We start from the raw sequence: 114,505 nt of genomic DNA, 5'->3' as shown, positions 1-114,505 counted from the left end.
GAACGCAATCGGGGATGCCCTGGGGCCCGGCGGCCGCGATCTCGTACAATCCCAGGATTACCCACAAGCCAGCCTTACCGGAGACACGCTTGGCCCCAACGCAAGCCGATCCGCGCGATGATTCCCCCACGCCGAGCAACCGCCCCGACGCGCAGGACGCGACCATGAACCGCGGTGCGTCCGCGCTGCCGCAGGATTTCGAAACCGCCCTGGCCCAGCTCGAAGCACTGGTCTCCGCCATGGAAGACGGTTCGCTCCCGCTGGAGGAATCGCTCGCGGCCTATCGCCGCGGCGTGGAGCTGACGCGCATCTGCCAGGAGCGCCTGGCCCAGGCCGAACAGCAGGTACGCGTCCTCGAAGGCGACCTGCTGCGCCCTCTGGATCCGGGCGCGCTGGATGACGAATCGAACGGATGAAGCAATCGCATCTCGCTTTCCAGGACTGGCTGTCGGACCGCGCCGCGCATATTGAACGGACGCTGGATGAACTGCTGCCTCCCGCGGACGCCGTGCCCGCGCGCCTGCATGAAGCCATGCGCTATGCCGTGCTGGGCGGCGGCAAGCGCGTGCGCGCCGCGCTTGTCTATGCGGCCGGCCAGGCTTGCCCGATCAGCGGTCATGCCGCCGCGGTGGAAGCTTCGCTGGATCGCGCCGCGGCCGCGGTGGAGCTGATACACGCGTATTCGTTGGTGCACGACGATCTGCCCTGCATGGACGACGACACCCTGCGGCGCGGGCGCCCCACCACGCACGTGCAATACGATGAGGCCACCGCGATGCTGGTGGGAGATGCCTTGCAGCCGCTGGCCTTCGAGCTGCTTTCCGAAATGCCGATCGCGCCTGCGCTGGTCGTGCAGGCGACGCGGGCGCTGGCGCGCGCGTCCGGCAGCCTTGGCATGGCCGGCGGGCAGGCCATCGATCTGGAAAGCGTGGGCCGCGCGCTGGATCGCGACGCATTGCAGACCATGCATGGCATGAAGACCGGTGCCATGCTGGCCGTCAGCGTGGCGCTGGGCGGCATCGTATCCGGGGCCAGCTCCAGCGCGCGCCAGGCCCTGGACGACTACGCGCAGGCCATGGGCCTGGCCTTCCAGGTAGTTGACGATATCCTGGACGTCACGGCGGACTCGGGCAGGCTGGGCAAGACCGCGGGCAAGGACGCCGCGGACAACAAGCCGACCTATGTTTCACTGATGGGCCTGGAGCAGGCGCGCGCCTTGGCGCAAGACTTGCGGCAAGCCGCCCTGCAGGCCCTGACCCCATTGGGCGAAGGACGCGCGCGGCTGGCGGAACTGGCCGATTTCATCGTATTGCGGGACCGTTGATGCACGCCCCGGCGTGATCGGCCTCGCCCTTGGTTGCGGAAAGCATGACCACTGAATTACTGGAAACCATCGATAGCCCCGCGGATCTGAAGCGACTGGACCGCCGCGCGCTGAAAAAGCTCGCCGACGAGCTGCGCGCCTTCATTCTGGCCTCGGTTTCCCGCACCGGCGGACATCTGTCGTCCAATCTGGGCACGGTGGAGCTTACGTTGGCGCTGCACTATGTGTTCGACACGCCGCACGACCGCGTGGTCTGGGATGTGGGGCACCAGTCCTATCCGCACAAGATCCTCACCGGCCGGCGCGAGGGCATGGCCCATTTGCGCCAGGCCGGCGGTATCTCCGGTTTCCCGCGCCGTTGCGAATCCGAATACGACGCCTTCGGCACCGCCCATTCCTCCACCTCCATTTCGGCGGCCCTGGGCATGGCGGTGGCATCGCGCAACGCCGGCGTATCGCGCCAGCACATCGCCGTGATCGGCGACGGCGCCATGTCGGCGGGCATGGCCTTCGAGGCCATGAACAACGCGGGCGTCACGCCCGGCATCAACCTGCTGGTGATCCTGAACGACAACGACATGTCGATCTCGCCACCGGTCGGGGCATTGAATCGCTACCTGGCCCGCCTGATGTCCGGCCGCTTCTACGCGGCCGCCAAGAATGTCGGCAAGGCCGTGCTGCAGCACGTGCCGCCGGTACTGGAACTGGCCCGGCGCATCGAGGAGCATGCCAAGGGCATGGTCACGCCCGCGACGCTCTTCGAGGAATTCGGGTTCAACTACGTGGGGCCGATCGATGGGCACGACCTCGACGCGCTGGTGCCGACCCTGCAGAACCTGAAAGCGCTTCAGGGCTTGCAATTCCTGCACGTCGTGACGCGCAAGGGCCAGGGCTACAAGCTGGCCGAGGCCGACCCCGTGCTGTATCACGGTCCCGGCAAGTTCGATCCCGCGGTCGGCATCGTGCCGGCCAAGTCGCCAGCCAAGATGACCTTTACCCAGGTCTTCGGCCAATGGCTGTGCGATATGGCGGAACAGGATGAGCGCCTGGTGGGCATCACGCCCGCCATGCGCGAGGGCAGCGGGCTGGTGGAATTCGAGCGCCGTTTCCCGTCGCGCTACTTCGATGTCGGTATTGCCGAGCAGCATGCCGTCACCTTCGCCGCCGGACTGGCCTGCGAGGGACAGAAGCCGGTGGTGGCGATTTATTCGACCTTCATGCAGCGCGGCTACGACCAGTTCATCCATGACGTCGCGCTGCAGAACCTGGACGTGACCTTCGCGCTGGACCGGGCTGGCCTGGTAGGGGCGGATGGCGCCACCCACGCCGGCAATTACGACATCGCTTTTCTGCGCTGCGTTCCCAATATGGTCGTGGCCACGCCTTCGGACGAGGCCGAGGCCCGCCTGCTGCTGACCACCTGTTATCGCCACGCCGGCCCCGCCTCGGTGCGCTACCCGCGCGGCGGCGGCCGTGGCGCGGCGGTGCCTGCCGGCCTGGACGAAGTGCCGCTGGGCAAGGGCATCGTGCGGCGCCATGGCGCCAGGATCGCCATCCTGTGCTTCGGCACCCTGCTGCCGGCGGCGCAGAAGGCGGCCGAAGCGCTGGACGCGACGGTGGCGGATATGCGCTTCGTCAAACCGCTGGACGAGGCGCTGGTCCACGAGCTGGCCTCGAGCCACGATGCCCTGGTGACCATCGAGGAAGGCGCCATCATGGGCGGCGCGGGCAGCGCCGTCTGCGAAGCCTTGAATGCCGCCGGTATCGCCATGCCCGTATTGCAGCTGGGCCTGCCGGATCGCTTCATCGACCACGGGGAGCAACAAGCCCTGCTGGCCGGGGTGGGCCTGGATGCCGCGGGTATCGAGGCCGCCGTGCGGTCGCGTTTCGGCACGTTGCTGGCTCGGCCGCTGCCCAAGGTAAATCACGGATAAAGCCCGGCCGGAACGCCCGGAAACCTGTCGGGAAAAGGGTTTTCCCGGGCCCGCGCGTCGTGTTGGGCGATAATGCTCGTCCATCGACACTCGAGACGGTGCTCCGGAAGCACGTTTGTCACAGGCCAGAACTATGAATTCCCCCATCGACCCCGCCCTCGTCATGCCGGACATCCAGAGTTCGGCCGATACGCGGCATATTCCTATCCAGCGCGTCGGGATACGTGGCGTGCGCCATCCCATGCTGGTTCAGGCCGCGGACGGCGGCGCCATGGCAACGGTCGCCAACTGGACCTTGACGGTGGCGTTGCCCGCCGAAGAGAAGGGCACTCACATGTCCCGCTTCGTCGCGCTGCTGGAAAAGTATCGCAGCACGCCCATGACGCCGGCCTTGTTCCGGGTGATGGCGCGGGAAATGTTGCCCTTGCTGCATGCCGAGCGTGGCGATATCACGGCGGCCTTTCCGTATTTCATCAACAAGTCCGCGCCCGTTTCCGGGGTGCAGAGCCTGATGGACTACGAGATCCAGTGGGTCGCCCGTGCCGCCGGGGAAGAGGTCGAATTCGAATTGATCGTGCAGGTGCCGCTGACCAGCCTGTGCCCCTGTTCCAAGGCGATTTCGGAATACGGCGCCCATAACCAGCGCTCCCACGTGACCGTGGCGGCGCTGATCGACGATGAAGTGGGCGTCGACGCCCTCATCCGGCTGATCGAGGACGAAGGTTCCTGCGAAGTCTGGGGCCTGCTCAAGCGTCCGGACGAAAAGTTCGTCACGGAACGCGCCTACGACAATCCGAAGTTCGTCGAAGATCTCGTTCGCGACGTGGCGGCACGTCTGTCCGTGCGTCCCGGCGTGGCCCGTTACCGCGTGGAAGCCGAAAACTTCGAGTCCATCCACAACCATTCCGCCTACGCGGTGGTGGAAGGCGAAGGCCCGGCCGCGGCCTGACCGTAAGGCCGGCGACCCTGCCGGCGTGGCCGGCGCGGTCGGCGCGGCGATTCCCGCCGCATTTCCCCGTCCGCAAGGGTGCCGGCGGGCCGCCGGTACGCCGGCTCGCCTTGCCCGCCCCGCAAGGGCGGTCCCGTTGTGCGAACGCGACGGGAGTTTGTGCGGTTGCACAATCACTCGATTCCGGCGATAATCGAGGGCTTTCCTGCTCGACTGTCCACATTGGGCGGCGGGCTGCCCCCCGGGCCGGGGCGGCGGTTGGGCGCAGTTCGCCCATTTCCGCGCGGCGCGGGACATCCACCAGGAGTTTTACCCATGCGTCACTACGAAGTAGTGTTCATCGTTCATCCCGACCAGAGCGAGCAAGTGCCCGCCATGGTCGAACGGTATCAGTCGCTGGTTACCGGCCAGGGCGGTACCGTGCACCGTCTGGAAGACTGGGGCCGCCGTCAACTGGCTTATCCCATCCAGAAGCTGGTCAAGGCCCACTATGTGTGCCTGAACATCGAATGCAATCAGTCCACGCTGGACGAGCTGGAGCATTCCTTCCGCTACAACGATGCCGTCCTGCGCCATCTGGTCATCAAGACCAAGAAGGCCCAGACCGGTGCCTCGATCATGATGAAGTCGGTCGAGCGCGAAGAAGCCCGCAAGGCGTCCGCGGAAGCGGTTGTCCCCCAGGCTGCTGAATAAAACGGTTTTCGAGGGCAGGACGTTCCGCCCACGACACCGGCAACCCGGCTCGGCCGGCAAGCGATGAACGAAACAGCGTTAAGCGCCCAGGTTCTTGAAAGAGAGCCGCTGCGGCACACTCCCGCCGGGATTCCCGTGCTGGAGATGTTGCTGGAACATGTGTCGGAAGTGATCGAGGCTGGCCACCCGCGCCGCGTCGAACTGACGATACAGGCGGTCCTGATGGGCGACCTGGCGCTGATGCTGGCGGATATCCAGCTGGGTACGTCGCTGCAGGTGCAAGGCTTTCTGGCTCCGGTTCGCCAGGGGGCGGTCAAGCTGAAGCTGCATGTGCAGCGCGCGACCAGGTTGTCGACCGGCGGGGATCCACTGGTGGCCTGATGGGCCGCCTGGACACCGGGCAGGAACGATGGGGCAGGGAACGCCTGCATAGGTAAGGATTACGGGTCCACGACCCACACGAAATCAAGAGGCACATCATGGCTTTCTTTGGCAAGCGCAAGGAAAAACGCAAGTTCACGCAGCAGAATCCGCTGTTCAAGCGCCGCAAGTTCTGCCGCTTCACGGCGGCTGGCGTGGAAGAGATCGACTACAAGGATCTGGACACGCTGCGCGACTTCATCCAGGAAAACGGCAAGATCATTCCGGCTCGCCTGACCGGCACGAAGGCGCATTACCAGCGTCAGCTCGACACCGCCATCAAGCGCGCGCGCTTCCTGGCGCTGTTGCCGTACACCGATAACCACAATTGATCCGGAGATCGCGATGGAAGTGATCCTGCTCGAAAAAGTCCCCGGCAAGGGCAACCTGGGCGACAAAGTCCGTGTCCGTGACGGTTTCGCCCGCAATTGGCTGATTCCCCAGAAGAAGGCGCAACGCGTCACGCCCAAGGTGCTGGAAGCGTTCGAAGCGCGCCGCGCCGAGCTCGAAAAGGTGCAGGCCGAAAAGCTGGCCGCCGCGCAAACCGTGGCTGACCGCCTGAATGGCCAGCAGGTCAAGATCCAGCAGAAGGCCGGTGTCGACGGCCGCCTGTTCGGCTCCGTGACCAGCGGCGACATCGTCGCTGCCCTGCACAAGGCTGGCTACGACTCGGTGGAGAAGGCCAACGTGCGCCTGCCCTCCGGTCCGCTGAAGGCCATCGGCGAATACCCGATCCAGATCAGCCTGCACGCGGATGTGTTGGTGGAAGTCACCGTCGTGGTCGAAGGCGAAATCGCCTAAGACCCCTCGCGCCAGCGGGCCTCTGTGCGTACGCCGCTGGCCCGCATGCGGCAAAGGAAGCCGGCCTGGTGCCGGCTTCTTTTTTGTACCTTCACTTTTATCAAGGCCCGCGTTTGAGTTCGCCGCCTGAACACGATTCCCCGCCTGCCGGCCTGCATGATTGGCTGGTGCGGGCCAAGCAGACGACCCTGCCGTCCGTCGACGAGGTCAGGATCGATGGCGTATGGTGCGTGGTCAAGTACCGCCGTCCCGGCGTGCGTGGCGCCCTCAGTTACGTCCTGCGCTATATCCGGGCCGCATTGCTGGCCCTGGGCTGCAAGCTGGTCCTGGGAGAATTTCCCAATCCCCGCGTCCTGCTGCGCAATGGCCTGGACTACGAGGCCGAACGGCTGCGGCGCCTGCGCGCGGCGAATTGCCGGGTGCCGGACATCTGGTGGGAAGAGCCCGGATTGCTGGTCCTGGAACACGTGGGGACCGACCTGAACGCCTTGCTTCGCCATGGCACCGACGAGGCGCGTATCGCGCTTGCGGCGCAGGCCGGCCGCGACCTGGCGGAATTCCACAAGCAGGGTTTTTGCCACGGCGGCGCGCAGATCCGCAATCTGACCATCCGCGGCAAGGAGATGTGGCGTATCGATTTCGAGGAAAACATCGGCGAGGCCTTGTCCCGCCCCCTGGGCCAGGCCTATGACCTGTTCCAGATGTTGGCCTCGATGCTGTCCATGCGCAATCTGCCAGCTGCAATCATGCCCCGGCTCGGTCAGGTTATGCTGACGACTTACTTCGAAGCCAATCCGGATCCCGACGTGCGCGTCCGCCTGTTGCGCCTGGGCCGTTTCCTGCGCGGCGCGGCCTGGCCGCTACGGCCGCTGCAAGGATGGCTACGTTCGCGTGACATCCAGGGATTTTTTCGTGTTGCCGATATGTTGCGACCATGAATGAACCGATGAACGCTTCCGCCGATACCTCGCTCGACTACCTGCGGGTGCCCCCGCATTCCATCGAGGCCGAGCAATCCGTGCTGGGTGGACTGCTGCTGGATAACGCGGCGTGGGACCGGATCGCCGACGTGCTGGTGGAAGAAGACTTCTATCGTCACGACCATCGCCTGATCTGGCAGCACATCGCCCGGCTGGTGGGGTTGGCGCGGCCCGCCGACGTCATTACCGTGCACGAATCGCTGGTCAGCGCGGGCAAGGCCGACGACGTCGGCGGCATCGCCTATCTGAACTCGCTGGCGCACAACACGCCGTCGGCGGCCAACATCCGCCGGTATGCGGAAATCGTGCGCGAACGCGCGACCCTGCGCAAGCTGGTTTCCATCGCCGACGAAATCTCCGCGGCTGCCCTGAATCCGCAAGGCAAGGAAGCCCGCCAGTTGCTGGACGAGGCCGAATCCAAGGTGTTCAAGATCGCGCAGGAAGGCGCGCGAGGATCGGCCGGCTTCCAGGAAATCCAGCCCTTGCTGACCCAGGTGGTGGAGCGCATCGACGAGCTTTACCACCGCGACACCGATTCGGACGTTACCGGGGTGCCGACCGGTTTTACCGATCTCGACAAGATGACTTCGGGCCTGCAGCCGGGCGACCTGGTGATCGTCGCGGGGCGCCCGTCCATGGGCAAGACCTCGTTCTCGATGAACATCGGCGAGCACGTCGCCATCGAGCAGGGCTTGCCGGTGGCAGTGTTCTCCATGGAAATGGGCGCGGTGCAGCTGGCCATGCGTATGCTCGGTTCGGTCGGCATGCTGGACCAACACCGCATGCGGACAGGAAAGCTGATTGCCGAGGATTGGCCGCGCGTCACCCATGCGGTGCAGATGATGCAGGACGCGCAGGTCTACATCGACGAAACGCCGGCGCTCAGCGCGATGGAAGTGCGGGCGCGGACGCGCCGGCTGGCGCGCCAGTGCGGCCAGCTGGGACTGATCATCATCGATTACCTGCAGCTGATGTCCGGCAGCGGCGGCGGGGAAAACCGCGCCACGGAAATCTCCGAAATCAGCCGCTCGCTCAAGGGCCTGGCCAAGGAGCTGAACTGCCCGCTGATCGCGCTGTCGCAGTTGAACCGCAGCCTGGAACAGCGCCCCAACAAGCGGCCGGTGATGAGCGACCTGCGCGAATCCGGCGCTATCGAGCAGGACGCCGACGTGATCCTGTTCATCTACCGGGACGAGGTGTACAACCCGGACTCCCCGGACAAGGGCACGGCCGAGATCATTATCGGCAAGCAGCGTAACGGGCCGATCGGCACCGTGCGCCTGACCTTCCAGGGCATGAGCACCCGCTTCCTGAATTTCACAGCCGGCCCTCAGTATTGATGTCCCCGCCGCGACCCGCTGCGTGGGCATGCCGCACGTAGCGTTGCGGTGGCGCTCCCAGCGCGCGATGGAACATGGTGCTGAAGGCGTTCGGCGTTGCGTAGCCCAGATTGCGCGCCACGCTGGCGACCGGGGTACCCAGCGATAGTTGGCATATCGCTTCGGCCAGCCGCAATTGCTGCCGCCATTGGCCGAACGTCAGCCCGGTTTCGCGTTTGAACAAGCGGCCCAGCGTCCGCATGCTGGCGCCCACCTGCATGCCCAGCGCGTCCATCGTCGCGCCACTGCCGGGCGTCGCCATCAAAAGTTCGCACACCTTCAACAGCCGCTTGTCGCGCGGCAGCGGCAGCTTGCCGTGCTCCAGCGCGGGCGCCTGTTGCAGTTGGCGCAGCAACAGGGGAACGCATAGCGCGGCGTTGCTGTCCGGCGCATATTCCGGCGGGTCGTCCAGCATGGCCAGGATCAGCTCCCGGAGGAGGGGCCCGACCGCGATATGGCGGCACTCCGTCCATAGCCAGGGCGCCGTGTCGGGTTCGATGCGCAGGGCGCGCAGCGGTACGTGGCCGACCATATGCAGCTCATGGTCCACGCCGGGCGCGATCCAGAAGGCGTCCGTGGGCGCCACCGTCCATGCCCCCTGGGGCGTGAGCACGCGCACTACGCCCCGCAGTGCGTGCACCAGTTGTCCCTGTTCGTGGCTGTGCCAGATCTCCCGGCTGCCATGCGGGTAGTCGAACTGGTAGGCCATGACCGGCCGCTTCAGCCGTTGATAGCCCGGCGCGAATCGGCGTCTCCAGATGTTGTCCATTTTCCGCAGCTTTATCGATGAAGTTCCTGCTTCGGTCTGAACCTGGCCTTTGCGGGAACGAAATTGACCACAAGACGGGAAGTTTACCGTGTCAAATGCGAATGATTGTGATTAACGACATCTTATCGTGATGCAAGCGAACGGAGCCCGTCCTTTTCGCCTTGCCTCGCCCAGCGGAGCCGCTCCTGTATGCCCGTATCTCCCATTCCACGTCCCGCACGGATATCCGCCTTCGCGCTTGTACTGGCGGGGAGCCATACCGTCCTGGCGCAATCGCAGGAGATCCGGCAGTTGCCGGTCGTCAGCGTGACAGGCGACGCGATCGAGACGGCGGACGGGCCGGTGCCGGGTTATGTGGCCAGGCGCAGCAGCGCGGGCAGCAAGACGGATACGCCGTTGGTGGAGACACCGCAGTCCGTCTCGGTGGTGACGCGGCAGCAGATGGACGACCAGGCGGCCCAGACGGTCGACCAGGCGCTGCGCTACGTCCCCGCGGTATATAGCCAGGACAACGATCTGCGCTTCGATCAACTGACCATACGCGGCTTTGCCGCGGACTCGTATCTGGACGGCATGAAGCTGAACCGCACGACGTGGTTCGCCAATCCCCGCATCGATCCGTACTTCCTTGAGCGCATCGATGTCCTGCGCGGTCCGGCATCGGTCCTGTATGGGCAGGCCAGTCCCGGCGGCCTGATCGACATGGTATCCAAGCGGCCCACCGCCGAGCCACTGCATTCCATCGAGATGGGCATCGGCAACGACCAGCGCTATCAGCTCGGTTTCGACCTCGGAGGTCCGGTGGACCAGGACGGTAAATGGCTTTATCGCGTGACCGGGCTGGGCCGCGATGCCAATACCCAGACCGACCATGTGAAGGAACAGCGCATCGGCATCGCGCCGGCGCTGACCTGGCAGCCCAGCGGGGACACGCGCCTGACATTCCTGGGCAGTTACCAGTATGACCCGGAGGGCGGACTGTTCAACCCCGTCCCGGCCTACGGCACGGTGCGCTGGAATCCCAACGGCAGGCTGCATCCCGGCGACTACCTTGGCAATCCGGACACCGATCGTTTCCGGCGCACGCAGTATTCGGCCGGCTACTTGCTGGAGCACCGGTTCAACGACCTGCTTCAGGTACGGCAGAACGTGCGCTATCTGCACGACGACGTCGACTACTACCAGACCTCCTTGTCCAGTCCGCTGGCGCCGGACGAGCGCAGCGCCTATATGTGGGCCAACGTCAACCGCGAACACCTGTCGCAATTCACCATCGACAACCAGGCACAGTTCGATTTCGGCACCGGGGCCGTGCGGCATACGGTGCTGGCTGGACTGGACTACCAGTACTTGCAGAACGACATCCGGCGCGGCGGGCAATTTCTGTCCAACTATCCCATCGATATCTTCAGGCCGGATTACACGGGCTACCCGCGCGTGCCGATAACGGTGGACGAGACCACGCGCCTGGCGCAGGTCGGCGCCTATTTGCAGGAGCAACTGCGCTGGGAACGCTGGGTATTGACCCTGGGCGGACGCGAGGACTATGCCAGCACGCGCGACGTACAGGACAACGCCATCACGGGGGCCGGCATGGTCTCCAGCCGGACCGGCGATCATGCGTTCACATGGCGCGGGGGATTGAGCTACAGGTTCGACAATGGCATCGCGCCCTACGCCAGCTATTCGACGTCCTTCCAACCGCAAAGCGGCACGGACTGGAGCGGTGATCCTTTCATCCCGACCCGCGGCAAACAGTATGAGCTGGGCATCAAGTTCCAGCCGGACACGATGCGCAGCTATGCGACGGTGGCGGTGTTCGATCTGCGCCAGACGAACGTCGTGACGCCGGATCCCGATCCCGATCATCCGCAGGCATCGGTGCAGTCGGGCGAGATCCGTTCACGCGGACTGGAGCTGGAAGCCCATGCCGAGCTGACGCGCGAGCTCAACGTGATCGCCTCATATGCGTATCTGGATAACGTCGTGACCAAGGCGAACAACGCCACGCAGGACAAGCACCCCACCGGCATACCGAAGCATATGGCGTCGACGTGGGCCGACTACACGATACATGGCGGCGAGTTGAATGGGCTGGGGTTCGCGGCGGGCGTCCGGTATGTCGGCCGGACTTATGGTTCGGCGGATAACGACCTCGTGCTGCCGGCGCGCGTGCTGGTCGATGCGGCGGTCCATTACGACACGGGGCGTTGGCGGCTTGCCCTGAATGCCAGCAACCTGTTCGATAAGCAATACCTGGCGTACTGCACCAGCCCCATGATCTGCTACTGGGGGGCGTCGCGCACCGTGCTGGCGACGGCGCGCTATCAGTGGTGATGGCAAAGAACCGATAAGGGCGGCTTCTAGAAAAGGAACTGCAGCGCCGGAATGCTGCTTGCCACGGCGCCCACTTTGCCCGGGATGATGCGGCGTTCCGCCAGCAGTTGCGCGACTTCGCGGACGGTTCGCTCGACGGCGCCGCGATGGGAGGCAACGTAGCGCTGGCCCGCGGCGACCATGTCGGCGCGGGCCGTGGCGTTCGCCGTCAGCTCGATGGCGATATCCAGGGCGGCCGAGGGATCCGGGGCGCGCAAGGCCGCGCCGGCGACGATGGCTTCCCGCGTGAACTGCATGAAGTTGTTGGCGTGCGGGCCCACCACGACCGGGGTGCCGACGGCGCAGGGTTCGATCAGGTTCTGGCCACCGGTCGCGATGAAGCTACCGGCCACAATGGCAACGTCGGCCGCGGCATAGTAGGCCGGCAGTTCTCCCATGCTGTCGCCGAGCAGGACCTGCAGGCCCTCCGGTAGCGGACGCAGCAGGTCGATGGCCGTGCGGCGCGTCCAGTTCAGGCGCGTATGCGCCAATTGCGCGGCTACGGCGTCGAAGCGTTCGGGATGGCGAGGCACGATGACGAGCAATGGAAGGTCGCGGCCTTCGCGGAACCAGGCACGGCCGGCGTAGGCCTGGATAAAGGCGGCTTCCTCGCCGTCGTGCGTGCTCGCGACGATCACTGCCGGGCGTTGCCACATCTGGCGCCAGGTGCGGCCCAGCGCTGCCTGGTCCAGCGGCACCGCCACGTCGAATTTGATGTTGCCGCAGACCTGCACGTTACGCGCGCCGCTGGCCCGCAGGCGTGCCGCGTCGTGCTGGGTTTGCGCCAGGACGCGGTCCAGCCCGGCATAGGCATCCCGCAGGACGCGGCCCGCATACCGGCCACGCCGGGCGGAACGCTCGGACAGCCGCGCGCTGGCCAGGATCATCGGCACGCCGCGCGTGCCCGCTTCGTGGATCATGGTGGGCCAGACTTCGCGTTCGATCAGGATGCCGCACGAGGGCGCGATCTCGTCCAGGAAGCGCCGGCAGGCGCCCGGCGTGTCGTAGGGCAGCCAGGCCTGGCGCAGCTGCCCCGATTCGATCGCCATGCCGAACAGGCGGGCGCCTTCGCGCCGGCCGGTAGCGGTGGTGTGGGTGAGGATGACGGGCCAGCGGCGCTGGAGCAGTGCCTGGACCAGCGGTTGCGCGGCGCGGGTTTCACCCAGGCTGAGCGCATGGATCCAGACCGGCGCTACGCCGCTGGGGGGCAGGGCGTAGCCGAAGCCGAAGCGCTCCCAGAGCGCGGCGCCATGCAGCGCATCGGACCGGCCGCGCGCCAGGGCACGGGCCGCAAGGACGGGGGCGCAGGCGCGCAGGAGGCAGGCGTATGTAGTGCGATTCATGCTGGCGGACCCTGAGATTGCCCACAAGGAATGAGCAGGGTCCAGCATGCATGGGCTGCATGTCCGCCGATTTACAGGCGCGTGTCAGCCACTTTACGGAGAGATGACCGGATCTTTACAACGGCACCGCCTTATTGGCGCGACCGGATCCGCGCGACGCCGCCGCCGACCGGCGCGCCCGGATACCGGCCGGCGCCGGGTGCGATCAGTCGTCGCCGTGACCGTGGCCGTCGCCGGCGGGGCGCTTGGCGAAGCGGCCGGCCAGCACGCCGCACACCATCAGCTGTATCTGGTGGAACATCATCAGCGGCAGCACGATGGCGCCGACGGCATGGCCGGCGAACAGCACCTGGGCCATCGGGATGCCGCTGGCCAGGCTTTTCTTCGAGCCGCAGAACATCAGCGTGATGCGATCCGGCGTACTGAAGTGCATCGCGCGGCCGAACAGGCTGGTCACCCCGAGCGCGACCGCCAGGATGACGCCGCAGGCGACGATAAGCCCCAGCAGCGCCGGGATGGGCGTGTTGTGCCACAGCCCTTCGTTGACCGCTTCCGAGAAAGCCGTATATACGACCAGCAGGATCGAACCCTGGTCGACGATCTTGAGCAGCGACTTGCGCTTATGCACCCAGCCACCAATCCAGCGACGCAGGATCTGGCCCAGCACGAAAGGCAGCAGCAGTTGCAGCATGATCTTGCCGATGGCATCCAGGGACACCGGTGCGTTGCTGGCGTTCACGACGACCAGGCCGACGGCCAGGGGCGTAATGAATATACCCAGCAGGCTGGATGCCGACGCGCTGCATACCGCGGCCGGTACGTTGCCGCGCGCCATCGAGGTGAAGGCGATCGCCGATTGCACGGTGGCGGGCAGGCAGCACAGGAACATGATGCCCAGGTAAAGCTCTGGCGTTACCAGGGGCGTCAATACCGGCTTGAGCAGCAGGCCGATGAGCGGGAACAGGACGAACGTTGTCGTGAATATCAGGCCGTGCAGGCGCCAGTGCGTGATGCCTGCGACGATGGCATCGCGCGACAGGCGCGCGCCATGCAGGAAGAACAGCAGCCCCACGGCGATATCGGTGATGTCGTTGAAGATCGGCAGGCCTTTGCCGTGGGCGGGGAGCAGGCTGGCGATAATGACGGTGGTGACCAGAAACAGCGTGAAGCGGTCTGGCAGGAAGCGAGTCAAGCGATTCATGGGGCTGCAGCGGAAGGGCCGTCATGCCGGGCGCGAGCGGCGCCAGCCGGCCGTGAGGGGAAGTGTGTAACGGCGGTTATTGTAGTCCGAGAGTTTTGCCGAATCTTTCAACCAGCTGTCACGCCGGGGTCATCGCCAGCGCGAGGTCGAAGGCGGCAACCAGCGAGGTGGGATCGGCAACGCCCTGCCACGCGATGTCGAAGGCCGTGCCATGGTCGACGCTGGTACGCACGAAGGGCAAGCCGACGGTGACGTTGACGCCTTCCTCGACGCCCAGGTACTTGACGGGGATCAGGCCCTGATCGTGGTATTGCGCCACGACAATGTCGAAATCGCCGCGCCGGGCCCGCATGAAGATGGTGTCGCCGGGCCACGGGCCGCTGGCATCCATGCCCTCCTGGCGAGCGGCCTGGATGGCCGGCGCGATGATATCGATTTCCTCGCGGCCGAATTTGCCGTCCTCGCCCGCATGCGGGTTCAGGCCGGCCACCGCGATGCGGGGACGTGCAATGCCCATCTGCAGGCAGGCCGCGTGGGCCAGGCGGATGGCCCGCAGCTCCGACGCCACGGTGATGCCGGAAAACACGTCGGACAGCGCGACGTGGATGGTGACCAGCAGGACACGCAATTCGCGGTTCGCCAGCATCATGGCGAAGTCGCGCGTGCCGCTGCGCTCGGCCAGGATCTCGGTGTGGCCCGGATAGTCCACGCCGGCCGCATGCATGGATGCCTTGTTCAGCGGCGCGGTGACGATGGCGCGGATACGGCCCGCCATGGCGTCGTCGATGGCCGCGCATACATACTCGTATGCGGCGCGTCCGGCCTCTGCGCTGACCTGGCCCGGCGGCAGGGTGGCGGGCAGGGCGGGATGGCAGGCCACGACCTGGATGACGCCGGCGCGCGGTTGCGCCCGGGCGGCATCGGGAATTTCCTCGATATCCAGGCGTGCGCCGAGCAGCGCGGCGGCGCGCCGCAACGCGCCGGCATCGCCATAGACGATGGCCGGCGCGGCCAGGCCCTGGGCCAGTGCCTGGACGACGATTTCCGGGCCGATGCCGGCCGCGTCGCCCATGGTGATGCCGACGGGCAGCATTGACGCGGTTCCCTACAGGACGTCGCCGGCGTAGTCGGCCAGCCTGGAGCGTTCGCCCCGCTGCAGGGTGACGTGGCCGGAATGCGGCCAGCCCTTGAAGCGGTCGACCACATAGGTCAGGCCCGAGCTGCCTTCCGTCAGGTACGGCGTATCGATCTGCGCGATATTGCCCAGGCAGATGACCTTGGTGCCCGGACCGGCGCGGGTGACCAGGGTCTTCATCTGCTTGGGCGTCAGGTTCTGCGCTTCGTCGATGATCAGGTATTTGTTCAGGAAGGTTCGACCCCGCATGAAGTTCAGCGACTTCACCTTGATGCGCGAGCGGATGAGATCCATCGTGGCCGCCCGGCCCCAGTCGCCGTTGCCATCGCCGTCGCCCATGTTCAGCACGTCCAGGTTGTCCTCGAGCGCGCCCATCCACGGCAGCATTTTTTCTTCTTCCGTGCCGGGAAGGAAACCGATGTCTTCGCCCACGGGCACAGTGACCCGCGTCATGATGATCTCGGTATAGCGCTTGGTTTCGAGTACCTGCGTCAGGCCGGCGGCCAGGGCGAGCAGGGTCTTGCCCGTGCCGGCCTGGCCCAGCAGCGAGATGAAATCGCATTCCGGGTTCATCAGCAGGTTCAGGGCGAAATTCTGCTCGCGGTTGCGCGCCGTGATGCCCCACACATTGTTCTTGCCATGCGTGTAGTCGCGCAGCGTGGCCAGCACCGCCGTCTTGCCGTTCACTTCACGCACCTGGGCGTAAAGCGGCATCTGCCCTTCGAAATAAACGAACTGGTTGACCACGAATTGCGCGCACAGCGGCCCGCTGATGCGGTAGAAGGTGGTGCCGCCCTGCTGCCAGGATTCGACGTCCTTGCCGTGCTTGTTCCAGAAGTCTTCCGGCAACTGCATCACGCCGGTGTAGAGCAGGTCGGAGTCTTCCAGTACCTGGTCGTTGAAATAGTCCTCGGCCGCCATGCCGAGCGCGCGGGCCTTCAGCCGCATGTTGATGTCCTTGGACACCAGCACGACTTCGCGCTGCGGGTATTTTTCCTGCAGGGCGCGCACCACGCCCAGTATCTGGTTGTCCGCCTTGCCCATGGGCAGGTCGGAAGGCAGCGTGCTGTGAATGGCGGTGGTCTGCAGCAGCAGGCGCCCATTGGCGTCCTTGTTGCCCAGCGCATTCAGCGCCAGCCCTTCGTCCAGCTTGACGGTGTCGCTGACCAGCGCGTCCAGCGAACGGCTGACCTGGCGCGCGTTGCGCGCGACTTCCGACATGCCTTTCTTCTGGTGGTCCAGCTCTTCCAGCGTCATCATCGGCAGGAAGATGTCGTGCTCTTCGAAGCGGAACAGCGAGCTGGGATCGTGCAAAAGGACATTGGTGTCCAGCACGAACAGCTTGCGCACGCCCGTTTCGCTGCGTGCGCGGGTCTTGCGTGTCGGTGCCGGGGCGGCGGCGGGGACGGGGCTGGGCACCGATGGCCGCAGGCCCGGGGCGGCGGGCGCCACGGCGGCCGCTTCGGCCGGCATCGCCTTGCGGCCGGATTCCTTGCGCGCCGTGGTTTTACGGGGGGAGGCTGCCTGCGGGGCGGCGATACCGGTCAGCTGCGGCTGGACGAGTTCCGGTTCCGGCTGGTCCGCCTGCGATTTGGCCGCGCGGGGCGCGGTCGTGCGGGCGGCTTCGCCCGAAGGGAAGGTCAGGATGGCGGCGGGACGGGTGGGCAACTTGGGAAGCGGCATGGAGTCACTCTCCTTGGGGGGCCGGCAAAATCGCCTGACGGGGACTACGGGAATCGGTCAACCGATACTTTTGGCGGCCTGCAGGACTTCCTTGGCGTGACCGGGAACCTTGACCCCGCGCCATTCCTGCACCAGCACGCCATAGGCATCGATCAGGAAGGTGCTGCGTTCAATACCGCGCACCTGCTTGCCATACATATTCTTCTGTTTGATGACGCCGAACAGATTGCATACGGTTTCGTCCGGGTCGGTAATGAGGGGAAAGGGCAATTCGTATTTGCAGCGGAAGTTCTCGTGGGATTTGAGGGAATCGCGCGAAATGCCGATCACCACGCAGCCCGCGCCCAGGAAGGTTTCATGCAGGTCGCGAAAATCCTGGCTTTCGGTCGTGCAGCCTGGCGTGTTGTCCTTGGGATAGAAATACAGAACCACCGCGCGGCCGCGGCATTGTTCCAGGCTGATCGGCCCGATGGTGCTTTCAGCGGTGAAAAGAGGGGCCGGTTTGCCTATGATCGGCTTCATTATTGGGATTCTCCGGTGGGGATCAGGGCGACGACCACGCGCCGCCCCTCCGACATCAGTATGTTGTAGGTGCGCGCGGCCGCCTGGGTATCCATGGTCTCGATGCCGATGCCCGCCGTCAGCAGCGGGCGCAGCACCTCCGGGCGCAGGAAGCGCTGGCGGGCGCCCGTGCCGATGAGCAGCACTTCGGGAGCGTTGGGGGGCAGGGCGGGCGCGGAATCGGGCTCGTCCAGGAAGGCGAGCGGATCGCGAACCGGTTCGGGCAGGCCGGCGGCCTGGCGCAAGAGCGCGGAAGTGATCTGGTCTGCCGCCCTGACCGGCCATTCGGCGACGGCGCCTTCGGGGCCGAACGCGACCGCGTGGGAAAAACGTACCTGGTTGACTTCGATATATCCGTCACCGTATGCGGTCACGGTATTCAGGGCCGACTCAGGCTCAGTATGCAGCTTCAATAAGGACTCCGGCTTGTTGTGCGGATGATAGCGCATCGCAATGCAGGCATGTTGCGCGCCCAACACGGGGGAAAACGCTATTTTCCCCGTCATTTGCCGGCCTGCCCGCCATCGGCTAGATTATCGGGTTAGCCCATAATTCCACACCCGCATCAAGGATTCCCGTCATGAGGAACTTCTCGCGCATCGAGCGCCTGCCGCCATACGTTTTCAATATCACGGCCGAATTGAAAATGGCGGCGCGACGGCGGGGGGAGGACATCATCGACATGTCCATGGGCAACCCTGACGGCGCCACGCCGCGCCACATCGTCGACAAGCTCATCGAGGCGGCGAACCGTCCCGACACCCACGGCTATTCCGTATCCAAGGGAATTCCCAGGCTGCGCAAGGCGATTTCCGACTGGTACCAGCGCCGCTATGCCGTGGATATCGATCCGGACAGCGAGGCGATCGTCACCATCGGGTCGAAGGAAGGCCTGGCCCACTTGATGCTGGCCACCCTGGATCGGGGCGACACGGTGCTGGTGCCCAATCCCAGCTACCCCATCCATATTTATGGCGCGGTGATCGCCGGCGCCAATATCCGGTCGGTGCGGATGACGCCCGGGGTGGATTTCTTCGAAGAGCTCGAACGCGCGGTGCGCGAATCCATTCCCAAGCCCAAGATGATGGTGCTGGGCTTCCCCAGCAACCCCACCGCCCAGTGCGTGGACCTGGGCTTCTTCGAGCGCGTGGTCGCGCTGGCCAAGGAGCACGACATCCTGGTGGTGCACGACCTCGCCTACGCGGATATCTGTTTCGACGGCTATGTCGCGCCGTCCATCATGCAGGTGCCGGGCGCGCGCGATGTGGCGGTGGAATTCTTCACCATGAGCAAGAGCTACAACATGGCGGGCTGGCGGATCGGCTTCATGGTGGGCAACCGGGAACTGGTGCACGCGCTGGCGCGCATCAAGAGCTATCACGACTACGGGACGTTCACGCCCATCCAGGTGGCGTCGATCGCCGCCCTGGACGGCCCGCAGGACTGCGTCAAGCAGGTCGTGGAACAGTACCGCAGCCGGCGCGACGTACTCGCCCGGGGCCTGCACGAGGCCGGCTGGAATGTGGAAATCCCCAAGGCCTCCATGTATATCTGGGCGCAGATTCCGGAGCCCTACAAGGCCCTGGGATCGCTGGAATTCTCCAAGCGCCTGCTGGCCGACGCCAAGGTCGCCGTGTCCCCCGGGATCGGCTTCGGCGAATACGGTGACGACTATGTGCGCTTCGCGCTCATCGAGAACGAGCAGCGCACCCGCCAGGCTGTGCGCGGCATCAAGGAAATGTTCCGCAAGGACGGATTGCTGAAATGAATCCCATGAAGGTAGGCCTGCTGGGCCTGGGTGTGGTGGGTGGCGGAACCTTCACGGTCCTGTCGCGCAACGCCGAAGAAATCGCACGGCGCGCGGGGCGCCGCATCGAAGTCAGCCATATCGCCGTGCGCGATGCCGCCAAGGCGGCCAGCCGCGTCGGCGACGCGGCGGTGGTCACGACCGACCCCTACGAAGTCGTGCGCAATCCGGATATCGACATCGTCGTCGAGCTGATCGGCGGCGATACGCTGGCCCGCGAACTGGTGCTGCAAGCCATCGCCGAGGGCAAGCATGTGGTCACGGCCAACAAGGCGCTGCTGGCCAAGCATGGCAACGAGATTTTCGCGGCCGCCTCCGCGCGCGGGGTCATGGTGGCGTTCGAGGCCGCGGTGGCCGGCGGCATTCCCATCATCAAGGCGATCCGCGAGGGGCTGACCGCCAACCGCATCGAATGGGTGGCCGGCATCATCAACGGCACCACGAATTTCATCCTGTCCGAAATGCGCACGCGCGGGCAGCCTTTCGCGGAAGTCCTGGCCGAGGCGCAGCGCCTGGGCTATGCCGAGGCCGACCCCACTTTCGATATCGAGGGCATCGATGCCGCGCATAAGCTGACGCTGCTGGCGTCGCTGGCGTTCGGCGTGCCGGTGCAGTTCGACAAGGCCTATGTGGAAGGGATCTCCGCGCTGGCGCAGGAAGATATCGCGCATGCCGAGCGGCTGGGCTATCGCATCAAGCTGCTGGGTATGACGCGTCGCCGCCCGGATGGCATCGAATTGCGGGTGCATCCGGCGCTGATCCCGGCCGAGCGCCTGCTGGCGAACGTGGAAGGCCCCATGAACGCCGTGATGGTGCGCGGCGATGCGGTGGGTCCCACCTTGTACTACGGGCAGGGCGCCGGCGAGGAGCCCACCGCATCGGCCGTGGTGGCCGATCTGGTGGACGTCACGCGCCTGCACACGGCCGATCCGGGCAATCGCGTGCCGCACCTGGCGTTCCAGCCGGACGCAATGTCGGACACGCCCATCCTGTCGATCGATAAAGTATCGACGTCTTTCTACCTGCGCCTGCGGGTCGATGACCAGCCTGGCGTGCTGGCGGATATCGCGCGTGTCCTGGCGGAACACCGGATCTCCATCGGCTCCATGATCCAGCAGCCCTCGCATATCGGCGGCGCCGACATCATTTTCCTGACGCACCAGGCCGTCGAAGGCGATGTCAGCACGGCTATCGGCCGCATCGAAGGCCTGCCTTTCGTGCGTTCGCGGGTCACCCGCATCCGCATGGAGTCCCTGTCATGAAATACGTTTCCACCCGTGGCGGCATGGCGCCGCAGAATTTTTCCGACATCCTGCTGGAAGGCCTGGCGCCCGACGGCGGCCTGGCCGTTCCCGAGGTCCTGCCGCGCCTGTCGGCCGATACGCTGGCCGCGTGGCGCGGCCTGCCGTATGCCGATCTGGCGTTCGAGGTCTTGCGCCTGTTCGCCGACGACATTCCCGCGGACGACCTGCACCGCCTGACGCGCGCGGCCTATACGGAACAGATATTCGGCAGCGAGGATATCGTGCCGCTGCGGCCGCTGACGGATGGAATGAGCCTGCTGGGCCTGTCCGACGGGCCGACGCTGGCGTTCAAGGACATGGCCATGCAGTTCCTGGGCCAGGTCTTCGAATACGTGCTGGCCAAGCGTGGAACGACGCTGAACATCCTGGGCGCGACCTCGGGCGACACGGGGTCGGCGGCGGAGTACGCGCTGCGCGGCAAGAAGGGCGTGGCGGTATTCATGCTGTCGCCCCACGGCCGCATGAGTCCCTTCCAGCGTGCGCAGATGTACTCGCTGCAGGATGCGAACATCCACAACATCGCCGTGCGCGGCGTCTTCGACGATTGCCAGGACATCGTCAAGCTGCTGGCTGGCGACCTGGAATTCAAGGCGGCCTGCCGGCTGGGCGCGGTCAATTCGATTAACTGGGCGCGTATCGCCGCCCAGGTGGTGTATTACATCCACGGCTGGCTGCGCGCGACGACGCGCGCCGACCAGCAGGTGTCTTTCGCCGTGCCATCGGGCAATTTCGGCAATATCCTGGCCGGTCATATCGCCCGCCGCATGGGCTTGCCGGTGCGCCGCCTGGTACTGGCCACCAACGAGAACAACGTGCTGGAGGAATTCCTGCGCACGGGGATCTACCGGCCGCGCTCGGCCGTGGATACCTACGCCACGTCCAGTCCGTCCATGGATATTTCGCGCGCGTCCAACTTCGAGCGTTTCGTCTACGATCTGGTCGGGGGCGACGCGGCGCGGGTGAAGGCTTTGTGGCGCGAACTGGCGGAAACCGGGCAGTTCGACCTGTCGGCGATGCGCGGTTCGTTCACGTCCGAGTACGGTTTTGTCGGCGGGGTCAGCACGCATGCGGATCGCCTGGCGACCATCCGGTCGACGTATGACGACAGCGGCGTGCTGATCGATCCTCACACCGCCGATGGCGTGAAGGTCGCGCGTGCCTACATGGAAACCGGTGTGCCGATGCTGGTGCTGGAAACGGCGTTGCCGGCGAAGTTCTCCGACACCATCCAGGAAGCCCTTGGCCGGCCGGTGCCGCCGCCGTCCGGGATGGCGGACCTGGAGTCGCTGCCGCAGCGGGTGCAGATCATGGACTGCGATGCACAGGCAGTGAAGGCCTACGTCAAGGCGCACGCGGTATTGTAGGAAGCGCCAGCCGAAGAAGGCCGGGCGTGGCCCGGCCTTCCCGCGATCCCCGTTGTTTCAGTTACCGTTTTTAAGCATCCGGCCCGTGCGGGCCGGGGCGATTCATCCGCGCCCGGCCGTGGCAGCGCCCCGGGCCAGCACCTCCGGATTCACCAGATTCGTGGGCGCGCCCGCGCAGAATGCATTGATGTTGTCGAACGCCGTGCCGAAGTAGGCTTCGTAATTGTCTTTTTCGACAAAGCCCAGGTGCGGTGTGCACAGGGCGTTGTCCATGCCCAGCAGCGGATGGTCCGCGCCCAGGATGGGTTCGGATTCGAAGGTATCGATAGCCGCGTAGCCGGGGCGGCCGGCGCGCAAGGCGGCTTCCAGCGCCCCCGGCGCGATCAGCTCGGCGCGGCTGGTATTGACGATCAATGCCGAGGTCTTCATGCGCGCCAGGTCCGCGGGGCCGATCACGCCCTGCGTGCCGGGGCCCAACCGCAAGTGCAGGGTAAGTACGTCGCTGCCGGCAAAGAAGTCGTCGCGGCTGGGCGCGACTTCGATACCATCCTCGCGCGCCTGCCGCGTGGAATCGGGCCCGCCCCATACCCAGACCCGCATGCCGAAAGCGCGGCCGTAGTTCGCGACCTGGCGCCCGATGCGTCCGTAGCTCCAGACACCCAGGCGTTGTCCGCGCAGTTCCTGGCCCAGCGTGCCCTGCCACAGGCCGGCGCGCAGGCGGTTCGCCTCGGTCACCAGGTGGCGCCGGCTGGCCAGCATCAGCGCCCAGGTCAGCTCGGCTGTGGCCGCGCCGGACCCGGACCCTTCCGCCACCGCCACGCCGTGCGCGGTGCAGGCAGCCACGTCGATGTGCGGAGCGACCTTGCCGATCTGGCTGATCAGGCGCAGCGTCGGCAGCCGGCGCAGCAGCGCGTCGCCGACCTGGGTGCGTTCGCGTGTCAGCACGATGGCCTCGGCGTCGCGAAAGCGCTCGGCCAGCGCATCGATATCCTTCACGTTGTCGTGAAAGATCGTCACGTCGTGGCCGGCGAGCCGGGCATAGCAGTCCAGGCCGCGTATGCAGTCCTGGTAGTCGTCGGGGATGGCGATACGCATGGATGTCTCTTGAAAAGTGCGTTACGCGCGGCGAGGCGCTGGACGCGGCCGGCGATCAGCCGATGGAGATGTGCAGGCGGCTGATCGTGTCCTTCCATTGCGCCAGATCGTCGTGGATCAGGCTGGCGAACTGCGCGGGCGGCATACCGCCTGGATCGATGCCGACCGATGCCAGGTATTGCCGGGCTTCATCGCTGCCCAACGCGTCGCGCACGGCGGCGTAGAGCGCCTGGCGCGTGGGCTCCGGCGTGCCTGCCTTGATCAGCGCGCCGTACCACGCGTGGATGTCGAAACCGGGATATCCCGAGGCGGCGATAGTCGGCACGTCGGGCAAGGCCTTGGCGCCGGCGGCGGGCGCGGCGGCCAGGGCGCGCAGTTTGCCGGCGCGCAGGTAGGGCAGCAGCGTCGGCGTATCGAGGAACATGAACTGCAGCCGGCCGGCCAGCAGGTCCGTCAGGGCGGGCGCGGCGCCGCGATAGGGCACATGCGTGACCTGCAGGCCCGCGCGGTCGGCGAACAGCGCGCCGGCCAGGTGCGCCGAGGTGCCGTTGCCGGAGGAACCGTAGCTCATGCTGCCGGGCTTGGCCTTGGCGGCGGCGACCAGCTCGGCCAGCGTCCTGGCTTCGGCGTCGGCGCGCACGACCAGGATATGCGGAATGAAGGCCGCGACGGTGATGGGCTCGAAGTCTTTTTCGGCGTTGTAGGCGACCGGCATCATGGCCGGGGTGGTGACCAGGGTAATGGAGGACAGCACCATCGTCGCGCCGTCGGCGGGCGCGCTGCTGACGGCATTGAGCGCCACCACGCCGCCCCCGCCCGGCCGGTTATCGACGACCACGGGTTGCTTCAATCCGGGGCTCATGATCTTGCCGAGCAGGCGTCCCAGGCTGTCGACCGGTCCGCCGGGCGCGAACGGCACGATCAGCCGCAAAGTCTTGTCCGGCAGGGCCGGCGATTGAGCCAGCGCGGCGCTGGGCAGCCATGAGGCGGCTGCGACGCCGGCGGCCGCCGTGAGCAAACGGCGGCGGGAAGGTGAATGCTGCATATCGTGTCTCCACATCCGGCAAATATGGCGCCGGCGTAACGCGGGCCGCAGTCGTGGGCACGCGTGTTTGTTTGTGCGGCCAGTGTAGAGGACGGCAGGGGGCCGGCGCGGTGTTCATTTCCACACAGTGGAATTGGCCGTTTCGCCTCTCGCACAAACGGCGTATCGCCCGGTGTATCGGCGGCGCGCCCGGGCAAGGCTAGAATGCGGCGATGACTCGCGCCACGACGCTCCCCCAGTCCGATCAGGCAGCCCTGCGCATCGAAGGGCTGTGCAAGCGCTACAACGGGCGGCCCATCGTCCAGGATCTTTCGTTTTTCCTGCGGCGCGGCGAATGCTATGGACTGCTGGGCCCCAACGGCGCCGGCAAGACGACGACGCTGCGTACGCTGCTGGGACTGACTCCCTACGATGGCGGCCGTATCGAGCTGCTGGCCCATCCGATCCCGTCGCAGGCCAGCCAGGCGCGCATGAAAGTGGGCGTGGTCCCGCAGATGGACAACCTGGATCCGGATTTCACCGTGGCGGAGAACCTGCTGGTCTTCGGCCGCTATTTCGGCCTGCGCGACGCGCAGATCCGCGAGCGCATTCCGGGCCTGCTGGAGTTCGCCGCGTTGACGGCCAAGGCGCGATCGCGCATCGGCGAGTTGTCCGGCGGCATGAAGCGGCGGCTGACGCTGGCACGCGCCATGATCAACGACCCCGACCTGATCGTGATGGACGAACCCACCACCGGCCTGGATCCGCAGGCGCGCCATTTGATCTGGGAACGCCTGAAAACCCTGCTGGCGCGCGGCAAGACCATCCTCCTGACCACCCATTTCATGGACGAGGCGGAACGGTTGTGCCACAGGCTGGGCGTGATCGACCGCGGACGCATGATCGCCGAAGGCACGCCGCGCGCGCTGATCGAAAAGTACGTCGAACCGCAGGTGGTGGAGATCTATGGCGACGGCCTGCCGGACTGGCTGCAGCGCCAGCAGGCGGGCTTGCCTGCGCGTGTGGAAGTCAGCGGGGAAACGGCGTTCTGCTATACGGACGATGCCGAGCCTATCGTCCGCGCCCTGCGCGGCGAGACGGGCTTGCGCTATCTGCATCGGCCCGCCAATCTTGAAGACCTGTTCCTGCGGCTGACAGGCCGCGATATGCGCGAGGACACCTAGCGATGGCGGCATCCGACAACGCGGCGGCGGTGCGCCCGGCCATGCCGGGCCTGTGGCGCTGGCCATGGCCGAGCGCCCGCAGTTTCGCCGTGATCCGCCGCAATTTCCTGGTGTGGCGCAAGACGGCGCTGACGACCATCCTGGGCGACGTGCTGGACCCCATGGTGGCGCTGCTGGCGCTGGGCTACGGGTTGGGCGGCATGCTGCCCGGCGTGGAAGGCGTGCCTTACGTGACGTATCTGTCGGCCGGCTCGATCTGCGTGGGCGCGCTGTACGGCGCCACTTTCGAGGCCACCTATAGCGCGTTTTCGCGCCTGCAGATACAGCGTACCTGGGACGCGATGCTGAACACGCCGCTCAGCCTGGACGACGTGGTGTGGGCCGAAATCCTGTGGGCCGCGGCCAAGGCCATGAAGAGCGGCATCGCCATTCTGCTGGTGGTGATCGCCCTGGATATTTCGCGCGCCGGGACGCTTGCGTGGATTCCCCTGGTGTTGCTGCCGATGGGCGTGCTGTTCGCCGCCATGTCGATGATCGTCAGCGCGCTGGCGCGCGGCTACGACTTCTTCATGTACTACTTCACGCTGGTCATTACGCCCATGGTCTTCCTATCCGGCGTGTTCTTTCCCGTGTCTCAGCTGCCGGCGCCGTTGGTCGCCGTGATGCGCTGGCTGCCGCTGTCGCCCGCGGTCGACATCCTGCGGCCGCTGGTGCTGGGGCACTATCCTCCGACGCTATGGGCCGACCTGATTCAGCTGATTGTCACCGGGGTGGCGGCGGTGTGGGGCGCGGCCGTGTTGATGCGCCGGCGTTTATTGCGATAATCCCCCCTTGTTTTCAACGGGACGCGCGCATGCGCGCGCGTGGCGGTCATGTTCACTGTCGGGAATTTCCTCGCGATCGGTATCGGCGCCACCCTGGGCGCCTGGCTGCGCTGGGTGCTGGGGCTGTTCTTCAACGCGGGCGCCTGGCCGTGGGGCACCATGGCGGCGAACCTCGTGGGTGGATACCTGATCGGCGTCATGGTCGCCCTGGTCGCCGGGCACCCGGACTGGCCGGCGTGGATACGGTTGGCGTGCATCACCGGTTTCCTGGGCGGGCTGACCACTTTCTCGACGTTCTCGGCCGAGACCGTCGCCTTCATCGAAGAGGGGGCCTACGGGGTGGCGCTGACCTACGCGGGCGCCAGCCTGGCGGGCTCGCTGCTCTTGACGGCGGCGGGGCTCTATACCGTACGCAGTCTGGCCTGAGCCGCCGCGGCAGTCCGGCGAACGGACGGCGCGCGACGCGGCCGGATCGCGCGCGATTGTTATGCCGGTTGTCCGGAACGCAAAGGACCGTGCCGCTTCAATGCGCGCCGGGCGACAGGATCGCGGCCGCCGCGCGCAGGCCGCCGCGCACGGCGCCTTCCAGGACGGCCGGATACCCTGTGTCGGTCCAGTCCCCGGCCAGCGCCAGGCCCGGCCAGGCCGTTTTTTGCGCCGGTCGCGCGACGGCCGGCAAGGCCAGGAACGTGGCGCGTTTGTCGATCAGCAGCGCGGATCCCACCACGGGCGGCATGGGCGGCAAGCCGCGCCGGGCGGCCTGCTCGCGCACTTGTCCGGCGATCGCGGCGATTGCCTGCTGGCGGTCCCGTTCCGCCACTGACGCCGCCGCGCTTACCACTACCGCGAGTTCGGTGGCACCGCCGGCATGGCCGGCCAGCGACGTTTTATCGAAGATCCATTGGCCGTGGTGGCCGCGGGCCGGGTCGTCAGCCAGCATCATCATGCACCGCGGCAGTGGCCAGGGTGCGGCCAGCTTAAGCGTCAATGTGGCGATGGGCGAGTGCGGCATATCCGCCAGTCCGGCCGCCAGCGCATGCGCGGCGCCCTGCGCCAGCATCCGGGCCGCGCTCTGGGGCGGGACGGCGACCACGGCGGCGTCATAGCGGTCGCCATCGACAGCGACACCGTTCGCGTCCGGCGCCACGCTATGCACGGTATGGCCGTAGCGCATATGCACGCGCGCCGCGGCCGCGTCGGGCCACAAGGCCGACAGATCCCCACGCGGCAACAGGATGTCGGTGGCCGCGCGCGGGCCGCCCAGGCTGTCGCGCAGCACGTTGGCATAGAGCTGGGCGCAGGCCTGTTCGATGGGCGTGTTGAGCGCTGCCAGGCACAAGGGTTCCCACAGCAGGCGCGTGGCCGGCGCGGACTGGCCGTGGCGGTCCAGCATGGCCTTGACGGTCGTGCCTTGCGGCACGCGCCAGGCCGCGGCGCGCAGGCCACGCATCAGCCGCATGCAGCCCAGGCGGTCGCGCCAGGACAGGCCGCGTGCCGACAGCAGGGCCACGGCGGCATGCCACGGTGCCGGCAGGCGTGGCGCTGCCAGCGTGAACCCGCCATCCAGCGCGACCAGATTCAGCGGCTGCCGCAGGAACAGCGTATCGGGATCGCGGCCCAGGCGACGCATCAGGGCCAATGTGTCGGTGTAGGCGCCCAGCAGGATGTGCTGGCCGTTGTCCAGCGGCGTGGCGAATTCCTCGTCGGCCGGCTGGCCGACCCGCTTGGCGCGCCCGCCAGGCGTGTGCGCCGTTTCGTACACCGTGACGTCGCAGCCGGCTTCCCGCAAGGCCGTTGCCGCGGCCAGGCCCGACCAGCCGGCACCGACGACGGCGGTTTTCATCGCGCCAGTCGGCGCACCAGCCCGCGGCCGCCGCCGACCCAGGTTTTCCAGGCCAGCCACAGCTTGCGCACGGGCGTCAGCGAAATGCGCTGGTGCAGCACTTGCCAGTCGTCGCGTTCGATCTCGTCCAGCAGCGCATGATAGATAGCGGCCATCATCAGGCCCGGCCGTTGCGCCCGCCGGTCGGCTTCCGGCAGCGCCGACATCGCTTCCGTGTACAGCGCGCGCGCGCGCGCCGCCTGGAAGGCCATCAAGGCGCTGAAACCGGGCGAGTAGCGGCCGTTCAGGATATCCGCCGCCTTGACGTCGAACTGCTGCAGGTCTTCGATGGGCAGATAGATCCGGCCGCGGCGCGCGTCGTCCCCGACGTCGCGGATGATGTTGGTCATCTGGAAGGCCAGCCCGAGTTTTTCGGCATAGACCAGGGTCGACGGATCGGTGTAGCCGAAGATCGCGGCGGACATTTCGCCGATGACGCCCGCCACGTGCCAGCAGTACTTGCGCAGGCCGGGCCAGTCCAGGTAGCGCGTCTGGTCCAGGTCCATTTCCATGCCGTCGACCACCGCCAGCATGCGGTCGCGCGGGATACCGTAGACCTGCAGATGCGGCTCCAGCGCGCGCGTCACCGGATGTTCCGGCTTGCCGCCGTACATGCGATCGATCTCGGTGCGCCACCATGCCAGCTTGATGCGGGCCACGGAGACATCGCTGACTTCGTCGACCACATCGTCCACCTCGCGGCCAAAGGCATACAGCGCGGTGATCGCGCGCCGCCGTTCCGGAGGCAGGAACAGGAAAGCGTAATAAAAGCTGGATCCGCTCTTGGCGGCCTTGTCCTGGCAGTATTCGTCGGGAGTCATTTCAGTGATCCATTACGCCTTGCGCCACACGCGCCACATCATGACGACCCAATCTTTCGCACCCAGTCGAGGGCGATTCAAGAACACGTCGTAGCGTGCCTGCTCGATGCGTTCCAGTATACGGAGCGCGCCCTGGACCACCAGCCGCAGCTCCAGGCCGACGCGGCCCGGCAGGCGTCGGGGCAGGGCGGCGCCGGAGTTTAACAGCGACCGCGTCCGGCCGATCATCTCCGCCATCAGCGATTCCCAGGCCGGTGTCAGCCGGCAGGTGGCGATGTCCTCTTCCGTGACGCGATGCCGGCGCAGCGCGTCCTGCGGCAGGTATACGCGGTCCTTGCGCCAATCGATATGCACGTCCTGCCAGAAATTCGTGAGCTGCAGCGCCGTGCAGATCGCATCGGCATCGCGCAGATTGTCCGGGCTTTCGGCCCGATACAGGGCGAGCATCAGCCGGCCGACCGGATTGGCCGATCGGGAACAATAATCCAGCAGCGCGGCATCGTCGGCGTAGCGCTTGACCGCCACGTCCTGTTCGAACGCCGACAGCAGGTCGTAGAACGGCGTGATGGGCAATTGATGGCGCGCGATGGTCGCGGCGAGCGGGTCGAAGATCGGCGCCAGGGCCGGGTCTGCCACGGCGCGCTCGCCTGGCTTGCCCTGGGCGATGCGGTGCAGTTCGGCGCGATATGCGGCCAGCGCCGCCAGCCGGCTGGCGTCGTCCGCGCTGCCTTCGTCGGCGATATCGTCGGCGCTGCGCGCGAAGCGGTAGATATCGCCGACCGCCACGCGCAGCCGGCGCGGCAGCAGGATCGATGCGACAGGGAAGTTTTCGTAGTGGTCGACGGCCATAACGGCGGATAGGCGCCCGTTCCGTGGGATCGGGCATTTTATGCTGTCACGGCGAGGGGGGTATGCGGATCGGGTAGACTTGTCGGGCTCCAGGATAGCTGCTATGCCCAGACCGATTTCCGTCACTATTTCCGTTTCCGCCCTGTCGCACAACTTGGCCGTCGTCCGCCGGCATCTCGATCAGGCTGCCGCGTCGGCGTCCGGGGCGGACGGCACGCAATGGGTGGCGCCGTCCATCTGGGCGGTCATCAAAGCGCACAGCTATGGCCACGGGACGGCACAGGGTGTAGAGGGGTTCGCGCAGGCCGATGGGTTGGCGATGCTGGATCTTGCCGAGGCCCTGGAATGCCGCGAATCGGGATTCGCCCGGCCCATCCTGCTGCTGGAAGGGTGTTTCGAACCGACGGACCTGGAGCTGGCCGACCGCTATCGCCTGACCTCCGTCGTGCATAGCCGCGAACAGCTGGATATGCTCGCGCATAGCCGGCCCGCGCGCCCGCTGGACGTCCTGCTCAAACTGAACAGCGGCATGAACCGGCTGGGTTTCGCCCCCGACGCCTATCGGGCCGCGCATGCGCGCGCGCTGGAATTGCGCGACCGGGGCATAGTGGGCAGCATCGGCCGCATGACGCATTTCGCCAACGCCGACGGCCCCGCCGGCGTCGCGGAACAACTGGCGGTCTTCCAGCGGGTGACGGGCGACCTGCCGGGCCCGGTCAGCATCTCCAATTCCGCCGCCACGTTGCGCTATCCGGAAATCGCGCTGGCGCGTCCGGGGACGGCAAGCTGGGTGCGTCCCGGCATCTGCCTGTATGGCGCCTCGCCGTTCGCCGATGCCGATGCGGCTTCGTTCGGATTAAAACCGGCCATGTCGCTGCGCTCGCGCATCATCGCCACGCAAGACCTGCGCGCGGGGGACACGGTGGGATATGGCAGTCTCTTCACGGCAGATGCGCCCATCCGGATCGGCGTGGTCGCCTGTGGCTATGCCGATGGCTATCCCCGCCATGCCGGCACCGGGACCCCGGTCGTCGTGGCCGGCACCCGCACCCGCCTGCTTGGCCGCGTGTCGATGGATATGCTGGCGGTGGACCTGACGCCCGTACCGGACGCCGGCGTCGACGCCCCGGTTTCCCTTTGGGGCGCCGACGGCCCCTCGGTGGACGAAGTCGCGCAGGCAGCCGGCACCATCGGCTACGAATTGCTGTGCGCGCTGGCCAAGCGCGTGCCGGTGCGTACCGTTTCCTGAGCCTTTTATCCTGCGTCCGCGAGTTCGGCGCGTATCTTGTCGCCATGCTCGTCGATCATGGGCGCGCGCTCGGAAAACGCCGGATCGTGGCCTGGCCGGGTGCGAACGGGCGTGCGTACGGCCCGATATGAAAATCCATCCGCCTCGACATTAACGAACAGCCCGCGCGCTTTCAATTGCTCGTTGTCGGCCATTTCGGGAATGGAGTTGATCGGGCTGCACGGGATGCCTGCTTCGCCGACGATCTTCAGCCAGTGTTCGCGGCCAGCCTTGCCCAAATGCGCTTCGAGCTCGCTCTTGAGCGCTTCGCCGTTTGCCAACCGGTCCTTGGGCGTCCGGTACAGCGGGTGTTCCTGGAGCTCCGGTAAGCCGATCGCCTTCACCAGGTTGCGGTACATCGCGTCGCCGACGGTGCAGATGACGATATAGCCATCTGCGCAGGCGAACGTATCGAAGGGCGTGATAAGCGGATGACGGGATCCCACCCGCCCGGGCTCCTCGCCCGTGACATTGTGGCGCATGTAATGGCTTTCCAGCAGCGCCACCTGGCAATCCAGCATGGCGACATCCACCCGGCTGCCGCGGCCGGTGCGTCGGCGTTCGTTGACCGCCGCGAGGATGGCCAGTGCAGCATAAACGCCCGCGCACAGGTCGCCGATGGAGGTTCCGACCCGTGTGGGCGGGCCGTCGGGATAGCCATTGATGCTCATCATTCCGCTAAGTGCCTGCACGACCAGATCGTATGCGGGGAGATCGCGCCAGGGGCCCGTTTGGCCGAAGCCCGAGATAGACCCGTATACGAGCGAGGGATATCGGCCGGCGAGGAACTCGGCGGAGTAGCCCAGCTTGTCCATGACGCCGGGACGGAAGTTCTCGACCAGGATGTCGGCGCCTTCGAGCATGTTCTCGAGGATCGCGCGGTGTTCGGGGTTCTTCAGGTCGAGCGCTATCGACTCCTTGCCGCGGTTGATCGACATGAAGTAGGCAGATTTCCCGTCTTCGATAGGGGGCACATAGCGCGAATCGTCGCCGTTGCCGGGGCTCTCGATCTTGACGACGCGTGCCCCGAGGTCGGCGAGCAGCAGCGTGCAGTAAGGGCCGGACAAATAGCGTGTCAAGTCGACGACGATCAGGTCGCTAAGGGGACCGGTCTTGCCGGAGCGGGAAAGTGCCATGTATGCCTCTCTAGGTTTCCTCGGATGGGAGGGATGCCGCCCGGCTCGTGTCCGCGATGAACCCGTCGGGCAATGTCATTAGGAATTCGGCGAACGACCTGCCGGCCACCGCGATGTGATCGACCGCGGCGCGGAATGCCGCCATTTCGTCCTGCTTCTCGATTGCTTCCAGGATGCGTCGGTGGTCGGCCGCGGACTCCGTCATGCGTCCCGGCTGGTGAAAGTTATTGCGCCGGTACAGCTGCGACCGCTTGCGCAGGATGGTGACCTCCCGGGTCAGGAAATCATTGCGGCAGCTGGCGTAAAGCAACTCGTGGAACGCCATGTTCTCGCGGGCGTAAGCCTCGACATCGCCCTGGGCGGCCGCTTGGTCGCAGCGGTCGACGAACTCGCGTAGCGAGGCTACGGCCTCCGGAGCGATGCGGCGGGCGGCCAACATGGCGCACAACCCTTCCTGGTAAGCCAGCAATTCGAGGAGCGCGAGCAGATCCTTGCTGGAGAGCTTCGCGACAAATGCGCCGCCTCGCGAAACGCGATAAGCCAATCCCTGGACCTCCAGCAACTGGATGGCTTCCCGGATAGGCGTGCGGGAAACGCCGTAGCGCTCCGCCAGCACCAGTTCATCGAGCGGTTCCCCCGGGGCGTAGGCGCCAGCCAGCATGTCCTCCTCGATCTTGTCGCGGATGACAAGGGCGAAGTTGGTCTTGACCTTCTCTTTCATATTGCAAACCTCAATGTATAAATTATAGAATGAGCTATATAAATTACGCAAACGGACTTATGAATTAAATGAGTACAGAAAAACCATCGCAGACACCGTCCCTGAATGTGGAAGGATACTTGGCGCGCATCACGCTGCGTCGCCCCGCCTATGCGAACCGCCTGGAACCCGAGGATCTTGGCGTCCTGCTGGACTTTTGCGCCCGGCTGACCGCCGACCGGACAATCCGCGCCGTGATGCTGGAGGGGGAGGGGCGGCATTTCTGCTCCGGGTATGACATTCGGCACATCATGTCCATCGCCGGCAATGCACCCAGCGGCCCGCTCGATAACCCCTTCGAGGCCGTGGTGGAAGCGGTGGAGCGGCTGCCGCAGCCCACGATCGCACGCCTGCATGGCGGGGTGTACGGCGGCGCGACGGACCTTGTGTTGGCTTGTGACCTGCGCATCGGGACCCCGGCCACGGAGATGTTCATGCCGGCCGCCCAGCTGGGGCTGCTGTATTACCCGTCGGGCATACGGCGGTTCACCGAGCGCCTCGGCGCGCGCTACGCCAAGGAATTGTTCCTGCTGGGAGAAAAACTCGACGCGGCTCGCATGCTCCGCATGGGTTTTCTCAATGAACTGGTCGCAGAAGATGAACTGGACGCCCGTGTCGCCCAGCTGACCTCACGCTTATGTGGGCAGGCCCCCTTGGCCATTCGCGGCGCCAAGCATGCCATCGATGCAATGGCCCGCGGCGACTTCGACCTGGCCGCTTTCAAGGAGCGTGAAGCCGAGACATTGCGTTCGGCGGATCTCAAGGAAGGCGTGGCCGCGTGGACGGAGAAGCGGGCCCCCAACTTCCAAGGCCGCTGAGCCGCTCCGCCACGTTCGAGACGGGGCGGTGCGCTGCCCCGGCATATCGCCATCTCGATTTTCGACGCAAGCCCCAACCACCCATGGACACGAGGAGACATCAATGTCCAGCATTACCCATCGTAAGTTACTTCTTGCAGTATCCGCGCTTTCTTTGTCACTGCTGGGCGGCGCCGCTCATGCGGCCGACTACCCGTCGCGGCCGGTTCGTCTGATCGTCACCTATCCACCCGGCGGAGGCGCGGATATCGTCGCTCGTCTGGTCGCCGCGAAGATGACGACATCCCTGGGAGAACAATTCATTGTCGAGAACCGCCCCGGGGCGAATGGGCAGATAGGCGCGAATACGCTGGCACGCAGCGCGCCGGATGGCTATACCGTGATGCTGGACGCCACGGGGTTTTCCATCAATCCCGCCCTTTACGCGTCATTGCCTTACGATGCAAAGAAGGACTTCATTCCGGTGTCGGTGCTGGTGAAGTTTCCCAATATCCTCGTGAAGAACCCGAAGTTTCCCGTCGACGATGTGAAATCGTTGGTCGACCTGGTGCACAAGGAACCTGGCAAAATTTCGTACGCCTCATCCGGCACGGGTTCGGTACAGCACCTCGCGGGCGCGCTTTTCGCCAGCAAGATCAAAGGCCAGCTTTCGCATATTCCCTATAAGGGTGGCGGCCCGGCCTTGACGGATGTAGCCGGCGGTCAACTGCCGATCATGTTCGCAAATGGCGCTTCGGCACTGCCCTTCATTCAAAGCGGTAAGGTCACGCCGCTCGCGACCACCGGCTCCGAGCGCAGCGCCGCCTTGCCCGGCATCCCTACGATGACCGAGGCCGGCACGCCGATGCAGGCCTATGAATGGAACGCATTGTTTGTCCCCGCCGGTACTCCGGCGGCTGTCGTCGATAAGCTCGCGGCTGCGGCGCACGCCGCGGTCAACGACCCCACGGTACGCAAGCAGTTGATCGACATGGGCGGCGAGCCCATGGGCGCATCTCCGGCCGACTCCGCGCAGTTCATCGCGGACCAGATGCATACGTGGAAGGACGTTATCGCGGAAAACCACATCAAGGCCAACTGACGCGCGCGAGCGGGCACCGACGTTAGAGGAGTAATCGCATGTACGAGATCGATGTGCTGGTCCAAGGATTCCCTGGCCGCAGCCTGTTTCATGGGACGCTGGGCTGGAGCACCATCACGCTGCTGCGCGGCGCGGGCCGCCGCGTTCTCGTGGACGTCGGCGCATTCGGTGTGCGTCATTTACTGGCAAAGCAACTGGGCGAGCTGGGGGTTCGCGCGGAGGACATCACCGACGTCGTCCTGACGCACGCGCATTATGACCATGCCGTGAACTTCACCCTGTTTCCCAACGCCACCGTATGGATAGGCGCGCAGGAGCTCGAATGGGCGGCTGCCAGGGGGCCGGGCTTCGACCCCTTGCCGGAACTCTATGTGCGGGAGCTCGCGACCTCTGCACGCACGCGGCTGATAAGCGCGGGGGACTCCTTCCTGCCCGGGTTTCTCGCCGTCGGTGCGCCCGGTCATACTCCAGGCCATCTGCTTTTCTACGTCGAGGGATCGGAACACCCTTTGCTCTTCACGGGGGACGCCGCCAAGAACCGGGCGGAGCTGCTCTCCATGTCGGTAGCAGACACGTACGACCCGGACGCCAGCCGGGACACGCTTGCCTTGATCTGGCAATACTGGGCGCGGGCGCCGCGTACGTTATTGATACCTGGACACGACCTGTGCATGCGACTCGACGAGAATATGCAGCCGCGCTATGTCGGCGAGCGGCGTGCAGCCATGAATGTCTGGATGGGGGACTCCATGGAACCGTGGCGCATCGATCTGTGCCGCTGCGGCGATACCCACACGCTCAGTCCAAACGCGCCCCCGACGCTTCTATGACCTTTTTCCATTTCGCCGATTCGGCCTGGATCAGCTCGCCCATGGCTTGCGGCGTACTGCTTTGCGGCAGCAGCCCGATTTCCATCATGCGGGCGCGCAGGTCCGGCGACTTCAATACCTGTACCACGGCGGCGTTGAGTTGTTCGATGACGTCCGGTGGCGTACCGGCCGGCACGGAAAGGTAGTTCACGGGCGATGAGTCGAAGCCGGGCAGTTCCCGGCCGATGGGCGGCACTCCAGGCAGCATGGGAAGTTCGGCCGGCGTCGTGACGCCCAGGGCCTTCACCGCGCCCGACCGGATGTATGGCAAATAGACCGCGACGCTATCGATGGCGATTTCCACCGTGCCGCCCAGAATGTCGCGCAGCGCGGCGGCCGTGCCGGGATAAGGCACGTGATCGATCTTCACGTCCGCCATCGACTTGAACAGTTCCACCGATAGATGGCTGCTGGCGCCGATGCCGGCGCTGGCGAAACGCACCTGGTGCGGATGTGCGGCGGCATATCGGATCAATTCGCGTACGGTGGATACGTCCAGGCCTTTGCCCGCCACCAGCACGCTGGGGATCACGGCAAGCTCGGACACCGGGACCAGATCCGTGGCCGGATCGTAGGGCAGGTTCTTCATCAGGTATGGATTGGTGATCTGCGGTCCGGGCGTGGTGTAGAGCAGGGTGTAGCCATCCGGCGTGGCGCGCGCCACCTGTGTGGCGCCCAGGGTACCGCCGGCGCCTGGTTTGTTCTCCACGATGACGGGTTGTCCCAGCAGTTTGCCCAGGGGCTCTGCGATCATCCGGGCGGTAAGGTCGGCGCCGCCGCCCGGGGTGAACGGGACGATCATGCGCAGCGGGTGATTGGGAAAGTTCGTGGCCGCGACCGCCGTCCCCGCCATGGCGGACAGCACCCACAGGGCGGCGGCCCGCAGGAATATCAGCATCGTGTTGTCTCCGGTCTCGTTATGGCAATGCGGCGCGGCATGGTTTGCCGTGCCGCGGTTCGTTCGCTCGTGGGCCTGGATGGGCGGACCAAAGATACCGCGTCGCGGCGCCGCGCGCCGTGGCGCCAGCCACATATCAGCTTTGTGTTCCGGGGTCGTACCTTCGATCGTTTGCGGTGACTAGACTGGCCGCACATTCAGGAATCGGGGGTAGGCCTTGCAGCCGCTGTTATCGAATATCAAGGTACTGGACCTGAGCCGCGTCCTGGCCGGGCCGTGGGCCAGCCAGATCCTGGCCGATCTGGGGGCGGACGTGATCAAGGTGGAGCGCCCGGGGCGGGGCGACGACACGCGTGCCTGGGGGCCTCCTTTCCTTAAGGACCGGGACGGGCGGGATACCGAGGACGGTGCCTATTTCATCGCCACCAACCGCGGCAAGCGATCCATCACGCTGGACCTGCAGACGGCGGACGGCCAGGACCTGGTAAGGGCGCTTTGCCGCGACGTCGACGTGGTCCTGGAGAACTACAAGGTCGGAACGTTGGCGCGTATGGGCCTGGATTACGCCACGCTGTCCGCGATAAACCCGCGCCTGGTGTATTGCTCGGTGACCGGCTTCGGCCAGACCGGGCCGCGCGCGGCCGAACCCGCCTACGACTTCCTGATCCAGGCCATGGGCGGCCTGATGAGCGTCACCGGCGAGCGCGACGACAAGCCCGGCGGCGGTCCCCAGAAAGTCGGCGTGCCCATCGTCGATCTGAGCACCGGCGTGTATGCGGCCCTGGGCATCGTGGCCGCGCTGCTGCGCCGCACACAGACGGGCCAGGGCGAATACATCGATGTCGCCATGCTCGATGTGCAGGTCGGCTTGCTGGCGAACCAGGCGATGAATTTTTTGCTGGGCAATCGCGTGCCCCGCCGCACGGGAACATCCCATCCCAATATCCAGCCGCAGCGTACCTTCAATTGTGCCGACGGCGACATCGTCGTCGTGGTGGGCAACGATGCCCAGTTCGTCACGCTATGCGAGGCGATCGGCCAACCGGAATTGGCCCGCGACGAGCGGTTCGGCACCAATGCCCAGCGCGTGAAGAACCAGGAAAGCCTGGATCCGATCCTGGACGCGGTCTTCGCCAGCCGGCCGCGCGGAAACTGGCTGGACGCGCTCAAGCGGGCCGGCGTGCCGGCCGGTCCCATCAACGCCGTGCCGGAGGTCTTCGATGATCCGCAGGTGGTCCATCGCGGGATGCTGCGCCATCTGCCGCATCCGGTGGCGGGCTCCGTGCCGCAGGTGATGAATCCCCTGCGCTTCGGCGGTGCCGCGGCGCATGCGGACCGCGCACCGCCGCTGCTGGGCGAGCATACGGCAGAGGTGCTGGCCGGACTGGGCCTGAGCGAGGCGCAGATCGATGCGCTGCGCGCGCGCAAGGTTATCTGAATCCAAGGGGGAAACCGCCATGAACATGCCCGAGTCCCTTACCGGCCCCTACACCGCCCTGGATGTCGCCGTACAGGATGGCGTCGCCGTGGTCCTGCTGGCCAATCCGCCGGTGAACGCACTGTCGACCGCGATGATGCTGGAACTGACCTGGCTGCTGGACCGCATCTCCGAGACCCCCGAAGTCCGCGCCGTCGTGCTGTCCGGCCAGGGGAAAACCTTTTGCGCGGGCGCGGACCTGAAGAACCGGGCCGATACGATCCGCGGCCCGGGCGACCTGCCGCAGCATTCGCGCCGTACACGGGAGTGCTTCCACGCCATCCGGGAGTGCGCCAAACCCGTCGTCTGCGCCATCAACGGCCCGGCTTTGGGTGCCGGCCTGGCCATGGTGGCATCGTGCGACATCCTGCTCGCTGCTTCCAGCGCCACGGTCGGTCTGCCGGAGATCAATGTCGGCCTGCTGGGCGGCGGGCGGCACGGCATGCGGCTGTTCAGCCATTCGCGCCTGCGCCGCATGATGTTGACCGGCCTGCGGGTGGACGGCAACGAGCTCTATCGGCTGGGTATCGTCGAGGCCGCGGTGGCGCCCGAGGCATTGATGGGCGAAGCGATGGCGCTGGCGCGCGAGCTGGCGTCCAAGAGCCCGCTGGCGTCGGTGCTGGCCAAGCAGACGCTCAACGCCATAGAGGAAATGAGCCTGCGCGATGGCTATCGCTACGAGCAGGACATGACGGCCGCCATCGCCCGCACCGAGGATGCGCAGGAGGCGCGGCGGGCCTTCCTGGAAAAGCGGCCGCCTGTCTTCAAGGGCCGTTAGGCGCGCACGCGCGACACCCCGGAGGCGAGTGGTTTCGGAGCGGGGGTGAAGCAAAAAAATAGCGAGGAGACATCATGGCAGGAGCGCTCGAGGGTGTGAAAGTGCTGGATCTGAGCCGCGTATTTTCGGGGCCCTGGGCGGCGCAGATGCTGGCCGATTTCGGCGCGGAGGTCATCAAGGTCGAACGGCCCGGACGTGGCGACGACGTACGCCACCAGGGTTATCCGATGCCGGCCGCGGACGGCACGCCCGGCGGCGAGACATCGTCCTTCGTCGCGATGAACCGGGGCAAGCGCTCGTTGACCATCGATATCGCGCGGCCGCGGGGCCAGGATCTCGTGCGCCGCCTGGCGCGCAACGCCGACATTCTCATCGAGAACTTCAAGGCCGGGGACCTGCGGCGCTACGGGCTCGACTATACGTCGCTGGCCGAAGTGAATCCGCGGCTGGTCTATTGCTCGATCACCGGCTTTGGCCAGGATGGTCCGTATAGTCACTTGCCGGGCTACGACCCGATATTCCAGTCGATGAGCGGCCTGATGAGCGTGACGGGCGTGCCCGACGGCGAACCGGGTGCCGGGCCCGTGAAGGCCGGCTATTCCGTGTCGGACCTGACGGCCGGGTTCTATGCCGTATGCGCCATATTGGCCGCCCTGCGCCATCGCGACCAGATCTCGGGGCAGGGCCAGTACATCGATCTGGCCTTGCTCGACGCGCAGATCGCGGCCATGTCCCACATCGGGATGAACTACCTGGCCAGCGGCCGGCTGCCCGCGCGCACGGGATCGTCCTCGCAGATTACCGCGCCGTTCCGCGCCTTTGCCTGCCAGGATGGACACCTGATGTTGGCGGTGGGCAACGACACCCAGTTCCGGAGTTTCTGCGGCGTGATCGGCCTGCCCGCTTTGGGGCAGGATCCGCGCTTTGCCACCAATCCCCTGCGCGCGGCCGCGCAGGCCGAGTTGTCGGCACTGATCGAACCCGCGATGCTCGCTCGCACGGTGGCCGACTGGAATGCCGCGCTGGAGCAGGCCAACGTGCCCTGCGGGCCGATCTATACGCTGGATCAGGTATTCGAGGACCCGCAGGTCAGGCATCGCCAGGTGTTGGGGCGCATGGCGCATCCGCGCCTGGGCAGCATGCCATTCATCCGCAACCCCATCCGCTTTTCCGGCACGCCCATCCAGGCAGGTTTGCCTCCCCCCATGCTGGGCGAACATACCGCCGCGGTGCTGGCCGCCGAGCTGGGCATGAGCGAAGAGGAGATCGCGGGCTTGCGGGCGGAGGGGATCGTATGAGCCGGCCGGATAGCGCGCTGATCGAAGAAATCCGCGATAGCGCTCGCGATTTTCTGCGTCGCCGCGACCAGCGCCGGCGCAAGCGCCAGTCGGCGCCGCCGGACCGAGAGTACTGGGGCGAAATCGCCGAAGCCGGATGGCTGGGCATGAGCGTGCCCGAGGCACTGGGCGGGCTTGGACTGGACTGGCACGCGATGGCGGCGGTCATGGAGGAAGCGGGGCGGGCGCAACTGCCGGAACCTTTGGTGGGCGCCGCCGTGCTGCCGGCGGTCGCGCTGACGCGCCTGGGCGGCGATGGCGCCACTGCCCGCGAGGCCCTGTTGCGCGATATATGCGCGGGCAGGCGTATCGTGGCGCTGGCCTGGCAGGAAACGGAAGGCCAGCTGGAGGCCGGCGAAGCCGCCCCCGCCTTCGGTGTCAACGTCGCGTCGCGCGAGGGCGCCTGCGTACTGAATGGCGAAAAACGCCACGTCATTCCGGGCGATGGCGTGGATGGCTGGCTGGTATCGTGCGACGGCGAACAGGGGCCGGCGCTGTTCTACGTCGCCGCGGATACGCCGGGGGTCAAGGTCACTCCATACGCGCGCGCCGACGGCGCGCGGGCCTGCCACCTGGCATTCGAATCGGTCGTCCTGCCGCCCGAAAACCTGCTGGCGCGGCGCGACGTATTGGAAGCCGTCGATGCCGCGCTGGATGTCGGACGCTTGATGCAGTCGGCCGAGATGATCGGGGCGGCGCGCCAGCTCCTGGCGGACACCGTGATTTATCTGAATACCAGGCAGCAGTTCGGCCGGCAGTTGGCGTCGTTCCAGGCGCTGCAGCACCGGTTGGTGGATGCCGCCATGCAGGTAGAGCTTGCCGCTGCCAGCCTGCTGAACGCGCTGAACAACCTGGCCGATGCCGACAGGACCGCCGTGCGCGCCGCCGCCAGCCGCGTGAAGGCACGCGCGGCGCGCGCCGGGCTGGAGACGGCGCGCCTTGCGGTGCAGTTGCATGGCGCGATCGGCTATACCGAGGAATGCGACGTCAGCCTGTATTTCCGCCACGCGCTGCATCACGCGGCATGGCTGGGCAACGCCACGGCGCACCGGCAACGCTTCGGCGCCCTGGCTCCGGCTGCGCCACCGGAGGAAAGCGCGGACATTTCCCGTGCCGCCGCCGGCGAGGACTTCCCGCGCGATGCCGATTGGAACGCCATGCCGGAAGCCGATTTTCGCGCGATGCTGCGGCGGTTCTTCCGCGCGCATTATCCCGACCGCCTGCGCCACGTACCCTGGCGGCTGCACTGGCACGAGATCGAGGATTGGTACTTCACCCTGGCGCGGCAGGGATGGATCGCGCCATCGTGGCCGCGCGAGCATGGCGGCATGGGGCTGTCGCCCGCGCGCCTGATCGCCTACATCGAGGAAGCCGAACGCTACGGCGTGGCGCGCGCGCCCGACCAGGGGCTGGTGATGCTGGGCCCCATCCTGTTGCGCCATGGCACCCCGGCGCAGCGCGAGCGCTTCCTGCCGGGCATCCTGACCGGCCGGGACGTGTGGGCGCAGGGCTATTCGGAACCCAATGCCGGCTCCGATCTGGCGGCCTTGCGCTGCGAGGCCATCGTCGATGGCGACGCGCTGATCGTCACGGGGCAGAAGACCTGGTCCACGCTGGCACAGGATGCCACGCATATGTTCATGCTGGTGCGCACGGACAAAACCGTGAAGAAGCAGGCGGGCATCAGCTTTCTGCTGGTCGACCTGCGCAGCCAGGGTGTCACCCGCCGTCCGATCCGGACGCTGGCCGGCCACGAGGAGTTCTGCGAGGTGTTCTTCGACCAGGTGCGCGTGCCCCGCGCCAACCTGGTCGGCGAACTGAATGCGGGCTGGGGGATCGCCAAGGAATTGCTGGGCTTCGAGCGCCTGTTCAGCGGCAGCCCGAAGCACGCGAACCACGCCTTGCAGCAAATCTACGGTCGCGCGCGGCAGCGCGGGCTGCTGGCCGATGCGGCGTTCCGCGACCGGCTGGCGGAGCTTCGGCTGGACGCCGCCGACCTGACCGCCATGTACGAAGTCTTTGCCGACATGGCGCGTTCGGGCCAGCCCTTGCCGCCCCAGTTGTCCTTGCTGAAGATATGGGCCACCGAGACGCACGAGCGCCTGGGCGCCTTGCTGGTGCAGTCCGCCGACGAGTACGGCGGCGCCGCCGTGCACGACAGCGATGGCAAGGCCCATGCGCTGGCGCCCTACATCAACGCGCTGGCGGCCACCATCTTCAGCGGGACCAACGAGATACAACGCAACATCTACGCCAAACAGGTACTGGGCCTGGAAGGCGCATAACGAGCGCGGACTCGCGCCATACGGAGACACCTTCATGAAGACATGCCGCGCCTTTGTGGCCGCCACGCTGATCCTGGGCGCGCTATCGGCGGCGACCGCGTCCGCCGCCGCGCCCTGGCCGAGCCAGCCGATACGCCTGATCGTGCCGTATCCGCCCGGCGGCTCGGTGGACAATCTGGCCCGCCTGCTGGCGCCGACGCTGGGACAAAGACTCGGGCAGCCCATCGTCGTGGAAAACAAGGCGGGCGCTTCGGGCACCATAGGCGTGGATGCGACCGTGCGCGCCACGCCGGATGGCACGACCTTCGGTTTCGGCGTTCCCGGGGCCATTTCCGGTCTGCCGCACATCATGAAGGTGCCTTACGACGTCGGCAGCATCCAGTATGTTTCCCTGGTCGCGCGCATACCCGTGGTGTTCGTGGTCAACCCGGCCATTCCGGAAACGACGCTACCGGCTTTCATCGCCGCCGCGAAGAAACATCCCGGCAGCTACAACTACGGCTCGGCAGGCAATCTGACCACCCCGCACCTGGCTGGCGAGCTGCTCAAGCAGCAGGCCGGCATCGACATCATGCACGTCCCGTACAAGGGGGCTGCCCCGGCGATCGCCGGGCTGCTATCGCGGGAAGTGCAGATGTTCCCGGGAGACGCCTCCGGTGTGCTGGGTTTGATCAAGGGCGGCAAGCTGCGCGCGCTGGCGGTGGGCAGCGCGCAGCGTTTCGAGGGACTGCCGGATGTGCCCACCACCGCGGAACTGGGCTTGCCGGGCGTACAGGTCGACTCCAACTATGGCGTGATAGCGCCCACCGGTACGCCCCTCGACATCGTGAACCGCATGGCCGAGGCGATCGCGCAATCGCTGCAGGATCCGGCGCTGCGCCGCAAGATCATCGACCAGGGCGCGGTGCCGCAGGCCACGACGCCGGACGAGTATCGCAAGCTGATGGAATCGGAATCGAAAAAGTGGGGGGAGGTGATACGCCGCGGTAACCTTGGGCTGCAATAGGCCGGATGCCGGAGACCGGCCTGCTGCCGTATAGTGTGTCCGCCTATTCCTGCCCACATCGCCCATGCCTTCCGCCAAAGTCCCGGGTCCCGGCCTGGACCTGACCGCCGATCTGCACAAATGGCGCGCCTTTGTCGCCATCGCCGAGCTGGGCAGCATTACGCGCGCCGCCCTGCACCTGGACCAGGACCAGTCGGTCCTGAGCCGGCGCATCAATGCGCTGGAGCGGGAATGCAATGCGCGCCTGTTCAACCGCACGGGGCGTGGGGTGCATCTATCCGAGGTCGGCGAGCGGCTGTTTCCCCTGGTGCAGGCGCTGCTCGAAGACGCGGAGCGCCTGGAGCTCGAAGTCAACGGCCAGGCGCGCGAGCCGGCCGGCGAGGTGCGGCTGGGGCTGCTGCCCTCCACCGCGCATCCGCTGATCCGGCGCTTGTTTTCGCGGCTGCGCACGCAGTATCCCAAGGTGCATTTGCGGATATTCGAAGGGTCCAGCGGGCAGATCGAGGAATGGCTGACCGACAGCCGTGTGGACATTGCCATCCTGTACCGCTATGCCGAAAAGTGCCCGCCCGGCGAAACCGCGCTGGCCTTCGTGGAGTCCTATCTGGTCGGCGCGGCTGGTGATGCGCGCACCCGCGCGGGCGAAATCCGTTTCGACGAGCTCGACGGGCTGCCCTTCATCCTGCCCGGGGCGCCCAATGGCCTGCGCAATACGCTGGACGGCCTGGCGCGCGCGCGCAAAATCACCATCGCGCCGCTGATCGAGGCCGATTCCCTGCCCTTGATGAAATCCATCGTGCAGCACGAAAACATGTACACGGTGCTGCCGCTGCACGCGGTATGGCAGGAAGTGCAGGAGGGCAGGCTAAGCGTCGCCGCCCTGCGCGATCCGGCGATGGGCCGCATCATTTCGATGGCGTACTCCCGCAGCAAGGGGCCTGGACGCACCGTCATGGAAGTGGCCGGCCAGATCGAGGCCCTGGCCCGTGAAATCGGCGGCGAGGGCGTCTGGCACGTCAGTCCGTGACGGTGCCCGGCGCCGTCATGCGTCGGCGGGCCCTTGGAACCCGTACAGGCGGGCCGGGTTGTCCACCCATACCTTGCGGCGCAGCGCGTCGTCTCCCAGCCATTCCCAGGCCAGGTCCGCCAACGCATCGGCCGCGGGTGCTTTATCGCCCATGCGCACGAAAGGCCAGTCCGAACCCCATAGCACCTGCTCCGGGTTGGCGGCGGCGAAGGCGTCGTGCAGATAGCGGGCATCCGCGTAGTCCGGCGCCGTGCCGACCCGGCACAGCGTCAGCTTCATCCAGATGGCGCCGTCGGCGAGCAGGCCGCGCAGCTGCTGGAACACCGGGTCCAGCGGTCCGCGCGACGGTACCAGGCTGCCCAGGTGATCGATGACCAGGGGCAGCCCGAGGCGCGTTAGCGCCGGCAAATGGCGCGCATATACGTCGCAGGGCGCCCACAATTGGGCATGCAGTCCATGCGCCTTCATGCGCGGCGCCAGCGCCGCGATCTGGTCGAAGCCGACGCTGCCCGGAAAGAGCCTGCCCGCGGGATCGCGAGCTTCGACGAAGCGCAGCCCACGCACGCCGCCGTCGTGCAGCGCGCGCAGGCGTTCGTCGCTGATGTCGGGACCGGCGACTGCCACGCCCCGCAATCGGCCCGATCCTTGTCCTAGGGCATCCAGCAAGGCAGCCGGGTCGGTACCGTAGGGCGCGGGCTGCACCAGCACGCCGCGTTGCGCGCCCAGGGTGTCCAGCATGCGCAGATAGCGGTCGGCCGGCGCGTCCGGCGCCGTGTACGAAGATGGCTGCCGCAACGGAAAGCGATCGTAGGGGCCGAATACATGGCAATGGGCATCGCAGGCTTGCGGCGGCAGCGCATGTCGTGGCCGGCCCGGCATGCGCGGCGCTTGCGTCGTCGCGGGGATATAGGCTCCACCCGTCGGCTCGGTGCTCATGCGCCATCCTTGCGCGCTGGCGGCAGGCGGCTCAACGTGGGTTGGCCGCCTTCGGCGGGTACATCCAGCGGCGCGGTGGCGTCGTCGGGCATGGGGATCTCGTGGGCGTTCAGCGTCATGGAGACCAGCGTGTAGTAGCCGATGACGGCGGTCAGCTCGACCACGCCGGCCACGTCCCAGCATTCGATCGCCCGGGCGTACACGCCCGGCGCGACCTGGCCGGTTTCCTGCAGCTGGCGGGCGAATTCATAGACGAGTGCGTCCTCCGGTGTGTCGAATTCCGGCGCGCGGCGCGCCCGGATGGCTTCCAGTACGGCGGGCGCGATCCCCGCTTCCGCGGCGGCCTGCGCGTGGATATGCCATTCGATCTGGCTGTTCCAGCGGCGTGCGGTCACGACGATGGCCAGCTCGCTGACGCGCGGGGGCAGGCTGGTGCCGTAGCGCAGCAAGGCGCCGAAGGCCTGCCATCGTTCGGCCAGCTCCGGGTTGTGCAGGGCGGCGCGCAGCGGGCCGACCAGCCGGCCGCGCGGGCCCGAGACGATGCGTTCGTAGACGCGTCGCTGTGCTTCGTTCATCGTGTCGGGCGTGGGGAAGGGAATACGGCTCATGTCTCGTCCTTTTCGATTCAGGCCGCCGTGTCGTCGGGCAGGCTGCGCGCCACCGACGGACGCGTGGCGAAGTCCTTGTGCCAGGCCGCCAGGGCGGGATGGCCGTCGCGCCAGGGCAGGTCGGCGAACCGGTAGTCCAGATACGAGAGGGCGCAGCCGACCGCGATCAGGCCCAGGTCGAACGGCGTGGCCCGCAGGGCGGGTCCTTCGGTTTCCAGCGCGGCCAGCACCGCCTTTAGCTTCAGCGCGAAGGCGTCCAGCCAGGCCGGCGTCTGGCGCGCCGCGGGCTTGTTGCGTTCCTGGCGATAGAGCAGCAGCACATCCAGCAGGCCGTCGCCCAGCGCCTGGCGGCGTTCCGCCGTCAGCCGCGCGCGCGGTTCGGCCGGCAGCAGGCCGGCGGCGGCCAGATCGTTCAGGTAGCCACAGATGACACGCGAGTCGTAGATGCTGCTGCCATCGTCCAGTACCAGGGTGGGCAGCTTCAGGAGCGGGTTGTCGGGCAGCAGGTCCAGGTTGGGCTTGTCCATCGCCACCGGCGTCCGCACGCAGCTTACCCGGTCTTCGATGCCGGCCTCGTACAGCACGATCATGACCTTGCGGACGAAGGGGGAACGCGGCGACCAATGCAATTTCATTCTTGTCTCCAGGAAAACCGGTTGCGGCGGCGGTCAATGGCCCTGGGGCGGCCGCACCGCGGGATCGTCGGCGGCATCGGGTGCCGGCATCTGGAACAGATCGCTGGTGCGGGCGTACCAGCCCGCGCCATGCATGCGTCCCAGCAACTGCAACCCCGGCGTATCCACATGGAATCTTTCGGGGTTCAGGATCGCGTCGTCCCGCAGGTACATCGCCACGACGCGCGCCAATACGATAACGCGCTGGGGCGCGGCCTCCAGCGTCTTCCACACCTGGCATTCCAATGCCGCCGGGCTCTGTGCGATGCGCGGCGGCGCGACTCGCAGCGACGGTGCCGTGCCCAGTCCCGCCCGGGTCAACTCATTGACGTCGGCGATGTAGTCCAGGCTGGTGTGGTTCATCTGCTCGGCCAATTCCGCCGAGGCGACGTTGATCACGAACTCGCCGGTGGCCAGGATATTGCGCGACGTGTCCTTCAGTTGCCCGTCGCGCGGCCCGATGCCGAGCGCCACGATCGGCGGATCGCTGCTGACCAGATTGAAGAACGAAAACGGGGCGGCATTCAGCGCGCCGTCGGCCGATAGGGTAACGACCCACGCGATGGGCCGCGGCACGACCACGCTGGACAGCAGCTTGAAGGCGTCCGCTGGGCTTAATGCGCCGAAGTCGTAGTTCACGGCAGCGTGGCCCCCCACGGCCGGCAACAGGGCATGCGGCGCGCGTGACGTGTATCGCCGGCGATCATGGGCGTCATTGCGCAAGCAGGCCCAGCCGGCCCAGCAAGGCCCGCATGTCGGCGCGATCTTTTTCGACATAGGCCTGCGCCTGGTCGGGCGCAAGTGCCATCAGCTCTATGGCCTGGTCTTGCATCACGCGGCGGTAGTCGGGGTCCTCGTTCACCTCGCGCACGGCGCCGCTCAGGCGCTGCACGATGGCCGGCGGCGTACCCGCCGGGGCCGCCAGGCTGTACCAGGTGGCCGATTGCGCCCCGTGTACGCCGGCCTCGTCCAGGGTGGGGACATCGGGCAACAGGGGCGACCTGCTGGCCGAGGCATAAGCCAGCGGGACCAGGCGGCCTTGCCGGATGAATGGCAGGCTGGCCGATAGATTCAGCATGACCATGTCCAATTGTCCGCCCACGGCATCATTGATGGCGGGCGATGCGCCGGGATAGGGGATGTGGTTCAACCTGATGTGCGCCGCCTGCTGGAACAGTTCGGCGCCCAGGTGGGTGGCGCCACCCACGCCGGCCGAGCCGTAGCTGAGCTTGCCGGGCTCGGCGCGCGCGCGGGCAATCAATTCGGCCAGCGTACCGATGCCGCGCTGCGGGTTCACGGCCAGCATGATGGGCTGCACGGCCACCACCGAACAAAAGGCGAAGTCCCGCACACCGTCGTAGGGGGTTTTCTGCATCAGCGGCGTGACGACGTGGCCGGCGGATGTGCCCAGTAGCAGCGTATAACCGTCCGCCTTTGCGCGTGCCACGAAAGCGGTGCCGATCGATGCGCCGCCTCCCGCTTTGTTTTCCACCACCACGGCCTGGCCCAGGCGTTTTTCCAGCGCGCGCGCCAGGCTGCGCGCCACGATATCGGCCGGCCCCCCGGCGGCGTAGGGGTTGACCAGGGTGATGGCATGTTGGGGATACGCGTTCGCTCCGTCCGCGGCCCGGGTGGCAGGGGCCCAGGCGCCCGCCATCGCGAGCGCGGCCAGCAGCGCAAGTGCCGTTCGCAAGTTGCCTCCACGCGTTTTTTGATGTTGTCTCCGTGGGGTGCATGGTATGGGGCGCCGCGCGCGCGAGCTATGCCGGCGCAGGCAAATCAGGTATGCAGGCGGACGCCGCCGCGGTAAACCGGCGTATCGGGCCGTGTATCGGGCCGCTTACGGCGTGATGGCGCCACGCCACACGCCATCCTGGGCGAGCTGCCGAGCCAATTGGATCAGTATCACCCGTGTCGCCAGGCCCGCCGGGGATAACTCGTCGTCCGAAAAGCTGGCCAGCAGGCAGGGGCGGCGCATCGACGTGTCCTCGATCGGTATGGCGCGCAGCAATGCGTCCTCGCCCATGGTTTCGCTTTCCGATGACAGCATGGACAGCACGGCGCCCGGCTGTACGGTCGCGCCCAGGCCCGCGCGGACGGCCCGCATCAGGCTATGCGCCCCTTCGATTTCCAGTACCACGTTGGGCGTCTGGTTCACCGATTGAAAACTGGTGGTAAGCAGGTCGCGCAGGGCATGGCCGTTTCCCGGCATGATCAGGGGCAGATCGCCTATCTGGCTGACCCTTACGCTTTTGGCGGAGGCCAGCGTGGAAGGGAGGGCCGGCAAATCCGTTCGCGCCACCACGAACAGCCGTTCGTCGAGCAGGGGCGTGACGCTCCAGCGCCTGGGGTCATTGGCCTCGAACAGCAGCGCCAGGTCCAGCTGCCGGGAGTTCAGCAAGGCGGCCAGATGGCTGGTGGGCGCCTCGATGATCCTGACCCGGACCGTCGGATAGCGTTCGCGCATCGCCTGCAGAAGCGGCACCGCCAGGACGGCCGCGGTCGTGGTGGCCATGCCGACGCTGACCTGGCCGGAAAACCTGCCCTGTTTCGCCACGGCCGCCGCGATGTCGACCTGCCGCAGAATTACCTGCGCCTGGTGCCAGAAGTCCAGGCCTGCTTCCGTGGGGAATACGCCGGTGGAACGCCGCTGCAGCAGCCGGGTGGCCAGCTCGTTTTCGAGTTGGCTGATTTGCTGGCTCAGTGTCGACGTGGCGATGCCAAGCTCAAGGGCTGCCCGTCCCATGCTGCTGAGTTCGACGACACGGACGAAGGATCGAAGCTGTCTGAGTTCCATGACTGTGGGGAAGGCGTACGCCCATGGCCATCCGTGCAGCGCGGCGAGGCGGCCATGCGGCGATCCGGCCGCGAAAGCATAGCACCCGTGGATTCCGCCGCTTTCGCGCCGGCGCCCTTCGTTTGCGCCAAACGGCCGTTTGGCAGGACCGAATGCGGTTTGCGCGCGGACCCGTCACACTAGGCAAATCGAACGTAACCCAGAAAAAAAGAACCGGCGCCAACGCCTGTCCGGAGACACCAGCAGCTTGGCCTGCGGGGCGGTCGCGGCCAATGCAATTGCGCCAAGCCCGATAAATAAATGGCATCGCAGATCAACCCCAGGGTTTTGCAACGCATTCTTTCCCTCGACGACTTCCAGCGGCAGGCCCATCGCATCCTGCCTGGCGCGGTCTACGAATATGTCGCCGGGGGCACGGAGGACAGGCGCACGCTGAAAGAGAACCGCGCGGTGTTCGACGAGTACCTGCTGGTCACGCGGGTCATGCGCGATGTATCCAAGCGGTCCATCGCCACCGCGCTGTTCGGCGAACAGTGGGCCGCGCCTTTCGGTATCTGCCCCATGGGGCTTTCGGCGCTCGCCGCCTATCGGGGTGACATCGCGCTGGCGCGCGCGGCCAAGGCCTTCCATATTCCCATGATCGTCAGCGGCACTTCGACGATCCGCATGGAAGACGTCATTGCCGTCAATCCGGACGCCTGGTTCCAGGCCTACCTGCCCGGGGACCTGGAGCGCACGACCGCGCTGCTGCAGCGCATAAAGACCGCCGGGTACCGCAATCTGGTGCTGACCTTCGATACCTTTGTCGGGGCAAGCCGGGAAAACCAGGTGCGCGCGGGATTTACCACGCCTTTGCGCCCCAGCCTTTCCCTGGCGTGGGATGGCCTTTCCCATCCGCGCTGGCTGGCGCGGGTTTTCCTGCGGACATTGCTGCGCTCCGGCATGCCGCATTTCGAGAACTCGTTCGCCACGCGGGGCGCGCCCATTATCTCGGCCAATGCCATCCGGGATCATGCCCCGAAGGACCATATGGACTGGGAGCGGTTCTCCATGATCCGGGCTTCCTGGACGGGCAAACTGATCGTCAAGGGACTGCTGCATCCCGAAGACTGCCGCATTGCGCGCGACCGCGGCGCGGACGGCCTGATCGTGTCCAACCATGGCGGGCGCCAGCTCGACGGCAGCCCGTCGGCGGTCCGCATGCTTCCCGCCATCATCGCGGCGCTGGAACAATCCGGCCCGCGGGTTCCCGTCATGGTCGATGGCGGCTTTCGCCGCGGTACGGATGTCGTCAAGGCGCTCGCCCTGGGGGCGGATTTCGTCTTTGTCGGCCGGCCCTTCAATTTCGCCAATGTGGTGGCGGGCGAACCGGGCGTCGCGCATGCGGCCCGGCTGCTCGGCGCCGAAGTATCCCGCGCGCTCGGGATGATGGGCTACAACACCATCGCGGAGCTGGCGCACGCGCGCGCCGATGGTGTGATGATCGATGCCGGCGCCGCCGGCGTGGATGCACGGATTCCTCGCGATTAGAGCGATGGGATATACACATACAACAAAGGAGATGCTGCATATGAAGTTCCCTGGTTCCCTTAAGGTGGCCTTGCTCGGTTTGTCGCTGTTGGCGGGCAGCGCGCACGCGCAGTCCGCGTCCGCGGACAAATATCCGGATCATCCGATCAAACTGGTCGTGGGCTACGCGCCGGGCGGCGGCAACGACGTCGCGGCGCGGCTGCTTGCCAAGGAACTCGCGTCCATCCTGCACGGTTCCATCGTGGTGGAAAACCGGCCGGGCGCGGGGACGAACATCGCGGCGTCGTATGTGGCCAGGTCGGCGCCGGACGGCTATACCCTCTCGCTGTCTTCCACCGCGCTCGCCGTCAACGTTACCTTGTACAAGAAGCTGGACTACGACGCGGTCAAGGATTTCGAGCCGGTCGCCATTTTCGCGGAGGCGCCCAACCTGCTGCTGGTCAATCCCAAGCTGCCGGTCAATTCCGTCGCCGATCTGGTCGCGTACGGCAAGAAGCATCCCGGCAAGCTGAATTTTTCGTCGGCGGGCAGCGGCAGTACCCAGCATCTTGCAGGCGAACTCTTCAAGCAGAAGGGGGGCTTCGAGGCCACGCACGTTCCTTACAAGGGTTCCGCCCCGGCCTTGACGGCCGTCATCGGCGGCGAGGCCGACTTTACCTTCATCAATATTCCCAGCAGCAAGCAACTGATCGAAAGCGGGCAGCTCAAGGCGCTGGCCATTGCAAGCGCCAAGCGTTTTCCCGCGGTGCCCAATATCCCGACCATGGCCGAGCAGGGGATGAACGACATGAACGTCTCGACCTGGTATTCCATCGTGGCGCCTGCCGGCACGCCGCAGCCCATCGTCGACAAGCTGAACAAGGCGGTCAACCAGGCCATGGAGCAGCCGGAGCTGCGCAAGCGGTTCGAGGACCTGGGAATGGCGCCGATGGCGGAATCGCCGGCGTTCTTCAAGAAATTCCTGGCCGACGAAATCGCCCGCTGGCGGACGATCGTCCAGCAGTCGCACGCGTCGGTGGACTGAGCGCGCCGCGCCGGCGTCCGCGGCCCCCGGCCGGGACGCCAGATGGCGCCTACGATGCGGGCCGATCCGGACGCCCGGATCGGCGCCCGCCGCGCCGGCCTATCGGCCCCAAAATGCCCAAGTAACATGTCACGAAAAAGGGCAAGACAGCGCGGCCGGGTTGGTGGTCTACTCGGTGCTTTGCGGTAAGCAGGACGTTGTCGAGGTAGATCATGAAAGATAAATGCGTGCTCGTTACGGGTGCCACCAAGGGAATAGGCTGGGCGTTGACACGTCGCCTGGCGGACATGGGATGCCACGTGGTCGGCATCGCGCGCAACACCGGCGATGTGGACTTTCCGGGCTATCTCTATGCCTGCGATCTGGCGGATGCCGGCAAGACCGAGGAAACGCTGCGCGAGATCCGCGACAAGTTTCCGGTGGATGCGGTCGTCAACAACGTCGGCCTGGTATTGCCCCAGCCGCTCGGGTCCATCGAACTGGCCGCGCTGTACAACGTGCTGGACCTCAACGTCCGTGTGGCCGTGCAGGTGGCCCAGGCCTTCGTCGAATCGATGAAAGTCCGGCGCGCCGGCCGTATCGTCAATGTGGTCAGTCGCGCCATCCACGGCGGACACGAACGCACCAGCTATTCCGCCGCCAAGAACGCCCTGGTGGGCTGTACCCGCACATGGGCGCTGGAACTGGCCGAATACGGCATCACCGTGAACGCCGTATCGCCCGGTCCGATCGAAACCGAACTGTTCCGCGCCAGCCGGCCGGTCGGCAGCGACGCCGAAAAGCGCATCCTGTCCTCCATCCCCATGAAGCGCATCGGCTCGCCGGCCGATGTCGCCGCGGCCATCGCTTTCCTGCTGTCCGACGACGCCGGCTATATCACCGGCCAGGTGCTGGCGGTGGACGGCGGCGGAAGCGTCGCGGGGCGCTAGACTCCACCCGAGGCAGGGCGTGGCCCTGCCTTGCCGGTAAACTGCCGGCATGGCCAAATCCCGAACCGTCTACGTCTGCGCCGAATGTGGCGGCACCAGCCCGAAGTGGCAGGGCAAATGCCCCCATTGCTCGGCCTGGAATACCCTGGAAGAAACCCTGGAGACCGCCGCGCCCGCGGCGGCCGCCACGCATCGCTACGCCCCGTTGGCCGCGTCCAGTCCGGTGCGCAGCCTCGCCGAAATCGAGGCGCGCGAAGTGCCGCGCCAGCCCACCGGCCTGGACGAATTCGATCGGGTACTCGGTGGCGGCCTGGTGGCCGGCGCCGTCGTGCTTATCGGCGGCGACCCCGGCATCGGCAAGTCCACGCTGCTGCTGCAGGCGCTGGCGTCGCTGTCGGAAAGCACCAGCGTGCTGTACGTGACGGGCGAGGAATCCGCCGAGCAGGTAGCCTTGCGCGCGCGCCGCCTGGGCTTGAGCACCGGCAACGTCAACCTGCTGGCCGAAATCCGCCTGGAAGCCATCCAGGCCGCCGTGACCGAGCAAAAGCCGGCCGTGGCGGTGATCGATTCCATCCAGACGCTGTACAGCGGCGAACTGACGGCCGCGCCGGGGTCGGTATCGCAGGTACGCGAATGCGCCGCGCAACTGACGCGGCTGGCCAAGCAGACGGGCATCGCCATCGTCATGATCGGCCACGTCACCAAGGACGGCGCGCTGGCCGGACCGCGCGTGCTTGAACACATCGTCGACACCGTGCTGTATTTCGAAGGGGATACGCATTCGTCCTTCCGCCTGGTTCGCGCTTTCAAGAACCGCTTCGGCGCCGTCAACGAACTGGGTGTGTTCGCCATGACCGACCGCGGCTTGCGCGGCGTGGCCAATCCCTCGGCCCTGTTCCTCTCGCAGCATGATCGGCAGGTCGCGGGTTCCTGCGTGATGGCGACCCAGGAAGGCACGCGGCCGTTGCTGGTGGAAATCCAGGCGCTGGTCGACGGCGTGCAGGGCGCCAACGCGCGCCGCCTGACCGTCGGCCTGGAAAGCAACCGCCTGGCCATGCTGCTGGCGGTGCTGCATCGGCATGCCGGTGTCGTGACCTCGGACCAGGACGTCTTTGTCAACGCCGTGGGCGGTGTGCGCATTACCGAGCCGGCGGCCGATCTGCCCGTGCTGCTGTCCATTATGTCGTCCCTGCGCGATCGTCCCCTGCCGCGCGGCCTGGTCGCCTTCGGCGAGGTGGGCCTGGCCGGCGAAATACGGCCGGCGCCGCGTGGGCAGGAACGCCTGCGCGAGGCGGCCAAGCTGGGTTTCAGCGTGGCCTTGATACCCAAGGCCAACGCGCCGCGGCAGCCGATCGAAGGGCTGGAGGTATGGGCGGTCGATCGCCTCGAGAACGCGCTGGATAGATTGAAGAACGCCTGATTCCGCGCCGCCTGCCGCCCGCAGGGCGCTTGAGAACAGGCAGCCAAAGCTGAAAAAAAGTTGAATGGAATGTGGGCTGCATCCGGCTCAACTATTTCCAAATCGCAGATCATGCAAATTTTTTTACGGGGCATGAAACCTTCGTGACCGTGGCCGCTCCAAGGCAGTACGGAAACACGGCACGTCGCCGTATTTTCGTGGGATGAGGCCACGTGGCCTTGCTTAATCTGGAGTTTTTAAATGACCACTCGCTCCCGTATTGCTGCGTTTTTGTCCGCGTCCACTCTGTGCCTGGGGCTGACCGCCGCGCCGGCTGTTTTCGCTGCCGACGCCGGTACGACCGCCAAGCCGGCGAAGTCGACCACCCACAAGCACAAGGCCAAGTCTCACATGAAGGCGAAGAAGTCGGCGACTCCCGCCACGCCGGCAACGCCCGCCAAGTAAGCCGGGACTTGTTCCCTGCAGGCGAAGCTTCCGCGAGGGAGCTTCGCTTTTTTTTGCCCCGGGAAGGCAAGCCTGTTCCGCGGCGGCAAGCCTACTGTCAGGTTACGATACGCCCATGCACGATACTTCCGCTGCCCGTCTCGGTGCCGCCGTCCCGGCGGCCGCATCCGCCGGCCTGCTTCCCGGTATCCGCCTGGGGGCGCGCACGCTGCTGCGCGATTGGCGCGCGGGCGAGCTTCGCCTCCTGCTGATCGCGCTGATCGTCGCCGTGGCGGCGGTGACCAGCGTCGGATTCCTCGCCGATCGCGTCGGCCGTGCCCTGGAACGGGACGCCGCGCAGATGCTGGGCGGCGACATCGTGCTGGACGCCGACGAACCGATTCCGCCGGCCTTCGAGCGCCAGGCCGTGGACCAGGGGTTGCAATTGGTCCACACCTTCCAGTTCCCCTCCATGGCGTCGGCGGGTCAGGCCGCGCAGCTTGTGTCGCTCAAGGCCGTGGAGTCCGGCTATCCCCTGCGCGGCAGCCTGCGCACGGCGCCCGCGCCCGCGGCCCCGGAAAGCGCCACGCGTGGCATTCCGGAACCGGGCACGGTATGGGTCGATCCGCAGTTGCTGGCCTCGCTGGGCGTGCGGATGGGCGACACGCTCGCGTTGGGCGAGAGCCGGTTTCGCATCGCGCGCGTGGTGACGTACGAACCCGATCGCGGCCTGTCGTTCGTCAACCTGTCGCCTCGGGTGCTGATGCGCGCCGACGAACTGCCGCGTACCGGCTTGATCGCGCCGGGCAGCCGGGTCGATTACGGCTTGCTGGCGGCGGGAGACCCGCAAGCCGTTGCCGCCTATAAGGAATGGTTGGGCCAACGGCTGCAGCGGGGCCAGAAACTGTCCACGGTGGAATCGGGTCGCCCGGAAATCCGCCGCGTGCTGGATCGCGCCCAACGCTTCCTCTCCCTGGTCGCGCTGCTCGCCGTGCTGATTTCCGCGGTGGCCGTTGCCCTGGCCGCGACCCGTTTCATGCTGCGCCATCGTGACGGCATCGCCGTCATGCGCTGCCTGGGCGCCACGCAGGGGCTGATCACGCGGATGCTATCCGCCGAGTTCGTCCTGGTCGGGCTTGCCGGTTCCGTCCTGGGGGGACTCGCGGGCTACGTCGCGCATTTGGGCCTGATCGCCATGCTCGGCCGGATGGTGGGCACGGACCTGCCGGCGCCGTCGTTCGTGCCCGGCGTCCAGGGGCTGGCCACCGGCATGTGGCTGCTGCTCGGTTTCGCCTTGCCGTCGCTGGCGCAATTGCGCCACGTTCCTCCCGCGCGCGTCCTGCGCCGCGACTCGGGCGGCGTGCGCATGGGCAGCGCGCTGGGGTATGCGGTAGGCGCCGCGGGCTTCGCGCTGCTTATCTGGTGGTTTGCCGGCGACGTCCAGCTGGGGGCCGTGGTCGCCGGCGGGTTCCTCGGCGCCTTCGCGGCGTTTGCCCTGGTGACCTGGCTCTGCGTGCAGGCCCTGGGCCGGCTGCGCCGCACGGCAGGCGGCATGCCGGCGTTGCGCTTCGCGCTGGCGGGCGTCGTGCGGCGCCGCGCCGCGACGATTACGCAGGTGTGCGCGCTGTCGATCGGCCTGATGGCGCTGCTGCTGCTGGGCATGACGCGCACCGACCTGATCGCCGGCTGGCAGCGCACGCTGCCGCCGGACGCGCCCAATCGCTTCCTGATCAATATCCAGCCCGACCAGCGCGAACCCGTCGCGGCCACGCTGACCGGTGCCGGCGTCCCCGACGTGGTGCTGTTCCCGATGATCCGCGGCCGTCTCGTGGCGGTGAACGGCCGGGCCGTATCGTCGGCCGACTACACGGACGATCGCGCCCGGCGACTGGTGGACCGCGAGTTCAATCTTTCCTATAGCGACCGCATGCCGTCGTACAACACGCTGGAGGCCGGGCAGTGGATGGAGCCGGACTCGCGCGAGGTTTCGATGGAGGCCGGCATTTCGCGCACGCTGGGCCTGCATATGGGCGACAAGCTCACCTTCGACATCGCGGGCCAGACGGTGGAGGTCACGGTGACCAGCCTGCGCGGCGTGGACTGGGACACCATGCGGGCGAACTTCTTCGCCATGCTGTCGCCCTCGGTGCTGGCCGATGCGCCGCAAAGCTGGATCACCTCGTTCCGGCTGCCGCCGGGACAGTCCGAACTGCTGCCGCGCCTGGTGCAGCGGTTTCCCAACCTGACCGTATTCGACGTCGATGCCATCCTGCGACAACTGCAGGACGTCCTTGACCAGGTCGCGCAGGCAGTGCAGTTGTTGTTCGGGTTTACCCTGGCCGCCGGCGTGCTGGTCCTGACCGCGGCGCTCGCCGCCACGCGCGACGAACGGGTGCGGGAAGCCGCCGTGCTGCGGGCGCTGGGGGCCACGCGCCGCCAACTGGCACGCGCGCAGCGCATCGAATTGCTGGCCGTGGGCGGGCTGGCGGGCGCGCTGGGCGCGGCGGGCGCGGGCGCGGTGGCCTGGGCGCTGTCGCAGCGGGTTTTCGATTTCGACATCACTTTCAGCCTGTGGCCCTGGGTGGCCAGCATTGCCGCGGGCATGCTGGGGGCATGGGCGGGCGGCGCATGGGCGCTGCGCGGCGTGTTGCGCACGCCGCCACTGGTCACCCTGAGAGAAGCAATATGACTACCACCACGCGGGTCGAGCCCGTCTTCGAACCCCTGGATCACAGCCGCACGATATTCGAACAACTGGGTGGGGAAGAGGCGGTGCGCGCCCTGGTCAACCGCTTCTATGACCTGATGGACATGGAAGAAGACCTGGCGGCCTTGCGGGCGGCGCATGGGCCGAGCCTGGACTCGGCACGCGAAAAGCTGTTCCTGTTTCTGTGCGGCTATCTCGGCGGGCCGGACTATTACGTACAGCGCCACGGGCATCCGCGTTTGCGGGCACGCCATCTGCCGTTTTCCATCGGCGAAGCCGAACGCGACCAATGGGTCGCGTGCATGGGCCGCGCCATGCAGGATATGAATGTGCCGCAGCCGTTGATGGACCGGCTGCTGCATGCCTTCTACGGCACGGCTGACTGGATGCGCAACCGTGCCGGCTGACGTGCGTCGACTTGCCTGGGAAGGCGCTCTGCCGGGCGCGATGTGCTATGACGCGCGCAGCGTGCCGGTGCCCGGCCCGGAACTGTTCGATCCCGCCCACTATGGCGCCGCCGCGACGCCGGTCCAGGCCGGCGGCCGCCAGGCCGCCTGGTTCGTGGACGGCGGCTTCGGCCACGGCGTGCTGCGCCATTACCGGCGCGGCGGCATGGTCGCTCGCCTCAGCCGCCAGCGCTATATCTGGCTGGGCGAAGCGCGCACCCGTTGTTTCATGGAGTTCCAGTTGCTGGAGTCCCTGTCGTCGCAGGGCCTTCCCGTGCCGGCGCCGCTGGCCGCCGGCTACTGGCGCGTCGCACCGATGTGCTACGAAGCCGCCATCCTGGTGGCGCGCCTGCCCGACGTGCGCCCGCTGGCCCTGGTGCTGGACCAGCCGGTGTGGGACGTGGCCGCCGACGCGATCGCCCGCATGCACCAGGCCGGTGTCTGGCACGCCGACCTCAACGCTTACAACATCCTGGTGGATGCACGCGGCAAGGCCTGGATCATCGATTTCGATCGCGGCAGGCAAGGAGGCGTCTCGGGCCGCGGCAAACAACGGAACATCGAACGCCTGCGCCGTTCCCTTGAAAAGGTGGCGGGCCGGACGGGGCTGGATTTCTACGAAAAACTGGCCCGCGCCTACCGCGACCGCATGGCGCGGGCGCCGGCCTGACTGGCGACGCAAAACCCATTATTATTTTGCCTTTGCGCGCGGGAAGCCTCCCGCGAAATTCTTCTCGGCAAGGGGCTTGGGATCATGGGGATCAACGCGGGTGTGCGCTTTGCGGCCGGGGCTATGGTGGCGCTCGCGGCGCTGTCGGCGGCCAGGGCGCAAGGAAACGTCGTCAATGTCTACAACTGGGCCGAGTACACCGCGCCCGATACGCTGCCGGGTTTCACGCGCGAAACCGGCATCCAGGTGCGCTACGACACCTATGACAACAACGATACGCTGCAGGCCAAGCTGCTGACCGGCAAGTCCGGCTACGACGTCGTCGTTCCCTCCACGCATTACGCGTCGCGCCAGCTGCAGGGCGGGTTGTTCCAGCCGCTGGACAAATCCAAGATGCCCAATCTCCAATACCTGGATCCCGAAATCATGGCGCTGGTCGCCCAGGTCGACCCGGGCAACAAGTATTTCGTGCCGTGGGGCTACGGCACCAACGGGCTGGGCTACAACGTCACCAAGGTCCGGCAGATCATGGGCAAGGATGCGCCGCTGGACAGCTGGGACATGCTGTTCAAGCCGGAAAACGCCGCCAAGCTGAAGGAATGCGGCATTTCCATGCTGGACGAGGCCGCCCAGGTTTTCCCCGCCGTATTGCATTACATCGGCAAGGACCCGAACAGCAGCAACCCGGACGACTACAAGGCTGCCTTCGAAGTCCTGAAGAAAATCCGGCCGTATATCCGCCAGTTCAGTTCATCGGGCTACATCGACGAAATGGCCTCGGGGGATCTGTGCATGGTGTACGGCTTTTCCGGCGACGTCATGATCGCGCGCGATCGTGCCCAGCAGAACAAGCAGCCCTTCGAGATCAACTACTTCATTCCGCAGGGCGGGGCGCCCGCCTGGTTCGACGTGATGGCCGTGCCCAAGGATGCGCCGCATCCGGAAAACGCGATGAAATTCATCAATTACATCGAAACGCCGCAGGTCCATGCCGCGATCACGAACAAGATGTTCTACCCGAACGCCAATAAGGAAGCGCGCAAATACGTCGTCAAGGCGGTCGCGGACAACCCCATGATTTATCCACCGGCGGATGTGTCCAAGACGCTGTATGTCATCAAGGCGCAGCCTTTCGATATCCTGCGCCTGCAGACGCGCATGTGGGCCGAACTGAAGTCCGGGCGATAAGCATCATGAACGACAGCCGTTACGCGGCCCCCCACGCGGCGGATGCCGACGAGTTCGTTCGCGTCTCCGATCTGGTGAAAATCTTCGGCGATACGGTCGCCGTGCGCTCGGTAAGCCTGTCGGTGCGCCGCAACGAAATCTTCGCCTTGCTCGGCAGCTCCGGCTGCGGAAAGTCGACGCTGCTGCGCATGCTGGCCGGTTTCGAGCAAGCCACCTCCGGACAGGTGCTGCTGGATGGCGAGGACATCACCGACGTGCCGCCGTACCACCGGCCCGTCAACATGATGTTCCAGTCCTACGCCTTGTTCCCGCATATGTCGGTGGAAGCGAATGTCGCTTTCGGGCTCCGGCAGGAAGGCGTGGACCGGGCGGAAATCCATGACCGCGTGTTCGAGGCCCTGAACCTGGTCCAAATGGCAGGGTACTCGCGGCGCAAGCCGCACCAGTTGTCCGGCGGGCAGCAACAGCGCGTGGCGCTGGCCCGCAGCCTCGTCAAGCGCCCCAAGCTGCTGCTGCTGGACGAACCCATGTCGGCGCTGGACAAGCAGATCCGCCAGGCCACGCAGATCGAACTGGTGCGCATCCTGGAGCAGGTCGGCGTCACCTGCATCATGGTCACCCATGACCAGGAAGAAGCCATGACCATGGCGCATCGCCTGGCGGTCATGACCGAAGGGCAGATCGTGCAGATCGGCACGCCCCAGGACGTCTACGAATTTCCCAGTTCGCGCTTCGTCTCCGGCTTCATCGGCAGTACCAATCTGTTCCCCGGCACCATCGTCGTCGACGAGCCCGACCACGTCGCCATCGAATCCGACCAGTTATCGCGCCAACTTTACGTCAGCCATGGCGTCAGCGAACCGCTGGGTATGCAGGTCTATGTTTCGATACGGCCGGAACGCATCGTGGTCTCGCGCGAGCAGCCGGAAAGCATCTACAACTGGGCGCACGGCGCGGTCGTGCACATGGCCTGGATGGGTAGCTATGCGCTGTATCACATCCGCCTGGATTCCGGCATGACGGTAGAGGCCACCGTGCCGCGCCGCGTCTTCGCCCAGGACACGGCGCCCGCGGTTCACGAGGAAGTCTACGTGAGCTGGGATGCCGACAGCGCGACGGTGCTGCCGTCATGAATATCGCGCCGCTGCGCCGCCTGCTGCCGTCGTCGCGCACGCTGGCCATCGTGCCGCCGTTCGCCTGGCTGGCGCTGTTCCTGCTGGTGCCTTTCCTGCTGGTGCTGAAGATCAGCCTCGCGGACCTGCAATTCGGCGTGCCGCCCTACACGCCGCTGGTCCAGCTGAAGGACGAAGCGCTGAATCTCAGCCTGCACCTGCGCGGCTATGCGCTGCTGTTCACCGACAGCCTCTACCTGGCCACGTACCTCAGCTCCGTCAAGATCGCCGCCATCAGTACCGTCTGCTGCATCCTGATCGGCTACCCCATGGCGTACTACATCGCGCGCTCGGCGCCGGCCACGCGCAACCTGCTGCTGCTGGGCGTGATCCTGCCGTTCTGGACGTCCCTGCTGCTGCGCGTGTATGCCTGGGTCGGCATCCTGCGCAACGATGGCCTGCTCAACAAGCTGCTGCTGGCGCTGGGCATCATCTCTCAGCCGCTGGAAATCTACCGCACCGATCTGGCCGTCTATATCGGCATGGTGTATTCGTACCTGCCGTTTTTCATCCTGCCCCTCTACGCCAATCTGGTCAAACTGGACCTGCGCCTGCTGGAGGCCGCCTACGACCTGGGTGCGCGGCCGTGGCAGGCCTTCTGGCAGATTACCGTGCCGCTGTCGCGGCCCGGCGTTATCGCCGGCGCCATGCTGGTCTTCATCCCCGCGGTGGGCGAATACGTCATACCAGAAATGCTGGGCGGCGCCAACACGCTGATGATGGGACGCGTCATGTGGAGCGAATTCTTCAATAATGCGGACTGGCCCATGGCGGCGGCGGTGACCTGCGTCATGGTCCTGCTGCTCCTGGTTCCGCTGGCGCTGTTCCAGTACAACCAGGTCAGGCAGGTCCAGCCCGGCAGGGAGTCCCGGTAATGACAGGGCCTCATCGCGGCATGCGCGCGCTGGCCCTGGGGCTGGGCTTCGCCTTCCTGTACATCCCCATCCTCAGCCTGGTGGTGTTTTCGTTCAACGATTCGCCGCTCGTCACGTCCTGGTCCGGCTTCTCGTTCAAGTGGTACGGATCGCTCTTCCACGACGACGCGCTGCTCAGCGCCGCATGGCTGTCATTCCGCGTGGCCGCCATGGCGGCCACGGCGGCTACCGTCATCGGCACGTGGGCGGGCTATGTGCTGGCCCGCATGGGCCGGTTCCGCGGGTTTTCGCTATACGTCGGCATGCTGAGCGCGCCGCTGGTCATACCGGAAGTCGTCATCGGTATTTCGCTGCTGCTGATGTTCGTCGAGGTGCGCAGCACGATAGGCTGGCCGGAAAACGGCATCTTCACCATCTGGGTCGGGCATACGACCTTCTGCATGGCTTTCGTCGCCGTCATCATCCAGTCGCGGGTGCGCGACCTGGACCGTTCCCTGGAAGAGGCGGCGCTGGACCTGGGCGCCACGCCGCTCAAGGTGTTTTTTTCCATCACGCTGCCGCTGATCGCGCCGGCGCTCGCATCGGCGTGGCTGCTGTCCTTCACGCTGTCGCTGGACGACGTGATCCTGTCGTCCTTCCTGTCCGGGCCCGGCTACACCACCTTGCCGATCGAGGTCTTCTCGCGCGTGCGCCTGGGCCTGAAGCCAGAGGTCAATGCGCTGGCGGCAATTTTCATTCTTATCGTCGGCATCTGCGTCGTGGTGGCGAACCGCCTGCAGCGCCGGACGTCGACAGGGAGTTGACCATGAGCCCGACCATTCTCTACGGCCTCAAGCAATGCAGCACCTGCGTCAAGGCGCGCACCTGGCTGGACGAACACGGGGTCAAGCACGAATTCGTCGATTACCGCGACCAGCCCGTGCCCGCCGCGACACTGAAGGAATGGGCGGGGCAGGTCGGCGGTTGGGAAAAGCTGGTGAACCGCACCTCCATGACCTGGCGTGCCTTGCCGGAGGCGCGCAAGGCCGCCTCGACCGACGGCCAGTGGCAGGCGCTGATCGCCGAGTATCCCGCGCTGGTGCGGCGTCCGGTTACCGTCACGCCCGATGGCGTGGCGACTGTCGGGTTCTCCGAAAAACGCTACGCAGAACGCTTTGCCTGACACCGGCGGGCATATGCTGCCCGACGCCTTTTTCGATCGCGACGCATGCCAGGTGGCCCGCGAGCTCATCGGCATGGTTCTGCGCCGCCGCCACCAAGGCCTGTGGCTGTCCGCGCGCATCATCGAAACCGAGGCGTATTACCTGCACGACAAGGGCAGCCATGCCTCGCTGGGCTATACGCACAAGCGTCGGGCACTGTTCATGGACGGCGGCACCATCTACATGTACTACGCGCGTGGCGGCGATTCGCTGAACATCAGCGCGGGTGGGCCGGGCAACGCCGTCCTGATCAAATCCGGACACCCCTGGGTGGATGCGGTGTCCGGCGAGGATGCGCTGGCGCGCATGCAGGCATTGAATCCGGACGCCCAGGGGCACACGCGGCCGCCGCAGCGCTTGTGCGCCGGACAGACCCTGCTGTGCCGGTCGCTGGGCCTGAAGGTACCGGATTGGGATGGCGAACATTTCGACCCATCGACTTTCTTCGTCGAGGATATTGGCGCGCGGCCCGCGCGCCTGGTGCGCGCGGTCAGGCTCGGCATTCCCGAAGGCCGGGACGCGCATCTGCCGTATCGCTTCGTCGATCCGGCGTACGCGCCGTTCTGCACCCGCAACCCCTTGCGGCGCGGGCAAGTGGCCGGCCGCGATTACGACTGGGTGACCCGCAATGGCCGGCCTTGCAAGGGTCAGGTCACCGGGACCTGACCCTTTCCGGCTTTTGCTCGGCGCTTCGCGCTCTTTCCCCAGGGGTTCAAACCGTATGGATTGCCTGTTGCGCACGCGCCAGGCTGCGGGCCTGCAATTTGGCGCGCACTTTATGGTACTTGCGCAGAATGCGCCGGCGGTTCAGCATTTTGCTGTAGGCGAACAAGGGTACGGCCTGCTTCGAGCCGAAGCCGTCGATCAGGTACAGGCCGGCATCGCCGTCGGCATTCTGGCCCATGACCACGTTGCGGGCCGATACGTCGTTCAGGACGATATGGTGGTCGGCCAGCGTGTCGAAAAAATAGTCCAGTTCGCGCGTCAGGGCCTCGTCCAGGCCGCGCTCGCGCACGATCTGTTCGATGGTCGGTGCCAGCCCGCCCTGGCCGTCCGTGATTTTCTCCACCAGCAGGCCCAATCCCATGTTCGTCTGGGCCAGTCCCAGGATACGGGCCATGGGAACCTTCCAGCGTCCCGCCGCGATATTGTGGGCGGCCGCGTATTCGGCCAGCTCGGCCACATGGTTGCGATAAGGACCTTCGCGCTGGCGGTTCTTGCGCCAGCGGCGCAACGGCCGCGTCCGCAGATGTTCGGCCATTCCCGGCAGATCCACGACTTTCACCAGAAGGGAAGGATCGAAGGGATGCTGGTATACCAGCCGCTCGGCGCCCGCGGCGATAGGCTGCAACCCGCTCAGGTCCAGCAGCCGGAACTGCCTGTGAATCTGCAGATCCGCCGGCGCGGAGGGGGCTCGAGGCGGCGTGACGGACGTCTGTTCGCGCCGTGCCGTCAGTGAAACGATACTCATGCTTCAATCCGGACGGCGAGTGCGCTCTTTTGTTTTTTTCGCAACTGCCACATTTATATGACGAAAATTCAACGGTGACCGTAGTTTGACCCTTTAGCGCCCGGCGGGGAAGGGAAACCTCCGGGATGTGGCGCACGCCCTACAATGCGCGCTGACCATACGGGAGAAAACGTGTTGCCTCAAAGCGACATTGCGCTATTGCCATGGATCAGCGCCGCCGCCGCCCTGGTCGCGGCCCTGGCGGCAGGTGTGGCCGCCTGGCGGTCAGGCGGTTCCGGTAAAGAGGCGGACCGCCTCGCTGCCCTGGTGGCGGAACAGGAACGCATGGCGGCCGCCTTGCGCGCCGAACTGGCGGAAAGCCAGCGCGGCCTGCGCGGCGAGATGAGCGAATCCATGCGCGGCCTGCGCATCGAGCTCGCCCGGCATCTGGACGAATTGCGCGCCGGGCTGGCGCGCGACGCGCAGGCTACGCGCAGCGAGTCGGCGGAATCCCTGGGGCGTTTCGGTACGGTCTTCGGCGAGCAGGTACAGCGCCTGGTCGACATGAACGATCGTCGCTTGCAAGAGGTGCGTCAGACGGTGGAGCAGCGGCTTTCGGCCCTGCAGGCCGAAAACGCCGGCAAGCTGGACGAAATGCGCCGCACGGTGGACGAAAAGCTGCATGCCACCCTGGAACAGCGCCTGGGCGAGTCCTTCAAATTGGTATCCGACCGGCTGGAGGCCGTCCACAAGGGACTGGGGGAAATGCAAACGCTGGCCGCCGGCGTCGGCGACCTCAAGCGCGTCCTTACCAACGTCAAATCGCGCGGCACCTGGGGCGAGGTTCAGTTGGCGCGCCTGCTGGAAGACACAATGACGCCGGAGCAGTACGCGCGCAATGTCAAACCGGTGCCCGGCAGCGATGCCATCGTCGAATTCGCCATCCGCCTGCCCGGCCGCGCGGACGATGGCGCGCCGGTCTGGCTGCCCCTGGACGCCAAATTCCCGAAAGAGGAATACGAGCGCCTGATCGAAGCCGAGCAGGCCGCCGATGGCGATGCCGCGCGCGCGGCGGCGCTGGCGCTGGCGCGTGCCGTGGAATTGCAGGCGCGCGCCATCGCGGACAAATACATCGCGCCGCCGCACACCACGGATTTCGCCATCATGTTCCTGCCGACGGAAGGCTTGTACGCGGAGGTCTTGCGGCGACCGGGCCTGATCGACAAGCTGCACCAGCTGCGCGTCAATGTCAGCGGCCCGGCCAATCTGGCTGCCCTGTTGAACAGCCTGCAAATGGGATTCCGCACCCTGGCCATCGAACGCCGCTCCTCCGAGGTCTGGCAGGTGCTGCGCGCGGTCAAGACGGAATTCGGTCGCTTCGGCGACGCGCTGGCCGGCGTCAAGCGCACGCTGGAGACGGCCAGCACCAAGATCGGCCAGACGGAAACCCGCACACGGGCGATGCTGCGCAGCCTGAAGTCGGTCGAAGCCTTGCCCGACGATGTCGCGGACCCGGCCGGTATCCTGGCGGGCCTGGGCGAAGACGTACCGTCCGCGCAGGAAGACGAAGACGCGCGGTCGGCGTAGCATCGAGCAGGCGGCGGCGATCTGCTAAATTGCAGCGCTTCACGGTATATCCGCGCGTATTTCACCTACTTTTTTCGAGTGTTCCCCATGCTCAGCCAGCAAGAATTGAAGCAGCAGGCCGCCACGGCCGCCCTGGATATCGTCGATCAGGTCGCCGGGCCCGATGTTGTCATCGGCGTCGGCACCGGCTCGACCGCCGACCTGTTCATCGATGGCCTGGCGCGCTTCAAGGACCGCCTGCGCGGCACGGTCGCCAGTTCGGAACGCAGCGCGGCCCGGCTGGCGGCGCTCGGCATCCCCGTGCTGGATCTGAATGACGTGGAGCGCATGCCGGTATATATCGACGGCGCCGACGAAATCGATCCCCGACTGCATATGATCAAGGGCGGCGGCGGGGCGCAGACGCGCGAGAAAATCGTGGCCTCGGTGGCCGACCGCTTCATCTGCATCGCGGACGAATCCAAGCTGGTGGAACGACTGGGTGCGTTTCCCCTGCCGGTAGAGGTCATCCCCATGGCGCGCGCCGCCGTGGCACGCAAGCTCCAGGCGCTGGGCGGAAAGCCGGTGCTGCGCGCGGGATTCGTCACCGACAACGGCAATGTCATCCTGGATGTGGCGGGCCTGAACATCACCGACGCACCCGCCCTGGAAATGCACATCAATAACCTGCCGGGCGTGGTGACCTGCGGCCTGTTCACGCAGCCGGGCGCCGACATCGCCCTGCTGGCGACGCAGCAGGGTATACGCCGCCTGCAGCGCCCCTGACCCGCGCCGGCGGACGGTTCATAATCCTGTCACATGGAAGTCATAACCTAGCCGACCGATGCGGCCCGGGGACTTTCCTGATGGCATTTCTTGGAGGCTCGCATGGCAATGGAACCATCGTCAACCCCGCAGGGAGCCCGGATGACCGAGCACACTAACAAACAATTCGATGCCGACCTGGAAGGCGTCCGTTCGCAGTTTCTGGCGATGGGCGGTGTGGTGGAAGCCATGATCCAGGACGCCATCGATGCCTTGGCCAACGGCGATCTGGATCTGGTCGACAAAGTGCGCGAGCGGGAAAAGGAAGTCAACCGCTACGAAGTCGACATCGACCAGCGCATCAGCTACATCCTGGCGCGCCACCAGCCCACCGCGATCGACCTGCGCATGCTGTTGGCCGTCTCCAAGATGTTGACCGACATGGAGCGCTCGGGCGACGAGGCCGAGAAAATCGCCACCGTCGCGCGACGCATCCACGACAGCGATCTGCGTTCCACGCCCATTGTGGACCTGCGGCACATGGCCAATAGCGTACGCGCCATGCTGCGCCAGTCGCTGGATGCCTTCGCCCGCCTGGATCCGATGCAGGCGGCCCAGGTCGTGCGCAGCGACAAGGAAGTCGACAAGGAATGGAAGGCGGCGCTGCGCCAGCTGATTTCTTTCATGATCGAGGACCCGCGCACGATCACGCCTTCGATCGACCTGATCTTCATCGCGCGCGCGATGGAGCGCATCGGCGACCATGCCAAGAACATGTCCGAGCGGGTGATCTATATGGTGCGCGGCGCGGACGTGCGCCATACCGGGGCCAAGAATGCCGAACGGCAGGCCCGCGGCGAAGAGGAAAGCGCCGAGACCACGGAATAAAACCGGGCTCGCGCGATCCGGCGGCGCCGGGCGGCCAGTTTCCTGGCCGGCACCCGGCGTCGTTGCCGCAGGTCAGGCCGAGGGCGGCACGTAGCCCTGGGCTTCGACGCTGCCGTCTTCGAACAGGAAGCGTTCCATCTGCTGCTGCAGATACTTGCGCGCGCGAGCGTCGGCAAGGTTCAGGCGGTTCTCGTTGACCAGGCGCGTTTGCACGCCTTTCCACTCTTCCCAGGCTTCCTTGGATACCTGCTGCCAGATGCGCTGGCCGAGTTCGCCAGGATAGGGCGGAAAATCGAGCCCTTCGGCGTCGCGCTTGAGTTTGACGCAATGAACAGTACGGGTCATGGGTATCGCTGCCGGATTAACGTTGGATCGTCGATTTTACCGAAACGCCGCGTGGCGGCGCGTGGATTACAGCCGTTTGATGAAGACCAGGCTGTTGCGCGACCGGTTGTAGTGCTGCTTCTTGTCGTGCGGCAAATCGGCAATGCCTCCTTGCACGAAGCCCCGCTTCATGAACCAGTGCGAAGTGCGGGTCGTCAACACGAACAAGCGCTTGGCACCCAGGGCGCGGGCGCGCGATTCCATGTGGCGCAGCAGCAGTTCCCCTTCGCCGGAGCCCTGCCATTCCGGGTGGACGATCAGGCAGGCCATTTCGGCCATATGCTCTTCCAGGTAAGGGTGCAGCGCCGCGCATCCGTAGATAACGCCGTCGTGCTCCAGGACCGTGAAATTTTCCACGTCCCGCTCGATGACGCTGCGGCCTCTCGGCACCAGCGTTCCGTCGGCTTCCAGCGGTTCGACCAGGCTGAGGATGGCGCCCACGTCGTCGACCGTCGCCGGTCGCAGGTCGTCCAGCGTGTCTTCGACCACCATGGTGCCGACGCCGTCGTGGGTGAAGATCTCCAGCAGGACGCTGCCGTCCAGGTTGAAGGGCACCACGTGCGCCCGCGCGACGCCGCGCTTGACCGCCTGCGAACTGTACTTGACGAATAGCGCCGTGTCCTCGTCCAGGCCGCCCTTGGCCAGCAGGGCATCGGCGTCGACGCGCGCCAGTTCGGTGTCGATGGTGCCATCCTCGTTGCGCACGCCTTCGGTCGTCGACAGGAAGATCAGTTTTTCCGCGCGTAGCGCGACAGCGGTGCTGGTCGCCAGATCTTCCATGGCAAGGTTGAAGGCCTCGCCCGTGGGCGAAAAGCCCAGCGGCGACAGCAGGATCACCGAGCCTTTTTCCATGGCGAAACGCATGGCGTCGACATCGATCTTGCGCACGTGGCCGGTGTGGCGGTAATCCACGCCGTCGATGACGCCCGTCGGGCGGGCCGTGACGAAGTTGCCGGAGATGACGCGGATCTGCGAATGCGACATCGGCGTGTTCGGCAATCCCTGGCTGAACGCCGCCTCGATATCCAGGCGGATTTCGCCGGCGGCTTCCTTGGCGCATTCCAGCGACGCGGCATCCGTCGGCGACAGCCCGCGATCGAACTGGTGGCTGAAGCCCTTCAGTCGCAATTGTTCGTTGACCTGGGGGCGCGAGCCGTGCACCAGCACCAGGCGGATGCCCAGCGCCGAAAGCAGCGACAGGTCCTGTACCAGCGGGTTCAAGGCCCCGGCCTGGATCAGCTCGCCCCCGAACGCGACCACGAAAGTCTTGCCTCGGAAAGCGTGTACGTAAGGCGCGACTTCACGGAACCAGCGCACGAACTGCGCGGCTGCGAATTCGGGAGCTTCCAGTGCTGAAACGGTGTCTTGATCCAGGTCGGGCATGGTGCGTATATGGACCCTGAAAAACAGGTAAGGGCGGCCAGGCAAAAATGCCTGGGCATGAATCGCGAAATTATAGGATGGCGTGGACTACAGCGTGCCGGGATAGGTGCCGCCATCCAGGACCAGGTTCTGTCCCGTCATGAAGCCCGCGCGCGTGCCGCACAGGAAGGCGCACGCATCGCCGAATTCCGCCGGATCGCCCAGGCGCCGGGCCGGTACGGTCTTGCGCCGGGCTTCCAGAATGTCCTCGACCGATTTGCCGGTCTTCTGCGCCGTCGCAATCGCGGTGCCACGCAGGCGGTCGGTGTCGAACGGGCCGGGCAGCAGGTTGTTGATGGTGACGTTGTGTTCGGCAACCTGGCGCGCCAGTCCGGCGACGAAGCCGGTCAGCCCGGCACGCGCGCCGTTGGACAGCCCCAAGTGGTCGATGGGCATCTTTACCGCCGCCGAAGTGATATTCACGATGCGGCCGAAGCGGCGGGCGATCATGGTGTCGATCGTGGCCTTGATCAGCTCGATCGGCGCGATCATGTTGGCGTCCAGGGCCTTGATCCAGTCGTCGCGGGACCATTCGCGGAAGTCGCCGGGCTTGGGACCGCCCGCATTGTTGACCAGGATGTCGGGGTCGGGGCAGGCGGCAAGCAGGCGGGCACGGCCGTCGGCGGTGGTCACGTCGGCCGCCACGGTCGTTACCGTGGCGCCCGTTTCACGGCGAATCGCGTCGGCCGCTTCTTCCAGCGCTTCCGCGCCCCGCGCCGACATGACGATCCGCACGCCCTCGCGCGCGAGCGACAAGGCGCAGGCGCGTCCCAATCCCTTGCTGGATGCGCACACCAGCGCGGTACGTCCTTCGATACCCAAATCCATAATGCGGTCTCCCATTGGAAATGCGTGACGGCCTCCTTCAGGCCGGCCGATCGCGGTGTCGGACGGCATTGGACACCCATCCACCCCGTCCGGGCGAAAAATTACTTAATTTTCAGAAAAAAAGGGTCGCAACTTGCAGTTTCGATATTAATATTTTGAAATACGCGCTGCGCCAGAAAATTGTCGACAGGCAGAGCACCCTTCGGGTTCCAAAAACGATTCCAAGCCGACTTGCGGGCAGGCCGTCGCCCGGATGCCGGCAATCTCTCGAGGATACACGGCAGTGACCCAATCCTATTGGTTGATTCTGGATCCGGCTACGCGGGAACTGCGTGCCGGCTTCCGTGCTGCCGCGGCGGTGGAGCCCCCCGATACCGACATGCTGCAGGCGGCGCTGGCCGCCCGCGGCTGGACGGTGGATGCCCTGGACAATGCGGCGGTGGCCGAGTTCCTGGGGCGGTGCCAGGAAGCGGCCGCGCGCATCAGCGCGGAGGCGCTGCGCCAGGCCGGCACGGCAGTGGCGGCCGCGACCTCCGCCGCGCAGGAGCTGTCGGGTGAGCTGGCGGCCATCGAGTCCAACGCGGCGCGGCTGGGCGCCGCCCTGGAGCTGATGGACAGCCCCGATCCGGCAGTGCCCCCGCCGGCCGCGGCGGATGGCGTGGTCGAGGCGGTGATCGGCGAAATCGTCGACGGTGCCTTCGAGCTCGAAATCAGCGAAGACAAGCTGCAGGTCTTTCTGACCCTGCATCCGGCCAAGGGCGGACGCGGCGTGCAGCTGGGCGACGTGCGTACCGCGCTGGCCGAACATGGCATCGTCTACGGCGTGGACGAAGAAACCCTGTTGCAGGCGGTGGAAGGCGGCGCCGCCGAGTCCGCGTTGATTGCCTCCGGTATTCCGCCCAAGGAAGGTCTGCCCACGCGTTTCGAAAGCCTGCTGGCGCGCCACGTGGCGGACGTGGACGAAAATGCCCTGGTGGATTACCGCTCGATGGGCAGCCTGGTACTGGTCAAGGCCGGGATGCCGCTGATGCGGCGGATCCCGGGTACCGTCGGAACCGATGGCGTGGACGTCTACGGCAACCCGGCGCCGGCGCCCGCGCCGGAAGACCTGCCCTACGACGACAATCTCGCCGGCGTCACGCGCGATCCCAACGATCCCGAGGTGCTGCTGGCGGCGATCGATGGGGCGCCGTCGATGCTGCCGTGCGGCGTGTCGGTGAACCCCGTCGTCGAAGTCGACGCGGTCAACCTGAATTCCGGCAACATCAATTTCGAAGGGACCCTCCAGGTACGCGGCGATGTGACGACCGGCATGTCGGTCAAGGTCAGCGGCGATGTGCTGGTCAGCGGGACGGTCGAGGCGGCGCATATCGACGCCGGCGGCAATGTCGTGGTCAAGGGCGGTATCCTGGGCGCAGCCGAAGGCGCGACCACGGCCGATCCGGCCGCGCGCCTGGCCCAGGTTTCCGCGCGCGGCTCGGTAAAGGCGCGCTTTATCGGCAATGCGACCATCAACGCCGGCAAGGACGTGCAGGTCGAAAGTGAAATCCGGCAGAGCGACGTGAACGCCGGCGATACGGTGACGGTCGGGGCCAAAGGCTCCACGCAGGGCAACATCAACGGCGGCCAGATACGCGCGCTGCGCGGTATCCGGGCCGCCACGCTGGGCACCATGGCCGGCGTCAAGACGATCATCCAGGTCGGCGTGAACCCGCATGCCCAGGCGCAGAAGGAAGCGCTGCAACGCACCCGCAAGCGCCTGCAGGAAGAAAAATCCAAGCTGGAGCAACTGCTGATCTTCCTGCGCAAGCATCCCGAGAAGGCCGCCAACGGCATAGGCGAACGGGCGGTGCAAACCCATGCGAAGCTGATCAGCGATCTGGCCGGCGTGGACGCCCGCGAACGGCGCCTGGCGGCGGAAGACTCCGTGGCCGAGGACGCCACCATCCATGCGTCGCGCAAGATCCATGGCGGGGTGGAGCTGCAAGTGGTCAACCGGCGCGAATCGATCAGCGAGGACTTGCCCGGCGGTACCGCCAAACTATCGGATGGCAAGCTGATCATCCGCTAGCACGGCGACGGCGCGGACCGCCGACCCGCGAAAAACTATAATTGCGGGAATGACCGTCAAGCCTCAAACCCCCCCGCGGCGCGCCCGGGCCGCGCCCCGGGCGGCCGCGTCGTCCGGCCTTGCATCGCCGCCTGTGCCCGCCGCCGCGCCGCGCGCGATCCCTCCCATCCGCTATCCCGAAGAACTGCCGGTCAGCGCCCGCCGCGAGGAAATCGCGCGCGCCATCGAGCATCATCAGGTGGTGATCGTCAGCGGCGAGACGGGTTCCGGCAAGACCACCCAGCTGCCCAAGATCTGCCTGGACCTGGGCCGTGGGCGCACGCGCATGATCGGCCATACCCAGCCCAGGCGGCTGGCCGCCACGTCGGTGGCCAGGCGCATCGCGGACGAACTCGAAACTCCCTTGGGAGAGGTCGTCGGCTACCAGGTGCGGTTCAACGATCGCACCGGGCCGAACGCCGCCATCAAGCTGATGACTGACGGCATCCTGCTGGCCGAGACCCAGCGCGATCCGCTGCTCAAGCGCTACGACACGCTGATCATCGACGAAGCCCATGAGCGCAGCCTGAACATCGATTTCCTGCTGGGTTACCTGAAGCGGGTACTGCCGCGCCGGCCGGACCTGAAGGTCATCATTACCTCGGCCACCATCGATGCCGAACGCTTCGCCACGCACTTCGCCGCCGCGCCCGACCGGCCGGCGCCCGTCATCGAAGTATCGGGCCGCCTGTATCCCGTCGAAGTCCGCTACCGCCCGGTGCGCCAGGAGGAAACGGATGCCGAGACCGCCGCCCGGTCGGCTCGCGAGCGCGCCGGCGACGAAGAGCGCGACCTGATCGACGCCATCGTCGATGCCGTCGACGAGTGCGCGCGCCATGGCCCGGGAGACGTCCTGGTGTTCCTGCCGGGCGAACGGGAGATCCGCGAGGCCTCTGAAGCCTTGCGCAAGCACCATCCGGTGGGCACGGAGGTCCTGGCACTGTACGCGCGCCTGTCCCAGGCCGAGCAGGAGCAGATTTTCCGGCCGCGCGGCAGCGGGCGGCGGGTCGTCCTGGCCACCAACGTCGCCGAGACCTCCCTGACCGTCCCGGGCATCCGCTTCGTCGTCGACAGCGGGCTGGCGCGGGTCAAGCGCTACTCGTGGCGCAACAAGGTCGAGCAACTGCGCATCGAGCCCATCAGTCGCGCGTCGGCCAACCAGCGCGCGGGGCGCTGCGGCCGCATCGGCCCCGGCCTCTGCATCCGCCTGTATGACGAAGCCGACTTCAACGCGCGCGCGCCCTTCACCGACCCGGAAGTGCTGCGTTCCTCGCTGGCCTCGGTGATCCTGCGCATGAAGTCCCTCAAGCTGGACGACATCGAGGACTTCCCTTTCGTCGAAGCGCCGCCTGGCCGCGCGATCGCCGACGGCTACCACCTGCTGCAGGAGCTGGGCGCGATCGAGGCCGTGCAACGCGACGAGCACGCCGCGGGCGCGGACGATACCGCCACGCAATCCGGCCCGGCCTTCGCGCTGACCCGCACCGGCCACGAGCTGGCCCGGTTGCCGCTGGACCCGCGCATCGGCCGCATGATCCTGGCCGCGCGCGAGCAGCAATGCCTGGCCGAAATGCTCATCATCGCGTCGGCCCTGTCCATCCAGGACCCGCGCGACCGCCCCATGCAGGAAAAAGAGGCCGCGGAAAGCGCCCACGCCAAATTCGCCGACGACAAATCGGAATTCCTGTCCTTTCTCAAGCTTTGGCGCTGGTATGGCGAACAGGTCCAGCACAAGGCCTCGCAACGCAAGCTGGTCGGCCTGCTGCGGCAGAACTTCCTGTCGCCGCTGCGGCTGCGCGAATGGCACGATGTCCACACGCAATTGGCGTCGGTCGTGGGCGAGCAGGGGTGGCGCCTGAACCAGTCCGAGGCGACCTTCGAGCAGATACACATGGCGCTGCTCAGCGGCCTGCTCGGCAATATCGGCTACAAAAGCGATGAGGGCGGCCATTACCAGGGCGCGCGGGATATCCGCTTTTATATCCATCCCGGCTCGCGCCTGGCCAAGAAAGCCGGGCGCTGGATCATTGCGGCCGAACTGGTCGAAACGACGCGGCTGTACGCGCGCTGCATCGCGCGCATCGAACCCGCCTGGATCGAACGCGCCGCCGCGCACCTGTTGCGCCGCAATTGGTCCGATCCCCGCTGGGAGAAGAAAGCGGGGCAAGTGGTGGCCAACGAGCGCGCCACCCTTTACGGCCTGACGATCTATACCGGGCGCCGCGTCCACTACGGCCGCATCAACCCGGAGCACGCCCGCGAAATCTTCATCCGCGACGCGCTGGTCCCCGGCGACATCGACACGCGCCTGCCCTTCGTCGCGCAGAACCGCCGGCTCATCGCGGAGATCGAAAAGCTGGAGCATCGCGCGCGCCGGCCTGACATCCTGGTCGACGACACGCTGATCCAGGCGTTCTACGATCGCCAGATTCCGGCCGGCATGAGCCAGGCGTCGACGCTGGAAAAATGGTACGCGGGCCTGGACAAGGCCGCGGCCGACGCGCTGCTGCTCACTCGCGATGCCCTGATGCGCCATGAAGCGGCGGGCATCACCACCGAGGTCTTTCCCAAGAAGGTGGAATGGCAGGGCGTGGTCATGGACCTCGACTACCATTTCGAACCCGGCTCGCCGCGCGACGGCGTGACGCTGTCCGTCCCCTTGTTCGCGCTCAACCAGATCGACCCGCAGCGCTGCGAGTGGCTGGTTCCCGGCATGCTCAAGGACAAAATCCATCTGCTGCTGAAGTCGCTGCCGCAGAAGATCCGGCGCCACTGCGTGCCCTTGCCGGAATATGCCGCCGGCTTCTATGACCGGTGGTTCGACCGGCTGGGCGACCCTCAGCAGGGCCTGCTCGATGCCTTGGCCGCCGATATGTGGGAACAGGTGAAGGTGCGCCCCGCGCCAGCGGATTTCAAGCTGGAAACGCTGCCGCCGCACCTGTTCATGAATTTCCGCGTCGTCGACGAGCATGGACGCATGCTGGCAGCGGGCCGCAACCTGGCGTCCCTGAAGGCGGAATTCGGCCGCCAGGCACAGGCGGACTTCCAGCAACTGGCCGCCCGCGACACGCAGGTCGCCCAGGCCCTGGCCCAGGATGGCCTGACCGACTGGTCTTTCGGCGAATTGCCGGAAATCATGGAGATCAAGCGCAAGGGCCAATCCGTCATCGGATATCCCGCGCTGGTCGATCGCGGCACCCATTGCGATCTGGACGTCTTCGACGACCCGGACGAGGCGCGCCGCCATCATCGCGCGGGGCTGCTGCGCCTGTTCCGCCTGGGGCTGCGCGAGCAGATCAAATTCCTGGAAAAGAACCTGCCCGACCTGACGCGCATCAGCATGCTGTTCATGCCGCTGGGAAGCCAGGAGTCCCTGCGCGACCAGATCATCGACTGCGCCGTGGAAAGGGCGTGCCTGGCCGATCCCTGGCCGGTCAACCAGGCGGAGTTCGAATCGCGGCGCCTGGAAGGCAAGGGCCGGCTGGGCCTGCTGGCGCAGGAAGTCGGCCGGCTCGCCGGTGCGGTGCTGACGGAATGGGCCGCGCTGCAGCGCAAGCTGCCCCAGGCGAAAGGGCACCCGGCGGCCTATGCCGATTTGCAGCAGCAGGCCGGCGCGCTGGTGCCACCGACCTTCCTGCGCGATACGCCCTATGCGCAGCTGGCGCATTTCCCCCGTTACCTGAAGGCCGCGGTGGCCCGTATCGACAAGCTGCGAGCAGATCCTGCCCGCGACCAGCGCCTGATGGCCGACATGGCGCCCCTGCTGACGCAGTATCAACGCGCCCGCGCCGCGCTCAAGGGGGCGTCGGACCCCCGGCTGGACGAATTCCGCTGGCTGCTGGAAGAGTTGCGGGTCGCCCTGTTCGCGCAGGAGCTGCGCACGCCGATGCCGGTCTCGGTCAAGCGCCTGCAGAAGTCCTGGGAATCGATGCGGCGCTAGGCCGCGCCTGCGCCGGGGCCGCAACCGCTCGCGGCCCCGTTGCCATGTCGGAAGGGTGCGGCCTATCATCCATCAGGACGGGGGGCCGCTCACAGGCTCCCGTCCTATCCTGTTTCCAGGAGAAGGTCATGAGCGACGCTGTCTTGCAAGCCCATGCATTGCGGTCCGGGAATCGACCCTCCCGCCGATGGCCCTGGTTCCGCCGCCTGCGCCTCAAGGGACTGGGCGGGGAATTGCGCGATTTTGTGGCCGAGGTTTTCGCGGCAATGGAACGCGGGCGGGATGTCCGGCCTATCGTTTCCGCCTACGCGCCGCCGCGTTCGTAGCGCGCCATCGGGGCGCCGTCAGATCCAGACGAAGGCGCCCACGACCAGCACCACCAGGGCCCACTTGACGGCCTTGTAGACCGGCTTGTTCCAGGCCTTGAATCGCTTGCGCGCCTGGTCCAGGCGCCAATGCGCATGCGTCAGGCGATTGATCGCGCCTGTCTTGTCGCCATCGTCGTTGGGCGAGCTGGCCGCCGACATCACCACCTTGCCGAACCAGGCGTTGAAGGCTTCCGCCCAGCGCCACCGCAGCGGCCTTTCGACGTCGCAGAACAGGATGATGCGGTTCTGGCCGGAGTTGTTATGGGCTTCGTGGATGTAGGTTTCATCGAACACGACGCCTTCCCCATCGCGCCAGCTGTAGCGTTCCCCGTCCACGTCGATGTAGCAGCGGTCGTCGTTGGGCGTGGCCAGCCCCAGGTGGTACCGCAGCGAACCGGAGAACGGATCGCGGTGCGGATTCAGCTTGCCCCCGTCTGGCAGTTCGGCAAACATCGCCGCCTTTACCTTCGGGAGGGTCTTGAGCAGCGCCACCGTGCGCGGGCACAGCGCTTCCGCCGAGGGGTGGCGGGCGTCGTACCACTTCAGGTAGAAGCGCTTCCAGCCGTATTTGAAAAAGGAATTGAAGCCGATATCGTCATGGCGTTCCGCCGCCTTGATGCGGCGCATTTCGGCCATCTGCAGCGCTTCGTCGCGGATGATTTCCCAGTTGTCCTGCAGGACCTGCAGTTCCGGGATCTCGCGCGCCGAGACATAGGGCGTGGTGGGTACCCGCGAAGCGAGCACCATAAAGGCATTTACCGGCGCCAGCAGGACGGAATGGTCCAGGAAGACGCGCGACCAGGCCAGGCGCACCCGGCCGCGATAGTGCCCATACAGAATGGAGGCCAGCCACAGCCCGGGGATCAGCCATTTCATAGCGGGGGAACACGCAAAGTACTCATCAACCGTCTATTCTTGCACAGCCGGCCCGCCGGTGGCACATCGGATGGCCCAGGCGAGGTCCATCGCACGGTCTGCTGAGTACAATCGCGGACATGTCAGAAGAAGCCGTCGTCGCCCCGTCCCCCTTTGTACACCTGCGCGTCCACTCCGAATTTTCGGTGGTGGACGGCACGGTCCGTATTTCCGATCTCGTCAAGCGCGCCGCCAAGCTGGGCCAGCCAGCCGTCGCCCTGACGGACCTGTCCAACCTGTTCGGCCTGATCAAGTTCTACAAGGCCGCGCGCGGCGCGGGCATCAAGCCGGTCGCCGGCAGCGACGTCTGGCTGACCAACGACGACGATCGCGATAAACCGCACCGCCTGTTGCTGCTGGTGCGGGATCGCCAGGGCTACCTGAACCTCTGCGACCTGCTAAGCCGCGCCTACCTGACCAACCAGCACAAGGGCCGGGCGGAGGTCCGCCGCGAATGGGTGCAGCAGGCCGCGGGGCTGATCGTCCTGTCCGGCGGGCGCGCCGGCGATGTCGGCCAGGCCCTGGAAGCCGGCAACGCGGCGCAGGCCCAGATGCTGGCGCGCCAGTGGGCCCAGGCTTTTCCCGATGCCTATTACATCGAGCTTCAACGCGCCGGCATGGATGGCGACGAAGCCTATGTGCAGGCCGCCCTGCGCCTGGCGGGCGAATGCCACCTGCCGGTGGTCGCCACGCATCCCGTCCAATTCCTGGACAAGCACGAGTTCCAGTCGCACGAGGCGCGGGTTTGCATCGCGGAAGGCGAAATCCTGGCCAATCCCCGCCGCGTCCGGCGCTTCACGCCGGACCAGTACATGCTGGATAGCCAGGAAATGGCGCGGCGCTTCGCCGACGTGCCCTCGGCGCTGGCCAACACGGTGGAAATCGCGCGCCGCTGCAACCTGACGCTGGTGCTGGGCAAGCCGCGGCTGCCGAACTTCCCGACGCCGGAAGGGGTCACCCTGGACGACTACCTGGTCCAGCTGTCGGAGCAGGGCCTGGAAAAGCGGCTGCTGTTCCTGTTTCCGAACGAAGAAGAACGCAACGCCAAGCGCGATGCCTACTTCGAGCGCCTGCGCTGGGAGTGCAAGACCATTATCCAGATGGGCTTTCCCGGTTACTTCCTGATCGTGCAGGACTTCATCAACTGGGGCAAGAACAACGGCGTGCCGGTGGGACCGGGCCGGGGGTCGGGCGCCGGCTCGCTGGTGGCATACGCGCTGGGCATTACCGATCTGGATCCCATCCGCTACGACCTGCTGTTCGAACGCTTCCTGAATCCGGAGCGGGTATCCATGCCCGACTTCGATATCGATTTCTGCCAGGACAATCGCGAACGGGTCATCGACTACGTCAAGGAAAAATACGGCCGTGACGCGGTCAGCCAGATCGCGACCTTCGGTACCCTGGGCGCCAAGGCCGTGGTACGCGACGCCGGCCGCGTTCTGGACATGCCGTATATGTTCTGCGACGGCCTGTCCAAGCTTATTCCCTTCAACCCCGCCGATCCGTGGACGCTCGAACGCACGCTCAAGGACGAGCCGGCTTTCAAAGAGCGCTACGAGCAGGAAGAGGAAGTCCGCGGCCTGGTCGACCTGGCGCAACCGCTCGAAGGCCTGACCCGCAACATCGGCATGCATGCCGGCGGCGTGCTCATCGCCCCCGGCAAGCTCACCGATTTCTGCCCCCTGTACTGCCAGCCGGGCCAGGAAAACAGCGCGGTATCCCAGTTCGACAAGGACGACGTAGAGGCCGCCGGCCTGGTGAAGTTCGACTTCCTGGGCCTGCGCAACCTGACCATCCTGGACTGGGCCGTGCGCTATGTGCGGCAGTTCAACGAGGACAAGCGCGACTTCGACATCATGGCGGTGCCGCTGGACGACCCGGCGGCCTACAAAATCCTGACGGACGCCAATACCACCGCGGTGTTCCAGCTGGAATCGCGCGGCATGAAGGAGCTGCTCAAGAAGCTGCGGCCCAATACCTTCGAAGACGTCATCGCCATGCTGGCGCTGTACCGTCCCGGTCCGCTGGAATCCGGCATGGTGGACGATTTCGTCAACCGCAAGCACGGCCGCGCGCCCGTCGACTACTTCCATCCGGATCTGGAAGGCACGCTCAAGAGCACTTACGGGGTCATCGTCTACCAGGAACAGGTGATGTTGATCTCGCAGATCATCGGCGGCTATTCGCTGGGCGGCGCCGACCTGCTGCGCCGGGCCATGGGCAAGAAAAAGCCCGAGGAAATGGCCAAGCATCGCGAGCTTTTCCAAAAGGGCGCGGAAGCCAAGGGGCATGATCCCAATCTGGCGGTCAAGCTTTTCGACCTGATGGAAAAGTTCGCGGGCTATGGCTTCAACAAGTCGCACTCGGCGGCCTATGCGCTGATCGCCTACCAGACCGCCTGGCTCAAGGCCTACCATCCGGCCGAATTCCTGGCCGCGACCCTGTCCTCGGACATGGACGACACCGACAAGGTGCAGATTTTCTGGCGCGATGCCACGGAAAACGGCGTGGAAGTACTGCCGCCGGACGTGAACGCATCGGGCTACCGCTTCGAGCCGGTGGCCGACGCGCGTACCGCCAAGGGCTTGCCGCCCCGCACCATGCGCTACGGCCTGGGCGCGGTGAAGGGCACCGGCCAGGGCGCGGTGGAGGACATCATCCGCGCTCGGCAGGAAGGCGGTCCCTTCCGCGATCTTTTCGATTTCTGCCGCCGCGTCGACAAGCATTCGGTCAACCGCCGCACCGTCGAGGCCCTGATCAAGGCCGGGGCCTTCGATGGGATCGAGCCGAACCGCGCCGCCTTGCTGGCGTCGGTGCCCACCGCCATGGAGGCCGCCGAACAGGCCGCGCGCAGCGCCAATCAGGTCTCCCTGTTTGGCGACGATGCCAGCGATGTCGTGGCCAGCGAATTGGCCAAGGTCGCGCCATGGAACCTGCATACGCGCCTGACCGAGGAAAAATCCGCGCTGGGCTACTACTTCAGCGGCCATCTTTTCGACGCCTGGCGCGACGAAGTGCGGCGCATCGTCCCCATGACGCTTGCCCGCCTGGAGCCCCAGCGCGAACCGCAATGGATGTGCGGCGTGCTGTCGGGCGTGCGCGCCATGATGACGCGGCGCGGCAAGATGGTGTTCGCCGTCCTGGATGACGGAACGGCGCAGGTCGAAATCTCCATCTTCAACGAGCTCTACGAAAAGCATCGCAATCGCCTGCGCGAGGACCAACTGCTGATCGTCCATGGCAAGGTCAGCAACGACGAGTATTCCGGCGGCATGCGCATCGTCGCCGAATCCTTGTTCGACCTGCAGCTGGCGCGCGAAGCGCGCGCGCGGTCGCTGCGCATCCGCCTGAACGGCAACGCCGACGCCGAACATCTGCGCAAGCTGCTCAATCCCTATCGCGCCGAGCCGGAAAACGGTGTGCCGGGAACGCCCGTGGAGGTGATCTACACGCGCGACAACTTTCTATGCACGGTAAGGCTGGGAGAAGACTGGCGCGTGCGCATGGCCGACGCGCTGCTGGACCGGCTCAATGAATGGACACGCCCGGAAAGCGTGGAGATCTCCTACTCATGACACCCTTACGCATCGTCCATTCCGAGGCCGCGGTCTCCTTTGGCGGGCAAGAGCACCGCATCTTCAAGGAAATGATCGCCATGCGCGAGCGCGGCCATCATATGGAGGCCATCTGCCAGTCGCGCGCGCAGCTGGTCAAGCGGCTGACCGATGAAGGCTTCACCGTCCACCAGGTCGACATGGACGGCGTGCCGAACTACTTCAAGGGCATCGCGGCAATCCGGCGCATCCTGCGCGAAGGCCGCTTCGATGTACTGAACACCCACAGCCGGCGCGATACCGTCATTGCAGCGCCGGCGGCGCGCATGGCAGGCACGCCGCTCATCGTGCGCACCCGCCACCTGGCCAGCAAGGTGGGGTCGATGTGGTCGTACACCATACTGCCGCATCGCGTCACGACGGTCAGCGACCACGTCCGCGAATACCTGATCACGCGCGGCGTGCCGCGCGAGCACGTGGCCACGCTGTATTCGCCCATCGTCCCGCCTCCGCCCATCGAAAAATCCACCTTGCGCGATGAGCTCGGCCTGGCCGACACCGATATCGTGGTCGGCTGCGTCGCCGTCATGCGGCCGGCCAAGGGCCATGTGGCCCTGATCGACGCCATGCGGCCGCTGATGGCCACCCGACCCGATCTGCATCTGGTCTTTGTCGGCAGCGGATCGCCCACCTTCGAACGCGTGCGGGCCTATATCGACGAGCTGGGGCTGCAGCCGCGTATTCACCTGATGGGCACGCGCCGCGACGTGCCCAACCTGCTGGCGGGCTTCGACCTGTTCGCGCTGGCGACCGAACAGGAAGCGTCCGGCACGGTCTACGTCGAGGCGCAAGCCAGCGGGCTGCCCGTCGTCGGCACCGATGTCGGTGGGGTTTCCGAGATGTTCCGCGATGGGGTCAGCGGCTTTCTGGTGCCATCCAAGGACCAGGCCGCGCTGACCGATGCCTTGCGGCGGCTGATCGACGATCCCGCGCTGCGCAGGCAGATGGGCGAAGCCGGCCGGCGCATGATCCGCGAAGAGGGCGTGTTTTCGCCGCAGCGCCTGGCCGAGCGCACGGAACTGATCTATCGCAAATGGCTGGCGGAGCGGCGGCGATGAAGCGCGCGCACAATGTGCCCGTGCTGATGTACCACCATGTCACCCCGGCGGCCGGCATGATCGCCGCCACGCCGGCTCACTTCGAAAGCCAGATCCAGCGGCTGGCGCGGTCCGGCTATACCGCGCTGTCCGCCGACCGCTTCGCCGCCCATCTGGCAGGCGAGCCGGTTCCGGAAAAATCCGTCCTGATCACCTTCGATGACGGCTACCTGGATAACTGGGTGCATGCCCATCCCATTCTGCACCGTTACGGCATGCATGCCGTGATGTTCATCGTGACGGGGTGGATAGGCGACGGCCCGGTGCGGCCCACGGCGGGACAGGCGGGGGCGCCCGCGGTACCCGACCATGCCGCCTGCAAGGCTGCGATCGCCAGCCAGCGGGCGGACGAAGTCATGGCGCGCTGGAGCGAGATCGAAGCCATGCGCGCCGCCGGCACCTTCGAGTTCCATAGCCACACGCATACCCACACGCGCTGGGACAAGGTGTGCGGCACCGACGTCGATGGCAAGCGGGATCGTATCGCCGAAGAATTGCAGCGCTCGCGCGCGGTACTGGGCGAACGGTTGGGCGAGCAGAGTCCGCACCTGTGCTGGCCGCAAGGCTATTTCGACGACGATTACCTGGATGCAGGGCGCCGGGCGGGGTTCCGCTATTTCTACACCACGGATGCCCTGGGGCAGAATACGGCGGGGGGCGATCCCGAGCATATCTACCGCTTCGCGGTGCGCGACCAGCCCGGGCGCTGGCTGGCGCAACGCCTGTGGCTGGGCGGGCATCCCGTCTGGGGACCGCGCTATCACGCCTGGAAAGCCTGGAAGCGCCGGCTGAGGGGACGCGCATGAAGCTCTCGGTCATCGTCATTACCAAGAACGAGGCGGCGAACATCGTTGCCTGCCTGGATTCGGTCGCGTTCGCCGACGAGTTCATCGTGGTCGATTCCGGCAGTACCGACAACACCGTCGAACTGGCGCGTGCGATGGGGGCGACCGTGGAACAAACCCACGATTGGCCCGGTTTCGGTCCGCAGAAAAACCGCGCGCTGAACCTGGCGCAGGGCGAGTGGGTGCTGTCCATCGACGCGGACGAACGGGTCACTCCCGAGCTGGCGCTGGCCATACAGGAAGCCATCGCCGCGCCCGCCTGCGACGCCTACGAGATTGCGCGCCTGTCCGACTTCTGCGGCCGCTTTATCCGCCACAGCGGGTGGTGGCCGGACTACGTGCTGCGCCTGTTCCGCCGCGGCAGCGCCCGCTTCAGCGATGCCGCGGTGCACGAAAAAGTCGTTCCGGCCAGGCCCGGGCCGACTGGCCGGCTGCGTGGGCACTTCCTTCACTATCCCTATCCCAACCTGGATGCGCTGGTCAGCAAAGTCAATCGCTATTCGTCCGATGCGGCAGCGATGATGCACGCGCGCGGCAAGCGCACCGGCATACTGGGCGCCCTGGGCCACGGTTTCTGGACTTTCGTTCGCATTTACCTGATACGCCGCGGCTTTCTCGATGGCCGTCATGGCCTCGTGCTGGCCGTGACGGCCGCCTCGGGCAGTTTCTTTCGCTATGCCAAGCTGATGTTCCTTTCCGAAAACGCGTCTCGCGATGGCGCGCCCCGTCCTTGAAAATCCTCTACACGAACTTCCATCCGCGCAATGGCGGGGGGCATGTCACCTACATCATGAACCTGGCGCGCGGGCTGCGGCATGCGCATGCCATCACTGTCGCGACGCCCGCCACCAGCCGGCTATACCGCTACGCGGCCGAGTTGCCCGGCGTGCGGGTGGCCGACTTCCGCTTCCGTTCGCGCGCGAGCGCCTTGTTCGGCGAGTCGATTGCCTTGCGCAGGCTGATACGCCGGGAAGGTTTCGACCTGATCCACGTGAACGGTTCGACGGACCACAGGCTCGCGATGATCGCCACCCTGGGCATGCGGCGTCCCCCCATTATCTTCACCAAGCATAATGACCTGCCATTGCGCACCGTGGGCCACCGCTTGCGCGCGCGCTTCGGCACGGATCGGGTCATCGCGGTCAGCGAATTCGTCGCCGGCCTGCTGCGGCAGTCGCCGTATCGGCGTCTGCCGATTTCCACCGTGCGGCACGGCATCGATACGGACTATTTCGCGCCGCCTTCGGACGCGCTGCGCCCCGGTCTGCGGGAAAAATATTTCGGCCCCACCGCGCCGGGCAAGATCCTGCTGGGTAGCGCCGGCGGCACGGACTACGACAAGGGCTGGCTGGACCTGCTGGCCGGCCTGGCGATGCTCGCGCCCCACGAACGCCAGTGCTTCCGGGTGCTGGTCGCCGGCGACTTGCCCGATGACGCGAAAATGGCCCGGGTGCGCGAGCTCGGCCTGCAGGACCAGGTCGTGTTCCCGGGCCTGCTGGATGACGTGCGGCCCGCCCTGGCGGCATGCGACGTCGGTTTCGTGCTGTCGTATCGCGAAGCGCTATCCTTCGCCTGCCGCGAAGTCATGTCCCTCGGCCTGCCTGCCCTGATATCCAACGTCGGCGGCCTGCCGGAGAACGTCACGGACGGGCGCGACGGCTGGGTGGTCCCGGTGCGCGACCCGTCGGCGATCGCCGACGTGCTGCGGGGCATGCTGGCCGACCCCGGCCGCATCGGCGTCATGGGCGCTGCCGCGCGGGAAAAAAGCCAGCGCGAATTCAACCTGGCTCGGTTCGTGGAAGGGACGTATGCCGTCTACCAGGCGGCGCTGGACGGCCGCTAGCAGCCTCCCCGCGGGCCGGGTTCGCATGGCCGGCCCTGCCTCGCCGGTTCTCCCGGCATTCGCGCGCCCATCTCGCGTGGCCGCCCCGATCCTATAATCGCGCCCATGGCGATCCCTATCCTCATGTACCATCAGGTCGGCGCGCTGCCGCCGCGCGGCACGCCTTATCGCGGCCTGACCGTGGACGCCGGCGCTTTCCGGCGGCAAATGTCCTGGATGCGCCGCCTGGGCTACCGGGGGGTGTCCATGCGCGATCTGATGCCGTACCTGCGCGGCGAGCGCACCGGCAAAGTCTTCGGCATCACCTTCGACGATGGCTACCGGAACGTGCACCGCAACGCGATGCCGATACTGTCCGAACTCGGTTTCACCGCCACCAACTACTTCGTCGCCCGCCAGTTCGACGGCAGCAACGTCTGGGACCATGCGCATGGCGTTCCGCCGTCGGCCTTGATGTCGGTGGCTGAAATGCGTGAGTGGGCTGCCGCCGGCAACGAGGTGGGTTCACATACGCTGGATCACGTTCATTTGCCGCAACTCCATGCCGACGAGGCGCGACGCCAGATCGCCGCCTCGCGCCACGAACTGGAAGACGCGCTGGGCGGCCCGGTGACGGCGTTCTGCTATCCCTATGGCGAATACGACCCGGCCGTCATGGAAATGGTGCGCGCGGCCGGCTATGACAACGCCACGCTGACCAAGCGTGGGCTGGCCAACGCCCAGGACGACCCGATGGGCCTGCCACGCGTGCTGGTCGCCGGATCGACCGGCATTATCAGTTTCCTGCGCAAGACGCTGACACCTTACGAGGATCGCAAGCGCCGCCGCTGGTAGCATGCGCCGCGAAGCCCCCGGGGCGGGACGCCTGCCGGCAGCGCCCGGCTAGCCCGGCAAGCCGCCCGCGGGCTGCGGGGCGGTGGCTTGCTCGAGGCGCGCCAGCCACGCGATGGCGTGTTCCCGGTCGGCGCCGCACATATCGGCGGCCGGCCGCAGCCCGCCGCAAAAGTCCGGCCGTTCCGGTTGGCCGAAGACCGCGCAGCGCATGTCGTCGGTCAACTGCACGCAACGCACGCCGGCCGGCTTGCCCTGCGGCATGCCCGGCAGCGGGCGCGTGATCGACGGCGCGATGCAGCAGGCGCCGCATCCGGGCCGGCAGGGCAGGGCGTCCGTGGCGGACATCAGATCCACCCTCGCAGCCAGTACAGGAACAGCCCGGTGTATTCCTTGATGATGGAGCGGCTGGCCTCGAAAGTGCGGTCGTCCGGCAGCCATGGCGAAATGGACGCCGACGCCGGCAGATAAATCTGCGGCTGCGACGGCGCCGGGATCGCCGTCACGCCCTGCTTGCGGAAGGCCGCCATGGCGCGGGGCATGTGCAGGGCCGATGTGACCAGCAGCACGGTGCGGATGTCATGCTCCTTTAACTGGCCTTCCGTCAGGATGGCGTTCTCATACGTCGTCCGACTGTCGTTTTCCAGGATCATGGCGCTGCGCGGGACGCCGGACTGGCGTAGCGCGTGAGCCATGCCCTCCGCTTCGCTGACGTCGCCGCTCAATGCGCCGCCGGAAAGCACGATCTTCGGCGCGCGGCCGGCGTCGTACAGCTGTTCCGCCGTCTGGAAGCGCCGGATGGCCGTTTCGCGGTCGTAGGGCAGGAACCAGTTCTGGCGGTCGTTGGCGATATTGCCGCCCAGCACGACGATGGCGTCCGCCGTCGGCAATTCGGCGGGCGCCCGGTAGGGGTATTCGCTTTCAAGGATGCCGCCCAGCCACAGCGTGGTCGCGGGCAGGGACCAGGCATAGGCCCAGGCCGCGCCGGCCAGCGCCAGGACGAGGCCGGTCTTGCGCCAGCGGAACAGGGCCAGCACCAGACCCAGCACGGCGAGCGCCAGGCACAGATAAAGCGGGATGATGAGATACGCGAGAAGACTGACGATAGACATACCGCCACGATTGTTCAGGCCGGCGCGCCGCCTGTCAATTCGTGGGACTCATGGTCAGCCCTATGTCCATTCAACATTGCCTCCGCGTTACGCAGGACTTCCGCCACGTCGGGCCAGCCCTGGTCGGATCCCAGGCAGCACGCGTGGGGCGACCATGGCCCCGTGCGGTCCCGTTGGGTGACGCCGAACAGCGTAATCTGCCGCGCCCCGGCCGCCGCGGCCACATGGGACACGCCGGAATCGTTGCATATCACCAGGGCGGCCCGGGTGGTCAGCGCGGCGAAGGCCCCCAGTCCCATGGCGGGCAGCAGCAGCGCGTCGGGCGCATTGGCGCGTGCCGCGTCGACCTCGGCGGGGGGCGGACACATGGCGACACGCCTGCCGCGCGACTGCAGATCGCGGGTCAGCGCGGCGTAGCCGGGCCATACCTTATCGCGGCCACGATGCAGTCCCGTGGCCGTGGGCGCGATCAGGACAAAGGGCTCCTGTGCCAGCCCCGCCTCGGACAGGCGGGACTCGGCCTGCGCGCGGTGGGTGGCGGTCAGCGTCAGCTTCAGCTCCGGGGCTGGCTCCGGCGCGCCGGTGGGCAAGCCCCAACGGCCCAGGGCCTCGCGCGCGAGGTGGTACCAGGATTGCACGGCATGCAGCGTCGCGTCGGGCTTGCGTACCGGCCAGCGCAGCAGCGGGCTGCGTCCGTCGTCCCGGTAGCCCGCCACTGGCAGTCCCGCCAGGCGGAAGGCCGCGGCGCTGGACAGGGAATCCGGCAACGCCAGGGCCACCCCCCCGCGGCCGGCGGCCCGCACGTGCGCCCGCACGGCGCCGCGGTCCTCCCAGAACCGGCCCTGCATGGCGATGAAATCGTCCCCGCCCGCCACGCCGGCGAGCAGATCCCGCGCCCAGGGGCGGGCACACAGGACCAGCGGCAGCCCGGTGGCCTGCAGCAGGCGCAGGGCGGGCAGACTCATGCAGACATCGCCTACCCAATTGGGCAGTCGCACATACAAACGGGTCACGGATGGCATAAAGACAGGGTGCCGCGGCGGGGCGGCGTTAGGGTGGGCCAGGGCAGCGGAAGGGGGCTTGCCGCCGGTCGGCCGGTCATGCGGCCAACGGTACAATGCCCCGGACGATTGTATAAAAGCGAGAGATTTCTTGAATTCTGCCACTCGCACCAGGCCAGCCGGGTCGCATCCGGTCAAGGCCGTGCTCTGGAAACGTATTTATTCGCGCGTCGGGTCGCACTGGAAGGCACTGCTGCTGGCGGTCCTGCTGATGGCGGGCGCGGCGGGAACGCAGCCCACCCTGGCCGTCATCATGAAGCCCTTGCTGGACGACGGGTTCAGCGGCGCCCGGCCCTACTATGTATGGGCGATCCCGCTTGCCGTCGTGGGCCTGATTTTCCTGCGCGGCGTATGCAACTTCTTCAGCGACTACCTGCTGGCGTGGGTGGCCAATAACGTCCTCCGCGGCATCCGCCAGGAAATGTTCGATCGCCTGCTCGGCCTGCCGGACGAGCAATTCAAGCGCGGCGACACGGGTCGGCTGTTGAACCGCTTCACCATCGACGCCGGCAATGTCACCGGCTATGCCACGGATGTCATTACCGTGCTGGTGCGGGAAAGCCTGGTCGTGGTCGCGCTGATCTGCGTCCTGCTTTATATGTCCTGGCTGTTGACGCTGATCATCCTGGTCATGCTGCCCGTCTCCGTGCTGATCGCGCGGGTCTTCATCCGGCGCCTGCGCAAGATCAACCGCGAAACCGTCAACATGAACGCCGAACTGACGCGCGTGGTGGGCGAAGGCATCGACGGGCAGCGCGTCATCAAGCTGTTCGACGGCTACGAGTACGAGCGTGGCCGCTTCAGCTATGTCAATTCGCGCCTGCGCCGCTTCGCCATGCGCAGCGCGGTCGCCGATGCCGCCATGACGCCCCTGACGCAGGTCTGCATCGCCTTGTCCGTCGGCGGCATCATCGCTGTCGCTCTCGGACAGGCCAATGCCGGCACGCTCACGGCCGGCAGCTTCGCCGCTTTCATGGCATCCCTGGCGCAGCTGTTCGATCCCGTCAAGCGCCTGACCAACCTGGCCGGCCGCATGCAGCGCATGCTGGTCTCCGCCGAAAGCGTCTTCATGCTTATCGACGAGGTGCCGGAACGTGAAACGGGCGACCGCACGCTGCCCCAGCCGGTACGCGGCCTGGTCGAGTTCCGCGGCGTATGCCACCGCTTCCCCGATGCCAACCGGGATACCGTTACCGATGTGACGTTCACGGTGCAGCCGGGCGAAACCGTGGCGCTGGTCGGACGCTCCGGCAGCGGCAAGACGACGCTGGTGAATATGCTTCCGCGGTTCGTCGCTCCCACCGCCGGGCACATATCGGTCGACGGCATCGATATCCGCGACCTGACGCTGGGCAGCCTCAGGTCGAACCTGTCGCTGGTCAGCCAGGACGTCGTGCTTTTCGACGACACCATCGCGGTCAACGTCGGGTACGGCGCGCTGGGCCAGGCCAGCGACCAGCAGGTGCTGGAGGCCCTGGAAGCCGCCAACCTGCGGGATTTCGTCGACGGCCTGCCCAATGGCATCCACACCCCGGTTGGCGAAAACGCCGCGCGGCTGTCCGGCGGCCAGAGGCAGCGGCTGGCCATTGCGCGCGCGCTGATCAAGAACGCGCCTATCCTGATCCTCGATGAAGCGACCTCGGCGCTGGACAACGAATCGGAAAGGCAGGTTCAGGCTTCGCTGGAGCGGCTCATGAAAGGCCGCACCACGCTGGTGATCGCCCACCGTCTTTCCACCGTGCAGAACGCCGACCGGATCGTCGTGCTGGATAGCGGCCGGGTCATGGAGCAAGGCCGACACGAGGACCTGCTGGCCGCAAACGGCCTTTATGCGTCGCTGTATCGCATGCAATTCCGCGAAACCGAATAATCTGGGCTTTTCGATTCCGGGAGTTGGATTCCATGCCCCTCGCGCAACAGGATCTGCCCGCGGACGCGGCCGCCGTTATTCAGTTCTGGCGTGATGCGGGACCGCGAAAATGGTTTAGCAAGGATCCGGCATTCGATGCGGAGTTCGCGCATCGCTTCGCCGCGCTGCATTTGGCCGCCGCGCGCCGGGAACTGGATCATTGGGCCGCCACCGCCCACGGCGTGCTCGCCTTGCTGATCCTGCTGGATCAATATCCACGCAATGCGTTCCGCGGCAGCGCGCATATGTATGCCACCGATCCACTGGCGCGCCTGTTCGCCAACCGGGCAATCGACCGGGGCCTGGACAAGCAGGCCGAACCGGACATGCTGGTCTTCTTCTATCTGCCTTTCGAACATTCGGAGGACCCGGCGGACCAGGCGCGCTCGGTGGAGCTCGCACAGCGGCTGGATCCCCGCAGCCGGGACTTCGCCATCCTGCACCGGGATATCATCGCGCGCTTCGGGCGGTTCCCCCATCGCAACGCGCAACTGGGCCGGGCGACGACCCCCGAGGAACAGGCATTCCTCGACCAGAAGGGATTCGCCGGGTAGACCACCATCGGCCTATGTCCCCGTGCCCAGGCCAGCGTCGGTCCGGGCTGGCTCTCCGGTCGCGGCGGATCCGGCCATTCCTGCTCGCGCGGGCACGTGGGTGTCCGGATCCATCGGGCCGGATGCGGCCTGCGCCCGCGGGTCTTCGGCCGCGACGGAACCTTCCATGCCCGCTCGCGCAAAATGCGCGGACGTCTAGATCAGGATCAGGTCGTACTGCTCCTGGGTGTAGGCGGCTTCGACCTCCAACGACACGGTTTTGCCGACGAAGTCGCCCAGCATGGCCAAATGCTGGCTTTCCTCTTCGAGGAATAGATCGACCACCTGCTGCGAAGCCAGGATACGGAATTCCTTGGGATTGAACTGGCGCGCCTCGCGCAGGATCTCGCGCAGGATCTCGTAGCAGATCGTGCGCGCCGTGCGCACATGCCCACGGGATTGGCAGGTGGGGCAGGATTCGCACAGCTGGTGTGCCAGCGAATCGCGGGTCCGCTTGCGCGTCATCTCCACCAGTCCCAGCTGGGTGAAGCCGTTCACCGTCATGCGCGTGCGGTCGCGGGCCAGGGCTTTGCGCAGCTCCGCCAACACCGTTTCGCGGTGTTCCACATCTTCCATGTCGATGAAATCCAGGATCACGATGCCGCCCAGATTGCGCAGGCGCAACTGGCGCGCGATCGCCTGCGCCGCTTCCAGGTTCGTCTTGAATATCGTGTCGTCGAAATTGCGGCCGCCGACAAAGCCGCCGGTATTCACGTCCACCGTCGTCAGCGCCTCGGTCTGGTCGATGATGAGATAGCCGCCGGATTTCAGATCGACGCGCCGCGACAGCGCGCGCTGGATCTCTTCGTCCACATTCGCGGTGTCGAACAACGGCCGTTCGCCGCTGTAGTGGTGTATGCGGTCCACTACCGATGGCGTATACAGCCGTGCCCATTCGATCAGATGGGCCGTGGTGGTGCGCGAATCCACGCGAATCATGCCGGTGTGCGGGCCCACCATATCGCGCAGTACGCGTTGCGCCAGCGTGAGGTCCTGGTGCAGCACCGCCGGCGCAGGGTGGCTGCGCGCGGCGGTCTGCACGCTGGCCCATAGTTTGCGCAGGTAATCCAGGTCCGCGCGCAATTCCTCGTCTGTGGAACCCTCCGCCTGGGTGCGGACGATAAATCCCCCTTTTTCCTCGGCGGGCATGAGTGCTTGCAGGCGCTCGCGCAGTAGCGTGCGTTCCGATTCGGAGTCGATCTTTTGCGAGATGCCGATGTGGGGGTCGTGCGGCAGGTAGACCAGCATACGGCCGGCCATGCTGATCTGCGTCGACAGCCGGGCTCCTTTCGTGCCGAGCGGATCCTTGATCACCTGCACCATCAATGTCTGGCCCTCGAACAGCAGCTTCTCGATGGGCGTGGGGTTCAGCCCCTGGCTGCGCTCGGCGCGGTTTTCGCGCAGGTCGGCGATGTGGATGAAAGCGGCCCGTTCCAGGCCGATATCGACGAAGGCGCTCTGCATGCCGGGCAGCACGCGCACCACGCGGCCAAGATAGATATTGCCGACGTGCCCGCGCTGGATGCTGCGTTCAACGTGCAACTCCTGCACGGCGCCCTGCGCGACCACCGCGACGCGGGTCTCGAACGGGGTGACATTAATCAGGATGTCTTCGTAGACGTCGGGAAGGGTGGCTGACATGATGGGACTTTTATCGTTGGGAAGGGGCAGGGCGGCACCGTCGCATCGCGACCGTTCCGCTTGGCGGGCGCGCCTGCACATCAGTCGAAGTCTATCCATAAAGTGGCGCGGCGGCGATTCCCGGCGCCACGGCGGCAAGCCGCGTAACGATGTGCTATAGTCGCGCCCCTTCGCTGTTCGCGAACCGGTCACGACACCGGCGACGCGGGAGCACCACGGTGGTGGTTCTCAACGGACTGCCGGCGCGGGTGATTCCGATGCCGCTTTGGGAGTCGCGGTGGGCGATAAGTGAAGGCGGGAAGGTGAAGCCAGGTTGTCGAGTGCGCGGGTGTGAAGTCGAAGCGAGCTTGATTTGACAGCCCAAAAAAATGTCTTCATAATCTCGTTTCTCTGCTGCTGACACAGCAAACGACGCGAAGCAAAACGGTGGAAACACTGGGTGGAAACACCAGGCAGCAATGCCAGCGACGCGGCAGGCGAAGTCAGCGAGGTTGCAAGACCTCCCGGGTAGCGAGCCCACCTGTTCTTTAAAAACTAAACAACCGATAAGTGTGGGCGCTTGATGGATGGCGGCGCACTCGTCCGGGATCGGCACGCAAGTGCAGGGTCTTGGATGGGGCCGAAGAAATCAAGTGCTCATATAAGTAAGTGTCAGGAATCAGGCGAAGTCAAATTCGTCTGGGTCCTCACTTCCTTTGAGAGCGCTAGCGAAAGACAGTCCCGTGTCGGAAGACGCGTGGGCTGTACGAAACAGAGATTGAACTGAAGAGTTTGATCCTGGCTCAGATTGAACGCTGGCGGGATGCCTTACACATGCAAGTCGAACGGCAGCGCGGACTTCGGTCTGGCGGCGAGTGGCGAACGGGTGAGTAATGTATCGGAACGTGCCCAGTAGCGGGGGATAACTACGCGAAAGCGTAGCTAATACCGCATACGCCCTAAGGGGGAAAGCGGGGGATCTTCGGACCTCGCACTATTGGAGCGGCCGATATCGGATTAGCTAGTTGGTGGGGTAACGGCTCACCAAGGCGACGATCCGTAGCTGGTTTGAGAGGACGACCAGCCACACTGGGACTGAGACACGGCCCAGACTCCTACGGGAGGCAGCAGTGGGGAATTTTGGACAATGGGGGCAACCCTGATCCAGCCATCCCGCGTGTGCGATGAAGGCCTTCGGGTTGTAAAGCACTTTTGGCAGGAAAGAAACGGCGCCGGCTAATACCTGGCGTAACTGACGGTACCTGCAGAATAAGCACCGGCTAACTACGTGCCAGCAGCCGCGGTAATACGTAGGGTGCAAGCGTTAATCGGAATTACTGGGCGTAAAGCGTGCGCAGGCGGTTCGGAAAGAAAGATGTGAAATCCCAGGGCTTAACCTTGGAACTGCATTTTTAACTACCGGGCTAGAGTGTGTCAGAGGGGGGTGGAATTCCACGTGTAGCAGTGAAATGCGTAGATATGTGGAGGAACACCGATGGCGAAGGCAGCCCCCTGGGATAACACTGACGCTCATGCACGAAAGCGTGGGGAGCAAACAGGATTAGATACCCTGGTAGTCCACGCCCTAAACGATGTCAACTAGCTGTTGGGGCCTTCGGGCCTTGGTAGCGCAGCTAACGCGTGAAGTTGACCGCCTGGGGAGTACGGTCGCAAGATTAAAACTCAAAGGAATTGACGGGGACCCGCACAAGCGGTGGATGATGTGGATTAATTCGATGCAACGCGAAAAACCTTACCTACCCTTGACATGTCTGGAATCCCGAAGAGATTTGGGAGTGCTCGCAAGAGAACCGGAACACAGGTGCTGCATGGCTGTCGTCAGCTCGTGTCGTGAGATGTTGGGTTAAGTCCCGCAACGAGCGCAACCCTTGTCATTAGTTGCTACGAAAGGGCACTCTAATGAGACTGCCGGTGACAAACCGGAGGAAGGTGGGGATGACGTCAAGTCCTCATGGCCCTTATGGGTAGGGCTTCACACGTCATACAATGGTCGGGACAGAGGGTCGCCAACCCGCGAGGGGGAGCCAATCCCAGAAACCCGATCGTAGTCCGGATCGCAGTCTGCAACTCGACTGCGTGAAGTCGGAATCGCTAGTAATCGCGGATCAGCATGTCGCGGTGAATACGTTCCCGGGTCTTGTACACACCGCCCGTCACACCATGGGAGTGGGTTTTACCAGAAGTAGTTAGCCTAACCGCAAGGAGGGCGATTACCACGGTAGGATTCATGACTGGGGTGAAGTCGTAACAAGGTAGCCGTATCGGAAGGTGCGGCTGGATCACCTCCTTTCAGAGCAAGTGCTGTTGTCTGTTAAGCGGCCACACTTATCGGTTGTTGAAAAAGACTGGATCGATAGCGGATCCGATGCGAATTGGGTCTGTAGCTCAGTCGGTTAGAGCACCGTCTTGATAAGGCGGGGGTCGTTGGTTCGAATCCAACCAGACCCACCACAGTTTATCTGGGGGTGTAGCTCAGCTGGGAGAGCGCCTGCTTTGCAAGCAGGATGTCATCGGTTCGATCCCGTTCACCTCCACCAGTTTCGTTTGGTGGTGCTGTGCTTGGCGCCCGACTCGGGGGCTGGGGCGGCGTGAGGCCGGGTCCGCGAGAAAAGAGAGTTCAACGGTCAGTGTCTGCCGGTGTTTGTTCCGTGAAGCGGGGCGAGCGGCCGGGGTATTGAGCGTTGAGTTTTTGGCTCGACAGTTTTATTCGTTCTTTAACAATCTGGAAGAAGCACAACGAGAAGTATTGGCGGTGCATTGATATTTGATGCGCCGTTGGATACGGGTTGTGATTGCATGATAGTTCAAACTCAAGTGTATTGAGGATTTGAACGGCACAAACGCGAAGTAATCATGTCAGAAGCAAGACGGTTGCTTGAAGAGGTTTTATAGCCATTAGCGTTATAGGATCAAGCGACTAAGTGCATATGGTGGATGCCTTGGCGATCACAGGCGATGAAGGACGTTGTAGCCTGCGAAAAGCTGCGGGGAGCTGGCAAACAAGCATTGATCCGCAGATATCCGAATGGGGAAACCCACCGCCGCAAGGCGGTATCCTGGGCTGAATACATAGGTTCCAGGAAGCGAACCGGGTGAACTGAAACATCTCAGTAACTCGAGGAACAGAAATCAACCGAGATTCCGAAAGTAGTGGCGAGCGAAATCGGAAGAGCCTTTACGATTTAGCGCGTTGTATAGTCGAACGGGATGGAAAGCCCGGCCGTAGCAGGTGATAGCCCTGTAGGCGAAATGCAATGCGTGGAACTAGGCGTAAGAGAAGTAGGGCGGGACACGTGAAATCCTGTTTGAAGATGGGGGGACCATCCTCCAAGGCTAAATACTCGTGATCGACCGATAGTGAACCAGTACCGTGAGGGAAAGGCGAAAAGAACCCCGGAAGGGGAGTGAAATAGATCCTGAAACCGTATGCATACAAACAGTCGGAGCCTCCTTGTGGGGTGACGGCGTACCTTTTGTATAATGGGTCAGCGACTTACATTCAGTGGCAAGCTTAACCGGATAGGGAAGGCGTAGCGAAAGCGAGTCCGAATAGGGCGTTCAGTCGCTGGGTGTAGACCCGAAACCAGATGATCTATCCATGGCCAGGTTGAAGGCACGGTAACACGTGCTGGAGGACCGAACCCACTAGTGTTGAAAAACTAGGGGATGAGCTGTGGATAGGGGTGAAAGGCTAAACAAATCTGGAAATAGCTGGTTCTCTCCGAAAACTATTTAGGTAGTGCCTCAAGTATGACTGCGGGGGGTAGAGCACTGTTATGGCTAGGGGGTCATGGCGACTTACCAAACCATGGCAAACTCCGAATACCCGCAAGTCCAGCTTGGGAGACAGAGCACCGGGTGCTAACGTCCGGACTCAAGAGGGAAACAACCCAGACCGCCAGCTAAGGTCCCCAATTATCGCTAAGTGGGAAACGAAGTGGGAAGGCTTAGACAGTCAGGAGGTTGGCTTAGAAGCAGCCATCCTTTAAAGAAAGCGTAATAGCTCACTGATCGAGTCGTCCTGCGCGGAAGATGTAACGGGGCTAAGCGATAAACCGAAGCTGCGGGTGTGCAGGTCAAACTGCACGCGGTAGGAGAGCGTTCTGTAAGCCTGTGAAGGTGACTCGTAAGGGTTGCTGGAGGTATCAGAAGTGCGAATGCTGACATGAGTAGCGATAAAGGGGGTGAAAAGCCCCCTCGCCGTAAGTCCAAGGTTTCCTGCGCAACGTTCATCGGCGCAGGGTGAGTCGGCCCCTAAGGCGAGGCAGAGATGCGTAGCTGATGGGAAGCTGGTTAATATTCCAGCACCGTCGTACAGTGCGATGGGGGGACGGATCGCGGAAGATCATCAGGGTGTTGGAAGTCCCTGTTGCTGCATTAGAGAGGGCGCTTAGGCAAATCCGGGCGCGTGACTCAAGGGTGTGGCACGAGCGAGCATGTCTCGCGAAGTGATTGGAAGTGGTTCCAAGAAAAGCCTCTAAGCTTCAGCTGTACGAGACCGTACCGCAAACCGACACAGGTGGACGGGATGAATATTCCAAGGCGCTTGAGAGAACTCGGGAGAAGGAACTCGGCAAATTGATACCGTAACTTCGGGAGAAGGTATGCCCCGGTAGTGTGAGGCGCCTGCGCGCTGAGCATGATGGGGTCGCAGAGAATCGGTGGCTGCGACTGTTTATTAAAAACACAGCACTCTGCAAAGACGAAAGTCGACGTATAGGGTGTGACGCCTGCCCGGTGCCGGAAGGTTAAGTGATGGGGTGCAAGCTCTTGATCGAAGCCCCGGTAAACGGCGGCCGTAACTATAACGGTCCTAAGGTAGCGAAATTCCTTGTCGGGTAAGTTCCGACCTGCACGAATGGCGTAACGATGGCCACACTGTCTCCTCCCGAGACTCAGCGAAGTTGAAGTGTTTGTGATGATGCAATCTACCCGCGGCTAGACGGAAAGACCCCATGAACCTTTACTGTAGCTTTGCATTGGACTGTGAACCGGCCTGTGTAGGATAGGTGGGAGGCGCGGAAACCGAGTCGCCAGATTCGGTGGAGCCAACCTTGAAATACCACCCTGGTCTGTTTGCGGTTCTAACCTTGGCCCGTTATCCGGGTTGGGGACAGTGCATGGTGGGCAGTTTGACTGGGGCGGTCTCCTCCCAAAGCGTAACGGAGGAGTTCGAAGGTACGCTAGGTACGGTCGGAAATCGTGCTGATAGTGCAATGGCATAAGCGTGCTTGACTGTGAGACTGACAAGTCGAACAGGTGCGAAAGCAGGACATAGTGATCCGGTGGTTCTGAATGGAAGGGCCATCGCTCAACGGATAAAAGGTACTCTGGGGATAACAGGCTGATACCGCCCAAGAGTTCATATCGACGGCGGTGTTTGGCACCTCGATGTCGGCTCATCTCATCCTGGGGCTGTAGCCGGTCCCAAGGGTATGGCTGTTCGCCATTTAAAGAGGTACGTGAGCTGGGTTTAAAACGTCGTGAGACAGTTTGGTCCCTATCTGCCGTGGGCGTTGGATACTTGACGGAGCCTGCTCCTAGTACGAGAGGACCGGAGTGGACGTACCTCTGGTGTACCGGTTGTCATGCCAATGGCATTGCCGGGTAGCTATGTACGGAAGAGATAACCGCTGAAGGCATCTAAGCGGGAAACTCGTCTGAAGATTAGGTATCCCGGGGCCTCGAGCCCCCTGAAGGGTCGTTCAAGACCAGGACGTTGATAGGTCGGGTGTGGAAGCGCAGTAATGCGTTAAGCTAACCGATACTAATTGCCCGTGCGGCTTGATCCTATAACCCTGATGGTTAGACCCCCATCGAACAACCCTTGCAGCTGACCGCAAGCCGGCGCCTGTTGCCTCGCGCAACCTGCCCCGTGACTTGCCCTGATTGCTTGGCGTAGACGTGCCAATGCGGATCGCTTGCGATCCGCCACGCAGTCCCAACCCGAATCCTGTGCCCAGCCCCCCGCGCGAAAGCGCCAGGCTGGCCACCCCAATACCCTCGCCCGGACCTCACCGCCCGGCGTGCTTCATCCAGATTGGCGTGACGCGCAGCGTCCTTACCGGACCGCGCGCGGCGCGCAACCCTTTACGCCTGACGACCATAGCAAGGTGGTACCACTCCTTCCCATCCCGAACAGGACAGTGAAACGCCTTCGCGCCGATGATAGTGGACGGACGTCTGTGAAAGTAGGTCATCGTCAGGCTCTTATCCCCAAAACCCCGCTGGGCTCCCCAGCGGGGTTTTGCTTTTGCGGCCAGCGGTGGCTGCTTCCATGTGTGAAGCGGATTCCAGGAGCCCGAACCGCTCCGGATGATTTGCCGGGTGGCAGGAAACGGCTTTCGCGGAATTCAGTTTTCCGGAGTCTCGCGGCCTAGGGGCTTGCGTGGAGTGCGATAATTCAGGCTTACGGCGTAGGCACGATGTTCGTAGCCTTGCAGTCGCCTGATGAGAAAACAAGTGGAAGAGCAATGATCGAAATAGATCAAACCGCAGTACCGCGGAAGCAGAAGTTTTATCAGATTCTGTATGTGCAGGTCTTAGTCGCAATCGTCATCGGTATCTTGCTGGGCTACTACAAGCCTGACACCGCGGAGGCGATGCGCCCACTGGGTGACGGCTTTATCAAGCTGGTCAAGCTGATCATTGCCCCCGTCATCTTCCTCACGGTCAGTACCGGGATCGCCGGCATGAACGACCTGAAGCGTGTCGGCCGTGTCGCGGGCAAGGCCTTCGCGTATTTTCTGGTTTTTTCCACGATCGCGTTGATCGTTGGCATGGTGGTCAGCCACATCGTCCAGCCCGGTGCCGGCATGCACGTTAATCCGCAGACGCTGGATAACAAGGCCGTTGCCGATTACGTCACCAAGGCGCATGACAGCACCATCACCGGCTTCCTGATGAATGTGATTCCCAGCTCGCTGGCCGGACCGTTCGTCACGGGCGACATCCTCCAGGTGCTGTTCGTGTCGGTCCTGTTCGGCGTCGCGCTGGCTTTGGTTGGCGACCGCGGCAAGCCGGTGCTGGATCTGCTGAACGCAGTGGCGCATCCCATCTTCAAGATGGTTGCCATACTGATGCGCGCCGCGCCCATCGGGGCTTTCGGCGCGATGGCTTTCACCATCGGCAAATACGGCATCAAGTCGGTGATAAACCTGGCGGCACTGGTGGGCACGTTCTACGGAACCGCGATTCTTTTCGTGGTTGTCGTGCTCGGCCTCGTGGCGCGCTACAACGGTTTCTCCATCATCAAGCTGGTGCGCTATATCCGCGAGGAACTCCTGCTGGTGCTCGGCACCAGCTCGTCCGAGGCCGCGCTGCCCAGCCTGATGCAAAAGATGGAGCGCGCCGGCTGCTCCAAGTCCGTGGTCGGGCTGGTGGTGCCGACGGGGTATTCGTTCAATCTGGATGGCACCAACATTTATATGACCATGGCGGCGCTGTTCATCGCCCAGGCTTGCGACATTCATCTGTCGCTGGGCGACCAGGTGCTTTTGCTGTTGGTGGCCATGCTCAGTTCGAAAGGAGCGGCGGGCGTCACGGGCTCCGGCTTTATCACGCTGGCTGCCACGCTGTCGGTGGTGCCCAGCCTGCCCATCGCCGGCATGGCCTTGATTCTGGGTGTGGATCGCTTCATGTCGGAGTGCCGCGCGCTGACGAACCTGATCGGCAATGCCACGGCGTCCGTGGTCGTTGCCCGTTGGGAAGGGCAATTGGACAAGGCCGCGCTGGATGCCGCGCTGAACGGCGATCCCCGGCCGGTGGCACCTCCCCAACCGGCGGTGGCAACGGGGCGTTAAGCCCCCCAACAGGTCCGGCGCGCCGCTTCGGGCGCCCAAGCGGTATATGACATGCCCTGGCGCGGTTCACGCGCCAGGGCATGTGGTTTTTAAGGCAAGGCGATATCGACGCGCTGCAGCAGCGCCGCGGTTTCGAACAGGGGCAATCCCATCACGCCCGTGTAGCTGCCGTCGATACGCTCGATGAATGCGGCTGCCAGCCCCTGGATGCCATAGGCCCCCGCCTTGCCGTAGGGTTCCCCGCTGTCGCAGTAGCGGCGGACCTCGTCGGAGTCCAGCGGCCGCATCCATACTTGCGTAATAGAGACCTTTTCGTGCAGGCGATCGTGCGCGAACAGTGCGACGGCAGTGTGGACCTCGTGGCGGGAACCGGAGAGCCGCATCAGCATATGGATGGCGTGATCGCGGTCGGCCGGCTTGCCCAGGACCTCCCCATCCAGGATGACGGTTGTATCGGCGGCCAGCAAGGGCAGGCGCGGCAGATTCATGTCCTGCCGGTATTGCTCGCCTCGGACCGCTTTTTCACGAGCGGTTCGACGGACGTAATCAGCGGCCGGCTCGCCCGCGTGTTGCGGTTCGTCCTCGCCGGGAGGCGAGGGCACGTCCAGCACGCGATGCGCCAGGCCGATCTGCATGAGCAATTCGCGCCGGCGCGGGCTGGCCGAGGCAAGATACAGGCGGGGGGCGGGGTCTCGATCGGAAGGCATGCGTGGCGGGTGCGCGGGATTCACGCGCGGTGATAAGGATGGTTGCTCAGGATCGCCCATGCGCGGTAGAGCTGTTCCGCAAGCAGTACGCGCACCATCGGGTGCGGCAGGGTCAGCGAAGACAGGCGGATCAAACCGTCGCAGGAGGCTTTCAGCGTTGCGTCCAACCCGTCGGGCCCGCCCACCAAAAGCGCGACGTCACGGCCCTGCGCGCGCCACTGCTCCAGCGTCTTCGCCAGCGCAGCCGTCGTCAGGTCGCGTCCACGTTCGTCCAGGGCAATCCTCAACGCGCCGGGCGGCGCCCCCGCCTCTATGCGCTTGGCTTCCGCCGCCATCATCTGCGCCGTGGTCTTGCCGCTGGTGCGCGGTTCCGGTTTGATCTCCCGCAATTCGAGCGCGCAATCGGCGGGCAGCCGGCGGGCATAGTCGTCCCATGCGGTTTGGACCCAGGCCGGCATGCGGTTGCCGACGGCGACGACGACGAGCTTCACGGTGTGCGGGTTCCGAGGGCGGCCAGGGCATTCATCGTGTGGCGCCTTGCCGGTTCAGATATCGTCTTCGTCGTAGGTGGCGCCGGATAGGGCCGCGCGCGAGGATTGCGGCAGCAGCTTGACCCGCACGGGCTTGCCGCCCCAGATTTCTTCCAGGTTGTAGTACTCGCGTATCGCCGGCTGCATGACATGGACAACGATGTCGCCGAGATCGATGACTACCCATTCGCCCGTCTCTTCGCCTTCGACGGTAACCGACAACTTCAGGGCGCGGCCGCTGTTCGCCACGCTGGAGGCCAGGGCGCGGGTCTGCCGGTTCGAGGTGCCGCTGGCAATGACGACCCGATCGAACAGGCTGGTCAGATGGGTGGTATTGAAGACCTTGATATCCTGCGCCTTGACGTCTTCAAGGGCGTCAATGACAGCGCGTTGTAGTTTCTGTATTTCCATGTCGCAACTATAACCGCCGCCCGCGGGTTTCGGGTCGGCGGATGCTGCTCCGCCGTTGGACGGGGGCTACTCCTCAGTCATGGTAGAGGCGGTGGGCACGGATGTATCGATATACCGGTTCAGCGACCAGGCCATCCACCGGCAAATCATGTGCCAGGCGATCCCGGATCGCCGATGCGGAAACGGGCATTTCGGCGAAAGGGACAATCTCCACGCCGCGCTGTTGGGCCGCCAGATGGTGTTGGAGCTGCGCCGGCGGGTCCAGGGGTATCCCGGGGCGCGTGGCCACGGCCAGGTCTACGCCGTCGGCAATGGCCTGCCATTCCCGCCAGGTGCAGAAATTGGCCAGCTGATCCGCGCCGAGCAGCCATACATGGCGCTGCTCCGCAGGCAGGCCGCGTACGGTGTCGATGGTGTAGGTGGGGCCGCCGCGGTCGATTTCGGCGGTATTCAGTACGATCCGGGGTTCATCGGCGATCGCCAGGCGGATCATGTCGCAGCGTTGCGACGGTGTCGCTCGCAGCGGCCCTCTTTGCCAGGGCGCCGCCGCGGGAATCAACTGGACCTGTGCCAGGTCCAGCGCATCCAGCGCCGCGCGCGCCAGCGCCAGATGCGCCACGTGCACGGGGTCGAAGCTGCCACCCAGCAAGCCGATGCGTTTCAAAGCCAGTCCCGGGGCGCAAGAAAGGCGGCGAGGGCAGCTTCCGGCGTGCCCGGCTCGGGTTTCCAGTCGTAGCGCCAGTTGGCGACGGGCGGCATCGACAAAAGAATGGATTCTGTACGGCCGCCGGATTGCAGGCCGAACAGGGTGCCGCGGTCATAGACCAGATTGAATTCGACGTAGCGGCCGCGGCGATAGGCCTGGAAGGCACGCTCACGCTCGCCGTACGGTTCGTTCCTGCGCAGCTCCACGATGGGCATATACGCGGGGAGGAAGGCATCCCCCACATCGCGGACCAGGGCAAAGCAGGCGTCGAATCCGGGTTCGTCCAGGTCGTCGAAGAATATGCCGCCGATACCGCGCGTTTCGGAACGATGCTTCAGATAGAAATACTCGTCGCACCACTTCTTGAAGCGGGGGTAATAGTCTTCACCATGCGGCGCGAGTGCATCGCGGCAGATGCGGTGGAAATGGCGGGCATCCTCTTCGAAGGCGTAGTAGGGGGTCAGGTCCATGCCCCCACCGAACCAGAATGCGGACGTCTCGCCGCTGTGTCGCGCCGGCGCGACAAAAAGCCGTACATTCATGTGCACGGTGGGCACATAGGGATTGCGTGGATGCAGCACCAGCGATACGCCCATCGCCTGCCAGGGCCGGCCGGCCAGCTCCGGGCGCCGCGCGCTGGCCGAAGGCGGCAGGTTCTGTCCCATGACGTGACTGAACAGCACGGCCGCGCGTTCGAACACCGGCCCGCCTTCGAGCATCCGCGATACACCGCCGCCGCCTTCCGGTCTTTCCCATGCATCCGTGCGGAAGGCGGTGCCGTCCGCCTGCTCCAGGGCGGCGACGATGCGCGCCTGCAGGTTGGCGAAGTAGTCACTGGCCGATTCAACGGCGGATTCGAAGGGAAGAAGGGATGCGGATGCGGCGTTCATTTCAAGTGCTTGTCTTCGGTTTGGGCGGTACGCGTTTGAGGGCACGCCAGCCGATATCGGTACGGTACTGGCGGCCGTCGAACACGACCCGGTCCACGGTTTCGTAAGCGCGCTCGCGGGCCATGCGTACCGAATCCCCCAGGGCCGTTACGCACAGGACGCGACCGCCCGAGGTCTTGACCTGATCACCGTCCAATTGCGTGGCGGCATGGAACACCATGCAATCCGCGGCGTCTTCCGGCAAGCCGGTAATCACGTCGCCGGTACGTGGCGTACCAGGATAGTTGTGTGCAGCCAGCACCACGCCCAGGGCGGTGCGCCGGTCCCAGACGATATCCGCCTGGTTCAGCGTTCCGGCAATGGCATGTTCCAGCACATCGACGAAGTCGCTTTTGATCCGCATCATGATCGGTTGCGTTTCCGGATCGCCCATGCGGCAGTTGAACTCCAGTACCTTGATCGGGCGGTCCGGATCGTCGCCGGCCGCGATCATCAGGCCGGCATAAAGAAAACCCGTATACGGCAGGCCGTCGCGCGCCATGCCCTGCACCGTGGGCAGGATGACTTCCCGCATGATGCGATGGTGCAGCTCCGGCGTCACGACCGGTGCCGGCGAATAGGCGCCCATGCCGCCGGTGTTGGGCCCCTGGTCGCCGTCCTTCAACCGCTTGTGGTCCTGGCTGGTAGCCAGTGCCAGCACATTGCGTCCGTCGACCATGACGATGAAGCTCGCTTCCTCGCCTTCCAGGCATTCCTCGATGACCACGCGGGCCCCGGCCGCGCCCAGCGAGCCATCGCCCAGCATGGCGTCGACGGCCGCGTGCGCCTCTTCCAGGGAGGTCGCGACCACCACACCCTTGCCGGCGGCCAGGCCGTCGGCCTTGATCACGATGGGGGCGCCTTCCTGGTCGATATAGGCGTGCGCCAGCGCGGGGTCGGTGAAGGTCTGGTACCGAGCGGTGGGAATGTTGTGCCGCACCATGAAGGCCTTGGCGTAGTCCTTGGAGCTTTCCAGCTGCGCGGCGGCCTTGGTCGGACCGAAGATTTTCAGGCCGCGCGAGCGGAATACATCGACGACGCCAGCGGCCAGGGGCGCTTCCGGTCCGACCACGGTAAGCGATACCCCTTCGCGCTGGACGAAGTCCGCCAGTTCTTCCGCCTGGGTCAAGGGCACGTTTTGCAGGCTGTCGTGCTGCGTGCCGCCGTTGCCGGGGGCGACATAAACCTTATGCACGCGCGGCGACTGCGCCAGACGCCAGGCGAGGGCATGTTCGCGGCCGCCCGAACCGATAACCAGGAGTTTCATAGTGAATGGCTGATAAAGATAAACGCGCGGGGACTGCGCCGGGGGGCGCCGTGGCGGCGCCCCGAGAGGGGGGACCTGCGCGCGGCAGGTCCAGGGAGATCAGGCGCCGGTTTCATCGAGGATGGCGGTGGTATAGACCTCCTGCACGTCATCCAGCCCTTCCAGTGCATCGAGCAGCTTTTGCATCTTGACGGCGTCCTCGCCCGCGAGCTCGGTTTCGTTCAACGCCTTCATGATGATGCCGTCCATCTCGGCCTTCAGGCCGGCGGCTTCGAAGGCCTGGCGCAGCGCCGCGTAGTCGGCCGGTGCGCAGATGACTTCGATCACGCCTTCGGCGTCCGTTACCACGTCTTCGGCGCCGGCTTCCAGGGCGGTTTCCATCACTTTGTCTTCGGGCGTGCCGGGCGCGAAAATGAACTGGCCGCAGTGCTTGAACATGAACGCCACCGAGCCCTCCTGCCCCAGGTTGCCGCCGTTCTTGGCGAACGCATGGCGCACCTCCGCGACCGTGCGGGTGCGGTTGTCGGTCATGCAGTCGACGATGACCGCCGCGCCGCCCACGCCGTAGCCTTCGTAGCGCACTTCTTCGTAGTTGTCGCCGTCCGCGCCGCCCGCGCCGCGTTGGATGGCGCGCTGGATGTTGTCCTTGGGCATGTTGGCGTCGGTCGCCTTGTCCCAGGCCAGCCGCAAGCGCGGGTTGCTTTCCGGATCGGCTCCGCCGGCACGTGCCGCAACGGTGATTTCACGGATGATCTTGGTCCACAGCTTGCCGCGCTTGGCGTCCTGGCGGCCCTTGCGGTGCTGAATATTGGCCCATTTACTGTGTCCGGCCATGGCTTTCCGAATAAGAGTGAGGCAAAGACGGCTATTTTACCGTGCCGCTTCCGCCGCGCGGGGATCCGGGTGTGTTGCGCTGGCGCGCGGCGCGGCGGAGAATGGCCGCGCCGACGCCGCAAACGCCATCTGGAGACCGCCATGTCCGACACCGCCACGTCCATTCCTCCCTTGCGGGTCGCCCGGCACGACGGCCAGGACCTGGGGCTGCTTCCCGGCATGGCGAACCGGCACGGCTGTATCACCGGCGCCACCGGCACCGGCAAGACCGTCACCCTGCAAGTCCTGGCGGAGCAATTCTCCCGCATCGGCACGCCCGTCTTCCTGGCCGACGTCAAGGGCGACCTGACGGGTATTTCGCAGATGGGCAGCGCCACCCCGAAACTGCGTGAACGCCTGGACTCCCTGGGCCTGCCCGAACCGGCCTGGGGCGCCGCGCCGGTGGTGCTCTGGGACGTATTCGGAGAACAGGGCCACCCCGTGCGCGCGACCGTCTCCGATATGGGTCCGCTGCTGCTTTCCCGCATGCTGGAGCTCAACGATACCCAGGAAGGCGTGCTGGCCCTGACCTTCAAGGTTGCCGACGACGAAGGCCAACTGCTGCTGGACCTGAAGGATCTGCGCGCGATGCTGCAGGACGTCGCGGATCGTGCGCCGTCGCTGAAAACACGTTACGGCAACGTCTCCGCCGCCACCGTGGGCGCCATCCAGCGCGGCTTGCTTCGTCTGGAATCGCAGGGCGCGCAAGCGTTCTTCGGCGAACCCATGCTGGAGATGGACGACCTGATGCGCGTCGACGCGCAGGGGCGCGGCGTGGTCAGCATCCTGGCGGCGGATAAACTCATGCAGGCGCCGCGGCTATATGCGATCTTTCTGCTGTGGCTGCTGGCCGAACTCTACGAAAAACTGCCGGAGATCGGCGACCCGGACAAGCCCCGGCTGGTGTTTTTCTTCGACGAAGCGCACCTGCTCTTCCAGGACGCGCCCAAGGCGCTGCTGGACAAGATCGAGCAAGTCGTGCGTCTGGTGCGATCCAAAGGCGTCGGCGTGTATTTCGTCACGCAGAATCCGCTGGACATTCCCGATACCGTGCTGGGCCAGCTCGGCAATCGCATCCAGCATGCCCTGCGCGCGTTCACGCCGCGCGACCAGAAAGCGGTGCGGACCGCCGCTCAGACCATGCGAGCCAATCCCCAGCTGAACCTGGAGCAGGCAATCACCGAACTGGGTGTGGGAGAAGCGTTGATTTCACTGCTGGATGCCAAGGGGCGTCCCGGCGTCACGCAACGCGCGTGGCTGGTCCCGCCGGCCAGCCGCATCGGGCCGGCCACGCAGGCGGAACGCGATGCCCTGCGCACGGCTTCGCCGGTGGCGGGCAAATATGAGCGAGCGGTCGACCGCGAGTCGGCCTACGAAGTCCTGGCCCGTCGTGCCGCCGCGCCGGTCGATGGCGGGGCGGGCCCAGGCGCGCCGGATGGCGCCCCCGGGCATGCCGGCACCGAGGCGCCCGGCGGGACGCCGCCGGCCGAGGGCGGCCTGATGGATGGGCTGAACGATGTGCTGTTCGGTTCGACGGGCCCGCGCGGCGGTCGCCGCGATGGCGTCGTCCAGACCATGGCGAAAACCGCCATGCGTTCGGTCGCGCGTGAGCTGGTGCGTGGCGTACTGGGATCGTTGCTGGGGTCCCGGCGTCGCTAGGGAGCGACGCCGGCGGCCTCGTCGTGGCTGGCGTTGACGGGGCCGCGGCCTCGGCGCCTGCGTGGCAGGAAGTTCAGGCGGCGACGAAGCGCGTGACGTCCTCCAGCGTGCGGACAAATCGCGCCACCATATCGCGCACTTCGTCCGGCGTGATGATCAACGGTGGGCAGAATGCCACTGTGTCCTGGATCCCGCGAATGATCAGGCCATGCGCATGGGCCTGTTCGTAGGCATAGGCACCGGCCTTGCCCAGCGGCTCGAAAGGCCGCTTCTCGGCCTTGTCGGCCACCAGTTCCACCCCGGCGATCAGGCCTACGCCGCGCACTTCGCCCACCAGCGGATGGCCGGCCAGCGCGCGAAGCTCCTGCTGCAGCACTTCGCCCGAGCGCAACGCGTTTTCCACCAGGCCGCGTTCCTCGATGATGTTCAGGTTTTCCAGCGCCACGGCGGTGGCCACCGGATGGCCGCTGGCTGTGTAGCCATGACCCAGCGTCCCGACGCGGCCGCTGTTTTCGGCGATCGTCTCATGCACCTTGGGCGACACCAGGACGGCCGCCAGGGGGATATACGAGGACGTAATCTGCTTGGACAGCACCATGATGTCCGGTTCGATGCCATAGGTGTCGCTGCCGAAGAACGTACCCAGCCGGCCGAAGCCGGTGATGACTTCGTCGGCGATCAGCAATACGTCGTACTTCCGGCACACGGCCTGTATCTTGGGCCAGTACGTGCGTGGCGGCACGATTACGCCACCCGCGCCCATGACGGGTTCGCCGATGAAGGCGGCGACGGTGTCCGGACCTTCCTGCAGGATGAACGCTTCCAGTTCGGCCGCCATCCGGGTGGCAAAGTCTTCCTCGGTTTCGCCCGGATTGGCGTGGCGGTAATGGTGGGGGCACGAGACGTGTTTCATCTGCGGCAGGGGCAGATCGAAATCGCGATGATTGCCGGCCAGTCCGGTAAGGCTGGCCGAGGCCACCGTCACGCCGTGATAGCCGCGTTGGCGCGCGATGATTTTCTTCTTCAGGGGACGGCCCAGCGCGTTGTTGTAATACCAGACGAACTTGATGACCGTATCGTTCGCTTCAGAGCCGGAATTGGTGAAGAAGGCCCCGGACATCCGCCCTTGCGTATAGCCGATCAGGCGTTCGGCCAGGGCAATCGAGGGCGCGTTCGATTTGTGCGTGAACGTGTGGTAGTAGGGCAGCTTGCCCATCTGCCGGGTGGCGGCCTGCACCAGGCGGGGTTCGCCGAAGCCCACCGCCACGCTCCAGAGGCCGGCCATCCCCTCCAGGTACTTGTTGCCCTCGTCGTCGTAGACGTAGATTCCCTCTCCGCGGTCGATGACGCGCGGACCGACGCTGCGATGCTTGACCGCGTTGGTATAGGGGTGGATCTGATGGCGGATATCCTGCGCGTGGGATTGGCTGGTGGTCGACATGGATGTTCGCGAAAAAGTTGGGTTGAGCGGCGCATGAATGCCATCACGCGCCATTCCTCCATAGTAGCCGGCCGGCGCCGCGCCGGGTACCGGTCGCATGTTGCGGTTGCCGCGCCGCGCCGCTGTGTCCGATAATGCCCGCACGGATATGGACCAACCAACGGATCATGGAGACTTGGCGGTGGCTAAAAAACACAGGATCGCGGTAATTCCCGGCGACGGTATCGGCAAGGAGGTGGTTCCGGAAGGGCTGCGCGTGCTCGACGTCGCGGCCGGCAAGTTCGGTATCGAATTCCAGTGGGACCACTTCGACTGGAGTTGCGATTACTACGCCCGGCACGGGAAGATGATGCCGGACGATTGGGCGACGCAGATCGGCGGCCACGAGGCCATCTTCTTCGGCGCCATCGGTTGGCCGGACGCCGTACCGGACCATGAAGCCCTGTGGGGGTCGTTGTTCCGCTTCCGCCGCGATTTCGACCAGTACATCAATCTGCGCCCTGTCCGGCTGATGCCGGGGGTCGTATCGCCCCTGGCCAATCGCAAGCCCGGCGATATCGATTTCTTTATCGTCCGCGAGAACACCGAAGGGGAGTATTCCAACAGCGGTGGCAAGCTTTTCGCCGGCACGGAGCGGGAAATCGTCATCCAGGAAAGCGTGTTCACGCGCGTCGGCGCCGAACGGGTGCTGAAGTTCGCGTTCGAACTTGCGCGCAAGCGCGGCAAGCACCTGACGGCCGCCACCAAATCCAACGGTATTTCGATTTCCATGCCGTGGTGGGACGAAAGGGTGGCCGAGATGGCGCAGCACTATCCCGACGTGCGGTGGGACAAGTTCCATATCGATATCCTGTGCGCCCACTTCGTGCAGCGTCCGGATACCTTCGACGTCGTGGTGGCCTCGAATCTGTTCGGCGACATCCTTTCCGACCTGGGGCCGGCCTGCACCGGCACGATCGGCATCGCCCCTTCGGCCAACCTGAATCCGGAACGCAAGTTCCCGTCCTTGTTCGAGCCGGTGCATGGATCCGCGCCGGACATTTACGGCAAGGGCATCGCCAATCCCATTGGGCAGATCTGGAGCGGCGCGCTGATGCTGGATTTCCTCGGCTACCCGGAAGCCGCCGCGGCGGTGGTCTCGGCGATCGAGCACGTATTGGCAAACGGCCCGCGAACCCCCGATATGAAGGGGCAGGCTCGCACGGAAGACGTGGGACGCGCCGTCGCGGAGCGACTGGCCGCCCAGTAATCGGCAGGAGAGGGGGCGCACGGCCCCCGCTTTTGCAGCGGTCGCAACAAGCGGTAATTTTTGATTGTGGGGATGTTCCGCCGCCCTGGGGACGGGATCCGTGCTATGGTTATGCCGTCCCTCTTTAGGCTGCGGCGTATATGCTGCATCGTCCGGTCTGACGGCCGGAAGTTTGTAAATTCCGTCGGAAATTCAAACTATTGACGCGCATGCGAAGGTATAGTTTGACTACAGGTGGCGGCATGGATATGCGTTGCGTCCCCGGTACTTTCCGATCGCGCTGTACATTTTTGTACGTTTGCGCCCTCACGTTCGAGTTTGGCATTGTTATCTTCCACAAGTTTGGCTGCCGACAACGCGGATTCCCTGGTGACGGGGAAGACAGCGCTGCTCCCTGAGGGCGGCAGTGTCGTTGTCGCCGGTGACGGCACTGTAGGTGACAAACCGCTCGACCGCTTCTGGCGCAAGTTCTATTCGCTGTTTCGCAGCCGCCGCATGCAGCACAACCGGCATCTATGGCCGTATGTGTCCATCGGGCGCGACGCGCAGGGCGCCATCAACGCTTTTTCGGCATTTCGCCATGTCGTGCCCATTACGCCGCTGCAGCAGGCCTTTGCGGAACACCACGACACGGTGCACGTCATCCTCAGCGGCCCGTCCGTGGCGGAGATCCCGTACGACCGCCTGCCCATGCGGGCCGCGATGGGCGTCAACGGGTCCATCTCCCTGGCCCGCCAGTTCGACATCCCGTTCCGCTATTACTGCGTAATCGATCAGAACTTCGTCCGCCGCCGCATCGACTTGATGCGCGAGGTGGTCGAACGCGATCTGACCTTGTTCGTCACGCCGGATGTGCTGCGCTACATGGTGCAGGGAATGCCATGGCCCGAGCGCTACAAGTGCCGCATCTGCGTCATCGAGGTCGTATCGGAACGCGCCTACCTGCCGCATTTCAGGCCGGATGAACTCGCCGCGATGGCAAAGGCCAATCCGGCGCTTTCGCTGTTCGATTCGCAACGTTCGCTCGGCTACAGCTTCGACCTTGCCAGCGGTGTATTCGACGCCGATACGGTGGCCTATGCCGCGCTGCAAATCCTCGTCGCGGGCGGCGTCGGCCGTATCTACATGCACGGCCTGGACCTCGGCTTTTCCGGCGCGCGCCGTTTCTACAAGGAAGCGCAACCGGAAAACAGCCGGCTGGTGCGTAACTTCGACCGGCTGATCGAGCCGTCCTTCTCGCAGGCCGCGGCGTTGCTGAAGGCTCGTGGAATCGACGTGTTCAACCTGTCGCAGAACAGCGCCTTGTCCGACCGGATCATTCCCAAGCTCGACTGGCGCACGCTGGTTTCCTGATCCCCGATACAAAACGACGGCGCCCCGGGCCGCGCGTAGCGAGCCGGGGCGCCGTGCCGTGTCGGGTGGCGCTCAGTGAGCGCCCGCCGCGGCCTCCGCCGCGCCGGCATCCTTCGCCCGCACGGGACGCGCGAACCACACCAGGCCGGTCAGCAATATGAAAACGATCGCCGAGCCGTAGAAAACATCCAGAGCGGACATCGTAAAGGCCTGGGTATCGAGCATGCCGTTCAGCGCATTCAGCGCCTGCTCGGCCGACATGCCGAGCGATGCCAGTCCATGCATGACCTGTTCGTAGGCCGGCGAGCTTGGCGTCGCCGTTTCCGTAAGGCGCGCATGGTGCAGGGTGGCACGATTCTCCCAAAGCGTGGTGGCGATGGAGGTGCCGAAAGCGCCGGCCGTCAGGCGGCAGAAGTTGGACAAACCGGCCGCCGCGGGGATGCGCCACGGTTCCAGGCCCGACAGCGTGATCGACGTCAATGGGACGAAGAAAGCCGCCATGGCCGCGCCCTGGATGATGGTGGGGATCATCAGCGCCTGCATGTCCGTTTGCGGCGTGAAGTTCGCGCGCATATAGCAAACCAGCGCGAAGACGCAGAAGGCGAAAGTCACGATTTGGCGCGGGTCACGCGTGGCCAGCATGCGCCCGACCACAGGGGTGAGCGCAATGGCCAGAATGCCCACCGGCGCCGTCACGATACCGGCGTCGGTGGCTGTGTAATTCATATTGCTTTGCAGCCATAGCGGCAGCAGCACCACGTTACCGAAGAAGACCCCGTAGGCGATGGCCAGCGTGACCGCACCTATCGTGAAATTGCGTCCCTTGAACAGCCGGAGTTCCACGATGGGATGCGCTTCCGTCAGCTCCCAGATGATGAAGAACACGAACGCGATCACCGTGGTTACGGCCAAAGCGATGATGGTGGGGCTTTGGAACCAATCCAGTTCCTTGCCCTTGTCCAGCATGATCTGCAGCGCGCCCACCCAGACCACCAGCAAGACCAGGCCGGTCTTGTCGATGGGCAGCTTGTGGGTGACCGACTCGCGGTCCTTGTAGATGCGCCAGCTGAGCCACGCGGCGAGCAGTCCGACCGGGACGTTGATGTAGAAGATCCAGGGCCAGGAGTAGTTGTCGGAGATCCAGCCCCCCAGCAGCGGTCCGGCGACGGGCGCGACCAGTGTTGTCATCGACCATAAGGCCAGTGCCATGCCGGCCTTATTCCGGGGAAAGCTTGCCAGCATCAACGTTTGCGACAGCGGGATCATCGGGCCGGCCACGGCGCCCTGCAGCACCCGGAAGGCGATGAGCGTTTCCAGCGTGGGTGCGAAGCCGCACAGCCATGACGCCACGACGAAAAGCAGCGTAGAGATCACGAACAGCCGCACCTGGCCGAAGCGCTGCGTCAGCCAGCCGGTCAGCGGGACGGTAATGGCATTGGCGACCGCGAAGGACGTGATCACCCACGTGCCCTGGCTGGTGCTGACGCCCAGATCCCCCGAGATCGTCGGAATGGAGACGTTCGCAATGGAGGTGTCCAGTACGTTCATGAACACTGCCGTGGACAAGGCGATCGAGCCGACGATCCGCAGGCCGCCCTCCAGCGGCGGATAGGTGACCGGACGCTGCGGGTCCGCAGGGGCTGCCGGCGCTTCGGATCGGGCCGGCACGGCATTGCTGGCGGGATTCATTGCACGAGGTTCTCTTGAACGATCTTTTGGATCATGGCGTCGACCTGCTTGCTATCGGGATCGAAGGCCCGGGTGGCGAGCGCGGGTTCGGCGCGGCGGGGTTGTTCCGTGACGGCGGGACCATCCTGCTTGCTCAGGTCGACTTCGACGTCCATGGACAGGCCGATACGCAAGGGATGCGTCTTGAGTTCCTGCGGATCCAGCGCGATGCGCACGGGGACCCGCTGGACGACCTTGATCCAGTTGCCGGTCGCGTTCTGCGCGGGCAGCAGGGCGAAAGCGCTGCCGGTGCCGGCGTCCAGGCCAACCACCGTGCCGTGGTAGGTCACGCTGCCGCCGTACAGGTCCGCGGTCAGCTTGACCGGCTGGCCCACTCGCATCTCGCGCAGTTGTCCTTCCTTGAAGTTGGCTTCCACCCACAGCTGGTTCAACGGCACGACGTTCATCAGCGTATTGCCCGGGGCCACGCGCTGGCCGACCTGGACGCTGCGGCGTGCCACCATGCCGGTGACCGGAGCGGGCAATACCGTGCGCGATTGCGCCAGCCAGGCATTGCGCAGTTCGGCTTCGGCTTCACGAACGTCCGGATGGTTTTCGACGCTGGTGCCGTGCGTCAGCGCCTGGTTGGTGGCCAGCTTGGCCCTGGACGCCTCCAGGGAGGCTCGCGCCTGCGCCAGACCGGATTCCGCGGACTTCAGGGTAGTCTGGGCATGCAGGATCTCCTCGCCGCTCACGCCGCCGGATTTGGCCAGCGTCTGGCGGCGCGCGAGGTCGCTGCGGGCGCGGGTCAGGTCGGCCTGCGCGCGTTCCACGTCGGCCTGGCGGACCGCCACATCGGCGGCCAGGGCATCGTTCTGCACGTATAGCGTCCGCACCTGGCGCACGGTCTGTGCCAGTTTGGCTTCGGCCTGCTGCAGGGCGATGTCGGTATCCGAGGGATCCAGGCGCACCAGGGGCGCGCCCGCTTCGATCATTTCCGTGTCGTCGGCTTCAATGGCGACGACCGTACCGGGTACCTGCGGCGTGATCTGCACCAGGTTGCCGTGCACGTAGGCGTCGTCGGTACTCTCGAAATGAGAGCCGACCAGCCACCACCATGCGCCGTACGCGATGGCGGCCAGCACGAACACACCCGTTGCGATCAGCATCAGGCGCTTGCGTTTGGGATTGGAGCTTTGAGGGGCGTTCATGGCGTAATCCGATTCTTTTTCAACGAGTGGTATTCAGGTTGTCCTGGTTGCGCGCGAGTTCCGCGTTGGCCGGCGCTGGTACATAGCCGCCGCCCAATGCGTTGGCAAGGTCCGCGTCCAGCTTATAGGTGCGGAAGCGCAGGTCCGTTTCCAGCCGGGCCTGCGTCAGCACTTCGTTCTGTGCCACCAGGACCGTCAGGTAATTGCCCAGCCCGGCCTTGTAGCGGTTGACGGCCAGGTCGTAGGCGGCGTCGATGGATTCGCGTGCCTGGCGCTGTTCGGCTGTCTCGCGTCCGATCAGGCGCAGCGCGTCCAACGCGTCGGCGGTCTGCCGGACGGCGTCCAGCACGGTCTGGTTGTAGTCCGATACCGCCAGATCCGTGTCGGCGCGGCGGCCGGCCAGGTTGGCGTTCAATTCGCCGCCGTGAAAAATAGGCAGGGAAATGGCGGG

100 protein-coding genes, 2 tRNA genes and 3 rRNA genes (1 of these 105 cut by a window edge) are annotated in these 114,505 nt (G+C 65.5%); 64 read left to right on the top strand and 41 right to left on the bottom strand.

Annotation, left to right across the window (positions count from 1 at the left end):
• The first annotated feature begins 164 nt into the window (after positions 1-164).
• The 10 genes from CAL28_RS19175 (at position 165) to CAL28_RS19130 (ending at position 8,441) form a co-directional block, all read left to right on the top strand.
• Positions 165-416, top strand: coding sequence for an exodeoxyribonuclease VII small subunit (locus CAL28_RS19175; protein WP_094844717.1), 252 nt, complete (start codon positions 165-167; stop codon positions 414-416).
• Positions 413-1,324: a polyprenyl synthetase family protein gene (locus CAL28_RS19170; RefSeq protein WP_094842844.1), complete on the top strand. Its 912-nt coding sequence runs from the start codon at positions 413-415 to the stop codon at positions 1,322-1,324. Before CAL28_RS19175 ends, CAL28_RS19170 begins: the two co-directional genes overlap by 4 nt.
• Positions 1,325-1,368: 44 nt before the next feature.
• The gene (gene dxs, locus CAL28_RS19165) at positions 1,369-3,258 is read left to right on the top strand and encodes a 1-deoxy-D-xylulose-5-phosphate synthase (RefSeq protein ID WP_094842843.1); all 1,890 of its coding nucleotides are present in this window, start codon (positions 1,369-1,371) and stop codon (positions 3,256-3,258) included.
• 133 nt (positions 3,259-3,391) lie between these two features.
• Positions 3,392-4,207, top strand: a complete 816-nt coding sequence (folE2, locus tag CAL28_RS19160) for a GTP cyclohydrolase FolE2 (protein WP_094842842.1) — start codon at positions 3,392-3,394, stop codon at positions 4,205-4,207.
• Positions 4,208-4,522: 315 nt separating this feature from the next.
• The gene (gene rpsF, locus CAL28_RS19155; protein WP_066638325.1) at positions 4,523-4,900 is read left to right on the top strand and encodes a 30S ribosomal protein S6; all 378 of its coding nucleotides are present in this window, start codon (positions 4,523-4,525) and stop codon (positions 4,898-4,900) included.
• Between the two features lie 63 nt (positions 4,901-4,963).
• Positions 4,964-5,281, top strand: coding sequence for a primosomal replication protein N (gene priB / locus CAL28_RS19150; protein WP_094842841.1), 318 nt, complete (start codon positions 4,964-4,966; stop codon positions 5,279-5,281).
• A 98-nt stretch (positions 5,282-5,379) separates the two neighbouring features.
• A complete protein-coding gene (gene rpsR / locus CAL28_RS19145) occupies positions 5,380-5,652 on the top strand; it encodes a 30S ribosomal protein S18 (protein WP_066352664.1) in 273 nt (90 codons plus the stop codon).
• Between the two features lie 13 nt (positions 5,653-5,665).
• A complete protein-coding gene (gene rplI, locus CAL28_RS19140) occupies positions 5,666-6,121 on the top strand; it encodes a 50S ribosomal protein L9 (protein WP_094842840.1) in 456 nt (151 codons plus the stop codon).
• Positions 6,122-6,234: 113 nt separating this feature from the next.
• A complete protein-coding gene (locus CAL28_RS19135) occupies positions 6,235-7,059 on the top strand; it encodes a hypothetical protein (RefSeq protein WP_094844716.1) in 825 nt (274 codons plus the stop codon).
• Positions 7,060-7,067: 8 nt separating this feature from the next.
• Positions 7,068-8,441 (top strand): replicative DNA helicase, encoded by a 1,374-nt coding sequence (locus tag CAL28_RS19130; RefSeq protein ID WP_094842839.1) that lies wholly within the window; start codon positions 7,068-7,070, stop codon positions 8,439-8,441.
• On the opposite strand, the gene CAL28_RS19125 is transcribed toward CAL28_RS19130, so the two are convergent.
• Entirely contained in the window at positions 8,419-9,249 is an 831-nt protein-coding gene (locus CAL28_RS19125) for an AraC family transcriptional regulator (RefSeq protein ID WP_094842838.1), read from the bottom strand. The two genes, CAL28_RS19130 and CAL28_RS19125, sit on opposite strands and share 23 nt — an antisense overlap.
• Positions 9,250-9,438: 189 nt before the next feature.
• Between CAL28_RS19125 and CAL28_RS19120 the strand changes: the two genes are divergently transcribed.
• On the top strand, positions 9,439-11,586 hold the full coding sequence (locus tag CAL28_RS19120) for a TonB-dependent siderophore receptor (protein ID WP_094842837.1): 2,148 nt from the start codon (positions 9,439-9,441) through the stop codon (positions 11,584-11,586).
• Between the two features lie 26 nt (positions 11,587-11,612).
• On the opposite strand, the gene CAL28_RS19115 is transcribed toward CAL28_RS19120, so the two are convergent.
• The 6 genes from CAL28_RS19115 to CAL28_RS19090 form a co-directional block, all read right to left on the bottom strand.
• Positions 11,613-12,968, bottom strand: a complete 1,356-nt coding sequence (locus CAL28_RS19115) for a 3-deoxy-D-manno-octulosonic acid transferase (RefSeq protein WP_094842836.1) — start codon at positions 12,966-12,968, stop codon at positions 11,613-11,615.
• Positions 12,969-13,173: 205 nt separating this feature from the next.
• Positions 13,174-14,169 (bottom strand): bile acid:sodium symporter family protein, encoded by a 996-nt coding sequence (locus CAL28_RS19110; protein WP_094842835.1) that lies wholly within the window; start codon positions 14,167-14,169, stop codon positions 13,174-13,176.
• Positions 14,170-14,287: 118 nt separating this feature from the next.
• Positions 14,288-15,262 (bottom strand): 4-hydroxythreonine-4-phosphate dehydrogenase PdxA, encoded by a 975-nt coding sequence (gene pdxA / locus CAL28_RS19105; protein WP_094842834.1) that lies wholly within the window; start codon positions 15,260-15,262, stop codon positions 14,288-14,290.
• Positions 15,263-15,274: 12 nt separating this feature from the next.
• The gene (locus CAL28_RS19100) at positions 15,275-16,987 is read right to left on the bottom strand and encodes a PhoH family protein (protein WP_094842833.1); all 1,713 of its coding nucleotides are present in this window, start codon (positions 16,985-16,987) and stop codon (positions 15,275-15,277) included.
• A gap of 57 nt (positions 16,988-17,044) precedes the next feature.
• The gene (locus CAL28_RS19095; RefSeq protein ID WP_094842832.1) at positions 17,045-17,509 is read right to left on the bottom strand and encodes a peroxiredoxin; all 465 of its coding nucleotides are present in this window, start codon (positions 17,507-17,509) and stop codon (positions 17,045-17,047) included.
• Positions 17,509-17,961 (bottom strand): Mth938-like domain-containing protein, encoded by a 453-nt coding sequence (locus CAL28_RS19090; protein WP_094844715.1) that lies wholly within the window; start codon positions 17,959-17,961, stop codon positions 17,509-17,511. The genes CAL28_RS19095 and CAL28_RS19090 overlap by 1 nt, the downstream gene beginning before the upstream one ends.
• Positions 17,962-18,128: 167 nt before the next feature.
• Between CAL28_RS19090 and alaC the strand changes: the two genes are divergently transcribed.
• Genes alaC through thrC form a run of 3 tightly spaced genes read left to right on the top strand, consistent with a single transcriptional unit; the run spans position 18,129 to position 22,023 of the window.
• Positions 18,129-19,316 carry an alanine transaminase gene (gene alaC / locus CAL28_RS19085; RefSeq protein WP_094842831.1) on the top strand — a complete coding sequence of 396 codons (1,188 nt, stop codon included), beginning with the start codon at positions 18,129-18,131 and terminating at the stop codon, positions 19,314-19,316.
• On the top strand, positions 19,313-20,617 hold the full coding sequence (locus CAL28_RS19080; RefSeq protein ID WP_094842830.1) for a homoserine dehydrogenase: 1,305 nt from the start codon (positions 19,313-19,315) through the stop codon (positions 20,615-20,617). Before alaC ends, CAL28_RS19080 begins: the two co-directional genes overlap by 4 nt.
• Complete coding sequence (gene thrC, locus CAL28_RS19075) at positions 20,614-22,023, top strand: threonine synthase (RefSeq protein ID WP_094842829.1); 1,410 nt, start codon at positions 20,614-20,616, stop codon at positions 22,021-22,023. The genes CAL28_RS19080 and thrC overlap by 4 nt, the downstream gene beginning before the upstream one ends.
• Before the next feature lie 102 nt (positions 22,024-22,125).
• Here thrC and CAL28_RS19070 read toward each other — a convergent pair whose 3' ends face one another.
• Positions 22,126-23,118: a D-2-hydroxyacid dehydrogenase family protein gene (locus CAL28_RS19070; protein ID WP_094842828.1), complete on the bottom strand. Its 993-nt coding sequence runs from the start codon at positions 23,116-23,118 to the stop codon at positions 22,126-22,128.
• Positions 23,119-23,173: 55 nt separating this feature from the next.
• The gene (locus CAL28_RS19065; protein WP_094842827.1) at positions 23,174-24,163 is read right to left on the bottom strand and encodes a Bug family tripartite tricarboxylate transporter substrate binding protein; all 990 of its coding nucleotides are present in this window, start codon (positions 24,161-24,163) and stop codon (positions 23,174-23,176) included.
• 212 nt (positions 24,164-24,375) lie between these two features.
• Between CAL28_RS19065 and CAL28_RS19060 the strand changes: the two genes are divergently transcribed.
• Genes CAL28_RS19060 through crcB form a run of 3 tightly spaced genes read left to right on the top strand, consistent with a single transcriptional unit; the run spans position 24,376 to position 26,576 of the window.
• Positions 24,376-25,326: an ATP-binding cassette domain-containing protein gene (locus tag CAL28_RS19060; protein WP_094842826.1), complete on the top strand. Its 951-nt coding sequence runs from the start codon at positions 24,376-24,378 to the stop codon at positions 25,324-25,326.
• 2 nt (positions 25,327-25,328) lie between these two features.
• Positions 25,329-26,150 carry an ABC transporter permease gene (locus tag CAL28_RS19055; RefSeq protein ID WP_254926171.1) on the top strand — a complete coding sequence of 274 codons (822 nt, stop codon included), beginning with the start codon at positions 25,329-25,331 and terminating at the stop codon, positions 26,148-26,150.
• A 48-nt stretch (positions 26,151-26,198) separates the two neighbouring features.
• Positions 26,199-26,576 carry a fluoride efflux transporter CrcB gene (gene crcB, locus CAL28_RS19050; protein ID WP_094842825.1) on the top strand — a complete coding sequence of 126 codons (378 nt, stop codon included), beginning with the start codon at positions 26,199-26,201 and terminating at the stop codon, positions 26,574-26,576.
• A 97-nt stretch (positions 26,577-26,673) separates the two neighbouring features.
• Here crcB and hpnE read toward each other — a convergent pair whose 3' ends face one another.
• From hpnE to hpnC, 3 genes are read right to left on the bottom strand one after another with little or no spacing between them, the layout of a single operon-like run.
• Positions 26,674-27,993, bottom strand: coding sequence for a hydroxysqualene dehydroxylase HpnE (gene hpnE, locus CAL28_RS19045; protein WP_094842824.1), 1,320 nt, complete (start codon positions 27,991-27,993; stop codon positions 26,674-26,676).
• Positions 27,990-28,853 carry a presqualene diphosphate synthase HpnD gene (hpnD, locus tag CAL28_RS19040; protein WP_094842823.1) on the bottom strand — a complete coding sequence of 288 codons (864 nt, stop codon included), beginning with the start codon at positions 28,851-28,853 and terminating at the stop codon, positions 27,990-27,992. The genes hpnE and hpnD overlap by 4 nt, the downstream gene beginning before the upstream one ends.
• A gap of 12 nt (positions 28,854-28,865) precedes the next feature.
• A complete protein-coding gene (hpnC, locus tag CAL28_RS19035; protein WP_094842822.1) occupies positions 28,866-29,702 on the bottom strand; it encodes a squalene synthase HpnC in 837 nt (278 codons plus the stop codon).
• Between the two features lie 103 nt (positions 29,703-29,805).
• On the opposite strand from hpnC, the gene alr reads away from it, so the two are divergent.
• Positions 29,806-30,951 (top strand): alanine racemase, encoded by a 1,146-nt coding sequence (alr, locus tag CAL28_RS19030; protein ID WP_094842821.1) that lies wholly within the window; start codon positions 29,806-29,808, stop codon positions 30,949-30,951.
• A 5-nt stretch (positions 30,952-30,956) separates the two neighbouring features.
• Here alr and CAL28_RS19025 read toward each other — a convergent pair whose 3' ends face one another.
• Entirely contained in the window at positions 30,957-32,126 is a 1,170-nt protein-coding gene (locus CAL28_RS19025) for a CaiB/BaiF CoA transferase family protein (RefSeq protein ID WP_094842820.1), read from the bottom strand.
• A 10-nt stretch (positions 32,127-32,136) separates the two neighbouring features.
• Complete coding sequence (locus tag CAL28_RS19020; protein WP_094842819.1) at positions 32,137-32,847, bottom strand: GntR family transcriptional regulator; 711 nt, start codon at positions 32,845-32,847, stop codon at positions 32,137-32,139.
• Between the two features lie 119 nt (positions 32,848-32,966).
• Here CAL28_RS19020 and CAL28_RS19015 point away from each other — a divergent pair, with 119 nt between their 5' ends.
• From CAL28_RS19015 to CAL28_RS19005, 3 genes are all read left to right on the top strand, one after another.
• Positions 32,967-33,704 (top strand): enoyl-CoA hydratase/isomerase family protein, encoded by a 738-nt coding sequence (locus tag CAL28_RS19015; RefSeq protein WP_254926170.1) that lies wholly within the window; start codon positions 32,967-32,969, stop codon positions 33,702-33,704.
• Between the two features lie 103 nt (positions 33,705-33,807).
• A complete protein-coding gene (locus CAL28_RS19010; RefSeq protein WP_094842817.1) occupies positions 33,808-34,785 on the top strand; it encodes a tripartite tricarboxylate transporter substrate binding protein in 978 nt (325 codons plus the stop codon).
• A 38-nt stretch (positions 34,786-34,823) separates the two neighbouring features.
• Entirely contained in the window at positions 34,824-35,615 is a 792-nt protein-coding gene (locus CAL28_RS19005; protein WP_094842816.1) for an MBL fold metallo-hydrolase, read from the top strand.
• On the opposite strand, the gene CAL28_RS19000 is transcribed toward CAL28_RS19005, so the two are convergent.
• On the bottom strand, positions 35,584-36,552 hold the full coding sequence (locus tag CAL28_RS19000) for a Bug family tripartite tricarboxylate transporter substrate binding protein (RefSeq protein WP_254926169.1): 969 nt from the start codon (positions 36,550-36,552) through the stop codon (positions 35,584-35,586). The two genes, CAL28_RS19005 and CAL28_RS19000, sit on opposite strands and share 32 nt — an antisense overlap.
• A 217-nt stretch (positions 36,553-36,769) precedes the next feature.
• On the opposite strand from CAL28_RS19000, the gene CAL28_RS18995 reads away from it, so the two are divergent.
• The 6 genes from CAL28_RS18995 (at position 36,770) to CAL28_RS18970 (ending at position 44,462) form a co-directional block, all read left to right on the top strand.
• Entirely contained in the window at positions 36,770-37,990 is a 1,221-nt protein-coding gene (locus CAL28_RS18995) for a CaiB/BaiF CoA transferase family protein (RefSeq protein WP_094842815.1), read from the top strand.
• Between the two features lie 19 nt (positions 37,991-38,009).
• Positions 38,010-38,807, top strand: a complete 798-nt coding sequence (locus CAL28_RS18990) for an enoyl-CoA hydratase/isomerase family protein (RefSeq protein ID WP_094842814.1) — start codon at positions 38,010-38,012, stop codon at positions 38,805-38,807.
• Between the two features lie 74 nt (positions 38,808-38,881).
• The gene (locus tag CAL28_RS18985; RefSeq protein WP_094842813.1) at positions 38,882-40,105 is read left to right on the top strand and encodes a CaiB/BaiF CoA transferase family protein; all 1,224 of its coding nucleotides are present in this window, start codon (positions 38,882-38,884) and stop codon (positions 40,103-40,105) included.
• Entirely contained in the window at positions 40,102-42,429 is a 2,328-nt protein-coding gene (locus CAL28_RS18980) for an acyl-CoA dehydrogenase (RefSeq protein WP_094842812.1), read from the top strand. Before CAL28_RS18985 ends, CAL28_RS18980 begins: the two co-directional genes overlap by 4 nt.
• Before the next feature lie 34 nt (positions 42,430-42,463).
• Positions 42,464-43,435, top strand: coding sequence for a Bug family tripartite tricarboxylate transporter substrate binding protein (locus CAL28_RS18975; protein ID WP_094842811.1), 972 nt, complete (start codon positions 42,464-42,466; stop codon positions 43,433-43,435).
• A 64-nt stretch (positions 43,436-43,499) separates the two neighbouring features.
• Positions 43,500-44,462, top strand: a complete 963-nt coding sequence (locus CAL28_RS18970) for a LysR family transcriptional regulator (RefSeq protein WP_094842810.1) — start codon at positions 43,500-43,502, stop codon at positions 44,460-44,462.
• 15 nt (positions 44,463-44,477) lie between these two features.
• Here the strand turns inward: CAL28_RS18970 and CAL28_RS18965 are convergent, their stop codons facing one another.
• The 6 genes from CAL28_RS18965 to CAL28_RS18940 all read right to left on the bottom strand — a co-directional run bounded on the left by CAL28_RS18965 (position 44,478) and on the right by CAL28_RS18940 (position 49,477).
• Positions 44,478-45,398 carry an amidohydrolase family protein gene (locus CAL28_RS18965; RefSeq protein ID WP_094842809.1) on the bottom strand — a complete coding sequence of 307 codons (921 nt, stop codon included), beginning with the start codon at positions 45,396-45,398 and terminating at the stop codon, positions 44,478-44,480.
• Entirely contained in the window at positions 45,395-46,006 is a 612-nt protein-coding gene (locus CAL28_RS18960; RefSeq protein ID WP_094842808.1) for a carboxymuconolactone decarboxylase family protein, read from the bottom strand. Before CAL28_RS18960 ends, CAL28_RS18965 begins: the two co-directional genes overlap by 4 nt.
• Positions 46,007-46,023: 17 nt before the next feature.
• The gene (locus CAL28_RS18955; RefSeq protein WP_094842807.1) at positions 46,024-46,641 is read right to left on the bottom strand and encodes a glutathione S-transferase family protein; all 618 of its coding nucleotides are present in this window, start codon (positions 46,639-46,641) and stop codon (positions 46,024-46,026) included.
• Positions 46,642-46,674: 33 nt separating this feature from the next.
• Positions 46,675-47,319, bottom strand: a complete 645-nt coding sequence (locus CAL28_RS18950; protein ID WP_094844712.1) for a flavin reductase family protein — start codon at positions 47,317-47,319, stop codon at positions 46,675-46,677.
• Between the two features lie 73 nt (positions 47,320-47,392).
• Entirely contained in the window at positions 47,393-48,373 is a 981-nt protein-coding gene (locus CAL28_RS18945; protein ID WP_440588402.1) for a tripartite tricarboxylate transporter substrate binding protein, read from the bottom strand.
• Between the two features lie 147 nt (positions 48,374-48,520).
• Positions 48,521-49,477, bottom strand: coding sequence for a LysR family transcriptional regulator (locus CAL28_RS18940; RefSeq protein ID WP_094842806.1), 957 nt, complete (start codon positions 49,475-49,477; stop codon positions 48,521-48,523).
• Positions 49,478-49,777: 300 nt separating this feature from the next.
• On the opposite strand from CAL28_RS18940, the gene CAL28_RS18935 reads away from it, so the two are divergent.
• From CAL28_RS18935 to CAL28_RS18870, 14 genes are all read left to right on the top strand, one after another.
• Positions 49,778-51,007 carry an alpha-hydroxy acid oxidase gene (locus CAL28_RS18935; RefSeq protein ID WP_094842805.1) on the top strand — a complete coding sequence of 410 codons (1,230 nt, stop codon included), beginning with the start codon at positions 49,778-49,780 and terminating at the stop codon, positions 51,005-51,007.
• 40 nt (positions 51,008-51,047) lie between these two features.
• Positions 51,048-52,031, top strand: coding sequence for a tripartite tricarboxylate transporter substrate binding protein (locus CAL28_RS18930; protein ID WP_094842804.1), 984 nt, complete (start codon positions 51,048-51,050; stop codon positions 52,029-52,031).
• 212 nt (positions 52,032-52,243) lie between these two features.
• Positions 52,244-52,960, top strand: coding sequence for an SDR family oxidoreductase (locus tag CAL28_RS18925; protein ID WP_094842803.1), 717 nt, complete (start codon positions 52,244-52,246; stop codon positions 52,958-52,960).
• Between the two features lie 49 nt (positions 52,961-53,009).
• On the top strand, positions 53,010-54,380 hold the full coding sequence (radA, locus tag CAL28_RS18920) for a DNA repair protein RadA (RefSeq protein ID WP_094842802.1): 1,371 nt from the start codon (positions 53,010-53,012) through the stop codon (positions 54,378-54,380).
• A 240-nt stretch (positions 54,381-54,620) separates the two neighbouring features.
• Positions 54,621-54,824: a hypothetical protein gene (locus tag CAL28_RS18915; protein ID WP_094842801.1), complete on the top strand. Its 204-nt coding sequence runs from the start codon at positions 54,621-54,623 to the stop codon at positions 54,822-54,824.
• A gap of 115 nt (positions 54,825-54,939) precedes the next feature.
• Entirely contained in the window at positions 54,940-57,492 is a 2,553-nt protein-coding gene (locus tag CAL28_RS18910; RefSeq protein WP_094842800.1) for an ABC transporter permease, read from the top strand.
• A complete protein-coding gene (locus tag CAL28_RS18905; protein WP_094842799.1) occupies positions 57,489-57,917 on the top strand; it encodes a group II truncated hemoglobin in 429 nt (142 codons plus the stop codon). The genes CAL28_RS18910 and CAL28_RS18905 overlap by 4 nt, the downstream gene beginning before the upstream one ends.
• Positions 57,907-58,626, top strand: a complete 720-nt coding sequence (locus CAL28_RS18900; protein WP_094842798.1) for a 3-deoxy-D-manno-octulosonic acid kinase — start codon at positions 57,907-57,909, stop codon at positions 58,624-58,626. The genes CAL28_RS18905 and CAL28_RS18900 overlap by 11 nt, the downstream gene beginning before the upstream one ends.
• Before the next feature lie 84 nt (positions 58,627-58,710).
• On the top strand, positions 58,711-59,814 hold the full coding sequence (locus tag CAL28_RS18895) for a polyamine ABC transporter substrate-binding protein (RefSeq protein WP_094842797.1): 1,104 nt from the start codon (positions 58,711-58,713) through the stop codon (positions 59,812-59,814).
• Between the two features lie 5 nt (positions 59,815-59,819).
• Entirely contained in the window at positions 59,820-60,947 is a 1,128-nt protein-coding gene (locus tag CAL28_RS18890) for an ABC transporter ATP-binding protein (protein ID WP_094842796.1), read from the top strand.
• On the top strand, positions 60,944-61,861 hold the full coding sequence (locus CAL28_RS18885) for an ABC transporter permease subunit (protein ID WP_094842795.1): 918 nt from the start codon (positions 60,944-60,946) through the stop codon (positions 61,859-61,861). The genes CAL28_RS18890 and CAL28_RS18885 overlap by 4 nt, the downstream gene beginning before the upstream one ends.
• Positions 61,861-62,664 carry an ABC transporter permease subunit gene (locus CAL28_RS18880; protein WP_094842794.1) on the top strand — a complete coding sequence of 268 codons (804 nt, stop codon included), beginning with the start codon at positions 61,861-61,863 and terminating at the stop codon, positions 62,662-62,664. The genes CAL28_RS18885 and CAL28_RS18880 overlap by 1 nt, the downstream gene beginning before the upstream one ends.
• A gap of 2 nt (positions 62,665-62,666) precedes the next feature.
• Entirely contained in the window at positions 62,667-63,023 is a 357-nt protein-coding gene (locus CAL28_RS18875) for an arsenate reductase (RefSeq protein ID WP_094842793.1), read from the top strand.
• 13 nt (positions 63,024-63,036) lie between these two features.
• On the top strand, positions 63,037-63,729 hold the full coding sequence (locus CAL28_RS18870; protein ID WP_094842792.1) for a DNA-3-methyladenine glycosylase: 693 nt from the start codon (positions 63,037-63,039) through the stop codon (positions 63,727-63,729).
• A gap of 46 nt (positions 63,730-63,775) precedes the next feature.
• On the opposite strand, the gene CAL28_RS18865 is transcribed toward CAL28_RS18870, so the two are convergent.
• A complete protein-coding gene (locus CAL28_RS18865) occupies positions 63,776-64,534 on the bottom strand; it encodes a YrbL family protein (protein ID WP_094842791.1) in 759 nt (252 codons plus the stop codon).
• 171 nt (positions 64,535-64,705) lie between these two features.
• Between CAL28_RS18865 and rmuC the strand changes: the two genes are divergently transcribed.
• The 3 genes from rmuC (at position 64,706) to phoU (ending at position 67,732) form a co-directional block, all read left to right on the top strand.
• A complete protein-coding gene (gene rmuC, locus CAL28_RS18860; protein WP_440588401.1) occupies positions 64,706-66,100 on the top strand; it encodes a DNA recombination protein RmuC in 1,395 nt (464 codons plus the stop codon).
• Between the two features lie 87 nt (positions 66,101-66,187).
• On the top strand, positions 66,188-66,865 hold the full coding sequence (rpiA, locus tag CAL28_RS18855; protein ID WP_094842789.1) for a ribose-5-phosphate isomerase RpiA: 678 nt from the start codon (positions 66,188-66,190) through the stop codon (positions 66,863-66,865).
• Between the two features lie 141 nt (positions 66,866-67,006).
• Complete coding sequence (gene phoU / locus CAL28_RS18850) at positions 67,007-67,732, top strand: phosphate signaling complex protein PhoU (RefSeq protein WP_094842788.1); 726 nt, start codon at positions 67,007-67,009, stop codon at positions 67,730-67,732.
• 72 nt (positions 67,733-67,804) lie between these two features.
• Here the strand turns inward: phoU and CAL28_RS18845 are convergent, their stop codons facing one another.
• The 3 genes from CAL28_RS18845 to CAL28_RS18835 all read right to left on the bottom strand — a co-directional run bounded on the left by CAL28_RS18845 (position 67,805) and on the right by CAL28_RS18835 (position 70,366).
• The gene (locus tag CAL28_RS18845; protein WP_066638192.1) at positions 67,805-68,077 is read right to left on the bottom strand and encodes an oxidative damage protection protein; all 273 of its coding nucleotides are present in this window, start codon (positions 68,075-68,077) and stop codon (positions 67,805-67,807) included.
• 66 nt (positions 68,078-68,143) lie between these two features.
• Positions 68,144-69,499: an amino-acid N-acetyltransferase gene (gene argA, locus CAL28_RS18840; protein ID WP_094844710.1), complete on the bottom strand. Its 1,356-nt coding sequence runs from the start codon at positions 69,497-69,499 to the stop codon at positions 68,144-68,146.
• Positions 69,500-69,586: 87 nt separating this feature from the next.
• Positions 69,587-70,366 carry an SDR family oxidoreductase gene (locus CAL28_RS18835; RefSeq protein WP_094842787.1) on the bottom strand — a complete coding sequence of 260 codons (780 nt, stop codon included), beginning with the start codon at positions 70,364-70,366 and terminating at the stop codon, positions 69,587-69,589.
• A gap of 283 nt (positions 70,367-70,649) precedes the next feature.
• On the opposite strand from CAL28_RS18835, the gene CAL28_RS18830 reads away from it, so the two are divergent.
• From CAL28_RS18830 to CAL28_RS18820, 3 genes are all read left to right on the top strand, one after another.
• A complete protein-coding gene (locus CAL28_RS18830) occupies positions 70,650-72,437 on the top strand; it encodes a FapA family protein (RefSeq protein WP_141218213.1) in 1,788 nt (595 codons plus the stop codon).
• 49 nt (positions 72,438-72,486) lie between these two features.
• On the top strand, positions 72,487-76,416 hold the full coding sequence (gene hrpA, locus CAL28_RS18825; protein ID WP_094842785.1) for an ATP-dependent RNA helicase HrpA: 3,930 nt from the start codon (positions 72,487-72,489) through the stop codon (positions 76,414-76,416).
• A 128-nt stretch (positions 76,417-76,544) separates the two neighbouring features.
• The gene (locus CAL28_RS18820; protein ID WP_094842784.1) at positions 76,545-76,742 is read left to right on the top strand and encodes a hypothetical protein; all 198 of its coding nucleotides are present in this window, start codon (positions 76,545-76,547) and stop codon (positions 76,740-76,742) included.
• A gap of 18 nt (positions 76,743-76,760) precedes the next feature.
• Here the strand turns inward: CAL28_RS18820 and lpxO are convergent, their stop codons facing one another.
• The gene (gene lpxO, locus CAL28_RS18815) at positions 76,761-77,660 is read right to left on the bottom strand and encodes a lipid A hydroxylase LpxO (protein ID WP_094842783.1); all 900 of its coding nucleotides are present in this window, start codon (positions 77,658-77,660) and stop codon (positions 76,761-76,763) included.
• A gap of 119 nt (positions 77,661-77,779) precedes the next feature.
• Between lpxO and dnaE the strand changes: the two genes are divergently transcribed.
• The 6 genes from dnaE (at position 77,780) to CAL28_RS18785 (ending at position 85,935) form a co-directional block, all read left to right on the top strand.
• The gene (gene dnaE, locus CAL28_RS18810; protein ID WP_094842782.1) at positions 77,780-81,277 is read left to right on the top strand and encodes a DNA polymerase III subunit alpha; all 3,498 of its coding nucleotides are present in this window, start codon (positions 77,780-77,782) and stop codon (positions 81,275-81,277) included.
• The gene (locus CAL28_RS18805; protein WP_094842781.1) at positions 81,274-82,374 is read left to right on the top strand and encodes a glycosyltransferase family 4 protein; all 1,101 of its coding nucleotides are present in this window, start codon (positions 81,274-81,276) and stop codon (positions 82,372-82,374) included. The genes dnaE and CAL28_RS18805 overlap by 4 nt, the downstream gene beginning before the upstream one ends.
• Positions 82,371-83,219 carry a polysaccharide deacetylase family protein gene (locus CAL28_RS18800; protein ID WP_094842780.1) on the top strand — a complete coding sequence of 283 codons (849 nt, stop codon included), beginning with the start codon at positions 82,371-82,373 and terminating at the stop codon, positions 83,217-83,219. The genes CAL28_RS18805 and CAL28_RS18800 overlap by 4 nt, the downstream gene beginning before the upstream one ends.
• Complete coding sequence (locus CAL28_RS18795) at positions 83,216-83,992, top strand: glycosyltransferase family 2 protein (RefSeq protein WP_094842779.1); 777 nt, start codon at positions 83,216-83,218, stop codon at positions 83,990-83,992. Before CAL28_RS18800 ends, CAL28_RS18795 begins: the two co-directional genes overlap by 4 nt.
• Positions 83,989-85,101 (top strand): glycosyltransferase family 4 protein, encoded by a 1,113-nt coding sequence (locus tag CAL28_RS18790; RefSeq protein WP_094842778.1) that lies wholly within the window; start codon positions 83,989-83,991, stop codon positions 85,099-85,101. Before CAL28_RS18795 ends, CAL28_RS18790 begins: the two co-directional genes overlap by 4 nt.
• A gap of 105 nt (positions 85,102-85,206) precedes the next feature.
• Positions 85,207-85,935 (top strand): polysaccharide deacetylase family protein, encoded by a 729-nt coding sequence (locus CAL28_RS18785; RefSeq protein WP_094842777.1) that lies wholly within the window; start codon positions 85,207-85,209, stop codon positions 85,933-85,935.
• 48 nt (positions 85,936-85,983) lie between these two features.
• On the opposite strand, the gene CAL28_RS18780 is transcribed toward CAL28_RS18785, so the two are convergent.
• From CAL28_RS18780 to CAL28_RS18770, 3 genes are read right to left on the bottom strand one after another with little or no spacing between them, the layout of a single operon-like run.
• Positions 85,984-86,280 carry a YkgJ family cysteine cluster protein gene (locus tag CAL28_RS18780; protein WP_094844709.1) on the bottom strand — a complete coding sequence of 99 codons (297 nt, stop codon included), beginning with the start codon at positions 86,278-86,280 and terminating at the stop codon, positions 85,984-85,986.
• Positions 86,280-87,044, bottom strand: a complete 765-nt coding sequence (locus CAL28_RS18775; RefSeq protein ID WP_094842776.1) for a YdcF family protein — start codon at positions 87,042-87,044, stop codon at positions 86,280-86,282. The genes CAL28_RS18780 and CAL28_RS18775 overlap by 1 nt, the downstream gene beginning before the upstream one ends.
• Before the next feature lie 14 nt (positions 87,045-87,058).
• Positions 87,059-88,066: a glycosyltransferase family 9 protein gene (locus CAL28_RS18770; protein WP_094842775.1), complete on the bottom strand. Its 1,008-nt coding sequence runs from the start codon at positions 88,064-88,066 to the stop codon at positions 87,059-87,061.
• A gap of 130 nt (positions 88,067-88,196) precedes the next feature.
• Here CAL28_RS18770 and msbA point away from each other — a divergent pair, with 130 nt between their 5' ends.
• Positions 88,197-89,975 carry a lipid A export permease/ATP-binding protein MsbA gene (msbA, locus tag CAL28_RS18765; RefSeq protein ID WP_094842774.1) on the top strand — a complete coding sequence of 593 codons (1,779 nt, stop codon included), beginning with the start codon at positions 88,197-88,199 and terminating at the stop codon, positions 89,973-89,975.
• A 32-nt stretch (positions 89,976-90,007) separates the two neighbouring features.
• On the top strand, positions 90,008-90,568 hold the full coding sequence (locus CAL28_RS18760) for a DUF924 family protein (protein ID WP_094842773.1): 561 nt from the start codon (positions 90,008-90,010) through the stop codon (positions 90,566-90,568).
• A 195-nt stretch (positions 90,569-90,763) separates the two neighbouring features.
• Here CAL28_RS18760 and rng read toward each other — a convergent pair whose 3' ends face one another.
• Entirely contained in the window at positions 90,764-92,248 is a 1,485-nt protein-coding gene (gene rng / locus CAL28_RS18755) for a ribonuclease G (RefSeq protein ID WP_094844708.1), read from the bottom strand.
• Between the two features lie 759 nt (positions 92,249-93,007).
• Here rng and CAL28_RS18750 point away from each other — a divergent pair.
• The 6 genes from CAL28_RS18750 (at position 93,008) to CAL28_RS18725 (ending at position 100,050) form a co-directional block, all read left to right on the top strand.
• Positions 93,008-94,538: ribosomal RNA gene (locus tag CAL28_RS18750) — 16S ribosomal RNA — on the top strand.
• A gap of 84 nt (positions 94,539-94,622) precedes the next feature.
• Positions 94,623-94,699: transfer RNA gene (locus CAL28_RS18745), tRNA-Ile, on the top strand.
• Between the two features lie 10 nt (positions 94,700-94,709).
• Positions 94,710-94,785, top strand: a tRNA-Ala gene (locus tag CAL28_RS18740).
• 370 nt (positions 94,786-95,155) lie between these two features.
• Positions 95,156-98,040 (top strand): 23S ribosomal RNA (locus tag CAL28_RS18735).
• A gap of 303 nt (positions 98,041-98,343) precedes the next feature.
• Positions 98,344-98,456 (top strand): 5S ribosomal RNA (gene rrf / locus CAL28_RS18730).
• The 16S, 23S and 5S rRNA genes sit together here with 2 tRNA genes alongside, the layout of an rRNA operon.
• Before the next feature lie 265 nt (positions 98,457-98,721).
• Complete coding sequence (locus CAL28_RS18725; RefSeq protein ID WP_094842772.1) at positions 98,722-100,050, top strand: dicarboxylate/amino acid:cation symporter; 1,329 nt, start codon at positions 98,722-98,724, stop codon at positions 100,048-100,050.
• An 89-nt stretch (positions 100,051-100,139) separates the two neighbouring features.
• On the opposite strand, the gene CAL28_RS18720 is transcribed toward CAL28_RS18725, so the two are convergent.
• From CAL28_RS18720 to CAL28_RS18690, 7 genes are all read right to left on the bottom strand, one after another.
• Entirely contained in the window at positions 100,140-100,757 is a 618-nt protein-coding gene (locus tag CAL28_RS18720) for a Maf family protein (protein WP_094842771.1), read from the bottom strand.
• 20 nt (positions 100,758-100,777) lie between these two features.
• Positions 100,778-101,248, bottom strand: a complete 471-nt coding sequence (rlmH, locus tag CAL28_RS18715) for a 23S rRNA (pseudouridine(1915)-N(3))-methyltransferase RlmH (RefSeq protein ID WP_094842770.1) — start codon at positions 101,246-101,248, stop codon at positions 100,778-100,780.
• Positions 101,249-101,302: 54 nt separating this feature from the next.
• The gene (rsfS, locus tag CAL28_RS18710) at positions 101,303-101,698 is read right to left on the bottom strand and encodes a ribosome silencing factor (RefSeq protein ID WP_094842769.1); all 396 of its coding nucleotides are present in this window, start codon (positions 101,696-101,698) and stop codon (positions 101,303-101,305) included.
• 73 nt (positions 101,699-101,771) lie between these two features.
• A complete protein-coding gene (gene nadD / locus CAL28_RS18705) occupies positions 101,772-102,362 on the bottom strand; it encodes a nicotinate (nicotinamide) nucleotide adenylyltransferase (RefSeq protein WP_094842768.1) in 591 nt (196 codons plus the stop codon).
• A complete protein-coding gene (gene hemF / locus CAL28_RS18700) occupies positions 102,359-103,294 on the bottom strand; it encodes an oxygen-dependent coproporphyrinogen oxidase (RefSeq protein ID WP_094842767.1) in 936 nt (311 codons plus the stop codon). The genes nadD and hemF overlap by 4 nt, the downstream gene beginning before the upstream one ends.
• Before the next feature lies 1 nt (position 103,295).
• On the bottom strand, positions 103,296-104,600 hold the full coding sequence (gene purD / locus CAL28_RS18695) for a phosphoribosylamine--glycine ligase (protein WP_094842766.1): 1,305 nt from the start codon (positions 104,598-104,600) through the stop codon (positions 103,296-103,298).
• Positions 104,601-104,699: 99 nt separating this feature from the next.
• Positions 104,700-105,434: a YebC/PmpR family DNA-binding transcriptional regulator gene (locus tag CAL28_RS18690; RefSeq protein ID WP_094842765.1), complete on the bottom strand. Its 735-nt coding sequence runs from the start codon at positions 105,432-105,434 to the stop codon at positions 104,700-104,702.
• Positions 105,435-105,575: 141 nt separating this feature from the next.
• Between CAL28_RS18690 and CAL28_RS18685 the strand changes: the two genes are divergently transcribed.
• On the top strand, positions 105,576-107,132 hold the full coding sequence (locus CAL28_RS18685) for a helicase HerA-like C-terminal domain-containing protein (protein WP_094842764.1): 1,557 nt from the start codon (positions 105,576-105,578) through the stop codon (positions 107,130-107,132).
• Positions 107,133-107,205: 73 nt separating this feature from the next.
• Here CAL28_RS18685 and CAL28_RS18680 read toward each other — a convergent pair whose 3' ends face one another.
• Positions 107,206-108,573, bottom strand: a complete 1,368-nt coding sequence (locus CAL28_RS18680; RefSeq protein ID WP_094842763.1) for an aspartate aminotransferase family protein — start codon at positions 108,571-108,573, stop codon at positions 107,206-107,208.
• A gap of 181 nt (positions 108,574-108,754) precedes the next feature.
• Here CAL28_RS18680 and CAL28_RS18675 point away from each other — a divergent pair, with 181 nt between their 5' ends.
• Positions 108,755-109,822: a tartrate dehydrogenase gene (locus CAL28_RS18675; RefSeq protein WP_094842762.1), complete on the top strand. Its 1,068-nt coding sequence runs from the start codon at positions 108,755-108,757 to the stop codon at positions 109,820-109,822.
• Positions 109,823-110,191: 369 nt separating this feature from the next.
• Positions 110,192-111,175, top strand: coding sequence for a hypothetical protein (locus tag CAL28_RS18670; RefSeq protein ID WP_176464036.1), 984 nt, complete (start codon positions 110,192-110,194; stop codon positions 111,173-111,175).
• A gap of 72 nt (positions 111,176-111,247) precedes the next feature.
• Here CAL28_RS18670 and CAL28_RS18665 read toward each other — a convergent pair whose 3' ends face one another.
• The 3 genes in view from CAL28_RS18665 to CAL28_RS18655 are tightly spaced (at most 19 nt apart) and all read right to left on the bottom strand, a layout consistent with a single transcriptional unit that may run on beyond the window.
• Complete coding sequence (locus CAL28_RS18665) at positions 111,248-112,864, bottom strand: DHA2 family efflux MFS transporter permease subunit (protein ID WP_094842761.1); 1,617 nt, start codon at positions 112,862-112,864, stop codon at positions 111,248-111,250.
• Positions 112,861-114,054 (bottom strand): HlyD family secretion protein, encoded by a 1,194-nt coding sequence (locus CAL28_RS18660; RefSeq protein ID WP_094842760.1) that lies wholly within the window; start codon positions 114,052-114,054, stop codon positions 112,861-112,863. The genes CAL28_RS18665 and CAL28_RS18660 overlap by 4 nt, the downstream gene beginning before the upstream one ends.
• 19 nt (positions 114,055-114,073) lie before the next feature.
• Positions 114,074-114,505, bottom strand: the 3' end of a protein-coding gene (locus CAL28_RS18655; protein WP_094842759.1) for an efflux transporter outer membrane subunit. 1,008 nt of this gene lie beyond the right edge of the window; only the last 432 of its 1,440 coding nucleotides appear in the window; its start codon lies beyond the right edge, outside the window; its stop codon occupies positions 114,074-114,076.

The sequence above is a fragment of the Bordetella genomosp. 11 genome, assembly GCF_002261215.1.
In the GTDB taxonomy this organism is placed as follows: Bacteria; Pseudomonadota; Gammaproteobacteria; order Burkholderiales; family Burkholderiaceae_B; genus Bordetella_C.
The sequence above is the reverse complement of the archived record's forward strand: the minus strand, read 5'-3'. Positions and strand labels throughout refer to the sequence as shown.

Excerpts from the sequence above, each read along its gene's own strand:
- CAL28_RS19175 (WP_094844717.1), top strand. The coding sequence starts at position 165 with ATGAACCGCGGTGCGTCCGCGCTGCCGCAGGATTTCGAAACCGCCCTG.
- CAL28_RS19170 (WP_094842844.1), top strand. The coding sequence starts at position 413 with ATGAAGCAATCGCATCTCGCTTTCCAGGACTGGCTGTCGGACCGCGCC.
- dxs (WP_094842843.1), top strand. The coding sequence starts at position 1,369 with ATGACCACTGAATTACTGGAAACCATCGATAGCCCCGCGGATCTGAAG.
- folE2 (WP_094842842.1), top strand. The coding sequence starts at position 3,392 with ATGAATTCCCCCATCGACCCCGCCCTCGTCATGCCGGACATCCAGAGT.
- rpsF (WP_066638325.1), top strand. The coding sequence starts at position 4,523 with ATGCGTCACTACGAAGTAGTGTTCATCGTTCATCCCGACCAGAGCGAG.
- priB (WP_094842841.1), top strand. The coding sequence starts at position 4,964 with ATGAACGAAACAGCGTTAAGCGCCCAGGTTCTTGAAAGAGAGCCGCTG.
- rpsR (WP_066352664.1), top strand. The coding sequence starts at position 5,380 with ATGGCTTTCTTTGGCAAGCGCAAGGAAAAACGCAAGTTCACGCAGCAG.
- rplI (WP_094842840.1), top strand. The coding sequence starts at position 5,666 with ATGGAAGTGATCCTGCTCGAAAAAGTCCCCGGCAAGGGCAACCTGGGC.
- CAL28_RS19130 (WP_094842839.1), top strand. The coding sequence starts at position 7,068 with ATGAACGCTTCCGCCGATACCTCGCTCGACTACCTGCGGGTGCCCCCG.
- CAL28_RS19125 (WP_094842838.1), bottom strand. The coding sequence starts at position 9,249 with ATGGACAACATCTGGAGACGCCGATTCGCGCCGGGCTATCAACGGCTG.
- CAL28_RS19120 (WP_094842837.1), top strand. The coding sequence starts at position 9,439 with ATGCCCGTATCTCCCATTCCACGTCCCGCACGGATATCCGCCTTCGCG.
- CAL28_RS19115 (WP_094842836.1), bottom strand. The coding sequence starts at position 12,968 with ATGAATCGCACTACATACGCCTGCCTCCTGCGCGCCTGCGCCCCCGTC.
- CAL28_RS19110 (WP_094842835.1), bottom strand. The coding sequence starts at position 14,169 with ATGAATCGCTTGACTCGCTTCCTGCCAGACCGCTTCACGCTGTTTCTG.
- pdxA (WP_094842834.1), bottom strand. The coding sequence starts at position 15,262 with ATGCTGCCCGTCGGCATCACCATGGGCGACGCGGCCGGCATCGGCCCG.
- CAL28_RS19100 (WP_094842833.1), bottom strand. The coding sequence starts at position 16,987 with ATGCCGCTTCCCAAGTTGCCCACCCGTCCCGCCGCCATCCTGACCTTC.
- CAL28_RS19095 (WP_094842832.1), bottom strand. The coding sequence starts at position 17,509 with ATGAAGCCGATCATAGGCAAACCGGCCCCTCTTTTCACCGCTGAAAGC.
- alaC (WP_094842831.1), top strand. The coding sequence starts at position 18,129 with ATGAGGAACTTCTCGCGCATCGAGCGCCTGCCGCCATACGTTTTCAAT.
- CAL28_RS19080 (WP_094842830.1), top strand. The coding sequence starts at position 19,313 with ATGAATCCCATGAAGGTAGGCCTGCTGGGCCTGGGTGTGGTGGGTGGC.
- thrC (WP_094842829.1), top strand. The coding sequence starts at position 20,614 with ATGAAATACGTTTCCACCCGTGGCGGCATGGCGCCGCAGAATTTTTCC.
- CAL28_RS19070 (WP_094842828.1), bottom strand. The coding sequence starts at position 23,118 with ATGCGTATCGCCATCCCCGACGACTACCAGGACTGCATACGCGGCCTG.
- CAL28_RS19065 (WP_094842827.1), bottom strand. The coding sequence starts at position 24,163 with ATGCAGCATTCACCTTCCCGCCGCCGTTTGCTCACGGCGGCCGCCGGC.
- CAL28_RS19060 (WP_094842826.1), top strand. The coding sequence starts at position 24,376 with ATGACTCGCGCCACGACGCTCCCCCAGTCCGATCAGGCAGCCCTGCGC.
- CAL28_RS19055 (WP_254926171.1), top strand. The coding sequence starts at position 25,329 with ATGGCGGCATCCGACAACGCGGCGGCGGTGCGCCCGGCCATGCCGGGC.
- crcB (WP_094842825.1), top strand. The coding sequence starts at position 26,199 with ATGTTCACTGTCGGGAATTTCCTCGCGATCGGTATCGGCGCCACCCTG.
- hpnE (WP_094842824.1), bottom strand. The coding sequence starts at position 27,993 with ATGAAAACCGCCGTCGTCGGTGCCGGCTGGTCGGGCCTGGCCGCGGCA.
- hpnD (WP_094842823.1), bottom strand. The coding sequence starts at position 28,853 with ATGACTCCCGACGAATACTGCCAGGACAAGGCCGCCAAGAGCGGATCC.
- hpnC (WP_094842822.1), bottom strand. The coding sequence starts at position 29,702 with ATGGCCGTCGACCACTACGAAAACTTCCCTGTCGCATCGATCCTGCTG.
- alr (WP_094842821.1), top strand. The coding sequence starts at position 29,806 with ATGCCCAGACCGATTTCCGTCACTATTTCCGTTTCCGCCCTGTCGCAC.
- CAL28_RS19025 (WP_094842820.1), bottom strand. The coding sequence starts at position 32,126 with ATGGCACTTTCCCGCTCCGGCAAGACCGGTCCCCTTAGCGACCTGATC.
- CAL28_RS19020 (WP_094842819.1), bottom strand. The coding sequence starts at position 32,847 with ATGAAAGAGAAGGTCAAGACCAACTTCGCCCTTGTCATCCGCGACAAG.
- CAL28_RS19010 (WP_094842817.1), top strand. The coding sequence starts at position 33,808 with ATGTCCAGCATTACCCATCGTAAGTTACTTCTTGCAGTATCCGCGCTT.
- CAL28_RS19005 (WP_094842816.1), top strand. The coding sequence starts at position 34,824 with ATGTACGAGATCGATGTGCTGGTCCAAGGATTCCCTGGCCGCAGCCTG.
- CAL28_RS19000 (WP_254926169.1), bottom strand. The coding sequence starts at position 36,552 with ATGCTGATATTCCTGCGGGCCGCCGCCCTGTGGGTGCTGTCCGCCATG.
- CAL28_RS18990 (WP_094842814.1), top strand. The coding sequence starts at position 38,010 with ATGAACATGCCCGAGTCCCTTACCGGCCCCTACACCGCCCTGGATGTC.
- CAL28_RS18985 (WP_094842813.1), top strand. The coding sequence starts at position 38,882 with ATGGCAGGAGCGCTCGAGGGTGTGAAAGTGCTGGATCTGAGCCGCGTA.
- CAL28_RS18980 (WP_094842812.1), top strand. The coding sequence starts at position 40,102 with ATGAGCCGGCCGGATAGCGCGCTGATCGAAGAAATCCGCGATAGCGCT.
- CAL28_RS18975 (WP_094842811.1), top strand. The coding sequence starts at position 42,464 with ATGAAGACATGCCGCGCCTTTGTGGCCGCCACGCTGATCCTGGGCGCG.
- CAL28_RS18970 (WP_094842810.1), top strand. The coding sequence starts at position 43,500 with ATGCCTTCCGCCAAAGTCCCGGGTCCCGGCCTGGACCTGACCGCCGAT.
- CAL28_RS18965 (WP_094842809.1), bottom strand. The coding sequence starts at position 45,398 with ATGAGCACCGAGCCGACGGGTGGAGCCTATATCCCCGCGACGACGCAA.
- CAL28_RS18960 (WP_094842808.1), bottom strand. The coding sequence starts at position 46,006 with ATGAGCCGTATTCCCTTCCCCACGCCCGACACGATGAACGAAGCACAG.
- CAL28_RS18955 (WP_094842807.1), bottom strand. The coding sequence starts at position 46,641 with ATGAAATTGCATTGGTCGCCGCGTTCCCCCTTCGTCCGCAAGGTCATG.
- CAL28_RS18940 (WP_094842806.1), bottom strand. The coding sequence starts at position 49,477 with ATGGAACTCAGACAGCTTCGATCCTTCGTCCGTGTCGTCGAACTCAGC.
- CAL28_RS18935 (WP_094842805.1), top strand. The coding sequence starts at position 49,778 with ATGGCATCGCAGATCAACCCCAGGGTTTTGCAACGCATTCTTTCCCTC.
- CAL28_RS18930 (WP_094842804.1), top strand. The coding sequence starts at position 51,048 with ATGAAGTTCCCTGGTTCCCTTAAGGTGGCCTTGCTCGGTTTGTCGCTG.
- CAL28_RS18925 (WP_094842803.1), top strand. The coding sequence starts at position 52,244 with ATGAAAGATAAATGCGTGCTCGTTACGGGTGCCACCAAGGGAATAGGC.
- radA (WP_094842802.1), top strand. The coding sequence starts at position 53,010 with ATGGCCAAATCCCGAACCGTCTACGTCTGCGCCGAATGTGGCGGCACC.
- CAL28_RS18915 (WP_094842801.1), top strand. The coding sequence starts at position 54,621 with ATGACCACTCGCTCCCGTATTGCTGCGTTTTTGTCCGCGTCCACTCTG.
- CAL28_RS18910 (WP_094842800.1), top strand. The coding sequence starts at position 54,940 with ATGCACGATACTTCCGCTGCCCGTCTCGGTGCCGCCGTCCCGGCGGCC.
- CAL28_RS18905 (WP_094842799.1), top strand. The coding sequence starts at position 57,489 with ATGACTACCACCACGCGGGTCGAGCCCGTCTTCGAACCCCTGGATCAC.
- CAL28_RS18895 (WP_094842797.1), top strand. The coding sequence starts at position 58,711 with ATGGGGATCAACGCGGGTGTGCGCTTTGCGGCCGGGGCTATGGTGGCG.
- CAL28_RS18890 (WP_094842796.1), top strand. The coding sequence starts at position 59,820 with ATGAACGACAGCCGTTACGCGGCCCCCCACGCGGCGGATGCCGACGAG.
- CAL28_RS18885 (WP_094842795.1), top strand. The coding sequence starts at position 60,944 with ATGAATATCGCGCCGCTGCGCCGCCTGCTGCCGTCGTCGCGCACGCTG.
- CAL28_RS18880 (WP_094842794.1), top strand. The coding sequence starts at position 61,861 with ATGACAGGGCCTCATCGCGGCATGCGCGCGCTGGCCCTGGGGCTGGGC.
- CAL28_RS18875 (WP_094842793.1), top strand. The coding sequence starts at position 62,667 with ATGAGCCCGACCATTCTCTACGGCCTCAAGCAATGCAGCACCTGCGTC.
- CAL28_RS18870 (WP_094842792.1), top strand. The coding sequence starts at position 63,037 with ATGCTGCCCGACGCCTTTTTCGATCGCGACGCATGCCAGGTGGCCCGC.
- CAL28_RS18865 (WP_094842791.1), bottom strand. The coding sequence starts at position 64,534 with ATGAGTATCGTTTCACTGACGGCACGGCGCGAACAGACGTCCGTCACG.
- rpiA (WP_094842789.1), top strand. The coding sequence starts at position 66,188 with ATGCTCAGCCAGCAAGAATTGAAGCAGCAGGCCGCCACGGCCGCCCTG.
- phoU (WP_094842788.1), top strand. The coding sequence starts at position 67,007 with ATGACCGAGCACACTAACAAACAATTCGATGCCGACCTGGAAGGCGTC.
- CAL28_RS18845 (WP_066638192.1), bottom strand. The coding sequence starts at position 68,077 with ATGACCCGTACTGTTCATTGCGTCAAACTCAAGCGCGACGCCGAAGGG.
- argA (WP_094844710.1), bottom strand. The coding sequence starts at position 69,499 with ATGCCCGACCTGGATCAAGACACCGTTTCAGCACTGGAAGCTCCCGAA.
- CAL28_RS18835 (WP_094842787.1), bottom strand. The coding sequence starts at position 70,366 with ATGGATTTGGGTATCGAAGGACGTACCGCGCTGGTGTGCGCATCCAGC.
- hrpA (WP_094842785.1), top strand. The coding sequence starts at position 72,487 with ATGACCGTCAAGCCTCAAACCCCCCCGCGGCGCGCCCGGGCCGCGCCC.
- CAL28_RS18820 (WP_094842784.1), top strand. The coding sequence starts at position 76,545 with ATGAGCGACGCTGTCTTGCAAGCCCATGCATTGCGGTCCGGGAATCGA.
- lpxO (WP_094842783.1), bottom strand. The coding sequence starts at position 77,660 with ATGAAATGGCTGATCCCCGGGCTGTGGCTGGCCTCCATTCTGTATGGG.
- dnaE (WP_094842782.1), top strand. The coding sequence starts at position 77,780 with ATGTCAGAAGAAGCCGTCGTCGCCCCGTCCCCCTTTGTACACCTGCGC.
- CAL28_RS18805 (WP_094842781.1), top strand. The coding sequence starts at position 81,274 with ATGACACCCTTACGCATCGTCCATTCCGAGGCCGCGGTCTCCTTTGGC.
- CAL28_RS18800 (WP_094842780.1), top strand. The coding sequence starts at position 82,371 with ATGAAGCGCGCGCACAATGTGCCCGTGCTGATGTACCACCATGTCACC.
- CAL28_RS18795 (WP_094842779.1), top strand. The coding sequence starts at position 83,216 with ATGAAGCTCTCGGTCATCGTCATTACCAAGAACGAGGCGGCGAACATC.
- CAL28_RS18785 (WP_094842777.1), top strand. The coding sequence starts at position 85,207 with ATGGCGATCCCTATCCTCATGTACCATCAGGTCGGCGCGCTGCCGCCG.
- CAL28_RS18780 (WP_094844709.1), bottom strand. The coding sequence starts at position 86,280 with ATGTCCGCCACGGACGCCCTGCCCTGCCGGCCCGGATGCGGCGCCTGC.
- CAL28_RS18775 (WP_094842776.1), bottom strand. The coding sequence starts at position 87,044 with ATGTCTATCGTCAGTCTTCTCGCGTATCTCATCATCCCGCTTTATCTG.
- CAL28_RS18770 (WP_094842775.1), bottom strand. The coding sequence starts at position 88,066 with ATGCCATCCGTGACCCGTTTGTATGTGCGACTGCCCAATTGGGTAGGC.
- CAL28_RS18760 (WP_094842773.1), top strand. The coding sequence starts at position 90,008 with ATGCCCCTCGCGCAACAGGATCTGCCCGCGGACGCGGCCGCCGTTATT.
- rng (WP_094844708.1), bottom strand. The coding sequence starts at position 92,248 with ATGTCAGCCACCCTTCCCGACGTCTACGAAGACATCCTGATTAATGTC.
- CAL28_RS18725 (WP_094842772.1), top strand. The coding sequence starts at position 98,722 with ATGATCGAAATAGATCAAACCGCAGTACCGCGGAAGCAGAAGTTTTAT.
- CAL28_RS18720 (WP_094842771.1), bottom strand. The coding sequence starts at position 100,757 with ATGCCTTCCGATCGAGACCCCGCCCCCCGCCTGTATCTTGCCTCGGCC.
- rsfS (WP_094842769.1), bottom strand. The coding sequence starts at position 101,698 with ATGGAAATACAGAAACTACAACGCGCTGTCATTGACGCCCTTGAAGAC.
- hemF (WP_094842767.1), bottom strand. The coding sequence starts at position 103,294 with ATGAACGCCGCATCCGCATCCCTTCTTCCCTTCGAATCCGCCGTTGAA.
- purD (WP_094842766.1), bottom strand. The coding sequence starts at position 104,600 with ATGAAACTCCTGGTTATCGGTTCGGGCGGCCGCGAACATGCCCTCGCC.
- CAL28_RS18690 (WP_094842765.1), bottom strand. The coding sequence starts at position 105,434 with ATGGCCGGACACAGTAAATGGGCCAATATTCAGCACCGCAAGGGCCGC.
- CAL28_RS18685 (WP_094842764.1), top strand. The coding sequence starts at position 105,576 with ATGTCCGACACCGCCACGTCCATTCCTCCCTTGCGGGTCGCCCGGCAC.
- CAL28_RS18680 (WP_094842763.1), bottom strand. The coding sequence starts at position 108,573 with ATGTCGACCACCAGCCAATCCCACGCGCAGGATATCCGCCATCAGATC.
- CAL28_RS18665 (WP_094842761.1), bottom strand. The coding sequence starts at position 112,864 with ATGAATCCCGCCAGCAATGCCGTGCCGGCCCGATCCGAAGCGCCGGCA.
- CAL28_RS18660 (WP_094842760.1), bottom strand. The coding sequence starts at position 114,054 with ATGAACGCCCCTCAAAGCTCCAATCCCAAACGCAAGCGCCTGATGCTG.